Raw genomic sequence first — 115,343 nt, forward strand, 5'->3', positions numbered from 1 at the left:
ATTAAATCGACCTCGATTGATCGATCGGTACTGGATAGCGAGGGCGTCTACCGCCACAGAGGCAAAGCCAAGGTGTTTACAACGGAGAGAACGGCAATTGCCGCTATCAAAACAGGCGGTATTCAGGCCGGCGATATTATGGTGCTGATCGGTCGTGGGCCTTCTGGAACGGGAATGGAAGAGACCTACCAGCTGACATCGGCGTTAAAGCATCTTTCCTTCGGCAAGTATGTATCCTTGATTACGGATGCCCGCTTTTCCGGTGTTTCCACAGGCGCATGCTTTGGGCATGTCGGACCGGAAGCGCTGGCGGGAGGTCCTATCGGCAAGCTGCGGGATGGCGATTTGATCGACATTGTAGTAGATACGCATAAGCTGGAAGGAACCGTTCATTATATCGGCAGTGAGGATCAGCCGGTCAGTCCTGAAGCAGGGGCTGAGATATTGGCTGCAAGGGAGCCTCATCCCGATATGAAGCCGGACCCGAAGCTGCCGGATGACACTAAGTTGTGGGCAGCGCTCCAATCGGTGAGCGGCGGAACCTGGAAGGGCAGCGTCTACGATGTGGAACGCATTACAGCCGCCCTTGAAGCAGGCAAGAAAGCGTTAGGCTGGTAAGGGAATTATTCATTGATATAACAATGATGGAAAATAGCGTGCAAATGCTGCATTTTACAGCCTGGGATGATCACCGAAATGGTCAACAACAGGCTATAAATCAGACTTGCCACGCTATTTCTAGTTTAATTTTATAAGCTCAACCTCAAAATCAGTACTTGACCCTCCACGACCATTAGTCTTCGCAAAATCCTGCAAACATGCAGTTATTTTCCTGCCGGAATTGCGGTAGTGAGAACAAACCTGCAAAAGTACATCCATTTTCATGAAAAACGCTCCGCTTCAGCTAAGAATGAAAAAATAACTGCACATTCGCATGAATTCTATAAGACTTCGGAAATACCGGCTAAAGACTGTAAAAATGCAGTTTTTTGGGAGCAGGCAGTGGCTTCAAGTCCAATAAATTCGAATAAAGTCGTGTGCGCTGTCATTACCGCTCTTAAGTTTTTGTCCAGGGCTAGGCTGGACAAGGAGACGGAATCGAATGACTTCGTCAAGCGCTGATTTCGGTTTTGTGCCTTTTTATAAGCTGCAATTTTATGGGGGAACGTCGAGTTAAAAACCAAAGGGATCTCAGAAGCTGTTTTGGATATGAAAGAAGATCACTTAGGCAGATTAAATAAAAACGAGATAGAAAACACTTGAAAAGCCCGCTCCTGATGGTTATGATCTTATTGAACTTATAGATAACTACACTATAGCAGCAGAAAGAAAGGTAGAGTAACTATGATATTCAGCAAAAATGACAAGCTGGTCATGATTGGCGACTCCATCACGGATACAGAGCGTAAAAGACCTTATGGAGAAGGCCGCGGTGAAGCTACTGGCAAAGGCTATGTGACTGCTGTTAGCGCTCTCATCAATTCCGTGTATCCCGAATTATCACTGCGTATCATTAATATGGGAATCAGCGGCAACACAGTGCGCAGTCTTAAAGAACGTTGGCAGACCGATGTGATCGATTTGCAGCCGGATTGGGTATCCATAATGATTGGCATCAATGACGTTTGGCGTCAGTACGATCAATCAGTAATCAAAGAAACGCATGTCTATTTGGAGGAATACATAAGGACATTGGATGAGCTTGTAAAATCAACAAAACCTTTGGTGAAGGGTATTATCCTTTTTACTCCTTTTTATATCGAGCCCAATGCCAATGATGCAATGCGGAAGACCATGGATGAATATGGCAGAGCAGTTAAGGAGATAGCTGCCTCCAATCAGACGAGATTTATCGATGTACAGGCGGCTTTTCAACCTGTGTTGGAGCATACCTATCCCGCTGAGCTTGCGTGGGACCGTGTTCACCCTAATATGACCGGGCATATGGTGCTGGCTCGCGCATTTTTGAAAGAAGTAGGCTTCGACTGGAATAAAGAGTAGCGGGAACCATCCGCCGGTTCTTCTAACAGGAACATCTATCGTTTGAAATCCAACTCAATCAACAGTAAGGAAAAGGCTGCCAGTGAAAGGAATTGGCAGCCTTTTTACGCTAAGCGGGTAGTTTTGTTTAACAATCACTTTATTATTACAAAAGCTTGTCTTCATAGGATTCCTGAAGCCACTCATAATTCTCTTGAATACGTGTCTTGTCAGCATCGCTCAATTCTAAATATCTGTCTACAATTGTTTTTAGAAACTGTGTTGAAAGTGACTTTCCAACAGGTTGTAAACTATCAGTGGATAAGTTGTCCATAATTGCCCCTAATAATGCAGCAGGAGCATGTGATACAATTTTGTTAACGATCACCATAGCTTCCTCTTGGTCACCTTCATAAAGTAAATTAAATGAAACTGCCTGGAGAAACTCATCCCCCAAGTTTTCTTCCAGTATCTTAGAGCAGAAAGGTGCGGCTGTTTCCTTAGCTCTTATTGATAGTTCTGTTAAAGCAGTAGCGACTTCTTCAAAATTCTCTAAATGGTTTATAATTGCAATTAATTCGTCATTCTTCATACTAGAAATATATGTCTCGTAATTAACAATTCTGTCCAAGGCTGTTGCTTTTGCTAGTTGATCATTGTTATCCATGCTACACCTCCATAATTAAGCTGTTATTGGGATAAGTTTTATAGTTACTAAGTATGGCTGTCCTTCAACCATTTTCCAGGTTGTTAACACCTTGAGTTTTCCATTAGGACCTTCTAGTACACTTGGGAAATCCAACGTATTATCAGGGTTTATCTGTTTACCTATTTTTAATAAATGTTTTGCAATGGACTGATTATTCTCAATTGTATCACTGAGTCCTATAGATTCGAGTTTTTTCCTCATATCATCCGAACGTTCAAAATTATGTTTCATTTTATCAAGACTTTTAAGTCGGTCGGCGTTTTGACGGTCTGCATCAAATACCTTTCGTTGGGTCTGTTTTAATTGCTTTAAATCTCGAAGTTCTTTTTTCACTTCTTGAATATTAACGTTGACCTTGCCTCTTAAATATTTCTCAATTTTATCAACGGGTATTATCGTTTTTCCATCAGTATAAACCTTAATAGTTTTACCACTCTGTGGAGCAGTAACCTCTTCGGTTTTAAGCTCTCCCGTACCCTTATTAGGCGTACCATCATCCGGCTTCCTGGGATCATCCGGATGGTTGCCCGAGCTTTTTCCGTCATTCTTCGGAGGTTTCGGTTTGACCGGGATGTCGATATCCGGCTTTCGGGAACCGAGCTTATCCAGAAGCTTGTGCACATAGCGGCGCCCTTTCTTTCCCACCCATCCTAACGCTTTGCCGAATGGAATTCGGCTCAGTACAATACCTACAGCCACGGAAAGCATATTTTCCGGAGTCAGGAGCTTCTTCGGATCTCGGATATAACCGGCTATCTCATGTCCGCTCCCGGCGATTCCCGCCCCTGTCATCGCGATGCCTAAAGCCGGCCAGAATCCGACGAACAACAGAGACAAGGCAAGTGCTCCGAGCAAGATCGCGCCTTGTTGATACCATTCCAACCGATCCCACCAATTTTGCAGCGAATCGAACATGCAGGCGTAACAGGACGTTTCACCTACGTCTGTATGAGCCCCGATGCCTACGGACAGGCCTGCTACAAGCAGAATCAAAGCAAGTCCGGTCAGCGCCTGGCAAAGAGCTTTCACCCGAGCCTGGACAGGCTCCTGTCTACCGGCCGCTTCATCATTTCCATAAAGCAAATGAAATCCAAGCTCCTTGCGCTCCCGGTAAAAGCCAAGCCAGTACATGAATTTCCCCCGGTCGAGGCAAAGAGAGCGAATTATGTTCCACAGCTCGGTAAACGGGTTAAGAAACGGCTCATTCGGCAACGCCGGAAGGCGGCTTCGTATTTTGTTCAGCGACCAGTAATCGGCAAAAAGCGATGTGGCAAGCATCAGCAGGAATGCCGGCTGAGTTTTATAACCGCTGCCGGTCCAATCATGTAGACGAAATACCCAACCCGGCAGCTTGTGCTGGCCGTTATAAGCCGCGTGATCCAGGATGGACCAAAGCAAAATGATTACCGGGAACAGAAATACCCATTTCGTCAGTCTTATTCGCAGCCGATAGGCAATTCCGCATGCGAGCGCGATCATAGCGGTATGTACGGGATGACCGACGGTCATAAGAGTCGGAAACAGACTTTCTTCGAAACGCCCGGGAAACAGCGAGAAAAAGTCCCAATGGATCGTTTCGCCGCCCAACATCGTAAAGCTGTAGCCGAACTTTTTTGCAAGAATGCCAGAACTTAGCCACCTTCGGGAAAGCTCCTCCATCAGTTGGAAGCCTACGCCGGTCGCGGCACCGATGAGCGTGTAATCGCTTAAACTCAAGGCGGAAGCTCGACGTGAGAACAACAGAAATATGCCTAGTGGAAGGAGCTTCCACAATTCTTCGAAAATTGGTGTGACAACGGCAATGGACCAAGTGTCGGATGTTTTTCCGCTAAAAAGCACGTGAAAAGAATTGACCGTAAGCGTAGTGAATGGTACGACAAGAAAAACGCCTGCCAGAACGAACAGAACGATTGGCTTCCACGGCATCGTTTTGCTTCGGCACAAAAACCAAAATTGCAGCAGCACATAAAACGACCATAAATATTGAACCATCATGGTACGCGATTCTTTAACGAAAAACAAACTTAATACAAACATGATTAGCGACAACCAGGAAAAAATCGTATATGCAGTTTTAACAAACGGATATTTCTCAATCCAAGATTGGCAGGTTTGATAGATGGCTTCAAGGAAATCCCGAATTCCGGTTCGAATGGACCAGATCGTATTCACTACGGACGCCTCCTTTGAAAGCCGACCTCGTGCGAGCGGGACGTCTCCCTTGACGACGGACCGGCCATGAGTAATATTCATGAAAACAAGGTCACCGATCGATCGGAGCTGAGCTATATTGAATAACACACGCAACATGTACCTAGCCTATTTCTCGCGAGATACTAGTATTATAGACATTCTTAGAAAATGAGGCAAAAGGCGCTGGTCTCAAATCTTGATGGATTTTGTCGAAAAAATAAATGAGATCCATTTTTGAAAAGCGCAACGCTTCTTCATAACTTTCCCAATGTGATTCAGGCAACTCTTATATTTTTCATACGAAAAAATTCCCATCGCAAGCGGCAGTCTTTTTTTTATCCATCGATTAGGGTATAATACTGACATTACTGAGAACGGGAGGTGTTACTGATGGCAATCACAGATTGCCGGATTGGCAAAGCCTCATGCAAAGCCTGATTTGGAGGCGATACTTTGCATGGGCTGGACTAGGATTCATCAACGTCGCCCAAATAAGCATCTATCGTTTCTAATATTGGCTTTGCACCTTATTTTCTTTCCAAAATAAGAATAAGGGGCTGACGTCCATGTGCGAACCATTTATTAGAAACCATCAATATAACTTTATCAAAAACCAGGCAGAATCCGTGCTCAATGCTATTCGAACGGTCGGTGATCCAAAAATATTGGAGTCCGTCCGCTTCAGCGCACAAACCAAGGTGGCGGAGCTGTTTTCCGCCGTCACGGACAACAGGAAAACGATGTTGGATTCGATTTCGGATTTGAAAACTACAGACGATTTTCAAACCTATTTGCAGGCGCTCGAACCGTATCTGATCGAATTTCCGCAAATTACCGAGAAGCAGATCCGGAAGCTTTTCCCGAAAAACAAGAAGCTGAAGGTGCCCGATCTTGCACAAATCGACTTCCGCTACGTATCCTGCCTGAGTTGGACCGATATATCGACCAATAAAATGTTCATTGTGTATCCTGCAGGCGGACAATTCGTCGGCGTAGAAGGCAGATACACTGCGACTAATAAGAAAGGCTACTGCTTCGTATGCAGCAGATACGAAGAGCTGGCTTTATTTTCGGCGATATCCAAAAAAAGACCGGCAAATGCTTCGCCTGACTATTACAAGTCGGTCGGCAACTATTTATGCCGGCCATGAATGCAACAAGAACATGACCGATGTTTCTTCTTTGGAAAAATTTATCGACTCGGTTCAAGGCTAGGCTCGGGAATACAACGCAAGTCAAGGGGCGGCTCTGGCCGCCTCTTTTTTCACAGTTGCCGAGTCTGGGATCCGACATGGTGGCTATATAAAAGAATCAAAAAGAAAAGTAATGAAATAGACCGCCCTGAGATTGAAGGGGGTCTTTACTATTTTATGCACACCAAAAATTAGCTCAAATGAAACTTATGTTTTTTATGAGGCAATTATTTAGTAGAGTTTAGTTGCTATGTATACAAGTACACAAGTATAATGACTAAGTAATGAGCTGTATAAGGAAGCGGGGGAACTTATGAAATTTATCAACCTACAATCGACTCGGCAAACCTTGGGTGAAAGAGCATATGAATCGATTCGGGACGCCATAATCTCGCTTCAGTTTGAACCGGGGCAAATGATTTATGAAAATGAATTGGCCGCGTCGCTTGGAGTCAGCAGGACTCCCATTCGAGAAGCATTTCGTATGCTGCTGTCGGAGGAGCTAATCGAGATTTTGCCGCAAAAGGGAGCGAAGGTGACCTTAATCTCTGAAACGAAGGTGGAGGAGACACGTTTTGTGCGAGAAAGCTTGGAAGCTGCCGCATTCCAGATCGTGGCGCGCAAATGGGTGCAGGATGAAGAGCCCTACATAAGCAGCGGAAAGCAAATTGATCTCCTTATTGATCAGCAGGAGACTGCTGCCCAGAACGATGATGCGGCTTCATTTCTGCAGCTGGACGAGACGTTTCACCACCACATTCTGGAGCTTAGCGGTAATCAAACCTTGTTGACTGTAGTCAATCATATGCGAGGTCATTTAAACCGGCTGCGTTATTTGACACTCAGGCAGTTGAACAACATGCGTGAGTTAACGGATCAGCATAGGCGCATATGGGCGGCCGTCCAAGCAAATGATGAACAGCAAGCCAGTGATCTGCTACGTATGCATTTAAGCCGATTGCCAGGAGAAATGGCCTCCTTAAAAGGTCAGTTTGACACATATTTTAGTTGACCGGAAGGTTCGAGTACAAGGGCAAACCAAACAGGCCGAAGCTTCCGGCCTGTTTGGTTTGTTCTGGAGATAACGGCGGCTCCTTATGGTATGAATGAAAGCGTGTTTCGGAGAACGAATTAGTGAAGGAGTAGGAATGTGCCGAAGTGTTATCCGAAATACTGCATGAATTGAATATTTCCCATCACTACAATACCTTCCCCATTCCAACGTAAAAATGGCATGGTTCATGATGTTGCTTTAATCCATTGGAGCCGATAGGTTCTTATTAAACCTAACGGTTACTTTAAAATAATCCCCATCGAATTCGATATGCAGCTGTCCGCCTTGCAGCTCAACGATGCTCTTGGCGATAGCGAGGCCTAAACCGGAGCCTTCTTTATTCCGGGACGCATCTCCCCGTTTCGATCGCTCGAACAATTCTTCCGCATCATAATGAATTTCATATGCCGACACGTTGTTGAACCGCAGGACAATGTGTTCCGCTTCCTCTGTTAAGGCAATATGAACCCGGGTGTCGGGCATGGAATAGTTGAGTGCATTGTTAATCAAGTTCTCAAATACTCTCCATGTTTTTTTGCCGTCCAGAGGTGCAACTATGTGAGGATTATCGATGTGGATACGAAAGGTCAGCCTCGATGCATCAATCTTATCACTGCATTCCGCCAGTGCCTGATGTAACAGAGAGGCGACATTGACGGTTTCCAGTATTGGCTTCACGGTACCACTGGTAAGCTGGGACACTTCGAAAAGGTCGTCAATCAACACTTTAAGCCGTTGAGTTTTTCGCCCCAAAACATCCACATAGTGCTGCAGCTCATCTTGTTGAATACTTTCTTTTTTGAGCAAATCGACGTAATTGATCATAGAGGTTAGCGGCGTTTTTAAATCATGGGAAACGTTCGATATCAACTCCGATTTTAGCCGTTCACTTTTTAATTGCTGCTCGAGCGCTGTTTTAAAGCCAAGCTTCATGTTATTTATTTGCCGGGCCATATTAGATAACTGTCCTTGGCCGTGTTCCTTTTCAAATGTAAGGTTTAAATGGCCAGCTGCAATCTCGTTCGTACCCGCGAGTACGCGGTTCAGCGTTCCTGCCCTTTGTAAGAGATAAGGAAGGATAAGCAACAAGTAGGCAGCCACATAAACGACCGCTAAGATCTGGCGTGCGGACGACGGGGATGTGAAGGCTGATTCGAACAGCGCTACAAAGGCAAACAGCCCGAACAACGCAGTCGACAAGAAAACGAAGACTGATTTGAACAACACTTTTTTGTTAAGAAGACTCGCTTGGAGCAATTCTCCTGACATAAGAATATAGGAGGAGCCCCATTGCCGAGCAAATGCTCCTTTTGTGCGGTACAGGTATAAGGCGTCTTTAATGCTGATGCTTACATAACCTATAAGTATAACGAGCAGAGTCCATCTATAGACAGAGCTAAAAGGAGTGAACTTTCCCCAATCGTAGATGGTGCTTGAGTACGCAAGGATCAAAAAGCTGACTAAGCCAAGCAATCCCATTCGAATATCGATAGGAATACGCTGCCAGTGTGCCGTATGAGTTAAGCTGTATGCTTCACGCTTTGATTGATTTTTTCTTAAATATAGGAGCAATAGAATGGCAGCTAACATGGAGGCAGCAAGTCCAATAAATTCGTATTGAAGCTGTTTGCGGACTGCCAGAAGCTTGATGTAGTCTTTATACATGACGTAATCAGTGTTCCAGCCTCTTATCTCAGGTTCTACAGTGGCATAAAAAGTAAAGGTTCCTTCCACTTGGTTTTGTTTGAAATAATCGCTTAGCCAATTTAACTGCTCAATTGGTTCCTTCAGTGGGAAGGTTATCGTATGAGTGGCATCCTGACTTTCTTCCTGCCCCTGCCTCCGAGTTGAGCCGTCCTTTATGTTGGTGTACGTTTCATTATTTCGGTGATCGTAAATCGAGTATTTCACGATATTGTTTAATCGGGCTACAGCCCTTTTCAAATTGCCGTATTCCGAATCTCTCTTGGAAATGTAAGCTTTTGTAATCTCTTTGAGCTGTAAGCTCCAAATGCCTTCTACCTGCTGGTTCCATTCGCTTGCTATCCATTGTCCCGTCTTATCCTTCAGTGTTCGAACGGCGGAGTTGGTAGACTCTGTAAATGGTAATTCGAAATCATTATTATGTAAGGAAAGCTGGCTATTTGTACGCTCATTTAGGGTAAGTTCCTCGTTAATAACGATGTCAAACTCATCTCTCCACTGCTTTATCGTCTTCTCGCTTATTTTTTCTTGAGGGGCAAGTTGATCATAATTTCTATATTCAACATAGTATTTGGCAATATCCAGTACATTCATATTTACCTGAACATCATAGAAAAGTTCTTGTTTAAAGTAGGGATTACCGTAGATGTAGTCGCGCTTCGTCACGATATCAAGGGCTAACAGCAAAGCTAATCCCGAGAGACCAATAATCAAGATTTGAATAATTGCAGGCTGATGCTTACTTTTCGATTTTGTATCCAATGCCCCATACCACCTTCAAATATTTTGGCTCACGCGGGTTAATTTCAATTTTCTCACGAATGCGCCTTACATGGACGGCAACAGTATTTTCTCCATTGAAATTAGGCTCCCTCCACACTTTCTCATAGATTTCTTCTATGGAAAACACCCGCCCCTTATTCTCCATGAGCAATTCGAGTATTTTGTACTCAGTGGCGGTTAGGCGTACCTCTTCATCATCGACGGTAATCGTCTTTGTGCTTTTGTTCAAGGCTAAGCCACTCACTTGGATAACATCATCGGAGGATTTGTAGTGTCCAAGATGGGTATATCTTCTTAATTGGGATTTTACCCGAGCGATCAGCTCCAAAGGATTGAACGGCTTGCTGATATAATCATCAGCTCCAGCATTTAGCCCAATGATTTTGTCAGCATCCTCGGTTTTTGCAGAGACGATCAGGATCGGAATGTTCTTAGTTTCCCTGATTTTGAGTGTGGCCTGAATACCGTCCATTCTGGGCATCATAATGTCGAGCACGATCAGATGAATGTCGTACTGCTCAAGTACATTCAGTGCTTCAAGACCGTTGCTAGCGGTAAACACATTCAGGTGTTCATTTCTTAAATAAATACTGACGGCCTCTTGAATTTCGGCATCGTCATCTACGATCAGAACATTACATTTTTGCATGCAAGCTACCACCTTGAATAATAAATTGCTTTCGTAAGCGTGCGAACGAGAGCTATACTACTAGTTTACTAGAGAAGTTTGACAAAAAAATATTTAAAATTCTTACAAATCTATTAAGATATCATTGGTGTCACAAGCTATGCCTCCCACCACTGTAAAGTAGCTGTGGATGAAAGTAAGCCGGCAACCGTGAGAGCGGCCGATATTGTTACAGTAATAGATTGACCGGGAGGAACCACGATTCCTCCATTATACGGAATGGACAGCATGCCAGGAGGAAGCGGAAACGAAGATACGGGGGTGCCTCCTGAAGGAGTGGATGTTGATGATTGAATGGTCAATCCGCTTGAATTGGTGCTGGAAAAATTAGTGTTAACGGCAGTAAGAGTCGTTGGAGAGGTTAGTGTCCCTCCTTTTATAATAGCGGCGGTGGCAGTAAAGGAAGATAATAAATTGAGGGCAATGCTGGTACCGCCCACAATACTTGACAGATACATAGTTATTCCACTCCCAGAACCATTGTTGGCTTGCAGGGTGATTATGACGCTTCCGCCCAGTAAACCAAGACTAGTGGAGTTTATGGCGGTTACAACGAACAGCTTGCCGGTCTGAGCCGCACCATTGTCGGGAGGCGCCACAATGGAAGAGGAGCTTAAAGTATTGGTCGACAGGAAATAAACCGGATTATTACTCAAGTTATAAACATTGTTGTAAGGCATATCAATATTCCCACCAAATGATATTTATTGAGCCTGTCAACGCCCCGGTCCCCAGAGTTGCCGTAAAAGTCTGTCCCGCTGGGATGACAAATGCGCCGCCCAAAGCAATCAGGTATATACCAGCGGTAATGGGAAGGGTTAGCGGCTTGCAGCAGTAAGCTTTGTCCTGACGAGACACTTACGCTGCCGGTAGTTAAGGTGAACAACAGGCTGGATATGGCCGCATTGCCTTCAGGCAGCGTCTCCACACCAGGGTTGGCATACGTATTTGTCATGTTAGTATAGAGCGGAGCGTTAGCCTGATTAAAAATGGAATAGTTTGTCATCAATGTCACCTTCCTCTTGCAGCGAATGCTTCATTACATTATATGAAGTTGTCCTGATAGATCATAAAAAAGGGTTGAACGGAAAGGGGAAAAACAGCAGGTCCTAGTTAAGTTTGCTTTTAGAACAAGAAGAACTTCATCAAGTAATAATTGTACTCCAGTCAGGTACGTGATAAAATTTGAAACATAAGAACTGTTTATGATCGAAAGAAAATGAGGAAATCCGTTTATGAATAAGGTTGAAGCGGAATTTAGCAATTTAGTGAAAGCGTTTCGAAAGCGCCATATGGGCAAGGGGCCAAGAGAAATTCGGACCACCTTTTGTAAACATTGGGCAATATGTGAGATGGAGGGAAACCTTTCTCCTGTCGAAAAGTTCATTGCATCCGGAACGGAGGGCAAGCAGGTATTGCGTACAGCCAGAACCGAAATGGTTAAGGACATGTACCGTAACCATCCGCCTGTAGAAATGGAGCAGCTGCTGGGAGCCAAATTTATAGAGCTGTTCGTAGATATTGATCTTGACAAAGATTTCGGGATGTCGATTTTTGTATTTGATCAGGATATTCAAAGTAAATTTTCGTAAGCAGCCTTTTATGCAGCAGCTTACTCCATGAACATTCAGGATAGAAACCCTTCATTGCACAAAATGATACATGTGCCGTTGGCACTTGGCAGCGATCCTGCTCAAGACTAACAGCCGCAACAGTCACTTTCATTTGTTGAACGATAACCAACAAACGAGGGCACGCCTGCTGCGGCTTTTTTCGTAGAAACAAGGGCTAATACAACAACACTTTTTGGGGAGGGATTAGCATGGGAACAACCAAACATACGGGCCCTATTCGTCTGCCGAAGCAGCTGGACCCGAAGCTGTGGGTCAGCAAAGTTCCATTTGGCTTAGGACAAATTAAGCCTCATCATATTAAAGATACGCTCAAGGTCGCATGGGATAACCGCGACCAGCTGCCTTACGCTTACCGCATCCTGACCCAAGGGGTCTGTGATGGCTGCGCGCTTGGTGTGTCCGGTTTGTATGACCGGACGCTGGAAGGGCCGCATCTGTGCACGACGCGGCTGAATGTGCTGCGGCTCAATACGATGCCGCCAATCAAGCCCGAGGTGCTGCACCAGGACATCGCCGCTCTGCGGACGATGGACAGCACCGAGCTGCGCAAGCTCGGCCGGATCCCGTATCCACTGATCCGGCGCAAGGGCGAAACCCGCTTCTCCCGCTTAACGTGGGACGAAGCGCTGGAATTCATCGCGGCCAAGATACGCGCGATTGAACCCAAGCAGCTCGCCTTTTACCTCACCGCTCGCGGCATTACTAACGAGTCGTATTACGCCGCTGCCAAGGTAGCTCGACTCCTCGGAACCAATAATATCGACAATGCTTCGAGAATTTGTCATTCGCCATCCAAAACAGCCCTCAAACGCTCCATAGGAATCGGAGCATCGAGCTGTAATTACAAAGATTGGATCGGCACTGATGTGCTTATCTTTTGGGGCAGTGTTGCAGCGAATAACCAGCCGGTATCGACCAAATATATGTACGCTGCAAAGCGCAAAGGGACGAAAATTATCGTAATCAACCCTTATTATGAGCCTTCTATGGAGAAATATTGGATTCCTTCTATTCCTGAGTCAGCGTTGTTTGGAACCAGACTGACGGATGACTTCTATCAGGTTAACATTGGCGGAGATATTGCCTTCATGAACGGTGTCATGAAGCACTGGTTTCAAATGGAAGATCGGGTGCGAGGCTCTGCGGTCGATCATGAGTTTATACGTATGCATACCGGAGGCTATGAGGAGCTCAAAGCCCATGTGAAAAAGCAGGAGTGGGAGCTGCTCGAGCGCTCTTCGGGGCTGAGCCGCGAACGGATGCTTGAATTTGCGCAGCTGCTAGCGGGAGCGAAGTCGGCTGTGTTCGTTTGGAGCATGGGCCTGACACAGCATCGCTTCGGTACGGACAATATCTCGCAGGTAGCGAACCTTGCGCTGTTGCGTGGCTTTCTCGGCCGCGCTCACTGCGGGCTGATGCCAATCCGCGGACACAGCGGTGTACAGGGCTCGGGCGAGATGGGAGCCGATCCGTTCAGTCTGCCTGGCGGTGAATTCAAAGGCGAGGATATCGAGCGGATTGAGCGGGCATGGGGCTTTAAGCTGCCCAAGTGGCAAGGAGACATAGTCGGAGTGTCACTTGAAAACGCGGTGCTGCCGGATAGGCATGAGCGCAAGCTCAAGCTATTTTACACATCTGGCGGTAACTTTCTGGAAACGATGCCGGATCCGGCCTTCGTGGAGTATTGTTTGGAAAGCGTAGAGCTTCGGGTTCATCAGGACATAGTATTGAACACATCGACACTAGTGGATGCCAAGGAAGCGGTAGTTGTGCTGCCGGCTATGACACGCTATGAACAGCCAGGCGGCGGAACGTCGACTTCCACTGAGAGAATGGTCTACTTCTCGCCTCAAATTGATGGCCCGCGAATAGGGGAAGCCCGGGCGGAATGGGCGATTTATGCAGAGCTTGCCGCCAAGGTCAATCCTGCGTACAAGCGGCTGGTTGCTTTCGAAAGCGCTTCAGATATTCGTAGGGAGATTGCTGTTGCTGCACCTTATTATGAAGGCATTCAACATTTATCCCAACGGGGGGATGTTTTTCAATGGGGCGGGGCTTGGCTGTGCGAGGAAGGAGTATGTCCGACATCGGATGGACGTGGACGGTTCATTCCTATTGAGCAGCCCGAACTGCGTAAGCCTGAGGGGCATTTCCGGGTAACTACGAGAAGAGGCAAGCAATTCAATTCCATGATATACAGTGATGTCGACCCTTTTAACGGTGCTGACCGCTACGATGTACTGCTGAATACTGATGATGCTAAATCGCTGGGATTGAGAGAGGGTGATGCCATCGTCGTGTACAATCAACACGGTATGCTGCATGGAAGGGCTAAGCCGGTGAGAGTTCAGAAGGGAAATATTGAAGTTCACTGGCCGGAGGGCAACTCATTAATACCCAAAAGAGTGTATGAACCGCATGCAGGTATTCCTGAATATAATACAACAGCTATCGTAGAGAAAGCGGAAACGTTCCATGCCTTCAAAGATACGAAGTATGTGGAGAAGCGGATCGCGGAATTGGAAACGGAAGTGGAGTGATCGCCAATGGATAAACCTGTCACGGTAGTATGGCCGATTACCAAATATGTCGCAGGTGAATTACAGCAACTTGAGGATGAGGTCGTGACTGAATTCCCGCTTACAATTAAGCTGGACCGGGAAGAGTTTGCAACTATTGTATGCACCCCGACAGATTTGGAGGATATGGTGATAGGCTTTCTTGCCTCTGAGGGGATTATCCGGTCGCTTTCAGAGCTGCATTGTTTAAGCATAGACGATAGCAGGGGGATAGCCGAAGTGGAGCTGGTCAATAAGCAGAGCACCGCCAAGGACTGGGTGAACAAGCGGTTTATCGGCTCTTGCTGCGGTAAAAGCAGACAGTTTTATTATCATAACGATGCTCGTACAGCCAAAACCATTCCTGTAGGAAGCGCTGTGGTAACTGCTGCGCAGTGTTTGGAGCTGATGCGTCAGCTTCAGCAGGCTTCTCCTGAGTTTCAGAGTACGGGAGGGGTCCATAATGCGGCATTATGTGATAATGAAGGGATGCTTATTACACGAACAGACATTGGCAGACATAACGCTTTGGATAAAATCTATGGCTACTGTATTCGTAAACATATCCCGTTAAAAGGAAAAATAATTACTTTCAGCGGCAGAGTATCCTCGGAGGTTCTGTTAAAAATAGCCAAAATCGGAGCGGGGGTCATTCTTTCCAAATCTGCTCCGACTCAGCTTGCGCTGCAGCTTGCCGATGAACTGGGCATTACTGTGGTTGGTTTCATTCGCGGCCAAAGTTTCAATATATACACCCACCCTGAGCGGATACATGGATAAGGGGAAATATCCTCTAAAACAGCCAATAAGCCATATTTTAAAATAGGTTAAGATCAGCTTATAGACCGTTATCGCTCTGAGCACGTATATTAATAGAGATTAATATACAATTATTCGGAGGAGATCATCTTATGAGTAAAGCGGAGTTTACAGCCGCGCAAGGCGGTTCCGTATGGACGCCTGATTTGGGCGACGGCACTTTTCAAAATCCTATTGTACACGCCGATTATTCGGACCCTGATGTTATTCGGGTAGGCGCTGATTTCTATATGACAGCATCTAGCTTCTCCCACGTACCTGGATTGCCAATTCTGCATTCCAAGGATTTGGTCAACTGGACGATTATCAGCTATGCAATAGATCGGCTGGAGCTGCCTGGATACGAGCTTCCCCAGCATGGTAAAGGAGTATGGGCCCCGAGTCTTCGTTATCACGACGGGAAATTTTGGATCTATTTTGGCGCGCCTGATGAAGGCATCTATATGACCACCGCTGTAGATCCTCGCGGACCGTGGACGCCTCTGCATAGAGTCAAAGAAGTAAAAGGCTGGATTGATACATGCCCATTATGGGATGAAGATGGACAAGCTTATCTGGTTCATGCGTTTGCTCACAGCCGCAGTGGAATCAAGCATAAGCTGCAGGTTTGTAAAATGAGTCAGGACGGCAAAACACTTCTGGATGATGGAGTCATCGTGTTTGATGGAACGGTTAGCCACCCAACCCTGGAAGGACCCAAAATATATAAGCGCAACGGCTATTATTATTTGTTTGCGCCTGCAGGTGGAGTCCCTACCGGATGGCAATTAATTTTGCGCTCCCGAAGCATTTATGGCCCCTACGAGGAAAAAATTGTGCTCCACCAAGGCGACTCTATTATTAACGGACCGCATCAAGGCGGTTGGGTGGAGCTGGAATCAGGCGAGTCCTGGTTTATTCATTTCCAGGACAAGGAAGCTTATGGGCGTATTGCTCACCTTCAGCCAGTTCAATGGGTTGATGATTGGCCGTTAATGGGTGTCGATACTAATGGCGATGGAATAGGCGAGCCGGTGCTGCGGGCTAGCAAGCCGGATGTTGGGGGAAGCTGGCCTGTTGCTGTGCCTGCCACTACGGATCATTTTGATAGTGACAGGCTTGGTTTGCAATGGCAATGGCAGGCGAATCCTCAAGATAATTGGTATTCGCTTAAGGAGAAGCCAGGTTATCTGCGCCTGCATGCTTCCGCCCTGCCTGATGGTGTTGACACGCTCTATGGCGCACCGCAACTGCTGATGCAGAAGTTCCCAGCCGAAGTTTTTACCGTAACAGCCAAGGCTGAGCTTCACGCGGTGCATTCTGCTGAGCAAGCAGGTCTGATAGTGTTCGGATACACATACGGAAGCCTTTCACTGCAGCAATCGGACGAAGGCTTGAGGGTAGTCATGATGCTAGGCGAAGCTGTCAATGATTCCGTTAATGAGCAGGTAGAGGCTAGTGTACTATTGAAAATCGTATCGGGACCGATTTATTTGAGGGTTGCTGTAACGGAAAATGCCAATTGCCAGTTCAGCTACAGTACAGACGGTGAGGAGTTTCAGTCGATCGGATCGAGCTTTAAAGCTCGCGAAGGCAGATGGGTCGGTGCCAAAGTGGGCCTTTATGCACTAGGTGCTCTAGGTAGCAAGGAAGCTGCGCCTGCAGGTTATGCAGATTTCGATTGGATTGTTTTTGAATAATAAAATGCTCGTCAAGGGGCTGTCCCAAAAGACATTTTGAGACAACCCCTCCACCATTGTATCCTGAATAGATGGTTGCAAAAGAGCCCTCAATTCCACTTTAATAGTTGAAGGCTTTTTTGCATATTCTTGTGTATACTTAGTGATGAATAAGATGAGGTCGCTTTCCAGCGCGTACTCATCGCGGGTATCGGGTTCGTGGTTCATGGTTCATGGTTCGGTTACGGCATTGCATGGCAGTCTGGCGCACTCCGTGCAATTATCAGGAAAATGTCAAGTTAGTTACTCCGAAAATAGCGTTCCAAGTCTTATAGCTGGAATTTCTCATGCTAATTCTACGTATTTTGGCTGATATCCAGCATATCCCCTCTATTAGAGTTAGTTTTTCCAGTTAGATTGATTTCAGGCGATATCCACGCTGGATTAGCGTGAGGATTTCCATCTATTTCTTTTCTTTCCGCAGCGGCCCGACAAATCCTGGTCTCCTCTAGATTGAAAGCAGCCTTTGAACATCGCTTCTCGCCCCAACACTTAAGCAACATCCAAAAAGCAGCCGGACTCATTTTTCGATTTTCGAACCCCCGCTCTGATGGGAATTTCCCTACAAAAAAAGACGCTTCCATTTCCGCTTCCATGGTGGTTTTGGAGGCGTCTTTGTACATAGTTTGGGACTGATTCATTCACTGATACCCTTTTGGGACAGCCTCTTATTTGCAGAACAGACATTATAAACGGAAGGTCATGGAGGACTCGATCATAGTTTTTCACCATTTCCATGGAGTAGGTATAAATTAATAAAGCATTTGTTAACCTATTTGACAGAAGGAAGGGCATTTCTTCTTGACAAAGCAAAGACTGTAACCGATAATACATATGAATACATGCTCATATGTTATTTAATAATGAATACCTATACGGTATTTGATCCAGGGAGGCAAGTCTTATGCCTAATCATCATTCCAATGATTCTCATCATGGGCACACACATGGACATAATCATGATCACGGTCATAGCCATCATCAACATCTTCCGTCATCGGAAGGGAATCGCAAAGGATTAACAATTGCATTGATAATCACGGCAAGTATTATGCTTCTTGAGTTTTTTGGAGGAATTGTCACCAATAGTCTTGCCTTGTTGTCCGATTCAGGACATATGCTCAGCGATGCTGCATCCTTGCTGCTAAGTCTGATAGCCATAGGGTTTGCTTCACGACCTGCCTCACCTAGCAAAACCTTCGGTTACCTCAGGTTCGAAATTCTTGCTGCATTGTTTAATGGCGTTACCTTGTTTGTAGTTGCGATTTTTATCATGTGGGAAGCCTACCACCGATTTCTGCAGCCTCCAGTTGTAGCAAGCGGATCCATGATGATAATAGCGGCAGTTGGCTTATTAGCTAATTTAGCAAGCGCTTGGTCCCTTATGCGTAAGGGAGATGTGAAAAATAACATGAACCTTCGCAGCGCCTACCTTCATATCATAAGCGATGCTTTAGGATCAATTGGAGCCATAGTAGCCGGATTGTTAATGCTGGCGTTTTCCTGGTATATTGCTGACCCGATAATTAGTGTTATCGTGTCCTTGCTCATCTTGAAAAGCGCATGGGGAGTCATTAAGCACAGCATCCATATATTGATGGAAGGCACTCCTTCCTCACTGAATCAGGATGCTGTGAGGGAGGCTCTAGAGGGAATTGCAGGGGTCGTTGATGTACATGATCTTCATATTTGGACGATTACTTCGGGGTTGGATTCGTTAAGCTGTCACTTACTGATAGAGGATAATCAAGACAGTCAACATATATTGCAGCAAGCTATTCAACAGTTGGAGGAGCGTTTTCAAATTCAACATGCAACGATTCAAGTTGAGACATCAAGAATCCATCATCAACCGCTAAAAGTATAGTGCAATATATGTTGAGAATGAGCATTATCTGGCAAAAAACGTTCGGAAACATCTCACTTTTTACTGTAAGATAAAAAGTGAGATGAACGCTTATTCAAATAAATTACACATGCGTCATAAGCAATCATCGGCTGCTCGCCCAAATTGGAGGAGGAATTGAAATGACAGCATTCGGTTGGTGTTTACCTATTGAACATGCCGGTGAATTAAATGAATACGGTTACGATTATATCGAATGTATGCTTGCTCCCTTGCTAACCAAAAACGAAGAAGATTTTAAGAAAGCGCTGCCACTTTACATAAACAGTCCATTGCCTGTAAAAGCGTGGAATGTATTGTTTCCCCGTGAAATTAAAGTAGTTGGATCTGAAGCTAATGATGATGTTACAAAGAGATATATAAGCAGAGCTGTGGAAACGATGGAAAAGGTAGGATCTTCGATCTTTGTTTTTGGCAGTGGCGGCTCCCGCTCTGTACCTGAGGGCTGGGACCTTAATCGCGCAGAAGAGCAATTGCTGAATCTGTTGAATTGGTTTGCTGATGAATGCGAAGGGACGAAGCTCACTCTAGCCATTGAGCCGTTGAACAGGAAAGAGAGCAATATTATTAACAGTGTTAATGATGGAGTGCACTTGGCTAAGCAAATTAATCGTTCGTCCATTCGAGTGTTGGCAGACTTTTACCATATGGACGAGGAACAGGAGCCGCTCGATACGCTTGTTGCGAATAAAGATTGGTTAGCTCATATTCATGTTGCGGATACAGGCAGACTTGCCCCTGGTACGGGGCAATATCCGTATGAGAACTTCATTGCGCAGCTTAAAGCTGCAAACTACACGGGTTTGATATCAGCTGAATGCACGCTTATTGATCGTGAGAAGGAATTGCCTCAAGCGCTTCAATTCTTACAGCGTCAATGGGAATGATAGTTAGATACTTAGATCAGAGAGACCATGCCAAAACATGGTCTCTTTTTGGTTATATAGAATGTTTCGGGGCTCCCCGCAAAGTATCTGAATCAACTTCGAAGCAAGACCCCACTTTGTGGGGATTTTTTAAGCTTTAAGATTGTGGCTTGTTTTGGGAGGGCTGCTCGGCTTCATATTCTTCGGCGAATTCCTCTAGCGACGTGATATGTCCGTGAGGGTGCTGCGTTTGCTTACGGATCTTGTCTTCATTTTCTGCGCGGTTTTTGGATTGGCTCATGGGGATACCCTTCTCTCATAAGAAATAGAAGCTTGAGCTTCATATCCTAGAATGACTTCCTTGGGCAAAAATTATGTACTTTTATTTGGAGAGCAGCCGCTCTTACTTTTAGGCCGACGTTAACTCTATAAAAAAACAAATGGAACCGTCACTGCTGCCTGGCAGGTTAAGGTTCCATTTGTTTTTATGTTTATGCTGCAGCTTTTCTCTTCGTTCTGCAAGGGTTGGTGTCTTTCTTTCAACAGGAACAACACCATTCCAACCTAATCGGTTTATCTCGGGGTTTAACTTACCTTGCTTCTGCCACTTGCTTCTTTGCTTCTTTGCCTTGCTTTGAGCCATAGTAAAAGGCCTCCTCGTTGTTTAAAATGGATTTGTTTTAATTATACGCGAAATTATTCGAAACTGCATCAAGTGAATAGTTTGACAGATTTGAAACAAAATGCAGGAACGGTTGTTTTCCCCATGTTGTTTTGGTAACCTAGGAGAAGATTATGTTCGATTCGATTATATAAATGCAGGAGTGTGCACGATGTCCTACGATTTTTATTACTGGTTTATCATGAGCGCTGCCTTTATTATTACTAATGGCTTAGGTGTAGGGCTTATGCTCAAAACGCAAAAGCTGCTGTTATCCACTCTTGTTTCCCTTATCGTTAATTTGGCGATTTTTGTGATTGCTGGTATTTGGTGGGCCAGTCTGTTTGAAGGCTTTGCAAGAATGTTTGGATTATTCGGATTTGGAATAGCTTTCGTTAATATTGAAGTATTGTTGTTTTTCGGTCTTTTTATTATGAAGAAGAAATCAACCCCACCGGTTCAGTAGTGTATATAAGCTTTTGGAAAGTCTGTGGTCCCATGGGAGCAGGCTTTTTCTTATTGCCAAAAACTCCCGCATCTTAGGATGGGGAGTCATCAGGTAACATGATAGTGGGCTAGCTATAGGAATTAGAAGCTTTGTGCAGCTACAGCAGCTTGTTTCAAGCCTTCTTCGATGATGGCTTGGGATTTGTCAGGGAATTGGTTATGACCTTCAATGACTACAGTAGTAACATCCTGGATGCCCATGAAGCCCATGATAACTTTGACATAATTCAATGACATTTCGACAGCCGTAGCAGGGCCTTCGGAATATACGCCGCCTCTTGCATTAAGCAAAGCGACTTTTTTATCAGGCTGCAAACCTTGAGGACCTTGAGCTGTGTAAGTAAAAGTTTTGCCAGCTTGAACAATATAGAATAAGTAAGTCAACAGCTGTGCAGGAATCGTGAAGTTCCATAATGGAAATGCTAACACTACTTTGTCGGCAGCAAGGAATTGATCTAAGTATTTATTTACATTAGCAGCTTTTTGCTGTTCTTGCTCATTCAACTCAAATCCTTTACCTAGCTTGAACAATCCGTTCAAAGTGTCAACATCGTAGTATGGAAGCTCTTCAGCGAATAAATCCAGCTCCACGATAGTATCCCCAGGATGCGATTCTTTATATTGATCCAAAAAAGTATGATACAATTTAACACTTGCAGATTGTTCGACAGGACGGCCATTGGCTTTAATAAATAATACATTAGACATAAAATAAATTCCTCCACAACTATTTTTATAATATCAACTCACTATACGTAAGTATAATAGTTCATTAACTTACTTTTGTCAAGCAACTTATAATGTCGTTGAACAGAGTGAATGATGCAGGCTAGGCCACAAAGCTGAGAAAAAAATAAAGAGCAAAACGGGATATCCGTTTTGCTCCATGTGTAATTTATTAACGAGATTGAGAGTGAAACATACGCTCTCGGGCATCCCAACGAAAATTTGCGATAAAGAAACCAAGAATTCCAAAAACAACGAGTCTAATATATAACCAGGATGTTGTAAATGTTTGCTGAGTCATCCACTCCATACCCGTAAATAGTGCTGCTAGTATGATTCCCCAGGTTACTACACCGTAAAACATCACATATTTCGATTTGCCCATCATTCTTCTCTTGCCCCATTTTTTGGCTTGCTCGGCAGTCATCTTACTCATTATAGGTTGTTCCTCCCGCATAAAATTACATGATCAAACATTCGCTGCCAAGCAGTTAAAGTCCTTCCTGTCCTCAAATTGTTCACAACTGAAGGGTCCATATTGGATAAAATGACGAAGAGCACCATCACTCCATTTGCAGGAATAAAGCGCTTTGGCATACAATATTTGGGGGTATAAAATGAGTATGCCGTAATCATTGCGCTTTTATACACAAATAAATGAACAATTTATGTTACAATGATTGGTAAAAAACAGACTGGGGAGGCATTATAAATAAATGAGCAAGGTGCTGTTATTTTTCTTGTTAACTTGGCTGACAGGAAGTCCCATTGTGGCGATTCTTGTTCTGCTGGTTATTTTTTATGCGCTGGACCGACGTTTTATTGGTCTCACTCCTAATATTTTAAAACCAATTCAGAGAGCAAGAAAGCTATCCAGATTGCGCCAGGAGCTGCGCTTGAGTCCTCATCAAAACTCATCAAAGCTGGAATTGGCAAGGGTATTAATGGAACGCAAGCAATATGTGGAAGCAGCAGAGCTGCTGGAGCAGGTTGCTTCTGTTATTGATGATTCTGCTGAGGTTCGAGCGGAGCTTGGCTTATGTAGGCTGAAGCTAGGCCAATTGGAGCCGGGAGAGCAATTGCTGCTGGAGGCTGTTGAAATGAACCCCCGGGTCAAATATGGAGAGCCTTATTTGCGATTAGCCGAGGCATGGGCAGATCAGAATCCAACGAAGGCCATAGCTTATTTGGAGCAGTTCAAAGAAGTAAATTCATCCTCTTGCGAGGCCTATTACCGTTTGGGTCAGCTGTATGAACGTTTGGGACGCAAAGAAGAAGCCCGCGGTGCTTACCGTGACACGGTTGAGCTGTACCGCGGGCTGCCCAAATATAAGCGCCGTTTTGAGCGTAAATGGGCATTACTAGCCCGTTTCAAGCAATTTAGTTAATCTGCTGCAATGGAGTTAATACACGATCAGGAGTGAAAGGCGTAAGGTTGATTCTAGTCGGTTCCTCCATTATGAGCTGCTTGATCAATAAACCTGTTGCGGGTGCAAGCAGAATGCCATTGCGATAATGACCAGCTGCCATGATTAAGCCTGGCATGGTTTCAGAGCGGCCAATATACGGGAGGTCATCGGGTGTGCCTGGACGCAAGCCGGCCCAAGTGCTGACGAACTCAGCTTGCTCGAGTTCGGGCAGCAGCTTGGTAGCCGCGGTGTGGAGCGTGCCGATAACGGAGGCTTGGCAGCGTTTGTCGTAACCGCATTCCTCCTGAGTTGCTCCTATGATCATACTGCCATCCTGCTTAGGGACGATGTAGCAGCCTTTTGTAAAGACAGTGCTGCTTATTACAGGCGCAGCCGTTCTTAAAGAGATGCATTGGCCTTTAACTGGAAATAACGGGAGCTTCAATCCGAACGGTTCGGTCAAGGCGGACGACCAGGCTCCAGAAGCAATGATAACCTGATCGGCCAATAGTTCGCCTTCAGCCGTCCGGACGCCTTGGATTCGTCCACTGCGTTCAATTAGGCCAAACGCTGGCGTCCACTCGCGAATATCACAGCCTAGCTTATGTATGCTTGCTTGGAGAGCCTGCGCCAGATGAACTGGATGTACCTGATGATCTTGCTGGAAGCTTAGTCCTCCTCGTATTTCATGAGATAAGCAGGGCTCTATTGCGCGCATTTCCTTTGCGGTGAGCCATTCCGCATTGTGAATCCACGGCAGGCGGCTCAACAGCTCCAGCTCATCCTCCTCGGTTAGTGCGGCCCTAAGTATTCCTTTATCTATGTATTGCGGAGAAATTCCTCCGGTGTCTAATAGATCTTGCGTCCAATTGCGGTACAGCTGCTGACTCCATTTGCAAAGATCGTAGAATGCACCGGGATGATGAATTTCTACCTGTGCTCCCAGCATACCTGCAGCTGCTGTGGAAGCTTCTTTGTTGAGTGCGCCTTTATCTATAAGGGTGCACTTTATACCTGCTCGCAATAACTCAAATGCTATGCTGCAGCCAATAATGCCTCCCCCGATAATTAGCGCGGTTCTGTTGCTGCTATTCAATGGTAACTCCTCCTAAGAGCTTCGCTTTAGTAGTGCTTATTTCATAAGGCTATGCTTTGGAATATGACTGGTTTGTCCCAGCATTTCATGAAATCTAACAAGCTGACCTGCTGGATCGTGATGCAGCAGGATCTGGGAGAGCACGGCTATGCCTGAGCATCTCGTGGACAGCACTTCATCGACATTGTCCGGTTCGATTCCGCCGATAGCTATTACCGGTATGGAGCAGGCATCGACTACTTCACTCAAGGCAGCGATGCCGCGGGGCGGCAAGCCGGGCTTGGAGCTCGAGTCGAAGATATGTCCATACAGGACATAATCGGCGCCCTGCTGAGCAGCGGCAGCGGCCTCCTCGGCCGAGTGCACGGAGCAGCCAATGCGTACGCTGGCAGGCAATATACGCCGGCTCTGAGTTATACTAAGGCTGTTATAGGCGAGCTGGACGCCGGGGGCGCCTACGGCCAAAGCCGCATCAAGCCGATCGTTCATATAAATAGCTGTAGAATCAAATAACGGCTGCAATGTATGATACCAGTCGACAAGCTCCCTGGCGCCGCATTGTTTTTCCCTCAGATGCAAGACATCAATGAGATGTGTAGGGCTTTGAGTGGCAATAGCTGCCACTTCGGTCAGCTTCTGCTTACCGGTCGTTATGACATGCAGCTCGTGCTTCTTCATTACAAGCACACTTCCTTAATTAATTTTATGAAATAACAGATCAATAGTTTCATCATAGCGCAGCCTGTTAAGACCGTCAAAGCGTTTGCCCAAGTTGTCATAAAAAAATCAAGAAACGGTGAACTTGACGGTAGTAATAGGGATAGATACACTGGAATGAGTAAGTTTGGGAAAGGTCAGGAAAGGGAGCTTAAGAAAATGGGACAAATATATAAAGCGTTAACGATAGCCGGTTCGGACAGCGGAGGTGGAGCCGGTATTCAAGCGGATCTCAAAACATTTCAAATGCTTGAGGTTTACGGGATGTCGGCTATTACGGCAGTTACATCCCAGAACACATTGGGTGTAAACGGTATTTATGATATCCCGTTAGAAGGAATTGAAGGGCAGATAAATTCGGTTGTGAGCGATATCGGAGTAGATGCGGTAAAAACAGGCATGCTGTCGCAGCCCTCAGTAATCGAATTAGTAGCTGAACAGGTAATTAAGCATAAGATTACGAAGCTGGTAGTTGATCCAGTGATGATAGCGAAGGGCGGAGCAAGCTTGTTAGCTGATAACGCGCAGGATGCTCTGCGCAGCAAACTGCTGCCGTTAGCTTCAGTGGTAACGCCGAATATTCCAGAAGCAGAAGTGATTACAGGTATGCAAATAACTTCGATCCATGATATGAAGGAGGCAGCTCTCAGAATCGTACAGCAATTTGGTGCCGGAGCTGCAGTGGTAAAAGGCGGGCATAGCAGCGGGGACCCGACAGACGTATTGTACGACGGTGAGCAGTTTCATTTACTTACCGCATCGCGGTATGAAACCCGTCATACCCATGGTACGGGCTGTACTTTTTCTGCTGCTATTACAGCGGAGCTTGCCAAAGGAAGCAGTCTGTTTGATGCTGTGCAAACGGCCAAACATTTTATTACGCTAGCTATCCGTTATGAGTTGGGGATTGGCGGGGGGCATGGACCAACCAATCATTGGGCTTATTGGCGGCATGGTAATACGAAGGAGTCTATGGAATCATGACAGCTAAATTAAGTTATGAATATTTAAGTCAGGCCGCTTTATTGATTGTACTTGTCATTCTAAGTTTTCCAGCCATCATATTATGGTCCAGATGGAAGAAGAAGAAACGGAGATAACGCCCATGTATTATGTGAATCACGAGCAAGTGGAGCTGCGATTGCAATTTATACCCACGTTGTCAGAGTCATGTGAACGATTAGCTGCCCAGTGGGAGAGCACTTCTGAAAGTGATCGCTTGCTGCTGCATTTTGCTCAAGAACGTACGCTGCATCTGGCAATTGAAACGGTAACGGATATCGGAAGTCTCTTGATCGACGCCTTTATGATGCGAGATGCCAGCAGCTATGAGGATATTATTGAAATTCTTCAAGGCGAAGGTGTATTTGAACATAGCCTTGGAGCCATTTTGCGCCAGCTTGTTCAGCTTCGTAAGCCGCTCGTTCAGGATTTTACTGTTTTCCCGAGGGAGAGTCTGCATCCTTTAATCTGCGAGCTGCCAGACGCACTCACTTCGTTTGCTGAGGCAGTGCCTGTATTTATTCGCAAGGAAATGGTGTGAATTCAGGAAATACAACGTTTATTACGAGCAGAAGCTTGTTAGCATTTTCCTGTAATAGTATTTTTGATACATTTTAGTATATTAATTTACTTATAGTTGATATTCGTATACAATAGCTGTAATAACTTGCTTATCAGTCTGTTCTGATCGATGCAAGGTTTGTTTGAAAAGGCGGTGAAAGGACCAGATGAACCAGGAGATGGATGTATCCACACGAAAAGTCATATTGACCATGTTGAAGACACAGGGCTCCCTTACCGTTAGCGACATGGCCAAGCAGCTAGGCATAACGGAGATGGCAGTTCGGAGACATTTGAACACGCTGGAACGTGATGGTCTGATCGAAGCGAAGCTGGTGCGGCAGGCGATGGGGCGGCCGACCAATCTGTACTCGTTGACAGAACAGGCAGACGAGCTATTTCCTAAGAAATATCATCATTTGACTCTGGATTTATTGGGCGAATTGGTTTCGGAAGCGGGAGAGCAGCAGGTTGAACGCTTATTCGAACGTCGTAAGGAACGAATGGTTCAACGCTACGAAGAACAGATGCAGGGGAAGCCGCTGGAAGAAAGAGTCAAAACTTTGGCTGACATTCAAAACTCCAATGGGTATATGGTAGATTGGGCCGCAACAAAAGAAGGACATTTTGTCATTAATGAACATAATTGTCCGATTTCTCAAGTTGCCAATCAATATAATCATGCTTGCCAATGTGAGCTAATGATGTTCAAAAGCCTTCTCAACGCCGATGTCGAGCGCACGGAATGCCTAGTCAAAGGCGGTATTAAATGCTCCTATATTATTCAAGAAAAAGATAAATAAAACCATCTCTACGCAGCATGCGTCGACGATGGTTTTTTATAATATCAGACTTTATAAGTTTTCAGCGGAGCTGAACAAGTCTGATATTGCAAGAAAAGCAACCGCTAAGACACGAATGTATCTTCATCGAGAGGGCTTCGAATAGAAGCTTTTCTTATTTGAAGCTGCTAAGTTTAAATTTTGCTAAATTCCTTCACCTGAGTGCCTTTAATCTGTTCAAAATGATCCTTGTACTCCACATGATTGATTTCACAGCCTGGACCAATGTTAATGCGATTGCCGCGAACAACCTTTGCCGTTGTATATTCGAGATAAATATCGTCACCTTCTATAGTATCGACGTTCAGGCGGTCTTCAAAGCCGGGAATAAATAAAGAATGAATGATCTTGTGGAGGCTAAGCCCCAATCCGGTACGTTTCACACTGATTGTTTCACCGCCAATTTCTCTAACCTTGCACGGGCCAAACAATTGAATATCTATTTTTCCAGCGTTAAGCATACCACTAATTAGAAAGCTTCCTTTATATAAAAATGTTTCTGCGGCACAATCTCTCTGCACCTTCAATTCACCGCCAATTTCCAACAGGTCGCCTGTCAGATTACCGCCAATTTCTGATTTTCCTTGCAGCTTGAGGGACCTGACGGCAACATCGCCCCCAATATCTGACTGACCGTTAACATTCAATTGCTCAGCTTCAACATTTCCTTCTATTCGGGCAATACCGTTCACTTTAATGACCTTGGATTTCACATTGCCCTGGGTGCGTGAGCTTCCATTGGTTTTGAATTCGTTGCTCTCGATATCTCCCGAAATAGTTCCTTCTCCGTTGATTTTTACATTATCGAATATACCGCCGGCGGTGCTGCCGCTTCCAGAAATAATAAGATCGCCTCGAACATCATTGTTTGTCATATCCTATTCCTCCATCAGTTCATTTTAAATTTTAATTCTTCCATGCAGTTGGACAAAAGCAATCGGGCAACGACTCGAATATTAGGTTCGAAATAAACATTTGCAGGAACTTCGGCTAATAAAAAAGTAGAGAAGCCCATTTTCCGGATAAAAATTAACTCGCCGTTGTTTCCCTGCAGCTTGGGATAATGTTCATTCATAACCTGCAGCAGCAGAAAGCCCTCATCAAGACTAATTTCACCGGTGTGAAGCATTTTATCAAAAATAAAGAGCTGTAAAATGCGTTCAAAGTCAAAAGAATCTGAATGGCCTTGGCGCTCACAATAAAACTCAAGGCTATTCGATGAAACAATGTTACGTTCTATTAACTCCTGTTTGGTAAGAGAAATTTCCGCAGCATTTGGTGATAATAAGTTAGCCAATTCATCCAGCGATAAATCGTCCTTCATATTTTTTATTTTATCGATCCGTCCAAGTATTTTGTCCTTAGGAAAAAAGGTTTCCTGTCCGGTGAAAGCGGATTTTCTTATAAACCAGTCTTCGGGAATTAAATTTTTTCGTTTCCAACGATATAGCTGGCCATAAGAGAGGCCTGTCAATTCAAGCAGTTCCTTTTTTGATATTAATTGAGTTTCCATACATCGATACCTCCTGGTGAAAACAGTGTAACATAACATTGTTACGTTGTAAATAATAACTTGCAGCTTTTTTCATGTGATATTAGAGCTGAAAACATATCAAGGCTTGTACTATAAAAAAGCGCCTATCCTCCAGGGATAGACGCTCCATCTGTTGTATTTATTCAAACTCTTGCATTTGCCACTAGTCGTGATGCTTTATCTTTAACCCAACCGTAATTGCCGGCTGAGATCTCCTTCAGATTGACCAGAGATCCTCCGATTCCAACGCCGTGACATCCCGCTTGAATAAACTGCGCGATATTGTCCTCGCTAACTCCTCCTACAGCAACCATTGGGATATGGTTAAGAGGTCCTTGCAGCTCTTTTATGTATCCTATGCCGAGACTTGCGCCAGGGAAAATTTTTACCGCTGTTGCGCCGGCTTTCCAAGCCTTCACAATTTCGGTAGGAGTCATGGCACCAGGAAATATAGGAATTCCTTGCTCGGCCGCATAGCGAATCACATCTTCATCAATATTAGGCGTTACCAAATATGAAGCACCAGCTTCAATAGCCTTTTTCGTATCGTCTATATCAAGCACAGTTCCTGCGCCTACATACATCTGTTCCCCAAATTGCTCCTGCAGCTGTGCAATCATCTTAGTAGCGCCAGGAGTGTTTAAAGTAATTTCCATGACTCGAACGCCACCATCCAGCAATGCTTGAGCTACTCCGGTGATATGTTGTTCCTCCACACCACGTACAATAGCAATAATACGAGTTTGTTCAACTAGCTGTAAGCCTTGTTCCCGATTCATATATGCACCTCATCCCCAAGTTATAGATCTATTATGACATTCTTTTTGATCATTTCAAACAGTGACTCAACGATCTGACAAAAAAGTTAGGATAAATTCGGATAATCAGTGTCAAAATGAACACCTCCGACTTATAATGTACTATTCCATAGGCATTCGTCTAGGGCAGTTGCTTGTCGGGAGGGGGGAGGCACATGCTTTGGCAAATAGCAGTTCTTATTGTTTCGATAGCTGTAGTCGTTTTAATCGGATTTCTGATCCCAACGTTAATCGAGACTCGCAGGACCATCAAGGAGACTTATAGTACGCTCAGTCAGTTGCAAATGAAGCTCGAACAGACAGCGGTGGAATCGAAGCATTTGATCCAATTAACTCAACAGGTAGTAGAGGACGTACAAGAGAGAATCAAAGCTGCTAATGGTTTTGTAGAGGCAATGGAGCAGACAGGAGCAGCGGCCAGCCGTTTGTCCCAATCTGTAAAACTTGTTTCGCGTACTTTGTCGGATACAGTAACAGAGGCGAGCAGTACCCTTCATAGCAATAAAGATACGATGCGCGATATTTTAGAGCTTACTTCCATCAGCATGCAGCTATGGCAAAGGTGGCAGGACTCCAAATCCTCCAAAGCAAAAGCACAGACGAATGAACAACAATGAAGGAGATGAATGAAATGGCAGCGGATAAAAGAGGAAAAGATTTATTGATCGGAGCCGTTGTAGGTACATTATTAGGAGCTGTTACAGCGTTACTATTTGCCCCTAAATCGGGTCGTGAGCTGAGAGCTGATATCTCGGATGGAGTACACAATGTATCTGAGAAAACGCAGCAGGTAGCGGGGACAGTAGCTGACAAATCCAAGCAAATCGCTGGCACGATAAGTGATAAGACACAGCTTGCTGTACAAACGATCGGTCGCCAAACTTCAGAATGGGCGGGAAAAGCCAAGGAAACAGCTCTTTCTTGGAAAAACGGCAAGGCTGAGAACTTGGAATCCCTGGAAGCTCCAGTTGCCGCTACAGTTGTAGAAAGTGAAGAAAACGAAAAATAAGCTGGTTAACTTCATGAATAAAAGAAACAAGAAGCCTCCGGTTTTAGGAGGCTTCTTGTTTCTTTTGAAACGGATATTAACGACCTATTACCATTTGGAGGGGTCAATTTTACTAGGATCAAGCCCTTGCCAAATATTTCGGATATCCGCTGATTTGGGGTTATCGAATACGAGCCATGCCGTAGGCAAGAAACGTTCGCCGTACTCACTGGATGGACGGTTTATTATTTTATTATCATGCACTAGAACGGTAGAAGAACCTCCATCCAGATTTGCAGCTGTTACGGCTCCATGCTCCAGAAATATTTTTTGAATATCGAATAAGGTTGCGCCGATACTATGACCCGGTTTCCTGCCGTCTATGATTGCGAACATGATGGTGCCATCTTCCTTCTGTGCCATTGCTGTTCGAGGCGCGATACCCCAGCCGTCGGCCTGGTTCTTAATTTGACCGACGCCATTAACAATAAAGCGAGGTGCAAAGGTAACCGCTTCTTGAACACCCATCTGCAGAAGCTCCGTAGGCTTGTATTTGCCGGCAATCATACGTCCGTCTTTATCAATACCAACGATATGGTTCGCGGTATTCATCCCTCCATCATTATAAAAGATGGTGCCGCCTGATATTACAAGTCCGGTTGGTTGAAAGCCGTTGCCCATCCATTCCGGATCGACGAAACCTCCTGCGTTTACGCCTGCCTCCGCCCCAAGGCGTTTGACCATGGATGATACCTTTTCACCTTTTCCAGGCGCACCAGGAACTGCAATTCTTAGTTTCTTGGGGTCATTCACTATCATTAGATGTCCTTTGAAATTGGTGCCTGATATCGGCTCGATCTCTACTAATGGCTTTTTTTCAACTGGCTTAACTGAGTTGTCCGGCTTGCTTACATGGACTAGCTGCTGATCCTTGACCTCTGCGAAGTTATCGAACTGCTGCCAATAACGATTAACACGGCGTTCCAATTCTTCTTGCCCGATTAAGTATGCCGCCCAATGCCGATGCTGTGTTGTAATTAAAGTGTCAGCCATCAAGAAGCGGAGATTGGAACCGGAATTTGTCATAAAGAACCAAAAGCTGAATATCATTCCCATGAGTAGCAAAACACTTACCGTATACAAAAATAAGGTTAGAAGCGCAGATGATTTCTTTGTTTTTTTAGGTGATTGAGGTTTCGGTTTTGAACTGCCGCCAGTATTCGTATTCGGTGAAATTTGGGTTGCCATGAATTTTGTCCTTTCAAATGTCGGTAGCTTCAATGTTATAAACGTAAATAAGAGGAAAAAGTTTCAGTAAACCACTGGACTTTTTCCTCTTATTTACATTTGGTACAGCTGTTTGTTTTCTTTGATCATAAGTTCAAATTCATGAGCAGGCATCGGCTTGCTAAAAACATAGCCTTGTACCTCATCACAGCCTTGATTGATAAGGAAGTCCAACTGCTCTTGAGTTTCCACACCTTCAGCCAATGATTTAATTTTCAATTGACGGGACATAGCGATTAACGCTGTTACGATAGCTGCATTTTCTTCATCGACTGTCACATCGCGTATAAAGGATTGATCGATTTTTAAGGTGTGGACCCTAAAGCGTTTCAAATAACTAAACGAAGAGTAGCCTGTTCCAAAATCATCAATGGAGATTCGAACTCCAAGTGCTCTCAGCTTTTGCATGGTGTCTATAATATAAGAGATATTAGTCATGGCGACGTTCTCGGTTATTTCCAAGCAGAGAAGTTTAGGCTCCAAGCCGGTTTCCTCTAATGTCTTCTCTACAAGCTGAACAAATTGAGGCTGGTGAAATTGTATGGCGGAAATATTGACAGAGACACATAGGGGAGGATGCCCAATGTTCTGCCATTTTTTATTATTAAGACAGGATTGTTTTAGTACCCAATTACCAATTGGTATTATTAAACCGGTTTCCTCGGCAAGAGGGATGAACTCCGCAGGAGAGATCATGCCCCATTCAGGGTGAACCCAACGTATTAAAGATTCCATGCCATAAATTTTTCCATTGCTCAAATCTACAATTGGCTGATAAAATATGCGAAATTCGTCACGCTCCAGCGCTTTGCGAAGATGAATCTCCAAATTTAATCTATGCAAGGAACGTTTGTTCATTTCCGGTTGATAATAATGATACGAATTCCCACCTTTCTCTTTGGAGCGGTACATGGCAATGTCTGCGTTTTTCAGTAAGGTTTTCACGTCAGTACTATCATGGGGGTATAGACTTATTCCTATGCTCGCTGTTACGAAGAGCTCCTGATTTTCAATGATGAAAGGTTCCCTTAATAACTCAGGGATTCCTTTGGCGAATTGGGCAGCTTCATCAATATGTGCAATATCTGATAGCAATATGATAAATTCATCGCCGCCGAAGCGAGCTACGATATCTTTTTCCTTCACATAAATCTGAAGCTTCTGGGCTAATAGCTGCAGCAATTGGTCGCCAACATGATGGCCAAGAGTGTCGTTAATGACTTTGAAGCGATCAAGGTCGAAAAAAATAACGGCCATTTTACCACCGGTTTGTTCGGCATTTTCGAAGCTGGTTTTAAGCCTTTCATCAAAATGAAGGCGATTTGGTAAATTTGTCAATGAGTCGTGATAAGCCATATGAACAATTTTTTGTTCGGCACGTTTGCGTTCATTGACTGCACGAATAGTAGCATAGGATCGAAGAAGCTGTTCATCCTTCGTTTCACTAATAATTTTGGCAAACAGCTCGTCTTGTTCAGCTTGATCTTGTTGAGTGTTGCTAGGATCAGTAGTTTCCATTATTTGCATAACATTATAAATATGATCCTTATGTATTCGGGCAGCGGAAGCGGTTTTGGAATATTTGCGATCTTGTTTGTCGAGATAAACAATGCCTTTTTTAGAGTCATATTCACCGACATGGTTCATATTCACTAGGTTTGCGCTGTCCAGAAACCGGAATCCATCTTCAAATAACCATTCTTCCAAGTTATCAAATGAGAGATCCAGATAGTAGTGCTGGTCTTTTGTATGAATGACTATAGATCGGTCGCGGATTTGTTCGATTTTTATAACTTCGCTCGAATCAATAATAATAATCTCTGACCCTCTCTTGCCATCTCGAGTAACGGGAATTTTCTGCATAAAGACTCAGCTCCAAAGAGAAGGATTGGATCGGCTGCCAGGGGTAGGCTGGCAGCCGATTTTAGTATTATTTTTTCAACAATTCCAATGGTGTTTCAGGTCGATTATCCCACAAAGAATTAGTAGTTACAAATATTGCAGCGATAGTAACTAGAGCAGAGTTAGCAATGATGGCGAACCATTTTTTCATAGCGAAACCCTCCTTTCTAAATAGTGGATACTATTTTCAAACAGCTTTGTGGTGTGCAAAGCTTGTATGAAAAACGCAGTTGATAAAAGATCCATCTGAAAATAATAGTTAGAAAAAACGATAACAACAGAAATAAGCTTCAATAGAGGGTAATACTTTTTGTCTATTCGACTTACATCCTCTATGCCTTGAGGTGCTGTTTTTAATAGAATAAGTAAAGCTGCAGTATTTAATATAAAGCCTATGTAAAAAAAGTCGTATTCCAAATGGGAAGCTGTGATGAAAATAATAGATGATGCTATGCAGCAAGCTAATGATGAAGCTAGATGGGCTCCACCGCTAACAATACGTAGTAAGGTATAACACAATATGACTAATAAAGCTTTGGATAGGTGATTAGTAAAAGAAGAAATGAAAATAACTATAATAATAGTGAGGGTAACATTTATTAATAGGCTAAGAGCGTAAAATAAAACGGCTTGTGAAGCTGCTTGCGGATTGTTTTTTCTTATTGAGGAAGCAATTAATGTGGCCGATTTGTCGATGAAATTCATCGTTTCTTCAACCTTTCATGTTTATCATTAATCAATTTTTTATTATGCTTGTATGCTATCGAAATTCCTATTACACAGAAGATAGATAGAATAATTAGGATAAAGGAATGTATAGAGAAATTATTATAGGATAAGGAGGTTAATTGAATGATTAATATAAATACAACAATTACAGCAGATAAAGCAAAGTTATACTTTTTTATGGCTTGGTTCATTGTGAGTTTATTAGCCATAAACATAAAACCGAATTTTCTATATCTTATATAGATGGTCATAAGCGTTACAATTATTGCAGTGATCAGGAACACTGAACTTGAGTGGATGAAGTTAGTTCTTGCTACCGCTGCGTTTGTAAGATTCAACCAGGTTGCAGCCATCATAACAGCATATTCAATAATACCTGCTAGCATAAAGCCAATGATGGTTATAACTAATGAATAATAGAGAGGCAGACTAAAGAGAAGCGTTATCATGATCATTTCTGTTGAAAGCATGCTGAGGACTGCATAGTTTTTAAGCATAGCGATCTCTCGTAAATAAAAAGCTGTAATAGACATAGCAATTGAAATAGCTAATATCTTGGAGAAATGATACTTCAACGGAAAACGAAATATAGATAAAGCGAATGTAGTTACTGCAATCAACTCGATGGTTGAGAAAAAGAATTTGATTAACAAGGGAATCGACACGGTTTGTTCTCCTTATGTAAGATCATGTTGTCTTTGTGAATGAATTTAATGGAAAATATTTCAAAAACATTACTTTAGTAGACTACATTTTCAGTTTATATTAGATTTTTGTAATGTACAAGCAGAAAATTGTCGAATGAAGCGCTTGCAAATGGGTTAATTTCACAACATTAGGTGATTGTAACGGTTTAGTCTACCGAAGATAAGAGTGTTTGCAGGCTGTTTTTATTACCGAAAGTAAACTCAAGGTTGGTTCTATTGTTTTTGGCAATTTGGGGAAAAATCAATTCGTGGTATTTGCGTTGATAGGGCTCAGACATGGTAACAGACAGACCTGTTCCTTTTGAATCAAAATACAGCTTGCCGAGGTGTTCATCATAATTGCGTATTTGTTGAAAGCTTGCATAAACATCAGTATCTACCTTTTTAAAATCATGCTTGTCTATTAGCTCAAGAAACTGAATGAAATCTTTTAGTGAATCCATGTTCTTTTTTATCCTCGAATGTTGGTTTAAGCAATAAATCTCTTTCATTCCTATCTCGATATACAATACATCGGTCAAATCTACCTGAATAGTTGATAGAGATGATACGGAGACGTCTTGTTCCATTAAATGTCCCGCTTTTATCATAAGCTCCGTGTATGGGTAACCGTAAGCCCCCGAAAGCTTTTTTAAAGTGCCAGGCGAGGGGGTGATTTTTTCGTTCGTTGAACGATTTTTTTCCAATTCTAAATCGCGAATATAAGCGTGTGAAAGGCCGCATTTTTTGGCTGCTTCTCTTAATGACATATTACCTCGTAAACCTTCTAAAAATTGACCGAAATTTGGAATAGATTCCCCCAAAATTTTCACCTCTCTCTACATATATTGTATAGGACAAATTCGGTAAATGAAATAGGTTTGTAAAAAAAATGTAATGATTTTGTAACATAAAAATAGTGCAATGAGTTTCTAAAATATTATTAATATACGGATGTAAGCCTTGACGCAATGTTGTATAAATACTACATTTAATGAATAAAGACGGCCTACTACAACAAGAAGGGGGATCCTGTTGATGAGAGACAAGATCATGAACCGCTGGAGCACCTACGAGCCTTTTTATATACAATTCAATGGATTCAAAATTGCTGATATCGTCATAACCAGCCATGCCCTGTCACGCTGGACCGAAAGAATTGGAAATGATCAGAGCGGCATTGATTATATATGTTCGTATATTTGGGATGCTTTGAAAAATGAAAGAATTCAACCCTATTATGAGAACGAGAAAGATGTATACTTAATTGATGAGGATTTAGTCGTAGTTGCTGAGTTTATGATGCTGAAGGACGAAACCGACATAGCGGGAAATCCTTTATACAAAATGATTATAGTAACCTTTCTCGGGAAAATTTCCGAAGATATTCAGCTTCGCGATTTGAAAGCGTATTATTCCTGGTTAAGGCATTCGAGGCGGATGACGCTAGTCAAACATGGCAGAAAGCGCAAATAACAGCTACTAATTGAAGAAACTAACCGTAAGCACATGGGAGCAGCCAAAGTGCTTTTTTTGTGTTACAGGATAATAATGGAATTGACGGCTGTGGAGAAACTAATTGAACTGAGGCGAATAATTTGTTGGTATTTTCGGCAAAATTTAGTTGGAATGGTATTAACTCATGATGCAGATTTGCTATAAATACGATAAGGGAGGATTATGCAGATGGCACGTGATTTACCTCTTGGAAATGGAAAAGTATTAGTGAATTTCGATACGCAATATAATTTGCGGGATATTTATTTCCCTTACGTAGGTCAGGAAAATCAAGCAGCAGAGCATCTCTCGCATTTTGGTGTTTGGACTAATGAAGGTTTCTTCTGGATTGATCATCCCGAATATACCAAACAAGCCACTTACTTAAATGATTCGATGATTAGCCATGTGGAAGGAGCACACGAACGGTTAGGTTTGAAGATGCAAATACGGGATGGTGTGGATGCGCAAGAGAATGTGTTTCTTCGCAAGGTGAATATTACTAACTCCTGGGATAAGGAGCGAATCGTCAAGCTATATTTTCATTTGGATGTGGATTTATGCGGAAACGGTATTGGAAACACGATTTATTATGATCCCGATCTTCACTCGCTTGTCTATTATAAAGGGCATCGATATATGACCTTATCAAGTTGGACGAATGAGAAAAATATGCCGTATTGCAGCGGTTACGCTATTGGACAAAAAGGCTTCAATGGGCTTGAGGGCACATGGAGGGACGCCGAAGACGGTAAGCTGGGCTACAATCCGATAGCACAAGGGGCTGTTGATGGAACCATAGAGCTAACACTCACACTTCCGGCGAATGGTTCCAAGCAGGCATGGTTCTGGATTTGTTTTGGTACTGAGCTGAAACAGGTTCGCAAGCTGGAAAATAATGTTCGAGAGGCGACTCCACAAGCGCTTTTGCAACGAACATATAACTATTGGAAGGAGTGGTTGGTGCAGGATCAGCATGAATTAGATCTGCTGGAGCCGGAAATGGTTTCCTTCTATAAGAGAAGTCTCCTCATAATTAGGAGCAATATGGATAACCGCGGCGCAATTATTGCGGCTAACGACTCGGATATTTTGAAGTTTGCCAAGGATACTTATTCTTATATGTGGCCGCGTGACGGTGCTTTGATTGCACATGCATTGGACCGCTCGGGTTTTACAAAGCTAACGTCGCCCTTTTATCAATTTTGTAGACGAGCTATTACGGAAGATGGTTATTTGCAGCATAAATACAACCCGGACGGCTCGCCTGGGTCGAGCTGGCATCCGTGGGTGAATACGGCCGGGGAGAAGCAGCTGCCTATTCAAGAGGATGAGACAGCGCTTGTTATTTATACGTTATGGCATCATCACCAGCTAGCCAAATCAATGGATGACGCCAGAGAGGATTACGATAAACTGGTTATTCCTGCAGCGGATTTTATGATCAGGTACAGGGATGCCTCAAGCTTGCCGCTCCCATCGTACGACTTGTGGGAGGAGCGCTATGGGGTTCATGCCTTTACCGTCTCCAGTGTATATGCAGGTTTGCTAGCTGCGGCTAATTTTGCCGATTATTTTAAAGACGAGGCTCGGGCCATACATTATAGGGATACGGCAGCTAAGGTGAAGAGCGCTGTTGAGAAGCAGATGTATTCGGAGCAGGATAAACGCTTTGTACGATCTTTGTACTGGAACAGGGAAAAAAGCAAGTATGAGCAGGATTTGACTTTGGATGCAAGCCTTTATTCGCTATTTGATTTTGAGATGTTTGATGCGGAGGATCCTCGTATCACGGCAACAATGATGGCCATCCGAAATCAGCTATGGGTGCAAACTGAAGTGGGGGGGATCGCTCGCTACAGCGACGATTATTACCATCAAGTCACCAAGGATGTTGGTAAAGTGCCTGGTAATCCTTGGTTTATATGCACTCTGTGGTATGCGGAATGGGTGATTGCGGCTGCCAAAACGGAGGAGGGTTTGAAGGAAGCAGCGGACTTGATTCGTTGGACGATGAGCCATGCTCTTCCAAGCGGTGTACTGGCGGAGCAAGTTCATCCCTTTACAGGTAACCCCATGTCGGTCTCGCCTTTGACTTGGTCACATGCATCCTTTGTCAAAGTAGTTCAGGAGTATTTGTCTAAGCTGAAGATGCTTAAAAACAAAGGTGGCGGCAAAGAAGATGTCAGCGATGCCAAGCTTTTGGCGGGAGCTGGTGTTCAGCGATGAAGACGGTACGGTTGCGAGGGCTTCAAGCTGAAGCAGCTGCTGCGGAGACGAAAGCAGGATTAGACAGCCGTAGTGTAGATGGACAATCGGGTGCAAAGGCAGTTGGAAATAAATCAATAATGAAAACGGCTGGGAGTGGCCTTGCGGACCATGAGTCAAAAGTGAGGCTAGAGCTGAGCGAGATAGAGCAGCCGGTACGAAAACAGTCTGATGAAGTGCTGGTCCGTGTGCTGTGCATTGGCTTGGACGGCACGGATCGGGAATTGATGACCGAGAAGTATGGTATACCTCCAAAAGGTGAATCGGAATTGACCATTGGCCATGAATCTTTGGGTGTAGTTGAGGAAGCCGGAGAGGAAAGCGGTCTGATGCGAGGCGATCTGGTCTGTGCCCTGGTTAGACGTCCATGCAAGATTCCGGACTGTGTGAATTGTCGAAACGGTCATGCCGATTTTTGTGAGACCGGGCAGTATGTGGAGCGGGGAATTAAAGGCAGCCACGGTTTTTTATCCGAGTTCTATGTTGAGGAAGCCAGATATGTGATTAAAGTGCCAAACGAATGTTTGGCTTACGGTGTGCTGACAGAGCCTCAAAGCATAGTCGAGAAGGTGTGGGATCAAGCTCAACGCATTCAGCAGAGGCTGATCTGGCAGCCGAAAACTGCGTTTGTGCTGGGCTCAGGGCCGCTAGGCTTGCTGGCGGCCTTCACATGTCGGTGTCTGGGCCTGGACACCGTGGTCTGGTCCATGTCGCCGGCAGACGGGCCGGCGGCAGAGCTGGTTCGCGCCTGCGGGGCGGAGTACCGACAAGCAGGCGGCACGGGCAGCGCGGGGACAGGAGAAGCCGCTGAGTCACTCAGCGGCTTCCTGGAGCAGAGCGGCAAGCGCGCCGATCTGATCTTCGAATGCACGGGCTACAGCCCGCTGGCATTCGAGGGAATGACGGCATTGGGAGCGAATGGCGTGTTAGCGTTGCTGGGCGTTACGCCGGGGAACCGGAGCCTGCAGATTTCCGCGGATCGCATAAATCAAGAGCTGGTGCTGGAAAATAAATGTATTTTAGGATCTGTGAATGCATCACGTAAAGATTTTGAAACCGGCTTATACCGGCTTAAGCTAATGGAGGAGAAGTTTCCTGGGTTGCTGGATAGGCTTATGACGGATCGCCTAAGGCTGGAGGAAGTGCCGGACCTTGATTTTAAGGCAATCGGAATCAAAGCTGTTGTAGATGTTGTTCCTCGATCGGAATGGCAGAATCTGATCAATGCAAAGACGAACCCTGTTATCTACAGCTTCTCTGTATAAGGAGCTATAAAAGCGCAGAAACCAATCACTTGGCAGTGGACTGGATTTTGCGCTTTTTCACATTTTCAGCGTATAAGTGTTCAGCGAGCATGCTTTCATACAGCATAGGTAGACTTCTCTGTGGGAAAAACAATTGGAACTCTTTGCTATATTTTTGGAATCACTCCCCGCTCACTAGCGGAACGTCATTCCTTTGTCTACATTCGGTCCTACTCGATTACTTGGTAGACTTGAGCTTACCTATGGGCTCAAAGTGATTAGTTTTTGCCGTCCAGTACGTTTCGCAGCGCTTTTTCGATCTGATCCATCGGATCGTTCGAGTAGGAGGGAGCCACATACAGACCAGTTCCGGCTGCCGCCTGAACGGTTATCGCTTTATCGTCTTCAACTAGCTTGGAGAGCAGTGTCTTTTCGCTTCCTTTAAGTTTCGTGGTCAATGCATGGTAGGCTATGACAACCATCTCTCCTCTGTCAAAGCTGACTTCCTTAGCGTTCACCTTCTGAGCCTGCGATTCGGTAAGGAGACCGCTGATCACGCCTAATGAGATAGTCGTGTTAGGTTCTGCTTCAACATAGCCGAGTGCCCGCAGAATAAGTGCAGTTAGTTCCGCTCCGGTCATTGGCTGGTCAGGAGCATAATCATTTTCACTGATACCGTGCACATAGCCCTTGTTAAAGGCATAGGAAACATATGCTGCTGACCAATGGCTCTGGACATCTTGGAAGCCGGATTTCTCAGCGGCTTGTTCGGCCGCCTATTCGAGCCCAAATAGTCTCAAAAGCATGACCGCACCTTGGGCGCGAGTAAAGCTTTGCTCCAACTCGTAGCCATTATCGGTTCCTCGAAACAAATTAAGCTTCAGCAAGGTATCGGCCATTTGGATTTTGTCATCAGTGGAAGTAGACGCGCCTTTTGCGTTGCCTTCAATCGTGAAGGTGGACATTATGCTACAAAAGATCACCATGAGGACAAGCACATAGCATAGGAGTGCTTTTGGTTTCTTCATAAGATGACCTCCCATGTTATTTCACAGCGGTTTGGGTTCCGACATACCGAATCGAGGAGAGATCGACTTGCCATTTTTGCGAAAGAAGCTTTGTCCATAACAAATCAGTCGGCTTCTCTGACATACTGAACGTAATTAAGATCTCTTTCAAGTTCAAATATTCATCGAAGGAGCGGGTTAGATTGATAGTTTGGGCAGGACGCTGTAGTCTTTAATTACCTTGTTGCCCTCTAGCTTCTTGCCAATGTTGAAGTAAGTATTAATTGCTCTTAAGCGGGAATATTGGGAATCGTAGAAATCCCGTTTACCTCCACCTGCGAGTGACCGAGCCGAACTAATGCCGCCATCGATTTTAATGAATTCTTCTGTAAAGGCTGCTGCTCCGCTGCCGAGCTCCACCACCCCATATAAAACGCGGATTTCGTTTGCTGACACAGGCTGCGGCTTACCGTATACTGAATCAGATACGCTGCCATAAACATTTCCGGTAACTGGTTTGGCTATCGTCAATACATTGCTATTGTCTTCCACCGATCCGGAGGGACGCGCTGTAAATTCTAAAACGTACAGTACCTTCACCTGATCAAAAATATAAGTAATTGGAGTACTGGCTGGAGCGTCCTTTGCTTTTGCAGTATTTGATCCGAGGACGGTTAGTAGTAGTATAAAAAGGAATATTAACCCTTTTTTCACTTATCATCCCTCCTTAACCAAGATTAGCTTTTTTTGAGAAGGTGGTCAACCACAAATCTCCTATTGGCAGTGGCTTTATTGGCTTATTCTAAGTATGCGGACAATATTTTGTGGGCCGATTAATTTCTACTTGTACTAAAGGAGATGGTGGTTTGCATCTACTATGATTCCCCGGGAAATATTGCTGCTATTGTCTGCAATCATAAGGATTAGTAGTTTGATCCTGCCTATAGTCGGAAGGGGAGCGGCCGAACCATTTTCTGAATTGCTTGGAGAAATAAAGAGCGTCGCTAAACCCGACAGAAGAGGCAACTTGTTCAATGGTTAAAGTCTCCTGGAGCAGCAGCTTAGCACGTTCCATCCTTATTTTAAGTAAAAAATTCATGGGAGACATTCCAGTATGCTGCTTGAACATTTTGGAAAGATGGGTTCTGTGGTATCCAAGACTTTGAGCCATCTGTTCAATGGAAATAGGCTGGTGGTACTGCAGGGTAAGCCAACGGATCGCTTGCTCAACCTGCTGCTGTATACCCTGTGAATCTTCGACAGGCACATCGGCACTACTCCGCTTCTGAGCGTATTCGGCTAGAATAAGCCGCAAGTAACCTTGAGACTGCATATCGCAGTGAGACTGTCTTATGTGAAGCGTTTGTTCAAGCTGGAAGAACAATGCGTTCATTTTGCGATTAGGTTGAGTGGCATTTACAGGCTGATGCTGGGATAATCCTAATTTATGTAGATATTCATCAGCTCTTGTACCTTTGAATCCGACCCATCGGTAGCTCCAAGGATCTGTTTCATCGGAGACATAACTTACCAGCTCACCAGGAAATATAACAAAGCTGCCTCCCTTCTCCAAATGGTAGTCATGACCCATGCAACGGAAGGTTCCGCGACCTGAGACAACATAATGGATTAAATAGTAGTCCAGAACTTGCGGACCTACTTTATGAGAGGCCTTGGTTTGGGAGTTTCCACTGAACAGTATGGATAATTCACCTTTGCTTGGATGCGGATTGAAGGCAACGGAATGATGGGGCTCTATCACCAGGAACACCTCGAGTCGATATTTATTTATAAAATTAGACTTAAAAGTTTTCAGCGGAGCTGAAGAAGTCTGATATTGCAAGAAAAGCTATCGCTTAGACACGAATGTATCTTCCTCGAAAGGGCTTCGATCAGAAGCTTTTCTTATAATATCAGACGTTAAAAGTTTTCAGCGGAGCTGAAGAAGTCTGATATTGCAAGCAAAGCTACCGCTTAGACACGAATGTATCTTCCTCCGAAAGGGTTTCGATCAGAAGCTTTTCTTATAATATCAGACGTTAAAAGTTTTCAGTAGAGCTGAGGAAGTCTGATATTGCAAGCAAAGCTACAACTAAGACACGAGTGTATCTGAGTCGAAAGGCTTCGATTAGAAGCTTTTCTTATAATATCAGACGTTAAAAGTTTTCAGCGGAGCTGAAGAAGTCTGATATTGCAAGCAAAGCTACCGCTAAGACACGGAAGTATCTTCATCGAAAGGGCTTCGATCAGAGCTTTTCTTATAAATTTTGATATTGCAATAAAAATTGACGTATTGCACGAGTGTATCTGAGTCGAAAGGCTTCGAATAGAAGCTTTTCATAGTTGAATAGAAGTTTATATACAGGGCTTCGCTCTGATTTGACAAAAAAAGAAAACTTTAATTTCACCAAAGCACATGTTAGCTTCCTACTTGTTAGAAAAGTGGCTGCAAAAGTACGAATACAACTTCATCAGGACGTCGAGCTTGTAGTGAATGGTTTAACTGGAATTTCTGGAGCTAAATCTCCCGTTACATCCTCAGTGAGGCAACTTAACTGGAAAAACCCCTTCTATTTTAGGTAATATTAGGATAATTTTAAATAAATGAAGGAATTAGCGGGAGAATTTCCAGTTATTTGCGGAAAAAGCTCTCTTGGCCTAAGATTAACTGGAGAATTTCCATCTATTTATGGGTGAGCACCTATCGGTTCACTTTCGTCAAGTCTTGAATATGGTGCAAGATGCATCCCTATAGTGGCAAGACTAACTTCAATAAGAGTACGACTTTTTCAGCGACTGAAATCTCAGATTTCTACACCTGTCCCTTCACACACAAACGTAAATTGCACACGAAGGACGCAGCAAAGCGATTTTCTTATAATACTAATGTAGGAAGTATAAGCTTGAACCGGAGATTCACCTTTCTAATATTGCATGTATAGCCGCCTCTAGGACACGAATGTATTTTCGTAGAGAGGGCTTGGAATAGACGCTTTTCATATTGATAGCTACTTACCAGAGAACAACTACATATGTCTTAATCATTTACATCGTTAATAAGGTTCAAAGGAAGTGCATGATAACATAAGGACCATGTATACAAGATGATTTTCTGTGCTTAACGTAGACGGGTGCACTCATTCGTGATTATACTTGGCTCTATCGTCTTGTGCAACCTCGAAGTTGCCCCGATCAGCAGCGTTCCGGAAAAAAGCAAACAAACTACAATCGTCCATATAAAAGTGGTTTGTCTCCATATGATTACTTAAACATGAAGAGTATAGTCTAAGTAAGGTTAAAAATACATTTTAGATTATAGGGAGGCAAGGCGAATGTCAAAAATTACTTTCCTGGGTGCAGGCAGCACTGTATTTGCTAAAAATGTGTTAGGTGACTGCATGATGACGCCCGCACTGCAAGGTTTCGAATTGGCATTGTTTGATATCAATCCAGAACGTCTTAAAGACTCCGAAAATATGCTGAACAACTTAAAGCATTCAACTGGCAGCACTTGTGTGGTGAAAGCGTATTCGGATCGTAAAGAAGCACTTCGCGGAGCCAAATATGTGGTTAATGCGATTCAAGTGGGGGGCTACGACCCTTGTACCATTACGGATTTTGAAATTCCTAAGAAATATGGTTTGCGTCAAACGATAGCCGATACTTTGGGAATTGGCGGCATTTTCCGAAATCTTCGCACCATTCCGGTGATGCTGGATTTCGCCAAAGATATTCAAGAGGAATGTCCAGATGCTTGGTTCCTGAACTATACAAATCCAATGGCTGTATTGACCAATGCGATGACGACCTACGGGGGCGTGAAAACGGTTGGTCTGTGCCACAGTGTTCAATCCTGCATGCCGCATTTATTCAAATCTCTTGAAATGGAAACCGCAGGCATACAAACCAAAATAGCGGGTATTAATCATATGGCTTGGCTTCTAGAAGTAACGAAGGATGGCGTTGACTTGTATCCTGAAATCAAACGTCGTGCTCGCGAGAAGCAAAAAGAACAGCATAAGGATATGGTGCGATACGAAATGATGTTCCGTTTTGGCTACTACGTGACGGAATCCTCTGAGCATAATGCTGAGTATCACCCGTATTTTATTAAAAGAAATTATCCAGAGCTGATCGAGCGTTTCAACATTCCTTTGGACGAATATCCACGTCGTTGTGTACGCCAAATTGAGAAATGGGCATCCATGCGTGAAGAATTAGTAAACAATAAAAATTTGGAACATAAACGTTCTAATGAATATGCGTCCTTTATGTTTGAAGCCATGGAAACGAACAACCCGTTCAAAATTGGCGGCAATGTGATGAATACCGGTTTGATTACGAACCTTCCGAAGGAAGCTTGCGTAGAAGTGCCTTGCCTGGTAGATTCCAGCGGTATTACACCGACCTTTGTTGGCGATCTGCCTCCGCAGCTTGCTGCTTTGAACCGAACTAACATCAATACTCAGCTGTTGACGCTTGAAGCTGCAATTACCGGTAAGAAAGAGCATATTTATCATGCAGCTCTGCTTGATCCTCACACCGCGGCTGAGCTTTCAATTGATGATATCGTAGCTATGTGCGATGAATTAATTGAAGCGCATGGTGATTGGCTGCCTAAGTTCGTCTAAAATTTTACGATAATGCAAGCTCAAGAAGCTCCTGCTGGCGATCTCTGCCGACAGGAGCTTCTTTGATTTCAATAGTAGCATTGCAATTGCAGTGTATTGTTAGTCATCCATTAGCCGGATTGCAATTGGTGGTGCAGTGGCAGTCAGTCATTTATGAGTGAATTATCATTTTTGCAGTGCGATTATCATTGCCAGAACCTGCGCCTTTTGGTAAAATATATACGAACATCAATTCGTATTCGATAGACTGCCACGAAGTACCTTTACAATCGATGAATGGCTGGATTTAGCCACAGAATTGCTTAACGAATAACGAAACGGAGCTGTCAACGAGATGAAACCAACGACTCTAGCCAGACATATCGGTATGATCGCTTTTGTTGTCTGTTTGTCCGCTTTAGCGGCTTGCTCGGAATCTGCACCAACTAGTGGGAGTGCTAAGGAGAGCCAGTCACCATTGCCTGTTGAAACCAAGGCACCGGCACCGGATGCCTCCAAAGCAATGAAGCCTGAAGAAAGCAGCCCCGCCAAAGAACCTTCTCCAGCTGCTAATTCAACAGAGCCCGCACCAATCCCATTGAAGGAAGAAGCGACACAGCAAATCTCTAAGCAAGCAACTGCAACTAGCTCCACCTACAAAGGAGCTTCCGCAACGACAGGCAAAACCGCGGGACAAGCTGCCATTGCCAATGACCGTAAGGCCGTATCCTGGTATTACATGAAGCAGCCCAAGGGAAAGGTTCCTAACTTCCCGAATGAGACGAAGCAGTATACAGATAATATGAAGGCATTATGGGTGGGTACGGGTAAGAAGGTCTATTTGACTATAGATACCGGAGGTCCGCTTGGCGATATGGATTTGCTGGTTAAGTCTTTAAAGGATAATGATGCGAAAGCTAACTTTTTTATTGCAGGCTATAATGTGAAGAAAGCGCCTGATTTTGTCAGGACGCTGGTTAAGGATGGTCATTTGGTAGCCAACCATACAATGACACACACGGATATGAATCTGCAAACCGACGAGCAAGTGAAGAAGGAAATTGAAGATTATGAGAAACTATATAAAGAAGTAACCGGTAAAGACATCCAGCCTTATTTCCGATTTCCTTATGGACGCTACAACATGCATTTACTTAGTCTAGTATCGGATATGGGTTATAAATCGGTGTTTTGGTCAACGGCGATGAAAGATTGGGAGCCGCGGAAGAACGGAGCAGAGGATCCTTATAACGATATAATGAATAATCTGCATGATGGCAATATCATTCTGATGCATCAAGGATCTCCCGAAAATATTGAAGCTCTTGACCGTATTATCAAGGGAGTGCGTCAAGCAGGCTATGAATTTGCCTTGTTAACAGACATCCAGACTCCATAGAATTAAGAGTTGTTGCAAGATTAAATCAGTTATTACCGTCAATATAAGACAGTATGGCATGACAACCTTTTACTCCATCTGGTATGATAAAATGATGCTTCTTACTTGAACTAATGACAGGTACCTTTCTTTATCTACCATCATACTTTAATAATAGAGGCAGCAATAAAGTAATATGAACATTTGGAGTAGAAGCGTTTCATCAATTCACAGACAGAAGGAAGCGAATACTTGTGCAGCAAGCGATAGCCATACTGGATTCCGGAGTAGGTGGGCTCACTGTAGCCAAAGAAGTCATGAGGCAGCTTCCGCAGGAGAAGATTATTTATTTCGGTGATACGGCGCGTACTCCGTATGGTCCAAGATCTCCCCTAGAAGTGATACAATTTACACATCAAATTGTAGATTATTTGCTGCAGTTTCAACCCAAAATGATTGTTATCGCCTGTAATACAGCAACAGCGGTCGCTCTTGATGAAATACGAGCAAGACTGTCGATTCCTGTTGTCGGAGTTATTCATCCGGGTGCAAGAGCAGCAATAAAAACAACTCGAAACGGTATGATCGGAGTTATTGGTACGGAAGGTACGATCAGAAGCAGTGCTTACGAGCAGGCGCTGCGTCAGATTTCTCCTCAAATACAGGTCGTAAGCCAGTCGTGCCCGCAACTTGTACCATTGGTAGAGAAAGGGCTGTTTCGTACGGATGAAACCCAATTGGTAGTAGAGCAAACGCTTAGGAATTTAACCGATGTACCGATGGATTGTTTGATTCTCGGCTGCACTCATTACCCTTTTTTGACGGACGCGATTTCAAATGTTATGGGGCCTAATGTGACACTCATCAGCTCAGCAGATGAAACAGCACGGGAAATCAGTACAATCTTATATCATAAAGGGATGCTGGCTACTTCAAATTCGATTCCGGTTCATCAATTTTTTTGCAGCGGAGATCCATTTATGTTTAAGAAAATAGCGCAATCCTGGTTAAATGAAGAAACAAGAGTAACTCCGGTAGTTTGGCAAGTGCCTCACATTATATGAGAAGCTAAGCCAGGGGAACAAGATAAAGATTATCTCACGGACGATTTTGAAGGATATCCTTCAGATCGTCTGTTTTGCTTAAGATGAACGTTATTAGACAGGAATACGTCTGCATACATATAAGCTACCAGCAAGCTGCACAGTTATTGCAGTCAAGGAAGGGAGCTTATTTAGATGACTTGTCACTATGTAGTGCAAAGTGGAGATACGGTTTTTCGTATTGCCCGTCATCAAGGTACTAATGTAATAGCTTTATACAGCCTGAACCCGCAGCTAATGGAGCAATGTTACGTCTATCCTGGACAGGTGCTGCAAGTTCCGCCGCCAGCTGTATCTTTATATGTGATTCAAGCCGGGGATACCACTTTGTTCGAACTTGCTTGTCGACTAGCGATTTCGCTAGAGAGTTTGGTAGCGGCCAACCCTCAGGTTGATCCAGACGAATTGCCAATTGGTCAAACCATTGTTCTTCCACATAATAAAAAAACGTCTATTATTCAAACGAATAGTGAGTATGGTTACAAGGAGCTAATTGAGGATTTAGAGCTATTAAGCAAGAGGTATCCGTTTTTGCAGATGGGCTCCATAGGAAGCTCTGTGCTGGGTAGAAGCATTCCTGTAATTCGTTTGGGCAATGGGCCTAAACAACTTCATTATAACGGAGCCTTTCATGCAAATGAATGGATTACGACTTTGCTTCTCATGAAGTTCATAGAAGAGTATTCGGAAGCATATCGATCAGGTAATTTATTTCGGGGTAGAGATATACAAAAGCTTTTTGAACAATCTTCCTTATGGATTGTACCGATGGTTAACCCTGATGGAGTTGAACTCGTACATGTGGGTGCAATGCCGGACAACCCATACTATGAATTGCTATTGAAATGGAACTTTGGCTGCCTTGACTTCTCAGGCTGGAAGTCCAATATCCGCGGCGTCGATTTGAATGATCAGTTTCCTGCCGGCTGGGAGCGTGAGCGGGACCGTAGAGAAGTAGCAGGCCCGGGACCAAGGGATTACACAAGTACGGCTCCCCTCAGTGAGCCCGAGGCCAAAGCAATGGCTGACTTTACTAATGAGCACGACTTCAGGTTGGTGATTGCTTTTCATACGCAAGGGCAAGAGATTTATTGGAATTATGGAGACATGGAGCCTCCTGAAGCAGAGCAATTAGCCAAACGATTAGCCAAAGTGAGTCGATATCGTGCCGTGAAGCTGCAAGGAAGCGATGCGGGTTATAAAGATTGGTTTATTCAACAGTTTCGCCGGCCAGGTTTCACGGTTGAAGCAGGGTTTGGGGTAAATCCTCTGCCTTTAACACAGTTTCGCAGTATGTATGATGAGGTGATTGGAATCATGCTGGAAGGACTGGTCATATAAAGGTATAATAGAAATAGAGACAACAGCTTATGCTAATGAAGTTATTTTCACAACTACGAAACTCTAATCGGCAATACTCGTAAACTTAAATCATTGCACTCTAGGGGGTATTTTCCATGTGGAAACGATTGATCTCGTTCCGTTACTGGGGCCATGTGTTCCGCCGTATCGGACCTCTGTTATTTTCACCTAAAATACCCATTTGGGAAAAGCTGTTGTTTGCAGTGCCAGCCATTGTGTATTGTGTAATACCTGATGTTATGCCATTTATTCCAATAGATGATATTGCGGTAACCTTATTTCTGATGAATTTTTTTACATCGCGGGTGGAACGGAAGTATTTGCAGCCGTAATCTGTTATTCCATAATCAAATAGCAAAATAACCCATTCTAGGGAGAATGGGTTATTTGCCGTTTGATTAGACAAGCCGAATGCCAGATTACTCACCCTCCGGCCAACGAATCCACCGCTGAAGGTATCCTTGCTCATATAAGGCTTTTATAGTGATGATCAGTACAGGGGATAAAATCAATCCCGCTACTCCGAACAAGGAGAGTGAAATGATCATGAAGGAGAGCATGGTAAAAGCCGATACGCCTAAGGAATCTCCAGTAATTTTCGGTTCCATAATCTGTCGCACCAGAATAACAACTCCGAGCAAAACGGTTAACCAAATAGCTAGAGCAGTCTGTCCAACAACAAATAGGTAGACGATCCATGGTATAAACAATGTTGAAACGCCGAGCAGCGGAAGAACGTCGAATATAGCCGATAGCAAGGCAATGGAGAAGGAATTATTAACTCCGAGTATTAATAAAGCGATAAATATAACAGCGAAGGTTAAACTAATCAGCTTGGCTTGAGCTTTAATATATCCAACAATCCCTTTTAAAACGTTTTCTTTCAAAAAAGTATAGGCAGACTTAAACGTTTTTGGTGTTTTGTCTTTTGCTATCCGGTTCCAGGTGTCGATTTCGATACTTAGGAAGTAGGCTAAAATAATAGCAATTACGAAGTTAACAACAAACGTTGAGAAGCTGGTTAGTAAAGTAAAGGTGCCTGTCAAAAATGATACTGCAATCGCTGTTGCTTTTTGTGTGATTTGAGTCGTATATTCCGCTACCTTTTGGAGGATGTCATCAGGTAATGCATCCATCCTGTTATGGAACAGCGCTGTTTTAGAAATAAGCTGGTTCTGCAGAATGGCTGAATATTCCGGCAGCTTGTCTTGAAGATTCATGATTTGACTTGTGAAAATAACGCCGATTCCAGTCATGGCCCCAAGAATTACTAGAACGAATATAAAGGTCGAGATAGCGGAAGCCAGGCTTTTGACCATTCCTCTTTTATTCAGAAAGCGAGCTAGCGGTTCGATGATCAGGTAGATAACAAACGCTAGAAAAATCGGTGTAGCGATCCGATATAAGTAGCTGAACAACAGCATAAATAAATAAACTGTGAGCAGTAGTAAAGCGATATCAAAAACGGTTCTCCAATATTTCCTGTAAAATGCGATCATCCAAGCACCTCGTCAAAAGGGAGATATCAGGTCCATTTGGCGGACCAAAGCTTCATTTCTTTTAAAATCTGGTGAAGATCTTCCCCTTTGGGTGTTAAGGTATATTCTACGGTGACGGGGACGGTTGGGTAAGCGGTACGCTCAAGAACGCCCTGCTCCTCCAGGTGGCGAAGTGTTTCTGTAAGTGATTTGGGGCTGATGGCATTGATCTTTTTTTGCAGCACACCAAAGCGCTTGGTTCCGCCGAACAGCTCTCGGAGCACTAGAAAGGACCATTTGCCTCCGATCACATCCAAAGTTCTTTCAATGGAACAAGCAATATGTACGGGTTGTTTCGGTATGTAGTTTTGCTCTTCCATCTTCGTTTTTTTGCTGCTTTCATTTTCTAGCAATGACATTTTAGAATCATCCTTTCCTATAATAGATGATTACATACAGGTAACTAGATATATTTCCTGTAATAAGGTGATAATAAATTCACTACTTTCCATAGTAAAGAAGAAGCGATAAAATAGCAATAGTAGCCAGGAAGCAAATTAGTTAAGTTATATGGACAGAAAAGAGGCAGGTTAGTTATGGATCAAAAAAGGATCATAGTTACAGGTGGAAGCGGTAAGGCTGGAGTTTGGATAGTGAAGCATTTTGTTGAGCAGAACTATGAAGTTATCAACTTGGACTGGAAGCTCCCGGAGGAACCCATATGCCGGACCATTATTGTTGATTTGAATGATTTGGGACAGGTCCATAATGCACTTGCTCCATTCAGCGGACGCAATCGTCAGAAAGTGGAAGGCATCGTCCATTTTGCCGCTATTCCGCAAGCGTTTACACATCCTAATGATGTTTGTTTCCGTAATAATGTTATGAATACTTATAATATTTTAGAGGCGGCTGCAAACCTGGGGATCGAGAAAGTGGTTCTTGCATCTAGCGAATCGTCCTATGGAATTGTTTTTGCCAGCGAATTTTTCACTCCGCTTTACTTACCTATTGATGAGGCTCATCCACAGCTTCCGGAGGATAGCTACGGTTTATCCAAAGTGGTCAACGAGGTTACAGCTGAAGCCTTTCATCGTAGAACAGGGATGCAAGTTATATCGTTCCGATTGGGAAATATTCTAGTTCCGGAAAGCTATGCAGCCATTCGGGCTAACTTTGATGATACAGAAAGCAGGAAACGGATTCTTTGGTCTTATATCGATGCCCGGGATGTAGCTTCCGCTTGCCGTCTTGCTATTGAGAAGGAGGGGCTGGGGGCTAAGGCACTGATTCTTGCAGCGGACGATACCTCTTCGGACCGCACCAGCCAAGAACTGGTGGAGAAGTACCTTCCTCAGGTACAAGAGATTCGGATTCCGTTGGAGGGGCGTGCTGCGCTGCTATCCAATTCATTGGTGAAGGAGCTCCTGGGCTGGAAACAGCAATATTATTTTATGGAGCAATAGTTTCAGACTTAAAGATGCTGTTCGATTCCATAAATTGTTGAAAGGTTATAAGCCAAAGATCCGCCTTGAGCCTAGCTTGAGGCGGATCTTTGGCTTATATGCATTTGCTCTCGAATGAAATTCAGAAATTGAGCAGCCGCTGGAGTAAGGTCATCATCAATTCTCCGGCATACAGATAAGGGATTGGTTAGATGGACCCCCTCTACGTGAATTCGAGCGACTACACCTTGCCGGATGTAATCTTTCACCTCCAATGCGGAAAGGAAGTTGACGCCGTACCCCGCCATGACCGCGCGGATCGTTTCATTTAAACCGTTGAATTGTAAACCGACCACAGGTTGATTAACATTATGAAGTTTGCAAAGAGAAAACAGCTTTTCTCTAGTCGAGCTGCCCTCTTCACGTAGTATAAAAGGTTCTTTCATTATGTCTGATAACGATATGCTTTGTCCTGCGAGAGGGTGTACTGTCGATGCGATGAACCACAGCTCATCTTCCATCAGCTTTTCTTGAACCAGCCCTGCTGGAGCTTCTCTGCTTCCACCAATAACAGCAATATCTGCTTCATAATGAAGAAGCTTATCATAGGCTGTCCTCGAATTGGCTGTTGTCAGCATCATGTCGATTCCATTATTGGCCTGTTTAAAGGCTGCCATCCATCCAGGCAGAAGGTGATTGGCCGGTAGGTAAGTAGCACTGATGCACAGCATTCCAGATATCCCTTCACGATAATCTGTCATCTGACGGGATATCTCCTGCTCCATGGCAAACAGGCGGGCTGCGTACTTGTACAGGACTTGTCCTGCCTCACTTAAACGGCTGCTTCTGCCTTGAGGCAGCAATAGCACTAATCCGAGCTCCTGCTCTAAATTTCGTATTTGTGCGGTTACAGCGGGTTGGCTGATATGCAGCGCTTCGGCTGCTTTAGTAACCCCTCCCCGGGTGGCAGTTTCATAGAACAGCTTTAAAGCATGCAGGTTCAAATTCATTCGCCTCCTAATACATCAATATTATTTATGTTAATCAAGAAAAAATATATTAGTTTTATATAATAACATCTCTTATTGTATAAGGTAGAACAGTTCTTTAGCAACTTATACAAATAAGGCGGTGGGTTATTATGAGTTATTTTCATTGTATCGATTGCAACAAGCAGTATGAGCTGGAGGCGGTGAGAAACCCTTTTATATGTGAGTGCAAGGGACTACTAGAGGTTGTGCATGATTTTCGCAGCATTGACAGTGAGGGGCTGAAGAGGGAGTTTGATCGGAGATTGTCAGAGAGAATGACTATTTACTCAAGCGGTGTGTGGCGCTACAAAGAGTTGATTATGCCAGAGCTGCCCGATGCTTATATAACGACTAAATTTGAAGGGAATACAGGAATGTATGATTCCGATCGAGTTGCCCAATACACGGGTATTCGCAAGCTCATGCTCAAGGCACAAAGTGAGAATCCGAGCGGATCCTTTAAAGATAACGGGATGACAGCAGCGATTTCACATGGGCGCTCTGCGGGGTATACTCGGTTTACATGTACGTCGACTGGCAATACATCTTCCTCGTTAGCCATGTATGCGGCTATAGCCGGCTGCTCAGCATATGTATTTCTTCCTGAAAAAAACATTTCCTTGAACAAGGTACTTCAAACTTTAGCATATGGTGCTCATTTATTATCATTCGATGGAACCTATGACGACGGAATACGTTTTAGCGAAGCTAATAGTGAGCAACTGGGACTGTATGTATGCAATTCAATTAATCCCTTTCGCATTGAAGGGCAAAAAAGCATCATCTATGAAATAGCCCATCAGCTGCGCTGGAATCTTCCTGATTGGATCATCGTACCAGGCGGGGCGTTAAGCAATGCAACAGCATTAGGTAAAGGGCTGCAAGATCTGCATGAACTAGGCTTCATTGAAAAATTGCCGAGGGTAGCTGTTATTCAAGCTCATGGAGCCAATCCTTTTCATCGAATGGTAGTGAGGGGGGAATCAGAACTGATACCGGAGCTTAAGCCATACACTCGTGCTTCCGCAATGAATATTGGCAATCCTCCGAGCTGGAAGAAGGCGCTGCTTTATGCAGTGGGACAAACAAACGGAGTGACGGCCTCTGTTACGGATGAGGAGATCATGAATGCCAAGGCTGTAATCGATCAAAGCGGAATTGGCTGCGAGCCTGCTTCAGCTGCGTCGGTAGCAGGATTAAAAAAGCTTGTGGATGAGGGTGTGATAGATCGGGAAGCAACAGCCGTATGTCTTTTGACTGGTAATATGCTGAAGGACACCGATGCCATTCGGGAGTATCATCTCGATTCCAACACCGAAGGATGTTATACCAACAAGATACTTCCTGTGAAACTGGACTTAGAGTCAATACTAGGTCATATCCCTCATTCATAGTCTAAATTTGATCAATTAAGGTTGATTTCCTATTCGGGTTTCTTTATAATATCAGGAAGTATAAGTTTGAAGCGGGAGCTTCAGATTACTAATATTTCAAGGAAAACAACCTCTAATAATATAATTTAGGAGATGTATAAAGAATGAACTGTAAAATCTCACGCAATGCGGCTAAAGTGCTTTTGGAAGAGCTTGAGAAGGAAGAAAATAAAGAGATGAAGCTTCGCGTATACATTACGCACAGTCACGGGGATCATGCTCATTACGGTATGAGTTTGGACACTCCTACGAATGATGATGTTGTAGTCAGCACTGATAAAGGAATCGACGTTATTCTGAAAAAAGACGAGCCTTTGCTTGACGGAGTTCGCATCGATTATTTCTATACTCCGGAAGAAGGCTTCGCAGTGACGAACCCAGGTAAGGGGAACCACGGGGATCATTAATTTTTTGTAATCAACGGTTTACACAACCTCACAAGCTATATTCATGGGCAAAGGGTATGAAAGGATTTGTAAGACATGGCGAATGACATTCGCGTCTGCGATAAATGCAAGCATATGAAAATGAAGACAGCTGTGACCAAGCTTCAGAAGTTGGCTCCCGACTCTGAGATTAAGGTAGGCTGCAAATCGTATTGTGGACCATGCTCACGATTTGCCTTTATTTTTGTCAATGGTCGTTATGTGACTGGGGCAACTGAAGATGAGGCAATCGAGAAGGCTCAAAAGTACATTAAATAATCATGTTAGCTCATTCACTCCCTGAAGGAGAAGATGAGCTTTTTTTAATATATAAGGAAATTTTGTGCTTTATAACGCTGAACTGAGCTGATCTTTCTAATATAAGTTTGCCGAGGGTACCCTATTTTTCTCCCAAGACAAGCTGCCTTTAAGATTGAAATGTATCCTTAATGAAAGAGGTTCGAGTAGAAAGTTTCTCGAAGGAATGAAGAATGAGCGAGCAACCTGCCTGCCTTGCTTTGATTAGAGCTACAGTAGAGCTTAAGATCTTTAATGCACCCCATGATCAAGGGGGATTTTTATAGGGATAGCGTCGATGAGGTCTGGAGGATTTTGTACGGAACAAAGAGTTCCGTTATTCCATCAGCCGCCGCCAATCTGGGGCGATAGCGGAAGTGGGAATTCCGTTATGTTGGCCGAATTGGAGCATTTAAGCAAAAATCAGAGCAATAACGGAACTGACTGTTCCCTTATCACTCTGATTTTTGGACTCTTCAGGTGATAAAGGAACAATTACTTCCGCATCGCCCTTCACTTCCGTGGATGCAGTACTGGCGTGTTGTTTAAGGTTATGTGCAGGTGATCTCTTCGCTAAAAGTATAGTGAAGTTAACTGTACATGGAACACACACTATAGAGGAATTCATTGCGATCATTAAAGGCACGAAGACAGGCATTGGGGAGTAAGGAAACGGTGCCAAGCACGAAGTAGAACATAAGCGGGAATGGGTGTGGGGTGGAGGAGCGTAAGCGTTCGCTCTGGTCGTCACCTCCGGTGACTGCTCGGGAATGCGACCTATCTTCGAAGCTCGTTCCTCCCGCTGCAAGCATTCCATTCAAAGGAATACGACTTCAACAGCGGCCGTAATCCCACACCCATTCCTCTAAGCGCACAACGTAGATCGTACACCAAGGACGTCGCAAGGCATTTTTTTTACAAATTTTTTATATAAGCCCTTGGCTAATAATAAGCGTAAAGTGATTTTTTGTATGAAGATGGGTCTAATTAACTACGAACAGAATGTGAAAATGGGTAAAGAGGTGTATATATTCCTTTATGCCTATCTTATATGCTAAAGTTGTCGTAAATTGTATTCAATTATAAAATTTTCTTAAGGACCCGATAAAGGCAAAGCAGGTGAAAGCTTGTGACGCAAAGCTAGAGGGGCTTACGATGCAATTATGCATCTTGCCAGCCAGCTGTCGAAGGAACAGTGATGCGCATATAGATATTGCGGCTCCTGACCGGATGAAAGAGGAGTCTTTATGTATTAGGAAGGTGGATCGGTATTCATGTCGAGCGGGGAGCGAAATATCATGACCAGAGAAGGTTTTTATACCAAGGCAGGTAATGATAGAATTGGCGTTTATTTATCAAGTGAAGGTCCCAGGCTATTTATTAACAGTGAGGTTTTTGAACTGCAAAATCATTGCTGGGATCTTGAAATGGTAATGGGGAAAAGTAGTCATCTAGTCACATTTTACTGGCAGGGAGAAGTAAAGCTTTCAACCCGTTGCAGTAATGAGAATGAAATGTTTCTCAGCTTATACCATTATTTGAGCTGCCGAACAGAGGCTAAGCGATTGGCTTAATTGGAGTCATTTTTCAACAAAATCTGCATCGGTGACAGTCACAATTGATTTGGTTAAATATCATACAGAGTTATAAAGAATAGCAGGTTTTGAGCCTAATAAGGCTTAAGGCTTGCTTTTTTTATTTTTCAGGCTATTGTCTGCCAGTAGAGCATTGTTTATAATAAATAGTAATAAGTAGTACTGCAGCACTATTGGGGAGGATCTGTTATGCGATTAATTACACGTTCTGATTTTGATGGTTTGGTATGCGCTATGTTGTTTAAGAAAATGGGTATGATCGATGAGATGAAATTCGTTCATCCTAAAGATATGCAGGATGGATTAATCGAAGTAAATGAGAATGATATTTTGGCTAATGTTCCTTATGTGCCGGGCTGCGGTTTGTGGTTTGATCATCATTCCAGCGAATTAGAGCGGACAGGCCCCCAAGTAGAATACAAAGGAGAGACTCGTGTTGCGCCAAGTGCCGCTCGTGTAGTGTATGATTATTATGGCGGAAGAGAGCGTTTTGGAGATATCGATGATATTATGGCAGGTGTGGATAAAGCCGATTCAGCTCAATTTTCCGCAGACGATATTTTGAATCCTAAGGGCTGGGATCTGCTTTCATTCATTATGGATGCACGTACTGGACTTGGACGTTATCGTGACTACAAGATCAGTAATTACCAGCTGATGGAGGAATTAGTTGATCATTGCGCTACAATGTCGGTTGATGAGATTATGCAGCTTCCGGATGTCATTGAACGGACCCAACGGTATTTCGAGCTTGACGCCCAGTACAGAGCCATGTTAAAAGAGCGCACGACAGTAGAAGGAAGTGTAATAATAACGGATTTGCGGGATGTAGAGACGATCTATCCAGGCAACCGTTTTATGGTTTACGCCCTTTACCCGGAGCAAAATATTTCAATCTGGATCGTAGACGGCAGAAATAAGCAGAATTGTGTGTTCGCCTGCGGACATAGCATTGTGAACCGGACAAGCCAGGTCGATGTCGGCAACTTGATGCTGCAGAACGGCGGAGGCGGTCATAGAGCAGCGGGAACCTGCCAAATCCCATATGAGGACGCTGATAAAGTACTAAGCCAACTGGTTGAACAAATGAATCAAACTGTATAATTACATATAATAATCCGCCACTCAGGACGGATTTTAATACAGCCTTGGCAATTCGCCAGGGCTGTTTTTTTGTTGCATAGAATTTATATGTTTCGGGGCTCCTCGCAAAGTATCTGAATCAAGTTCGAAGCAAGACGCCACTTTGTGGGGATATTTTGGTGTGGGATATAAGTTTAGAACCCAATAGACAACTTTTTTTGTCGAATGCGCAGTAGAATGATCCTGAATGAACTATCGGAAGCAATGGTTGGGAAACATTGGGAGAATAGACTTAGAGGAGGATTCATGCCTGTTTTTACTGGAATGAAGATATTTAGTAGGGGTGAAGCTTTAGGACTTATATGATACGGTAGTGAATGAATGCGTTTTTGAAAACGTATACAACAAAATCGGATTAATTGAAAGGAGAGGTTATGCCTTGGCCCCTGTTACGATCCGTAATGTAAAAACAATTCTTACAGCTCCACAAGGAATCAATCTGGTCGTAGTAAAAATAGAAACATCCGAGCCGGGACTATACGGGCTTGGTTGCGCAACCTTCACGCAGCGCTACCTGGCGGTAGCTGCTGCAATTGATGAGTACTTAAAGCCTTTCTTGGTAGGAAAGGATGTTAGCCGAATCGAAGATATTTGGCAGTCAGCAATGGTCAGTTCTTACTGGCGCAATGGACCTGTGTTAAACAATGCACTGTCTGGCGTGGATATGGCGTTATGGGATATAAAGGGGAAAATCGCCCAGATGCCTCTGTATGAATTGTTTGGAGGCAAATGCAGGGAGGCCGCTGCCGTATACCGTCATGCTGATGGTCGAGATGTGCAGGAGCTGGAGCAAAGTGTTGCAGCCTTCAAGGAGGCAGGATACCGTTATATTCGCTGTCAAATGGGCGGTTACGGAGGCAAGAACCACAGCTTGAATAAGCCTGAGGGTGCTCTGCCTGGGGCTTACTATGATCCGCAGGCTTATGCGCGCAGTATTCCGCCAATGCTTGACCATATTCGGAACTGTTTTGGCTTTGAGCTGGAGCTGCTGCATGATGTGCATGAGAGATTAACTCCAATTGATGCGGTCAGACTGGCTAAAAGCGTGGAGCCCTACAGGCTATTTTTTCTGGAAGATGCGTTGGCACCTGAACATATTGATTACTTTCAGATGATCCGAAGTCAATGCTCAACACCTTTGGCTATGGGGGAGCTTTTTGTTCACCCTATGGAATGGACCCCTTTGATTGCAAACCGGTTAATTGATTACATACGTGTTCACATCAGTGCGATCGGCGGCATTACCCCGGCAAGGAAGCTTGCAATTCTTTGTGAAGCATTTGGCGTACGTACAGCTTGGCATGGGCCTGGAGATGTATCTCCGATTGGACATGCAGCCAATGTTCATTTGGATGTAAGCAGCCATAATTTTGGGGTTCAAGAATGGACGCCGCTTGGAGAGGAGCTGCAATCAGTCTTCCCTGGTTGCCCGCAAGTGAGGAATGGCTATGTGTATCCGAATGAGGCTCCTGGACTAGGTATTGGGCTTGATGAGGGGGAGGCTGCAAAGTACCCATGTACGAATAAGCTGCCTGAGTGGACATTAGCGAGGATACCGGATGGGACTTCGGTTCGGCCTTAGAATTTTAAGGAGAAGGGAACATTGTGATGAAAATAGGTGTGACCGGGGCAAACGGGAGGGTTGGCGGCTATGTGGTCAACGAACTGATGGAGCAAGGATACGAGGTGAAGGCGATAACATGGCAGTATTGGGAGCAATCTCCTATAGAGCAGGCGCAGGCCGATATGACCAGCTTGGAACAGGTACAGCGCGCGGTGGAAGGCTGTGACGGGATTATACACTTGGCGGCGTATGCCAGCCCATCGGGAGCCGTAGAGCCTTTTGTTTTCCAAAATAATGTTATGGGCACGTATAATGTTTTGCTCGCTTCAGGATTAGCAGGCATTCGCAGGGTGTCAGTAGCATCCAGTGATTGCGCTTTTGGAATTACCTTTAGCCACAAGGAAACGAAGCCGCTTTATTTGCCAATGGACGAACTTCATCCTGCAGCACCCGATAATTGTTATGGGCTATCCAAGATGGTCGGGGAACAGGTTGCGGAAGGGATGTCCAAACGTTTCGATATGTCTGTTGCATCCATGAGGATAACGCACATTATAGGAGAAGAAGAGTATGGCCGGAACGACTATATGAAAATGAGATCCAATCCCGAGGCAGGTCCATGGAATGTATGGTCCTATATCGATGCACGTGATTGTGCGCGTGCTTTCCGTATGAGCCTGGAGGCATCGTTTGAAGGGCATGAGGTGTTCTGCATTGCTGCCGCTCAGCAGCGCTGCCTGACGAGCTCACAGGAGCTAATTGAGCGTTACTTCCCTGAGGCTGAGCTGAGAAAACCATTTGTCGGGAATGAGAGCCTATTGGATTGTTCAAAAGCAAAGCATGTTTTGGGCTTTGTTCCCGCATATGTTTGGCCCAAGGAAATTTAATTTGGGATTTCCAATTTGCTTTGCCTATAAATAATGCGAATAAGTCCCTAAATGGAAACCATATTTCGGTTTCCTGAGGGACTTATTTTTAGCATTGAAGACTATAATTTCAGGTGGTTGCTGATAGAAATAGAATAAAGGGTAACATACGGTTAGTTTAGCTCAGAGCACGAGATGATTATTCTTCAGGTTCACGCGGGCGGCGGGGTGGCAATGGGCCCAGGTATTGTAAAAATTGACACTCGATACGCCCATTAAACAGCTTGCGCTTTTTGTCAGCCGGACGACCTATGTAATGCTCCGCCCTATTGCTTGGATTCAGTATAAAAGTCGACCAGGTAGGAAGTTTGGATGTAATCCCGCCTAACTGTCGCAACACTTTCTCGACTTCATCGAGGTCCCCAAGCCTTTCGCCGTACGGCGGGTTAGTGATTATGCAGCCGTAGTCGCCGAGCGGCCTTGCTTTGGCCACGGGCAGCACCTCCAGGCTGAACTGGTTCGTCAGCCCGGCCGCCTTGGCGGCGGCCAAAGCCACATCGATGGCTTCGCTATCGATGTCAGAGCCTACGATCTCGAGCGGTACATCGTCCCGCACGAGATCGTAAGCTTCCTCCCGTGCCTCGTCCCACAGGGACAACGGCACGGCCTGCCACGCCTCTGCGGCGAAGGTACGCCGCAAGCCCGGCGCTATGTTCCACCCGATCATCGCTGCTTCGATCGGGATTGTTCCCGACCCGCAGAACGGGTCGTAGAGCGGGCGTTCCACCCGCCACCGACTGAGCAGCACGAGGGCCGCTGCCATGGTTTCCTTGAGCGGAGCTTCCGTAACAAGCTTACGGTAGCCCCGCTTGTGCAGGCTCGCGCCCGTTGTGTCGAGCGTCAAGGTGGCTATGTCGTTAAGCAGCGACACTTCCATGACGTATCGGTCGCCGGTCTCCTCGAACCAGTCTCTGTTATAACGCAGCTTCATGTGCTCGACAACAGCTTTCTTAACGATCCCTTGGCAAGCGGGGACGCTTGATAACTGCGATTTGTGGGAGCGGCCTTCTGCGGGAAATTCACCATCCTCTGGAATCCAGTCGGACCAAGGCAGAGCTTTAGTCCCTTCGAACAGCTCGTCAAAGGTTAGAGCTTTAAATTGCCCCATCTTGATTAATATCCGATCGGCTGTGCGCAACCACAAATTGGCGCGGCAAATAGCAAGCTCATCTCCGATGAACGTGACACGACCATTTTCCACAGTGACTTTGTCATACCCCAAGTCACGAATTTCCCGCGCTACTACGGCTTCCAAGCCCATAGCACAGGTTGCAATCAAAGTAATTTCCGACATCCTATTTTCTCACTCCGTATCTATAGCATATGACATAAACGAATTCATATTGTAAGCGGTTCGGACCGGCACACAAGCTTCATTCATTTGTTGAACTCTCTTGGGATAAAACATACAATAGTAATTAAGGCGAAACAGATCATTTTGGGTAGGCTCGAAGCAGCTACAACCATTCTGATATTATAGGATAAACTATGAGTTTATACAAATGATGGGGAGGATATAGAGGAATGGAAAAGTTAACAGCAGAGCAATATGTAGAATCTTTGTTAGAACAAGATGAGCAATTGATTAGCGTAAAGGAAAGTATACGAGCCAAGGGGATGCCTGAAATATCTATTGCGGCCGGATATGGCAAATTGTTGACGCTACTGGTGAAAATGAACGGGGCGAAGAACATTTTGGAAATAGGCGCATTGGGGGGGTACAGTGGTATTTGCTTGGCACGAGGGTTAGGAGAAGGTGGCAAGCTTATTTCGCTGGAGCTGAAGCAGGAATATGCGGATGCGGCACATCAGAACCTTCGCGAGGCTGGATTAGGTGACAAAGTAGAGTACCGGATAGGGGAAGCATTAAACAATCTGGAGCAGCTGGACGCAGAGGGACAGCGGTTCGATATCTTTTTTATCGATGCGGATAAAGGGAATTATCCTAATTATTTGGAATGGGCGATCAAGCTCGCTAATCCTGGAGCCGTTATTATAGGTGATAACACATTGATGCACGGACGAAGCATGGATCCTAAAGAGAAGGGAAATGCTGTAACGAAAATGCGTCTTTTTAACGAAGGGATAGCAGGCGATCCCCGCTTGGAAGGTGTTATACTACCGGCTTATGACGGATTAGCAATCGCGAGAGTCCGCTAATATTCAAGAGCCATAAAAACACCGCAATAGCTTGGTTAACAAGCTTGCGGTGTTTTTTATGTCTTTAGGAAGCTTTTTTTATAGTGGAGGTAGCTGTTTCCTTAGCTGGAGGTGCTTCTTGAAGTGTCTTATCATCCTTTAGATATACGATATTATCTGTTTTTTGAACCTCAAGATAAGCCCAATAGAAGATCATCAATTCGGCGCAAACTATAATAAACAATATCTTTTTCACGCTGACCCTCAGAGAAAGCACCTCCAAAAATTATAAATAGTTTACTTTAAGATAATAAAAATATTGGAAGAAAATACCTTGTGAGCTGATTTTATGTAATTATACAACAATGTTCGGAAATTGACAAAACATTATTTAAACCCAACCTTTAAATGTATGGTTGAATTCATGCTTCAAATTCGTAAGATGAACTCAGCAAAATTAATTTATATTACTTGGAGAAGCAGATTTGGTTTTTAAAACCAAGGTATAATAAACCCAGAACGAATTTACAAGCAACAGCACGGAAGCAATAAGAAACAGCTGTTGTATAGTCAGAAGCCCCGAAATGGAGCCTCCGACGATAGGTCCGATCATATTGCCCAAGCTTAAAAAGCTGGTGTTGAAGCTGTATGAACGGCTTTCCATTCCGCTTGGTGTATACTTTCGTATCAATGAATTGACAGTCGGCAATAATCCGCCCAAGAACATGCCAAGAAAGAAACGTGCCGCCAAGAGCTGCCATACAGTATGGACGAACGCTTGCGGAACGGAGGCCACAGCGGCTCCGATTAAACATACACCCAGTATTTTTTCAGGCCCGATTTTGTCGGATAGCTTTCCTAATAGTGGTGAAGCCACCATGTTGGAAAAGCCTGTTACAGACCCTACCATACCCGCATAAAATGCGAGATATTCTCCAGAGCCATGCAGCTGCTGAACGAATAATGGAATCAAGGGCATTGTGCTCATCAGAGAAAACTGGATTACGAAAGTGATTGTATACAAAGAGGGAAGCTGTGAAATATGTCTTAATATATTAAACGCTTCGACCATGGATTGCTTAGGTTTTTTGGCGGCCGCTGCTGAGTCAAAGGTTTCCTTAACCGTAAACATAACGAGTAGGGAAGCTGCAAACAACAGACCTCCAGTAATATAAAAGATATATCTGTAGCCAATCCACTCTGCCATTAGACCGCCAAAAAAGGGGCCAAGGATAGCTCCAGCCATAGTACCTGACTGTAAGGTGCCCATTGCGAATCCGGTCTTTTCTTTGGGAGTATTTGTAGAAACCAAGGCAATGGCTGCGGGTAAAAAGCCGGAAACGGTTCCGTTTAGCATCCTTAAAATAAACAACTGCCAAGCCCCTGTTGCAAAGCCCATTAAAGTCATCACTACGGCCATCCCGAATCCGGAACGCAGCAGCATAACTTTTCGCCCGTAACGATCCGCCAAGCCGCCCCATATTGGTTGAAATATGAATGACGTTACAAAGTTGCCTGCAAAAATAATCCCAGCCCAAGTAGCTATTTCATGCGGGTCGCTCATACCAAGCTCCTGCAGGTACAAGGGGAGGAAGGGCACAATCATAGTCATACCGCCCATGACAAGGAAGGCTCCAACCCATAGAACAAATAAGTTAATTCTCCAGTTAAGCAAAAGGAAATCGCCTCTTTCTAGTTGTGAAAACATAGTTCTATTTTTGAGTAATTATATGGAAACCATGCCTATTATTGCTCCAGGCCTGTCCGCATTTCATAGCGAAAACGGTCGATTCCGGGCATTTGCAGCTGTTCTGCAATGGCTATAGCTTTCTCCACATCATATGGAACCCGTACAGTTTGAATGCTGAATGGTTCATTTATTGAGGCATCTGGCTTGCCCTCGATAATTGAATAGCAGGCTTGAGGGATACCCTCGTAAGATGCCCCAACGCTCCCTGTATTAAATAGCAGCAGCCCTTCTTTATTTTTGTTTTTTATCGTTTGCATAAAAGGAATATGAAGGTCTCCATATCCAACGACATCCGGTGTCAGTCGGGTTGCTTTTACAGGAATGCTGTCACTGGCTGCTGCTTCTTCCATAATATTCACTTCCGGAAATCCGGTCATTCCCGTATGTTCAAACAAGGATAGCTTTTCTTTGCGGGATGCTTTGCGTGTGACACGATGATAAACATCTTTGGAAGAAGCATGGAATAAACGAATCCATCTACCGCTAAGGTGGAGATCCACGGAAAAAGGCAGCTGCTTCAAATAGTCAAGTCGTTCCGCCCCTAATTGTGATTGCTGCCAGAGGATACCTTCCTTATTGTGAGGCTGGTTGACATTGTGATCCCAATTGCCCTGCAGTGTAACCTCGCAAAGCTCGCGGATACGGTTCACGCATTCAGCTGGCTGGGGTCCTTTACCTACAAGATCGCCGAGGCAGATAACACGTTTAATACGCCGTTTGCTTATGTCCTTGCATACAGCCTCAAGAGCAGTGAGATTCCCGTGGATATCTGAAATGATTGCAATTTTACCCATCGTAATGCCCCCTCTTTGAATACTTAGTATTACCATTATAAGGTTTGCAATAGAAAAGAGACACCTATTTTCCATGCCTCCTTCCTTATATCGGGGTTTCTTTGGAAAAAGAGCATCATATCAAAACTTGAAAGTATTGGCAAACATTATTTTGATTCTATGTATCCATGACCTCAAGCACAGTATTTGGTATAATGATCCATAGATCATTTATTTAATATAGAAATCAAACCGAGCTGCGGAACATCTAAGGCAAGGGCATGATCGATTAAAGGAGTAGGTCCGCATAGAATCCCGTTCAAAAAAACATCTCAAGCCCGTTAAAAGTAAAAGAAACACATGGATTACAATCAGTGTGTTAAGCGTGGTAATAATAGCATCATTCAGTTATTTAATGTATTCGTTATCCGGGCAGGAGCGCGCTCGTGCATTGGAGTCTACACCTGGCAGCAGCCAGAAAAGCAATAGCAACACTAAAGCGGGAAAGGACGGTTCGAACACGTCTATCCCTACCCAACCGAATAACAATAATACGGGTAAGGATCAAGTAATTGTAAGCGGTGGGACTGGATCGACAGCTGATGGCAATGGAACGACTCCTGGGAATCCTTCACCAAACAGCAATCCTCCCAAATCGAATGTAAAGCTAACCTTTGTTGGCGATGTAATGTTTGCAAGTAAGGTGGAGGATCTGCTGAAAAAGTATGGCTGGGACTATCCCTATCAGTATGTCAAACCGTATTTGGATAAAGCCGATATCACTGTCGCCAATTTGGAAACTCCAATCTCTACACGGGGTACTCCACAATTCAAGGAATACGTATACCGCTCCTCACCGGAGGCACTGCCTGCTTTTAAAGCTGCTGGATTCGATCTTGTCAACACTTCGAATAATCACATTCTGGATTATGGTCAGGATGCTTTGCTTGATACTATGGATGAATTAGATAAAGTCGGCATCAAACGAGTCGGTATAGGACGAAACAGCGAGGAAGCATATAAGCATGTTATCATAGAGGAAAATGGCATAAAAGTAGCTTTTCTTGGATTTAGCCGCGTAGTTCCCGAAACAAGCTGGTATGCTGGTAAACAGAAGCCTGGTCTTGCAGAGACCTATTCAACAAAGCTCCCGTTAGAGGCGATAGCCAAAGCCCGCGAAGAGGCAGATTTGGTTGTGGTCTTTGCTCATTGGGGTGTAGAACGCAAAGATCGCCCGGTCAAGGAGCAGACAGATTTAGCCCATAAGTATATAGATCAAGGAGCGGATCTGGTTGTTGCAAGCCATCCCCATGTGCTGCAGGGCTTTGAACAATACAAAGGCAAGTGGATCGCATACAGCTTGGGGAATTTTATTTTTACGACCAATACAGAACCGACAACATGGGAATCGATGATTTTGAATGCTACTTGTACAAAAGAAAGATCCTGTGAGCTTCAAATGATTCCGGTGTTGACTAAAGGAGCTCAGCCCGTTCGTATGACAGAGGAAGATGGGATGAAGCTGTTCGATAAAATGTCTCGAATTTCTATCAACGCTCAATTGGATAAGGATGGTAAAATAAGTGAGGCAGCTCCTGCTAAAGAGAAGGAAACTGCTGCAGAGGTACCGGCTCAGAAAGCTGTTCCCAAAAAGCCCACCGATACAGGAGCTTCAGGAGCAAGCTCTCCTAATCCACAGAACGGTAAAACCACACCTGCACCTGCAACGAACAAGACTTCACCAGGAAACACACAGAAAAATGAACAACCTAATTCAAATGCACAGCAAGAGGCCGGAGCACCGAAGAAACAGCCATAACAAAGGCGATATTGTGGGATCAACGAGTATGAAATATAATATCAGAATAGTTATCAGCGAAAGCTGAACCAAGAGGAGGATTACCATGCAATCAATTCGCAATATTTATTGTGTAGGACGTAATTATGGATTGCACGCGGCTGAATTGGGGAATGATGTGCCCGATGAGCCTATGATTTTTACTAAACCTTCCCATTCTCTTGTCGGGATTCAAGGGCAGACGATTGGCCTGCCAGGTAACCGTGGTGAAGTTCATTATGAAACTGAGCTAGTATTACATGTTGGCCAAGCTTATAAGCCAGGAATCCGTGTGGATGAGCTTATTGATAAGTTTGCACTCGGAATCGATTTAACTTTAAGGGATGTGCAGTCAGTCATTAAGAAAAAGGGGTATCCTTGGCTCCCGGCAAAAGGCTTCATCAATTCGGCTCCTTTATCTGAGTTCCGTGAGTTTCCCGGATTGGAAGCCATAAAGCAAACGGAATTTTCGTTGCGGAAAAACGGTGAAGAAGCGCAGCGCGGCAATACTAACGATATGATTTTTAATTTTCAGGTCATCATTGATTACATAGCAGAGCATTATGGCTTAGGTGAAGGCGATATTATCTATACAGGTACTCCCGCAGGTGTAGCGGCACTTCAAACCGGCGACCGGTTGGAGCTGTTATGGGGCGAAGAATTATTCGGCGAATTCACCGTTGAATTGAAATAAAACAAAGCAGGAGGCGCTCTAAATAGCTCCTCCTGCTTTTGTATATGTAAGCAAAATTTTTCTACCAGCTAATGTTTCTCGGCCCCTCCAAGAGCGACATCTGAATATTGTTCACGGACTTTGAGTATTTTGGGGAGCTGTTCCATGAAAGCGTCTACGACCTTGGGGTCGAAATGCTCGCCGCTTTCTTCCTTGAATAAATTGAGAATTCGATCCAATTCCCATGCAGACTTGTACACCCGTTCGCTTCCCAAAGCGTCGAAGACATCGGCAATAGCTGTAATTCGACCATAGATATGGATATTTTCCCCGGATAAGCCTGAGGGGTAACCCCGTCCATTCCATTTCTCATGATGCTGATGCGCTACAATAGCTGCGGTTTTCAAAATATGGCGGTTTGAGTTTTTAAGCAATCCATATCCGATATCCGTATGGGATTTCATAATGTCGAATTCTTCTTCGGTGAGTTTGCCAGGTTTTTTCAAAACAGCATCGGGGATAGCTACCTTTCCGATATCATGCATTGGCGATGCGATTTTCAGCAGTTCAGCTTCTTCTTCGCTCATCCCGAGACCAAGCGCCAAAATATAAGAGTATTCCGCTACGCGTTTTACATGATTGCCCGTTTCCTTGGAACGGCTTTCTCCAATTTCGCCCATTGTGAAAATGATTTCTTTTTGCGTTTCTTCGATTTCATTGGATAAAAGCGCCGATTCAAGTGATTTGCCCGCATAGGAAGCGGCTAGCGACAGGTGCTCCAGATCTTTCTCGGAAAATTGCTCCTGCTCAGTCAGTTTGTTGACGGCTTGATAAGCTCCCATTATTTCGCCTTCATTGTTACGGAAGGGAATAACCATTAACGCTTTCGTGCGATAGCCGGTCTTTTGATCCATAGCAATAGCACCGCGTTCCAGTACTTCCTTAAACTCAACATTTTGATAGGCGTCATCAATGAAAATAGGTAATCCTGTTCCGATGGAATGGCCGACTAATCCAGCGTTGCTCGGAAGTCGAAGAGGGGGGACACCATGTGCTACTGTGGAATAAACCTCGTTTTTCTGCTTATCCAAAAGCCACACCGTGCAGCGGTCGGATATGATCATTTCCCGTCCCATATCCGCCATTAACATAATTAAGTGATCCAGGCGTCGTTCATTGGCTATTTTAGCAGCGTATTCAAAAATAACTCGAAGCATTTCCTCAGGCTGAAGATCTTTTTTGATCTTTCGAATACCTAATTGGTGAGTTTCGTGCACGTAAATTCCCTCCCCTGGGCACTTCCATTTTTCTTCTATCAAAATCATATTATAATGGCTATAGGTCTGTAAACATATTCTTGTTGAAATATAGCGAAAAATGGGGGAAAGAGGTACTAGTATGTGGTTGGATTGGTGTATGGGCATATTGTTTAGTTTATTGATAGCAGGAGCTGCATATGGCAAAAAATCTTTATCAGGATCTGGAGCCGTTGCAGCTGTTGTGGTTGGAACAGTGCTGTACGCTTGGGGAGGACTTCCTTGGTATGGCACTTTGCTAGTATTTTTCCTAACCTCAACATTTCTGACCAAATGGAGGCATAGGCAGAAAGCAGCTGTAGAAAGTGGATATGCCAAGTCGGGTCGGAGAGATGCCGGTCAGGTGCTTGCAAATGGAGGGCTTGGCACGCTGTTATGCATTGGACATAGCCTATGGCCGCACCCACTGTGGTGGGCTGCATTTATAGGTGTCATGGCTACAGTCACTGCAGATACATGGGCCACAGAAATTGGCGGTTCCAGCCGACAAATGCCGCGATCTATCATTAATGGGCACAGAGTACCGGCAGGCACATCGGGAGGCATAACTGCGCTGGGTCTTGGGGCTTCTCTATCAGGCGGCTTGGTCATTGGTATCTTTGGATGGTTATTTATTCAATGGGGTACAGATGCGGCTACAGTTGGCTTTAATACCTATGCCTCAAGCGGAATAGGATTGCTTTTGCTGCTTGGGGCAGTCGGGGGGATGGTGGGCTCCCTGGCCGATTCATGGCTGGGGGCGGTATATCAGGTCATGTATCATTGCGCAGTTTGCGGCAAGGAAGTAGAAAAAAACCGTCATTGCAATGTACAATCGGTTCAGGTTCGCGGTGCTGCCTTCATGACTAACGATGCCGTTAATATGATCAGTTCATTGCTCGGTGGAGCAGTTTGCGTTGGCCTCTATGCGGCAATACTTCGGTAATTCGCAGATTCTTTATTATACCAAAGCAGGAGGCGCACGAGGGTACCCTTACTTACTAAAATCCTAAGTATCAAATCGTCAGTGAGCTCTTTATTATATGCCGATAGCGGAGAATTGGTATGGGGTTCAAAGGCCTGAACGGAACCGAAAATTCCGTTATTTAATCTGCTACGCCCAATTTAAGCCGATAGCGGAAGCCGGAGTTCCGGTATTTGGGGAAAATAGGGGCAAAATGAACAAAAACAGAGAGATTGCGGAACCAACTCTTCCGTTATCTCTCTGTTTGTTGTGCTTTCCTTGCCATAGCGGAATGTTACTTCCGCTAATTCATTATGGATAGTTAGTTGCACGTATAGTAAAGGATTTGACAAGTTCGTTTGTTTAAGGAATAGGTATGAATTTACTGTGGCAGATTAATCGCCTTTACATCCTGTAAAGTAGCAGAATCCGTCGCTTTCAAAACTTGCTGCGAGGTAGTGTACAGGATGTCTCCGATATACAAAATTCGTTGAATACTCCGCTCATTAAGACCTTGATATTGCCCAGCTTTCAAATAATCTTCATCCGTCAGATGAGTGATCTTTCCTTGCAGCTTGAAGCCGCTTGCCAAGTCGAGCTTATACACGTAAGCCCCTTGAAAAGTAAATTGGCCGTATTCGGCTGCTGTTTTCTGAGTAGAGGGACTGTTGGAGTTGGTAGTTTCCCTTACGGTTACTGGAAAAGCAAGCAAGTTTTTCTCTTTGGAAAAAAGCAATGCTTTATGGTTTTGGAGCAGCTCGGACTCTGTTCCGCGACCGCCTATCGTTTCACTGTATAATTCCTTCGGATTGGCAACATCGCTTACATCGAACATGGCCATTTTCATACCTTGGTAGTAGGCAATCGTATTTGGATTTTGTCCAGAGCCATAATTGGTTGAAACCTCAACTGCATCCTTTCCGAAGCCGATCAGATGATTCTCGTCATAAGGGTGCAAGTAATTGCTGTAACCTGGAATTTTCAGCTTACCTAATATTTTGGGCTCCTGAGGTTCCTTCAGATCAATTACAAATAACGGATCAACGGTGCGGAAAGTAACCATGTATGCTTTGTTTCCAGCATAACGAACTGAATAAATTTGTTCACCAGGTGCAATATCCTCGATTTTGCCCGCTATGTTCATAGATTCATTAAGCACATACATATTATTTTTGGATTCAGCTTCGCCGGTCATCCCTGCGTAACCAGTTGTAGTGGCAATTCGGAAATACCCGTTATGCTCATCCATTGAGAATTGGTTAAGTGTTCTACCAGGAACCTTCCCACGACCTGTGTAGACTACTTTACCCTGGTTCATCGTGAATTTATAGATGACGCTGTTAGTTTCGCCTGGGCCTATACGAATTTTTTTCATCTCCGCATTGGATGGAACTGTTTGAACAGCACTTGTATATTCTTCGGTAGTGACATACAGCTGTGTTTGTGAAGCATAAACTTGATTGCCTGAGCCAAGATAGCTCGTTACATCCATCTTTTGTGTCGGCTGGTCAAGATTCAAACCAGCTACCATCAAATAGTTGGGCTGTACGGAATTCGGGAAGTAGCGGATATCCTCATAGCCTATTTTTATAAAAGCATCACTATCAGCTGCTGAATCACGATAAGTGGGCACGGCACTTGCTAATGCGTCAGTTTGTTCTTCGGATGAAAGATCCTTTTGCAGTAGCGGATAAACATTAAATCCTTTGTTCGATACGAGATAGAGAGAGGCACCTACTTTACGTGAGGAAATATAGTTTCCTTCGAGCTCAACCTCGCGAACTTTTTTAAATTGAGTGCGGTCTCCCAGCTCGTAGACAATTGCTTTTGTAGTATTTGTAAATACACGGGATGGTCGAACGATCATTTTTTGCACAGCAGGGGAACTGCTGGATGCTTCAACCGCAGGGGCAGCAGGGCTTGCGCTATCCTGAGTGGGGTAAGCTCTGTCATTATAAGGATAAGAGGTGCTTCCGATTACGACCATATATTTATCATCAATGTAGAGCTCATTCGCATGAAAGTTTTTGTCATCGAATATTAACGTTTGAACTACCTTCATCTGCTCTGCAGGATAGGCGGAGGCAACGATGACACGGTTTTTATTAACCTGGTAAATATAGGATCCGTCTGTTTTGATAATATCAGATTCATCTACGCCTTCAACCTGTACATTAGTGCCCGAATAATCTGGCTTTGCTTCAGATTTGGCTGCAGCAGCTGGCGCTGGCGTTGGGGCCGAAGCGGAACTTTTTGCTGCGCTGTCCGAGGTTACAGTTGCCGAGAGCTTTTCTTTTGCCATAGGCTGTGCCATGACCTTGGATGTTACTGAGTAAATTGGGGAGGCGCCGTTACCGTATTCCTTAAAAAGCTCCTTCATATTATCTAATGAACCAACCGTGGGGAGACTTTTATCCGCATCATGAATAGCTACGGTTTGGTTTAATGCATCCCAATATACGTTGAAATCAAAGGATTCGCTAAAGAAACGCAGCGGTACGAATAACTTACCAGACTCCATTCGTGGAGCAGCATCGAGATTTATCGACTGTTCCCCGCGGAAAGCCTGTACGTTGTCAACGGACAACTTGATGCTCTTGTCTCCTTTTACAGCTGTGGCAGTCTGAGCATTATCCTCCCAACTAACCTGGACATTCAATGCTTCCGAAAGGTCTCGAAGCGGCACCATTAAGGTGCTGCCTACCCGTAGTGGCATCGAACTGAAGGTGACGGATTGTCCGTTCAAGCTTAGTCCGATCTCTGTACGGTTTTCTATTGCAGCAGAAGGCAGGGAAGCACCGGAGGTGAAAAGGGTAACAGCGAGAAGACATGCTAAAGGTAGCATTTTTTTCATAATAATCCCTCCAACAATAATGTTGATTTTTTCCAATCAATTCTTCTAACGTAGTCGAGGGTAGTTTTGTTACAGCTCATCTTGAGAAAAAAAGAAAGCAGCAAATAAGCCGCTTCTTTAGTAAGATGGCGGCCCAGCTCATGGTATGCAGCTTAGTTTGCATTTTGATAAAGCATTGCCCTGTTGCGGCCCTCATGTTTTGCTTGATAAAGAGCTTTATCCGCACGTATGAACAACTCTGAAGGGTTCATTTCGGCAGAAGGAACCACAGTGGCTACACCTAAACTAATGGTGATGCATAGGGCAGGCTCCGAACGAATGTTAGGAATTTGCAAGGATTCAATATGTGCGCACATTTGGTTGGCTACTATGTTCGCACCTTGTAAATCCGTTGCTGGAAGAACAATAACGAATTCTTCTCCCCCGTATCGGGCGATAAAGTCATTCGGACGTTTTACACTCTTTTTCAATGAGTTAGCTACACGCTTTAAGCATAAATCACCTTCAAGATGGCCATAGGTGTCGTTATAACGTTTAAAATAATCAATATCAAGAAGTATGATCGATAAAGGCGAGGAAAATCGGAGTCCATGCCGCCACTCTTTATGGAAGCATTCATCGAAGCCTCTACGATTTGCAACTCCTGTTAATGCATCGATGGTTGAAATTTTTTGCAGCATTTCATTGGATACCAGCAATTCATGCTCGGCTTGCTTGCGAGTGGTAATATCCCGAGAAACAGCAACAACTTCTTTGTTATGTTTCTTGGAATCAGAAATACTCCGGGAAGTAGTTTCAAACCAGATGTAAGTACCATCTTTCCTGCGAATGCGATAAGAGGAAAATTGTTGATTTAAATCAATGGCATTATTTTGCTCCCAGTTTGCAAACATATCATATTCTTCCGGATGAACCAGCTCCAGTACATTGCGGCCTATGAGCTCATCAGGCTCGTACCCAAGCAGAGCTGCTGATGCGGGCGATGCATACAGAAAGGTGCCGTCCACAGCATGTCTTGAAATGAGGTCGGTTGAATTATTAGCGATCATCCGATACATTCTTTCGCTTTCCCGCAAGGAGTCTTCATTCTGCTTACGCAGAGTAATATCACGGAAATAGACTGTTATAGACTCTGGCTCGGGATAGGTGTGCAGCTCAAACCATTTGTTAAACCTAGGTGAGAAAAACTCGAACGAATCGGCAAGCTGAGTGGTCATAGAAGACAGAAACTTCTCATAGAGAGGAGTGCGGACAGCTTCTGGAAATTGTGACCAGAATGTATGGCCGATTAGATCGGTGCTGTTTTTTTGCAGCAGTTGTTCTGCCGCCGGATTCAGACAGGTAACGAGGCTTGAAGAATCCAACACAACCATTCCCACGCCAGTTACAGTTGAAAAGCCGTCAGAATGGAACAGTGGTTCTTGTATACTGTAGTCCAACGATTTGGCTAGCTCCTGGATTTGGATCAAAACACATTCATCAGAATCAGGCAGACTTAGTGGAAAGGCGCTAAGCTGTACAGGCAAAGCTCCTTTTTCCTTGTGCAGCAAACGTAATTCAAGCTGCTTTAAAGCAGGCTCTCTCCATAGGAGATACCGGATAAAGAAGGCAAAATGCAATTCATCATCAGGGTGTGTAATCGAGCTTATATGTTTCTCTATCAAGGAGGAATCCTGGTAAGCCAGAATATTGCCGAAAGCAGGATTCACCTTGAGAAAGCGTCCGTCTTTTGATATAACTGCCATGCCTGTAATCGACCATTGAAAAGCGGCGAGTCCAATACGAAGTTCTTCTTGATTTGGATCAGGCATGTAAAAATTCCTTCCTGTTCAATGATATGTTTTTTAACATTATTAACTATATTGTAAATAATGTTTCCCTACAGATCAATGAATAAATACGAAAAAAGATGTTCTTTTTATGTGAATTACTCCACATGTTGTTTGGTTTCAGGCTCCGCGGTAGCAGGCGACGGTTGTTCGTTGACGATTGCAGGAGTGACAGTTGGCGCGGATGCTTGCTTTAATTCCGCTAGTTGCTTCTCCATCTGTTTGATCGTTTTTTTCAATTTGAACTGACGTGAGACCCCTATAAGGCCAACTATGAGTCCGCCGAGCAGAGTAGAGCCAAGTATGATTAAAATAAGTGGAAGCTCTGTTTCTGTAAAAATCAGATGTACCCGAACGGGAGCTACATTAAAAACAGCAAAAATGGCTGTGATTAGTGCAAAAACCAAAATAAGAATAAAGGTCCATTGTGCTTTCAAAAGAATACGCCGCCTCCTAAATATAAATGTGAAAGGAACAAGGCTGCCAACATCTCCCGCAGGCAGCCTTGCTGTGCTTATTATTTGGCTAATTTCTCCATTTGCTCAAGCAAGTCTTTGAAAACATCCATTGCTTGTTTGATTGGCTCAGGGGAAGACATGTCGACACCCGCACGCTTCAAGATGTTAATGGAATAGTCGCTGCCCCCACTTTTAAGGAAGCCTAGGTAACGATCGACTGCCGGTTGGCCCTCTTCAAGAATTTGCTTGGAGAAGCTGGTGGCAGCAGAGAAGCCTGTAGCATATTTATAAACATAGAAGCTATTGTAGAAATGAGGGATACGCGCCCATTCCATTTCGATATCTTTATCGACAACCATATCCTTGCCATAGTACTTCAGGTTAAGGTCGTAATAGATTTTACTTAGCTCCTGAGGAGTAAGCGAATCACCTTGCTCTGCTCTTTCATGAGTTATTTTCTCGAATTCAGCGAACATGGTTTGCCGGAAAACGGTTGTACGGAATTGATCCATATAGTAAGTGAGCAGGTACATTTTTTCTTTGGGATCCGTTGATTTCTTCAGCATATAATCCATCAGCAGTGCTTCGTTTAATGTGGAAGCTACTTCTGCCAAGAAGATTGTATACTGCGCGAAGCGGTAAGGCTGGCTCTCATCGGATAAGTAGGAGTGAATCGCATGGCCCATTTCGTGAGTTAATGTAAACATGCTGTTCAGATTGTCTTTATGATTGAGCAGAACATAAGGATGAGTACCGTATGCTCCCCAACTGTAGGCACCGTTTCGTTTTCCCTCGTTCTCATACACATCAATCCAACGGTTGGAGAAGCCTTCCTGCAAAATGTTCAAATAATCTTGCCCAAGCGGCTTCAAGCTTTCTTTTACCGTTTCTTTAGCTTGCTCGTACGTAATATCCATTTTATACTCATCCACGAGTGGGGCAAACAGATCGTACATATGGAGCTCATCTACCTTCAACAGCTTTTTACGCAGCTCCATGTAACGGTGCATCAGCGGTAGAGACTCATGGATGGTGTCAATGAGATTCGTATACACTTCCTTCTTGATATTATCCCCGTACAGAGACATTTCTAGAGCGGAAGGATATTTGCGTACTTTGGAATAAAAAATATTTTTTGTGATATTGGCAGCTAATGTAGCGCCGATGGTGTTCTTATTTTTGCCGTAGGTGGCATACATCGCTTGAAAAGCTTCTTTACGAACGTCCCTGTTGCGGCTTTCCAAAAATTGAATGTATCGCCCGTGGGTCAGCTCGACTTCCTCACCTTGCTCGTTCTTCACCTTTGGAAACTTCAAGTCAGCATTGTTCAGCATGCTAAAAATCGTGCTGGGTGCTTGTGATAAGTTTCCAACCTGGGCTAGCAGGGCTTCTTCTGATTTAGAGAGAATGTGCTGCTTTTCACGGATCATTTCGTCTAAGGTTCTTTTGTAAAATTGAAGCTCTTGATGGTTCAGCAGCTTGTTCAGCTCTTCATCTGACAAGCTTAGTATTTCAGGTGAGATGAAGGATAAGGCCTCGCCGCTTTCAACACTGAGCTTCTTGGCTTTGTCGGATAATGCCTGATAAGTAGGCTCCGTCGTATCTTCATGGTGCTTCATGTTAGCATATACGTAGAGTCTTTCCATATGTAAGGAGATGGAGTCTTCAAGCTCAAAGCATTGCTTGATAGCTGTGGGATTATGCAGCTTTCCCTGAAATGCCGCCACCTTCTGCAAAGCTTCCTTGACCTCTTGGTACTCTTTGTCCCATGCCTTCTGGTCTGCGAATAAATCCTCCAGTTTCCAGCTTTGCTCAACTGGAACATCATTGCGCTTAAGTACTTGATTCATCGGAGCCCTCCTCGTTATTTTGGATGGTTTGCTAATCCCTTCTGCTGCTATAGGGGCGGAAAGCATAGTTCCTGTTAACAGCATACCGGTCATCATCAATGGAAAAAACCGCATCTAAGCTCACGCTCCCTGCTATTTTTTTCCTAGTATGACCGGATGGTAGCTTTATTATAAGAGAATCTTTTATCGAAGTAAAACAGGGATGTGCGACCGCGCCTTAGATGTAGATTCTCTTGCTGATTCACGAAGCCATTTCATGAGGTGAACCTTGCATCATAAAAGGAAATTACCGATCGAAGTAAATTCACAGGTGAGCGACCGCACCTTAGATGTAGATTCACTTGCTGAAGCACGGAACTTATTCACGGGGTAATGCTTGCATCATTCCCCCACAGTTTAGTGCAGGGAGAAGAAGCTATATACGATTAACGAAAAAGAGAAGGTGACCATCACCAATGCTAATATGGCAAGAGGACGCTTTACGGTGCTCGGAAGTGTGTCTTTTTTTAAAATAAGGATCAGGGCAAAGCAGAACGATACAATTATCATTGTTAATATAGAAGCTGAATTACTCATGCAGGATTCACCTCATCTGGCAGGGTATGGACTATATAGGTATTGCTTTCTAAATGATTCGCTGCATGAAGGCTCAAATCCTTTCTCTACAGGGTTTGGTTTACGTTTTCTCTTTCTTTCCAGTATACGGAGTGAGGTGATGATGCATTCGTTGTTCAATCGGTATTATATAAAAAAGCTTCACTTATGCCGTATCCCGTCTACCATTACATAAGCGTAACAGAGGAGGGAGGGCATGACGTGAAGCTTTATCAATTAGAGGTTAGCCGGTCTGCTTGACAAGCACTAATCGGCCATGCTCATCCTGACTTGCTTTAAAGCTGTCATCCGGTTGAATATTGGCTTCCTGCATAAGCTCATGCGATAAGGTCAAATGACCACTCGAATCAAGCGTAACAAAGGAGCTGCTCTTCTTCTTCCAAATACCCGCTAACAATACGCCAACAGTTACTATTGTTACCAATGTCCATTTAAGTACCGGATTAGCTGCAAACCATGTGGCAACGAGTGGATCCCCGACCAGCATTTTTCCTGCAGTAAAAGCCAGAACCCCTGAGCCTAGATAAATAATCCATGGAAACTTCTCCATCCATCGAATGAACAGTGTGCTGCCCCATACCATGATGGGAACGCTGATAAGGAGACCCAACAGAACTAAAACGAAGCTTCCATCATGAGAACCTGCTGCACCTGCTACCGCAACTACATTATCAAAACCCATTACAGTATCGGCGATAATGATGGTTTGAATGGCTGGCCAAAGTGCATTTTTCGCTTGAATATTATGATCCTTTTTATCAACCAGCAATTTATAGGCAATCCAGACTAATATCACGCCTCCTACCAAAAGAAGTGCCGGGAGCTTAAGCAGCCACACAACGGCCAATGTTGCTATAACACGAATTCCAATTGCGCCAACAGTCCCCCAAATAATAGCTTTCTTCTGAATTTCCTTCGGCAAATTTCTCGCTGCTAACCCGATTACAATGGCATTGTCTCCTGCAAGTACCAAGTCGATGAGAATAATGCTTAATAGTGCCGTGAAAAATGTTGCATCCAACCATTCCATACCCGATCAGCTCCTTAGTCTTGTAGTAAATTTTACATAAAAAATGACCTCTACCAATTAACTGGTAAAGGCCATTAACAGAAAAAGACCTTTACCGAATAGGCAAAGGTCTTGCTAACAACGATACGTTGCCAATAAAGCCGGGGCTTTAAAAAACCCGAACTGACGACTTTACTGTGAGAAGCTACTCCCCTTTGGAGGACATCTTATGTAATTAACTTTATTATATGAGCAGGACAAGCACAAAGTCAAGCTTCTGGGAAAAATTACACTTCTTTAAAAGCCTGTATAATCGCTTCTCGTTCCTCCGGGGTACCGTCAAAGCCTTCTTTAGAGAACCTCGACTCCGCCCAATGCATCATTTCGGGACGGCTTATGAACGTATGGCATTCCTCGCCCCATTGGTCACTAATTTCCCGTAAAATCAAGGTTTTTCCGTGAACTTCAACGGTGAGCATGTTCCATTTGTCTATTTTGTAAATTAAGTGTTTTTTAATCATCATTAAGCTCCATTTCCATAAGAAAGATATCGGCTGAATCATACCGCAAACCTAAAGGAAAATCAAGTGCGATAAGCTTTGCGCAGCTATAGGGTGCTTTTTTTTGCTTTTGCTGCTGAAAAAAATATTGTAAACATATGGGTGGCGTGTTAAAATTTCTCCTAAGCTTAGCGTAGGCTGGCTTGTGGCATATTGCCATAGACGAGTTGTGATGAGAAGAGGAGAGATGAGTATGAGCAAGAGTAAACGTTATGAGCAAATAGGTGTGGCAATGACTTGCAGGTCATTCGCCGAGTATGAAAGAATGTTCGCTTTAGGACAGCTGACAGCGCTAGACGGTCCGATATTGGATGTTGCAGCAGGGGCTTCGTCATTTACAGCTGAAGCTTGCGCAAGAGGGATTAACGCAAAATCTGCAGATCCGCTCTATTCAATGAATGCGGATGAGATCATGAGTCATGGCGAGCAAGAGATAATAACCTCAACTCAGAAACTGGCTGCTATCAAGGAATCGTTTGACTGGAGCTATTATGGTGACCTGGATCGTCATCGTATTTTACGTGAACAGTCATTGGTTCGATTTATTCAGGATTATCGGCAGTACAAAGAAGAGGGGCGGTATGTACCTGCTCTGCTGCCTAAGCTGCCATTTGAAGATGGCACATTTAATCTTGTTCTGTGCAGTCATTTTTTGTTTCTATATCATGAGCAATTTGATTACGAGTTTCACCTTCAGGCCATACAAGAATTGCTTCGAGTATGCCGACCAGGCGGACAGGTGCGAATTTACCCTTTAAGATCTCTGCAATGGGACTATTATCCCCACTTGGAGCTATTGCTATCAACGCTAGAAAAAGAGCAAATAAAAACCAGATTGCTTGCTTCGGAATTACCGTTTATTCCAGGCTCTACAGAGCTCTTAAGCCTTGCAAAATAAGAGAAAAACAGCGGTTGTTGATAATTTTTGAATGTTGATTTATAATAATTGTGATGCTATAATTAACCTATTCGCCCTTAGATGGCGATACTTCTAGGAGGTTGTTTTCATTGAAAGGTACAGTTAAATGGTTTAACGCAGAAAAAGGTTACGGTTTCATTTCAGTTGACGGCGGCGACGATGTATTCGTTCACTTCTCCGCAATTCAAGGCGACGGTTTCAAAACTCTTGAAGAAGGCCAATCCGTTGAGTTCGAAATTACTCAAGGTAACCGTGGTCCTCAAGCAGCTAACGTCATTAAGTTATAAGATCCTAAAACTTTTATGGGGTTGCCCATTGAAAAGTTTTCTTATATATTAGTGCCATAGCAACCAAAAATAAAAGTAGTTTGCGAAAGTTTCGGCTTTCGTGAACTGCTTTTTCTTGTTTTGCTCTGATGACCGGACCTTATTGCGATAGATAGCGTATAAACTCATACTTATAACAATGGAAATCCGCGGACCAGTTCCGCGGATTTTATTCGTATTGCTAATCAACAATTCTGAGGATTTCCGCAACTTCCTTGCGGGCCAGCTTGCCTGGCTGCTCGGAAGGATGGCCCAAGGAAATAACCATATTAATCTGACATTCCTCAGGAATATTGAGGTAATCTCTTAACTGATCTGCGGCTAACAGCACAGGGCCGGTCATAGGGCATGTAGCAAGTCCTTTGGCATGGGCAGCCAGCATCAAGTTCTGAGCCGCCAGGCAGCTGCTTTTGATACCTTCCTCATCCCATACAGAAGGATCTACAAGCTGTACAGGATCAAAAATTTTATCTCTGAATTTAGATGTATAAGGAGTGGCAAGACAAACGATCAATACGGGAGCATCCGCAAAAGCTGTAGCGTAGGGGCCAAATGATTTAACGAGCATCCGCGCCTCGCGACTTAGTCCTCGTTCTTCGGCCTCCGCAGCTTTTTTGTGCAGCTGATCCCAGGTCATTTGCTCGATCTCTTTTATTTTCTCACGGTTTATTACTGCGATAAACTGCCAAGTTTGCGAATTCGTATCGCTTGGCGCATAGCGGGCACAATCTATGAGTTCTTTTATATCCTCGACGGTTACATCCTCTTCAGTAAAACGGCGAATGCTTCTTCGTTCTAACACAATTTTTTTGAAATCATCGAATTGCACGGCAAATACATCCTTTCAAGCTCACATGGAAATAGTTTATGACTTGGTACTAATAGCTGCCATTAATTATATCCGGTTTTGCAGGGAATAACAACGGTAAGAATGTTTTATTGCAATACAACCGTGTCACCTTCTATTAATCCGCTTATAATCTCTGTTTTTTCCGGTGTTTCTAACCCGATTTTGATATCGCGGCGTACAGGTGCTCCTTGTCCAGCTTCTGATACCATCACATAGTATTGATCCTTATCACGCTGAACGGCAAGAGTAGATACAACCAAGGTGTCAGGCTTCTTATCCGTCTGAATAGTGGCAGTCAAGCTGAGACCGGCAATGAGCTGCTCATTGGGTGGAAGCGATATAATGACTTCAAATTCTGCCGCTGCCGTATTTGTATCTGTAGTGCTTTTGGCGAACTTGGAAAGCTTCTCCACCTTACCCTGCAGGGTCGTGTTCTTAAGGGCATCCACTTTAACCTCTACAGACATTCCGGTTTTAATTCGAAATAGATCAAATTCACCGACATAACCAATCAATTGCAGCTTTGTGAGATCAACGATCTTGCCAACCCGTTCATTTTCCTTGATAGATTGGGGTTCCTTGGTGTCGTTAAACAAAAAGATACCGGTTTCCGGTGCAGTGAAGCTGGCGCTTTGACGTTTTTCCAGCTTTTGCGTCAATTGGGTTTCCATATGTTCCGAGTTCAGCTTGCTGATTTCAGTCTGCATTTGGGTCGTTTTATTTTTGGCAAAACGTTGTTTGGCTTCTGTTTCCGATAACCCGCCATTAAGGATGGTTTCTGTGGAGATGATATCTTCTTGAAATTTGGCAATTTGAATTTCCATATCTGCTTTTTTTTGATTAGCCTGGAGCTGAGCAATTTCATCACGAAGTGCAGTGTCGTCCAGCTGGAACAACAAGTCTCCTTTATTGACCTGAGTGCCTTCACTGACCTTCCAAGCCTTAACGTCTGCGCTAAAAGGGGCGTTAATATACGTTTCCTTCTGATAGGAGGATTTACCTTTAAGCTCAACTGTACTGGATAAATCCTCTCTCGTTACCTTGAAGCTAATAGCGGATGAGTTCATTGACCCCGCTTGCTGAGTCGGTTTTGGGGAATGACTTAGTAAAAATAAGGCTCCTGTTATACCAGCTACGATTATTACCGCAATTCCAATCAGCCACGTTTTCTTTTTCATAATTGTAATATCTCCTAATCCCGTTTGATGGCGGTTAATGCATCGGTGCGTGAAGCTTTTACAGCCGGATAAATGCCTGAAAGCACACCCGTCATAACAGCGAAAAATAACCCGACCGGTAAGATCCAGGGACTAATAAACAAAATCTCGGCCTGTGCGCCCGGTCGCTGTGGAGTGAATTGAATGACGGCAATATTGATTCCCCAAATAACCCAATAAGAAAGCAAAATGCCGCATCCGCCGCCTAGTAAACCAAGCAGAGCCGACTCCATCATAAACATGTTGCGGATTTGTTTTAAATTAGCGCCGAGCACTTTCATGATGCCAATTTGCCTTCTTCTTTGATACGTGGACATGGTCATGGCGACTATGATCGAGATGGAAGCGACAAAGAGGATGAACAGGCCGATCCCACCGAATATAAGGCGCAGTATGACCAATTGACCTTGCATTTGCTCCTCACGATGGATGTTGGTTTCAGTGGAAAGCTTGAGCTTTTTGATAAGATCGTCGACTTCCTTCACATAGATGCTCTGGTCAACTTTAATTTTCACTTCATTGTATTCCGATGCCTGTTTTTTCTGAGCTTCGCCGTTGTTGGATTTATCTGTACTGCTCGTATACATATTAGAGATCGCATCCTGCAGCCTTTTACCCATTCCAGGTGAAACGAAGGCGGTTTTCATATTCATAATGGCATCATCAGGAATACCCTCAGGTTTTTTTAGAATCCCTGTCACACGTAAAGGAATGGCGGTTCCTGAGGTTTCTGTTCCATTAGGACGGAAAATTTGCGGATTTAACATAATTTGCTTCTGATAAACCGGATAAGCGAGGTACATTTGCTGCTTCCAGCTATTTGTTACCTGCCTGTCCTCGGACATGTTTTGAATTTGCAAGGAACGTGTGCGCGACAGCTGCTTGTCCAATAGCCCCATTGTGGCTCCATAGCTCAAAATGATGGTGTTCTCTTGATCGCTTGCACTGCCTTGCTGGAGCTCGTAGCCGAAAGCCTCGAGTGTATGTAATTCGGTTGCGAATATGTTGTTAATTCGTCCTTTTTTACTGTCTATATCGAATTTAAAGGAGTTGAGCGTTTGATAGGTTGCGATGGCTTTGACATGGGGGAAGCCACGCATAATTTCTATTTTTGCTTTAGTTAATTCATAGGGCTTGGCTACGCTGGGATCGGATTGATTGGTTTCATTGGAATATCCGTTGCGCACCGTTATTTCGTCGGATTTCATGAAATAACTCATTTGTTCGCGGCTGTAATGATTGATGGATTCTCCAAAGGAAAGAGCTACGATAATGGAAGCTGAACCTATGGCTATCCCCATTGTGCATAAAGCAGTGACGACCATCCGGCGTCTCAACTGATCCCAACCAAGACGTAAATAATCGAAGCCTTTCATTCGGGTTCACCTGCCCACGAGGCGTCCTCCACTAAAAATCCATCGCGAAGCTGTATAACCCGGCGAGTGCGTCTTGCTACCTCCAACTCATGAGTAACAATTACAAAAGTGATAGATAATGTATGATTTAGCTCAATAATGAGATCGATGATTTCTTTTTCGGTTTTTGTATCCAGGTTACCGGTAGGCTCGTCAGCAAATACAATGGCAGGTTCAGTTATTAGCGAACGAGCAATGCTAACCCGCTGCTGCTGACCACCGGAAAGCTGGGAAGGGAACAGCTCACTTTTTTCCCTCAAACCGACTTTGTTGAGCAGTGCCAGTGCTTTTTCTTTGCGGGTTTTCGCCTTTATACTTTGAAACACTAAAGGAAGCTCTACATTTTCCCGTACCGTTAAGTGGGGAATTAATTCGTAGGATTGAAAAATAAAACCGATCTGAGTGCGGCGAAATTCAGCCAGCTGGTTCTCAGTCATTTTCTCGATGGGGTGGCTGTTAATCAGGATGCTCCCCTCACTTGGCTTCATAAGGCCGGCCATTAGATTCAGTAGCGTTGATTTACCTGAGCCTGAGCTTCCGAGCAGGGCGATAATCTCCCCTTTTTCAACGGTAAAATGAATGTTGTGAAGCACCGGAGTTTCTTCTCCGCCATTGATAAACCAGTGTGACAGTCTTTCTACTGCAAGCACATAACCCCTCCGTTACAATTGTAAACTTACTTAAGTAAGACGTGAGTCGTTGTCGAAATGTTGCAGAAAATGTCAAAGCCGCCATCCTTAATTGGATAGCGGCTGCAAGAAGCGATTCCAAGCTGTAAAAAAGGGTTCGTAGTCGTTGTCTCAATCTTCCGTTTCGCGCTGCAATAGGTGCAGAAGCAGGAAGCTTATCATGCCAATGAATGCAAGGATAGCTCCGACGCCATACATAACGTGGGGTCCCGCTATATTAAATACCCAGCCGCCTATTACACCGCTTAAAAGCCCAGCCATGCCTGACCAAGTAACCGCATAGATGGCTTGACCGGTAGCCCGGTATTCATCAGGAACTATGCGCTGGATATAACGGATAACCGTGAACATGAAGATGCCGAAGGAGATGCTGTGAAGAGCTTGAACCGCGATGACCAGCAGCGGATTCTCGATTTGACTCATGAATATAAACCTGATCACATAGACGAGGCTGCACACAACAAGAAGCGGAAGCTCCTTATAACGATGCCCATATTTGCTTAGCAAAAGAAATGCGGGAATCTCGCTCGAGGCTGAAACAAGCCAAGCCCAGCCGACAATGGATTGATCCGCCCCCAGCCGTTGAAGGAACAAGCCGAGGAAGCCGTCATTAAACCGATGTGCAACAGAGACTATCATCACTGACAACAGGAACATTAAGAATCGTTTGGAGCCGATGATTTTGGCAAGTACGCGGAAATCCGGCTTTTTAAATGTGGTGCTTTGGACATCGGTCAAAAACAATGAAAGCATAAGCGAAATACTGATTGTGCCAAGACATAATAGAAACGTATAGTTAGGCCCGTTCTCTTTAAGCCATATACCAAATACGAGCGATGCGGCGGCAAAACCAATTGAGCCCCAAAGGCGGAAGGACGCGTAGCTTTTTTTAGTCCCCCTAATGGTCAGTAATGTCAGGCTATCCGTTAATGAGCTCGTAGGTGATTGGAAAAAGAAGAACAAGGCCATCAACGCCATCAATAATCCAAAATGCAAACTTTGAGATACGAAAAACGCCATAATTAGTTGGCATACCAAAATACCGACGAGTATTTTTTTCACAGTATGGAACTTATCGCTCATAAATCCCCAGAACAGATTGGAGACGATGCTGATCATCGGACCGATGGAATATAAAAGCCCAATTTGAAGAGCGGAAAAGCCTTTGGATTGGAAATATAAAGGGAAATAAGATGTAATAACGGCCATTGTACTGTAAAATGCAAAGCTGAATCCCCGCAGCACTGTATAGTTAGCTTTTTTCTGCTGCATAGCGCTGTTCAAATGGATCACTCGTTTCTAAGATTTTAGTGTAGAGCGGAATCCCGTTTTGCCGGTCGATTTACCGATAGCACGGAGAACATACCATACAACGGTTGCTTCTGCCGCTACACCGAATGATTGGGCAAGCGCTCCTATCATTCCATTCCATCCTGGACTTAATAAAATGCATATCGTCAAGGTAATTAAAGTTGTTGCGACATTGGCCGCCTGTGACCAAACCATAAGCTTTGTTTCTCCGCGCAGTAATACCAGACCGTTGCCAAAATCAAGCCAAGGAAAAACAAGTGTCATAATTGTAAACACTCTTAATGTATCCAGGCTGGCGTGCATCAAGCGTTCATTCACACCCATCACATTTTGCATAAACCAAGGTCCGAGCGGTGTGTAGGAAACAATAGCAATCAATAGGCCCGGTATAAAAGCAAGAATCAGCGTAAAACGCATAACAGAAGCTGGGTCCTTGCGGTAAAAGTTTAATACGATTTGATGAATGTAAGAGAAGAAGCTGATGACAAGCTGCGTAAGGCTGGCTGCAATGGTGAAGGATGCAACGGCCAGTTGGAAGTCCATCGTTTTTCCAAGAAATGCGTTAATGGAAGGTCCGATGATAACTGCAATTATAGATGAATAAAGCAGCGGCTTGTAAAAGTGAAAAATTTGCCGCGGGTGTTCAACGGGATGATCCGGCTTCTTCTCCGGAATTTTTTTCAGCAGCGATCGTCCTTCCCAAACACTGACAGCGGCTTCGACCATCATGCCGACCAGAAATATAATGGCTCCGACCTGTGCGCTGTTTACTTGATTGGTTTGTATGTAGTAAAGGGAAAGCGAATACATAGCAGATAGTCGAAAAAACATACCGATGGTTAGCCATTTAGTCCTCATATTAAAGATGATGATGCCTTGGTACATACAGCGCAGAGCTGAGAATATACTGACAAACATAAGCACTTGGTACGTCTGGATCATCGGCTTGACAAGCTCCTCGCTTGCTCCAAAGAAATACAAAAAGACCCACCTGCCAAGTGGAGTGTAGCAAATTAGGGAGCCCAAGATTAAGACACATGCGAGCACATACCAATTAACAATTGACATTGCCCGGAACGAAACGCGATCGCGTACTAATGCTGAGCATGTTTGCCTCATAAGGAGAGCCGGCTTTTCAGTTAATCCTAATATACTCATTGGTAAAGCATAGCAGGCAATGATGATCTCAGGATTAGCCGAACGAGCCAGTGTACTGTTGATGATAACATGAGAGATTGTGATCAAGCTCGATGAGACTCCTAGTGGTATAAAAAACATCAACAACTGCTTAAAGGTGACTGTCTGTTCTTGGTTGCTGCTCATAGATTCAGGACTCCTACTGGAAAAAGATGAAATCAATTGCTCTAGTATAACATAGATTGGGGGTATTCAAAGTGTAAATTTGATACATTCCACTAGCAGTAGCTTGGGGTTCGTGGTACATTTATTGAATAAAAAAGGTAGGGTTAACTTGGAAAGGTGGAGATTTCGATGTCCTGGAATTTCATCATCGATGATCGTCTCGGTATTCCGCTTCCTCATTTTGAGAAGGAATGGGAAGATTATACGGAGGAAGAAAGATCGATAATATTACTTCATTGGGAAGAAATTCGCGGTACGATTCCCGATCAAGTTAAACGATTGGAGCGTATCATTATTGCGAAGCAAAACCAGCTGAATATAGAGGATAATTTCAAATATTCATGCCAATTGAATTCGGAAATTGCCGATCTGGCAGGAACAATCAATGAATTGCATCTCTGGTTTAGGGTAAATCAGGATGTCACAGCTTCAGCAGCTCACCATTAGTTTTCCAATTGGAATGAATGTATCTTTAGTAAAGGGACTTCTATAGAAGCTTCTCTTATATTATAATAGACGTTATGAGTTTTAGTGGCTGATTCCAATGAAGAAGGTGAATGCATGATGGAATGGACGGAAGCGGTGCAAAAGCTGTGGGATAAGTTGTCAGAACACCGACCTTCACTTTATCCTGCTGAAGAATGGGATGATTTGCTCGATATAAGGATCGCTAAGCTGCCTATGCAGGATATGGATTCCCGGAGAGCGGCCTATGCTTCGTCTGTTAAGGCGGGCTTGCATCTGTTGAATGAAAGCTTGGACAAATCTCATGAGCTTTCGCAGGACATACACAACCCTACGGGAAGTTATTGGCATGGGATTATGCACCGGATGGAAGGGGATTACAGTAACGCTAAGTATTGGTTTCGTCAGGTTGGAGCGCATACTGTGTTTGCAGCCTTACTGGAACAAGCCAAGTATCTGTACCATCCATATGAATCGGACTTCATTCAAAGCGCAACACTGAAAGGTCAACTGGATAGGCTTATGGCAGACTCGGAATGGGACCCTTACTTATTCGTTGATATTGTTCAGCAGCAGGTTACTGTCGCCCAAGAAGCTCAAGCGGAAGCTTTACTGCTGGAGATTCAGTGGGTCGAAATGAAGCTGCTGCTGGAGTATGCTTTGGAGCAGACCGGAGGGAAACGGATTGAGCTTTGAAGCCCGCCGCATAGCTCTTGTTCCGCGTAATCCGTTTCATTTGATGCTGCGCGTGTACCGCTATGTTTTGCCGGAGGTGCGCGATCAGCTGCAGTATTGGCGGCGCAAGGCAGAAGAGATCCCTGACGCTGAATTGCAGAAGCAGGCAATAGCCAGCATGACGAGCAAGCAGTTTCATTGTCAGGGTGGTGCTGTATACGCCGTAGCCAGATTGCAGATGCGTCACGTGATGATTCCGCTTATTGTTGCTTTTCAAACGATAAGCGATTATTTGGATAATCTATGCGATCGAAGCACATCGATGGATCCCGAAGATTTTCGCATGCTCCACCAGTCCATGCTGGATGCGGTGGATCCTGCTGAGCCTATGCATGATTATTACAGTTATCGCATAGAAAAAGAGGATGGCGGTTACCTGGATGAGCTGGTAAAGACATGTCAAGCCAGCCTTAGACTGCTGCCTTCCTATTCTCTTGTTGCAGGCCATGTTCAAGAGCTGGTTGGATTGTACTGCGACCTTCAGGTGTACAAGCATGTCCGGCAGGAGCTTAGAGAGGCGGCGTTGTTAGACTGGTGGAAAGCTTATGAAACCAGATTTCCCAATATAAGCTGGAATGAATTTGCTGCTGCTACAGGCTCGACATTAGGTGTTTTTATGCTGTTTATGGCCGCATCTGATTCCCAACTGAAGCAGGAAACCGTGGAAGCGATACGAGAAGCGTATTTTCCCTATATATGCTCGCTGCATATATTGCTGGATTATTTAATTGATCAAGAGGAAGACGAGCTTGGCGGCGATTTGAATTTTTGCAGCTATTATGATGGGATGGATCAAACAGTCGAACGCATTGCTGTTATTGTGCTCGAGTCGAGAATGAGAGCAGACCGGCTGGAGCATCCATCCTTTCACAGAATGATTATTGAAGGCTTGCTCGCGCTCTATTTGTCCGATCCGAAGGTTAGTAAACAGAGACAGGTGAAGCAAATATCGCGACTACTGATGAAGGGGAGCCCGCTAATGCGGATGTTTTTCTTTATCAACAGCATATTAATTCGTAAAACCTTTTAATTGTTGCAATTAAGCCAAAGGTTACGAATCATTTTCAACAAAAACTCTCAGGAGGAAACCATACATGACAGTCAAAAAAATAGCCGTACTAACAAGCGGCGGAGATTCGCAAGGAATGAACGCGGCGGTACGTGCCGTAGTACGCAGCGGGTTATTTCATGGTTTGGAAGTTTTTGCAGTACAGCGCGGATATGCGGGTCTGATTAATGATGATATCCGGCCTATGGATTTGCGCAGCGTCGGCGATATCATTCAAAGAGGCGGAACTATTCTGCAGACGGCGCGCTGTAAGGAATTTATGACGCCGGAAGGACAGCAGATTGGCGCGGATAACCTCCGTAAGAGAGGAATCGACGGGCTGGTTGTAATCGGAGGCGACGGTTCCTATCAAGGCGCCAACAAGCTGAACAAGCTTGGGATTAATACAATGGGGCTTCCTGGTACTATCGATAATGACATTCCTTTTACAGATTTCACAATTGGATTCGATACAGCGGTTAGTATTGTAGTGGATGCTATCAACAAATTACGCGACACTATGAGCTCTCACGAGCGTTCCTCCGTAGTTGAAGTTATGGGCCGCCATTGCGGTGAAATAGCTTTGTATGCGGGGCTAGCGAGCGGAGCGGAAACGATTCTTGTACCAGAGGTTCCGTTTGATCTGACAGAAGTTTCTCAACGAATGGTAGACAATTTTAATCTTGGAAAACGTCACAGTATTATTTTGGTTGCAGAGGGAGTTTGCAAGGGCGAGGATATTGCTACCGAAATTACGAAGAACACGGGTATTGAACCGCGTGTAACTGTATTGGGCCATATTCAGCGCGGCGGAGCGCCAACGCATAATGATCGTATACTGGCGAGCAGCTTGGGTGACTTCGCAGTGCGTAAATTAATTGAAGGCGAGTCCGGCAAAGGCTGCGGTATTGTCAAAGGCGAATTAGTACTAACCGATATTGACAAGGTTGTAAACACCAAGAGAGAATTCAATATGGAGCTGTACGAATTAGCAAAGAGATTGTCTCAATAATCGATAAGTTTTTTAAAGGAGGAACATGCGCCGTCTTGTGCCAACAAGAGGCAGCATGTTTTTTTGTCCAGATATGAAAATTTAAATACCTTACAGCGCTAAGGTGGGAATTTCCCTTCTAATGTTGCATAAGTCATGGAGCGAGAACGGATGTTCAAAGTTTGCTTTCATTCTAAAGGAAACTAGAATTTTCGGACGGCTGCGAGAAAGAAAGAAGGAAAGAAAGACGTTAGATGGAAATCCTCCCGTTAATCCAGCTTGTTTATCGTTTGAAAGCAATCTAACTGGAAAAACTCCTGCTAATCAAGGTGATATGGCTGTGATCAGCCCAAATCCTTAGAATTAGCAGGAGAAATTCCAGTTATATGGCTTGAAACACTATTTTCGGGAGAAATAACGTGATATTTTCCTGATAATTGCGTGGGGTTCGGTAGGCTGCCATTGCCATGCTGTAAATGAACCCTGCGATTAGCACGCGGTGGAAAGCGAGTTCATCTCTGCTATTCGTTGAGAGTACTTAAGAAGGGCTATCTCAAATGGGTAAACCCTATTGAGAGCGAATGAATCCGATACAATGTGCAAAAGAGCCTTTAATATGGAGGGTTCTTTTGCATATTTAATAATCAGGATAAAATGGTGGATGTGCTGTCCTAAAATGAATTTTGGGACAGACTTTCCAAGGACTCCGCAAGATGGTTTTCTTATAATATCAAAAACGGAGCTGAACAAGTCTGATATTGCAAGAAAAGCAACAACTTAGACACGAATGTATTTTCCCCGAAAGTGCTTCGACCCGAAGCTTTTCTTATTGACTGAATAATCATCAGGGAAGATATCATGAATTTGCAGTAACGTAATTTGCTATCACCCCTGCTTCAAAGCATTCAATATTTCGGCTGTCGGGCGGTTTCCCTTTTTGGCATAGATAATATCCCCTTTAATACCTATGACAATTACGCAGCGCTGCTGGCCCAGCAAGAAGATTTTACCTACATCGAACAGCTGCCGAATTGTCTCATCGGTGTCAGACACGAGTGGGAAGTCATACAGAAATTTCTGCGAAAATTGCCTGTGCTCCTCAAGCGTGCCCGGGTTAATGCCCAATACGAGTGCATTGAATTCGGCATATTGAGAAGCAGAATCACGAGCAGCGCATAGCTGTTTGGTACATATGGGTGTTTCGTCCTTCGGATAGAAGATCAGCACGATAGGCTGCTTTCCTAAATAGTGCTGCAGATTTATCGTGCCTCGGGTGCTATCGGCTTCAAATGATGGGGCAATAGATCCAATAGACAGCATGGAGAACATCTCCTTTAGTTATTTCGTTCTTACCATTGTATCGAAAAAGGGAAATTACATGCAAGCACATACAATACTGAAACATAGGGCACCATTGACCCATCAAACTTTTATATACTATTATGTATGTAAAGTAAGTACAAGTACAGTGAGGAGCGATAGCAATGGCTCGAATTACAATTATTGCAGGGAGCAACCGAGAGAATGCAACGAGCACCCAATTATGTAGACATCTCCAAAAGGTGTTAGAAGAAATGGGATGCAAGGTTACGCTGCTCTCTTTGTATGAGCTGCCAATGCCATTCTACAGACCGCGTGTCGCTTCAGACGATACGAATGTAGGTTTGTTCATAAAGAGCTTAAGGGAAGCCGATGGTATAGTGTTAGCGACACCGGATTATCACGGAGCACCTAGCGGCATTTTGAAAAATGCGCTTGATTACGCAGGCTTCGATGAATTCGATGGCAAGGTAGTGCTGTCTGTCAGTTCGGCGGGCGGGGCTGTGGGCGTCAGCTCGCTGCAGCAGCTGCAAACGATAGTACGTAATGTTCATGGTGTGAATTGTCCTGAATGGATCTCGATCGGAGGAGAGCAGAGAAGCTTTACATCCGATGGAGCGCCTGCTCATGATAAAATAAGAGAGCGCGTAGCTCGAACGCTTAATTATTTCGTTTCGATGGTGAAAACCTTCCGGAAATTGTAAAAGGCTGGAGTGAAAATTTTATCATGTCCATATTAAAAAATGATTGGGCCGAACTGTTGGCACCGGAGTTTGAGCAGGCTTACTATATCGAGCTTCGGCAGTTTTTAAAGGAAGAGTTTCAAAAACAAACGGTATATCCGAATATGCATGATATTTATAATGCGCTGCATTTAACAGCATACGCTGATGTTAAAGTCGTCATATTGGGGCAGGATCCTTATCATGGAGCAGGACAAGCGCATGGCTTGAGTTTTTCCGTTAAGCCCGGGGTTCCCGCACCACCTTCCCTCCAAAACATGTTTAAAGAGCTGCAGGAAGATTTGGGCTGCATCATTCCAAACCATGGATATTTGGCAGGCTGGGCTGAGCAGGGAGTGCTGCTGCTGAACACAGTGCTGACCGTAAGGGAAGCTTCGCCCAATTCGCATAAAGGGAAAGGGTGGGAGCGGTTTACCGATAGCGTCATCGGGTACTTGAATAAGCGGGAAGAGCCAATAGTGTTTATTTTATGGGGAAGCCATGCACAACAAAAAATCCAGCTCATTACGAATAAACGGCATCCAATTATTCGATCCGTACATCCCAGCCCTTTATCAGCTTATCGCGGATTTTTTGGGAGCAAGCCATTTTCTAAAGCGAATGCTTTTCTTCGCAGCCAAGGCACAGCAGAAATAAACTGGCAATTATCTAACTTATAGAGATTATTCAAAAAGACCCCGCAGAATCAGCGATTTCTTGTCGCTTTTTCTGCGGGGTCTCTTTTAATAAAAGTATTTATATGTTTCGGGGCTCCCCGCAAGTATTTGAATCAACTTCGAAGTAAGACCCCACTTTGTGGAGATATTTTATCATCAGCTCTTATTGTAATCTACATTTGGTGTGTACGTATTAACAGCATTCCATAACAGAAATTCTTCAACGCCGTTGTCTTTAAGAGCTCTGATTTGTTCTTCGACTTCGTGCTTGCCGTATTTCACATAGCCCTGCACCCAAGAGGCTGTGAAATCTTGAATCCATGGACGTACAAGAGGCTTCAGATCACCTATTGGGTCCAGTTTTTTATGAGTATCCTTGGAGGCTCCGTCTATAGTGACATATGGTGCAGCATCCGGTACTTTGGCACCGAACCAGCCTGTGCTGTAATGGCTTGGATAAATCATCGGGCAGATGACATCAACATTTTGAGAAATTTTCACAAAATCCTGTCCAATCCCTTCAGCAGCGGGCACAGAAGCGGCATAACCAAAAATATCGACGGAAACTCTTATGCCAAGAGGCGTGAGCTGTTCTCTTGCGTACTTCACAAATTCGGCAACCGCATCGATTCTCGAACGGTCGTCTTTTTCATATTTTAACGTATCGGCGCGCTTCTCGAAGCCTTCGGGGAACCGCACGTAGTCAAACTGAATTTCTTTAAAACCGGCTTTGGCGGCTTCCTTCGCAACGGCGATATTATAATCCCATACCTCTTTCATGTAGGGATTCACAAAGCTGTCTTTGCCATTGTTCCACAAGGTCCCGTCCGGATTGACATAAGATAGTTTAGGACGCTTCTTGGCTAACACGGTATCTTTGAAGACGACAATACGGGCAATGGGGTAGACTTGATGCTCCCGCAGCGTAGTCATGAATTTGGGCATATCCGAAATGATCTTCTGTGTTGTATCCATAGCTTCAAGTTCCGGGTTGCCAGTTGGATAAGTAATATAGCCCCAATCGTCTTTGATATCAACTACAACAGAGTTTAAATCCGTATCGTCCAGTAGTTTTAATAAGGTGTTCATTCGTGCCCCTCCGGCACTGTGAGCTGTAACATAAACGCCTTTTACTTTAGGTGCGTCTGTTTGAGGGTCCTTCTTATTAACGGGCATTAGCCGATCATTGGGGTTGGCCGCAAGACCAGGTGCTGCTTGTTGGACAATAGCATTTTTGGAATCCAGTGATGCTTGAACAAGCTGCTCGAAGCTCACATCGGGATGATCCGTTCCTACCTGACCCATTACCATTAACAGCGAGGCTAGTAAAAGTTCCATGCGTGTCTATCTCTCCTTGCCAGAATGATATTCTCCATTATAATAGAGAAGTTGATAGGTTGATAGAGAAGTTTGACGCATTTTGTTGGGATTTCGGGAAAAGTGACATTTTATAAACAAAAAAGGACAGGTGTTATGAAAAAGCAAATATGGACGCTGCGCGGCTTAAATCTTTCATACTATGCTACTACAGCAGCTCTTATGCCATTTCTTCCGATTTATTTCGGGCATAAAGGCTATTCATCCTCGCAAATCGGCTTGCTAATGATGTTTGGGCCATTTGTGGCGATATTTGCCCAGCCGTTATGGGGATATTTGGGAGATCGTTATAACACACTTAAGCTCATTATTTTCTCCCTTTGGGTGATGACAATAGCTTCCAGCGTAGGCATTTTTCATACCGATGGCTATGGCTGGGCGTTTATTTTTATGATGCTGCTTTATTTTTTCATGCTATCCTCCGTACCTCTATTGGACAGTATTACGGTTAAAGCTACGCTACAGGCAGGGAAGTCTTATGGATCGGTACGATTATGGGGATCGCTTGGTTTTACATTGATAGCATTAATTGCTGGTTCAGTGCTGGATGCACTCGGCGGCATTCAACATATTCCATTATTGTATTGGTCGATCTGGGTGCTGCCGCTTGTTCTTTTGATCTTTTTGAAGGATGAGAAGGGCAGCGGGCAGCGTATTACAGCTTCAGCAGTTCTAAGCATTGTAAAAAATAAGCAGTTTCTTTGGTTTCTGGTATTGGTTTTCATTCTTATAGTTCCGCATCGAATGAATGACGGCTTGCTCGTGCTTCATTTAAAAGACCTGGGAGCAAGTGATTCGATGGCTGGCTGGGCATGGGCGCTTGCAGCAGTAAGTGAGGTTCCTACCTTTGCATTGCTCAGCAGATACATGCACCGTTTTCATGAGCTCGCACTATTGGGTGTTGTAGCCATTCTATATACGATCAGGTGGATCTTGTATGCTGTAATCATGGACCCGACGATACTTACGCTTATGCAAGTAATGCAATCCGTAACTTTTGCTGTATTCTGGATTGTGTCTGTGCAATATGCGGTGCGATTAGTACCGGAAGAGATGCGCTCTACAGGTCTTGCTTTACTGTCCGCTGTATTTTTGGGATTGGCTGGTCTAGCAGGAGGCTTCGTGGGAGGCTTTATAAAAGATTTATGGGGTGGCTCTGCGATGTATATTTTCGGAGCGATAATGACGGCTATAGCCGCAATACTGCTGTTGGGAACGCATGCCTACGAACAAAAACAAAAGAAACCGTTCAGCCTCTAGTGGCTGAGCGGTTTTTCGCAATATAATGCAATATAAACACAGATTACGCATAGACGAAATGTAAGAGCTTCCCATATAGTTTAGTAGTAAGTCTTTGTAACATGAAGAGAATCTTTTGAACGGCTGATTAGTATAAGCTTGAAAAATATATTAAAAAAGGTGATCAAATGGATGAAAAGATTGACCGTTATGCATTGGTAAGCAGACATAATCCTGTATTGAAGCAAGCGGAGCTTTTATCTCCACTGACAGTTGGTAACGGTGAATTCGCTTATACAGTGGATATCACTGGTTTACAGAGCTTTCCGGATCAATATCAGGTTCCTTTGGGCACACAATCGCAATGGGGCTGGCATAGCTCAGGAGGCCATGATCGCTTCAAGCAGGAGCATATTCAGCTTAAGCCTTTTGAAACTTACGGACGAGCAGTTGGATATGCAACGGACGCTTCCGGTCAGGAGGAGGCTTTTCATTGGCTCAGGCAAAATCCCCATCGGATGCAGCTTGGCCAGATTGGGCTGCATATACGTCTGGTCGATGGCAGTGAGGCAAAGCTTGAAGATCTGCACGAGGTGGAGCAAACCCTCTCCTTGTGGGAGGGTATTATTACGAGTCGGTTTGAGGTACAAGGGAGTCTGGTAACGGTTACGACTTGCTGTCATCCAGGGTCCGATCAGATTGCTATATCTGTAGAATCAGCTCTGCTTTCTGATGAACGCCTTGCTGTGCGCATCAGTTTTCCCTCTCAAGAGGTTGAGTCCAATGAATGGGCTGAAAGCATCGACTTGAATTGGAATAAGGATAAGAGTCATCATACTAGCATGGAATCACCCAAAGCCTCAACCGCTAGCTGGAAGCGCAGTATGGATGATGATGGATATACAGTTATAGCAGCATGGTCAGATGGCGATATCCAACAGGAAAGTGATCACAGCTATGTTTTGGTACCATCGCGTACAGCAAGTAGACTTGAGCTTACTATTGGATTCAGTTCCAGTGATGAAGGACTGAATAGTTACAGCTTTGAAGATGTAAAATTAGCGAGCCAAGCCTATTGGCGTGAATTTTGGAGCGAGGGTGGGGCGGTTGACTTCAGCGGAAGCATGGACCCGCGAGCAGTTGAACTGGAGCGCCGAGTTGTGCTCTCTCAATATCAGACCGCTATTCATTGTTCAGGCTCATTGCCGCCCCAAGAAACAGGTCTCCTGTATAATAGCTGGTACGGTAAGTTCCATCTTGAAATGCATTGGTGGCATGCCGCTCATTTTGCGCTGTGGGGGCGTACTGGCATGCTGGAGAAAAGCATGGACTGGTACTGCCGTATTTTACCTGTCGCACATGAATTAGCAAAATCCCAGGGATATGAGGGAGCGCGCTGGCCCAAAATGGTTGATCCGGGCGGTTTGCAAAGCCCATCTCCAATCGGAACTTTGCTCATTTGGCAGCAGCCGCATCCTATTGCTATGGCTGAATTATGCTACCGCAGTCATCCGAATAGGGAAACTCTTCTCAAATATAAAGATATTGTGCAGGATAGTGCAGCATTCATGGCATCCTTTGCAGTATGGGAGGAGCAGTCTAAGCGTTATGTATTAGGGCCGCCTGTTATTCCTGCACAAGAAAATCATGCTCCAGAGGAAACGTTGAATCCAACGTTTGAGCTTGAGTACTGGAAATACGGATTGGAAATTGCTCAAATGTGGAGGGAACGTCTCGGCCTTATGCGTGATCCCGACTGGGATCATATTGGTACACATATAGCCGCGCTTCCCGTTAATGAAGAAGGGGTATACCTTGCGCATGAATGGTGTCCGGATTCCTTCACTAGATTTAACGAGGATCATCCATCAATGCTTGGTGCGCTTGGCATCCTTCCAGGTAAGCTGGTCGACCCTGAGATAATGAGGAATACTTTGAAAAAAGTCATATCCGAATGGAAATGGGAAACAGCTTGGGGTTGGGATTTTCCGATGGCCGCTATGACAGCAGCACGTTTAGGTGAAGGAAATATAGCGGTCGACATGCTGCTGATGGATCAAATAAAAAATATTTATTTTCCTAACGGACATAATTACCAACGACCTGGGCTAACAGCTTATTTACCAGGGAATGGCGGGCTCTTGACTGCTATTGCGATCATGGCTTGCGGCTGGGAGGGGAGCGGGGAGCAGCATGCTCCTGGTTTTCCGCAAGACGGCACCTGGGTGGTTCGCTGTGAAGGGCTGTCGAAGATTCTCTGAGAAAACAAAAAGGCCGGGCACATCAATTGTGCTCGGCTTTACTAATGCGCTTTCTTATGGAAGCGATTGAAATAACAGAATCTAGTCTTACTTATTGGTCTGCTAAGTTGATAGGCCAATCCAATTATTTAGGCAAGTTGGACTGCTGTTCAGTAGTACTGTGCTGCTGTTCCTGAGCAACATGCAGTTCTTTCTTTGCTGGAGCAGCGGGTTCGTCTGGTGTTGAGCTATTGCCGGATGTAGCTTCTTTAAACTCCCGGAACATTTTACCAAAGCCTCGTCCAAGTTCTGGCAATTTATTGGGTCCGAATAACAACAATGCTACAAGAGCGATCAATATAATATGCCATGGAGATAAAGCTCCCATATAATACACCTCCGATTTAAGTTAACATGTCTATCATACCATTATCTAGACAGAATATAACATGCAAATATTACAGAACGATAACATTTTGCCCGTTACATTAAAATAAAGACGCTGCCCCTTAATGGAGCAAGGCGTCCTTTTGTTGTTCTGAAATGCTGTATTGAATAATTTCCATTGCGTCTTCAGCTTCCAAAGCTTCAAGCCCGTTCCGCAGTACAATCTCAAACTCGAGCTCGGCCCGCTTCAAAAAAGGATATAACTCGGGAGTCAATCTCATCACAATCGCTGACAACTTTACTGTTTCCACAAGCATCACCCTTCCTCGTCATCTGTTAGAGAAGATCAGGCTTGACTTACTTGATAAACAAAGGTAAAGAATGAGGATTCAAATGAAATTACTGCTTCTATTATACCATATCGGTTGAAAATATGTATGGTTTATTTTTCTAAGATTCGGACTAATTCCGCCTGAACTGGCCCATTATTGCAATCGTTTCAACAATATTTACAAAAGCGTCGGGATCTGTTGCCTTGATCATATTTTGCAAACTTACTAGATCATAGCGGGTTGTAACGGTCATCAGCATATGCTGTTCTTTTTTAGTATAAGCGCCTTCCGTTGTCAGTATCGTGACGCCTCTTTGCAGGAGCATTAAACGTTCAAGCAGCGCGTCTTTGGATTGCGTAATAATATAAACGGTTACTTTTAAATGACGTGTATGTATGGTATCGATAATTTTGCCGGTAATGAATATTGAAAGCATGGAGTTAAGGGCCAAATCCCAATCATTTTTGTAATAACCCAAGGCAACAATGACAACACCATTTAATATAAATAATACGGTACCAAGCGGAAAATCACGTCTTTGTGTCAATATGGACCCAATAATATCGAATCCTCCTGTCGATCCTCCAGCACGCATCGCAATACCTGTAGCTATGCCTATAAGTACACCTCCGGTAACTGCGGCAAGCATACTGTCTTGAGCTACCACGTACGTAGGGACCAGCCGTAAAAACCATGATGTCATAATAACCGACACTACACTCAAGATGATGAACTTACGTCCGATTCTTATCAAGCCAAACAAAACGACAGGTAAATTGCTCAGCAAAAACACTATGGAGATGTTCCATCCCGTAAAATAACTAACAATCATAGAAATGCCTGATAGACCGCCGCTAAGAAGCTGCTGTGGAACAAGAAAAAGGTTGAAGGCTACTGCTACTAATGCTGAACCGATAATAATTGACAGCAATGGAACGATCCATATTCGGAACAATAAGCTCATCCTCCTGATTGTGATGATAAGCTTAGTATGGATTAGGTCGTTTAAATCAAACCGCAACGGGGAGCTTTTTTTCAATAAAATAAAGCAGTTCAATAAAAATAAAGCTTCACTCCCGGCAAATGCTGAGAGTGAAGCTTTTATATGAACATTTATTTCTTTTTAAAGGATCCGGAGCGTGTGCTTGTACTTGGTTTAGAGCTGGAGCCTGATTTACTGCTGCTTGGTGATTTGTAGGTTGATGAGGATCCATCATTTTTACGTGTATTCGTACTGCTATTGCTGCCGCTCGAACTTTTTGGCGGTGTTGTGGCAGATGGTGAATTAGTTGTTGGTGCACTATTGAAGCTGCCTTTACGGTCTGTTGTTGCAGGAGTTGGTTTAGTCGGCGTTGTTGTAGGCGATGTAGCCGTACTGCCGCCCGTTTTTGGCGCTGTTTGGTATTTACCATAATCGTCATATCTCTTGCTTGATGTATAACCTCGATAATCATTGCCGCGGGAATTACTCCATCCTCCCCCGAATACGGATTGAATTAATGATGCAGCTATATAGCCTTGAAGAAAAGAGGAGTCATAGTTCTGCTTGGCATATTCAATCGAGTCTACTTCGACAAGAGAAGTGTTTTCATTATTAGGATCCTTCTGTACATTTACTATCTTATTATCATACACAAGGAACATTTGATCGGCTGATTCTTTACTTGTTTCTTTCGGCTTTTCTTTATCGGAGATTTCCTTTGCTACAGTTGGAACATCTTTTCCTTCAACCGAGTAAATTTTTGCGGTACTCTTACCTTGGCCCTGCACATCTACCAGCGTATAATTTTCTTTCACATAATTACCGGCATCTCCGCAGCCTACAAGCAAAGAAAATACAAGTAAAATTGAAAGTAATTGCAGTGAACGCTTTTTCATAACGAAATCACCTCCATACGGTTAGTTCCGTATCCGCTGTGTCTTCTAGTGGCTGCCTTTTAAAAACTTGATTTGACCTGCAGGGGTTTTGGTTCCTTCCATAGCGACAAACTTTCCATCTTGCCATTGAAGGAAGAAATAACGCCCTTCCGATCCAATATATCTCCATAAAATAACATCATCATTTGCACGAAAATCGGTGTTTCCTTCAGCTCGCACCAGGTCGGTACGCTGATTTTCCAAGCTGTAGGTAACCTCTCCGTTGAGATCAAGCTCAGTCGGAACATCATTAGGATCATCGAGTGCACCTTCGATAAAATGACAGACAAAGCATTCATAGGCGCGCCCTTTCTCTACTAGCAAACTGGAGATGGCCGTACCATTCTGTAAATAGTATACAAAACGATGAGGAGGATAACCTCTGTCAAAGTAAATGAGCTTGCCGGAAACCACATATTCTTCGAGATCAACGTTTATAATGTCTCCAACTTGTGTATCCTCTATAGGATTGGATGTTTTTACTATGGGCTGTTCCTTGTTGCTCTTAATGATAGAACCGACTCTTTTCCAAATCGACATAATGGGTTCGCTCCTTTTGCAGCATGTATAGTAAGTATTCGTTTTTATCATTATAACTAATGTATACGATAAAGAGGAAGTGCAGGTTTCAAACTGAAATTTCTGGAATTTGAAATTTGGTTGTGATATAATATTGAAGATATTCTTAAGTACGGCCTTGCGTATGTAATTACGAATGCTTCGGACGCATTTTGCAGATACAATAAAAGGATATAGGAGTCGCACTTAAGGGTATAAATAAATAAGAACCCTATTCTAAAGGAGATTGAAAACATTTGAAAAATTTTAGCGAGTTCGGCTTGGAACCAAAGGTGCTTCGTGCCATTACGGAAATGGGCTTTGAAGAATCAACACCGATTCAAGAAAAGGCAATGCCCATTGCAATGGATAATCGCGATTTGATCGGTCAAGCACAAACAGGTACAGGCAAAACAGCGGCATTCGGAATCCCGTTGGTAAATAAAATTGATGTAAGAGAAGAGAAAATCGTAGCTTTGATTATGTGCCCAACACGTGAGTTGGCCATTCAGGTTGCAGAAGAAATCGAGAAGCTAGGCAGATTTAAAGGTATCCGTTCTTTACCGATCTATGGTGGACAGGACATCGTGAAGCAAATTCGTTCTTTGAAGAAAAAACCGCAAATCATTATCGGAACTCCAGGCCGGTTATTGGACCATATCAATCGCAAAACAATCAAGTTGGATGATGTGCAAACCGTTATTCTGGATGAAGCGGACGAAATGTTGGATATGGGTTTCATGGAAGATATCCAATCTATCCTGAAGCTGGTTCCGGCAGAACGTCAAACTATGCTTTTCTCAGCTACAATGCCTGTTAATATTCAAAGATTAGCTCAACAATTTTTGCGTAACCCAGAGCATGTGTCTGTAATTCCTAAGCAAATGAGTGCTCCATTAATCGAGCAATCCTATATTGAATTGCAAGAAAGACAGAAATTCGATGCATTATGCCGCTTGATCGACATGGAGTCTCCGGATCTGGCTATCATCTTTGGCCGTACAAAACGCCGGGTTGATGAATTAGCAGAAGGCTTGCAAAAGCGCGGTTATACAGCGGAAGGTTTACATGGAGATTTGTCCCAAAACCAACGTGACAACGTTATGCGGAAGTTCCGTGACGGAAGCATCGATGTATTGGTAGCAACAGACGTAGCAGCTCGTGGATTGGACGTTTCCGGTGTTACTCACGTTATCAACTTTGACTTGCCGCAAGACCCTGAGAGCTATGTTCACCGTATTGGTCGTACAGGACGCGCTGGTAAAGAAGGTGCGGCATACACATTCGTAACTCCAAGAGAAATCGATCATTTGAACTTCATTGAGAAGCTGACTCGCCACAAAATCACGAAAAAGCCGATTCCTAGTTTGGCAGAAGCTATCGAAGGGAAACAAAAAGTTACGGCTGAACGTATTCTTGCGTTGCTTGATAAAGAAGATCATAACGAGTACAAAGGCTTGGCAATTCAACTGTTGGAGCAGCATGATTCTGTTCATCTTCTTGCCTCGGCATTGAAATTGCTGACAGGCGATAAAAAAGAAGTAGCTATCGAATTGACACCTGAAGAGCCGCTTCGCGCTAAAAAGAGAAGACAGGATGTACGCAGCTCAGGCCGTAAACCATCTGGTACTTACGGAACAGCAGCAGGCGCTCGTCGTAACGATAAGCCTTATGACCGTTCTGGTTCGAACTCCGGTTCCGGATCGAGACCTCCTCGCAGAGATGGCGGCGGTGGAAGCAGAGACTATGCTTCACGCGACAATCGCGGCGGTGGACGTAACGAAGGAAGCCGTGATTATGGACGTGATCGTGGATTTAACCGTTCCACTTCGTCTTCCCGTTCTAACGAAGAACTTGTAAAAAATTAACAAGAAAAGGTGAAGCTTGAGTCAAGCTTCACCTTTTCTATTCATCCTTTTATATTAGGGTTCCTTGAAGAATTATTACCAGAAGGATAAAAAGTACAAGAATTATTCCTGTGGAAGTCCAGATCGCAGCATGGGACATTGTGCTAACCTCCTTTGCGGATTTTTCCGGGTGTTACCATATATCCTATGCCCACACGGGCGTATTGCATAGACGGCTACCTAGAACTTGCAAAATAGGCTATAATATATTTTGTAGATTGAATGACTGAGAATTGAACTTTTGATTAATGTTGTGTCAGATTTTTTTAGGGAGGGTATTGTTTTGGAGTTTAGAGGTATTATGGGTGGTTTTTACCGCATCTCAGAATGGATTATGCGGTTATCTGTTATTAATGTACTATGGATAATTTGCGCACTGCCCTTTTTCTTTATCGGATTGATGCTTCTGCAAACAGATTCGGTTGACCAACTATTATCGACATTAATTCTTCTTGCGATTGTATCACCATTTACACTGTTCCCTTCAACTGCTGCTATGTTTTCCGTTGCTCGTAAATGGCTTACAGGTGAAGAGGATGCTCCTCTATTCAAAACTTTCTTTCGTGGATACAAAGAAAATTTTGTACAAGCCATGCTGGGCGGTTTTATTTATACGCTGATAGCTGTAGTTTTGTACACAAATTTCAAATATTACGGCAGTCAAACCGGATCACTTGGTGTATTACGCTTCCTGGTGTTGACGCTTACAGTGTTGATTTCCGTATCATTTTTTCATTTTTTCTCCATTTTATCCCATTTACACATGAAGATGTTTCAGATTATTAAAAATGCAGTTTTGATCTCAATCGGTCATCCGGTTCGTTCTATAACCATGATCATTTGCAATGGCTTCGTTATATACATAAGCTTTTCGACATTTACTTTCTTGATTCCGTTTTTTATGGGCAGCTTAATTGCGGTGATTACATTTTGGCATTTCAATTTAATCTTTGGCAAGCTTCAATCCAAACAACAGGAAATAGCTGATAAAGAGGCGGAGGAAGCCGAGAAAAAGCAGCTCGAAGCTGGAGAGAATGGGTCGACAACCGAAGACAAGTTCCCTTCTTCGTCAACGCAAATGCATCAATCATCCGAGGATGGGAACACTAGAAACGAGAAGCCTTAATAAATTAGGGAGCTTTTTACAAAGGTTTACTTTCACATCAGAAAAACTTATAATGGGGTTACAATTAAATCCTGCGGTGTTCGTTACGATTTTAAGTTGTTTTGAACCAATGACTGTTTCTTGGGAGACCTACATCGAATCGCGGCTGACCTGCCCTCGAAAAGGGACTTCAAAAGCGATTCTGCGGACACCCACCTGCGAGAGCGGGTTTGAGACGCTAAATCGGACGGCATTTGCGGGTTTTTTTTGTGCCATTTATGTGTCGCCATTCATTGGCCGTTGGGATGATATCAATCAAATCGGGATGAACCTGATTAAGGAAATCAGTCAAATGTTCAAAGTACATAACATTAAATCGGAAATTATCTCGGCTAGCGTACGACATTCCAACAGTACCTCTTAAGGTTATACAAGGAATGGTCAAGAATCCTCTCACAGATTCAGGAATCGAGGGATTCCTTGCTGACTGGGAAGGCGCTAAGTTGAGCCAATTCTAGGAATATTATTGAAGAGCCTGCTTAGGGATAACCTGGCAGGCTTGTTTTATAATAGTAGAAAGGAACCGGAGGTTCACCTTTCTTCTATTGCAAGAGGCCACTCCAGGACACGAATGTATCTTGATTGAAAGGGCTTCGAAAGAAGCTTTCTTATAATAACAGACTTTATAAATTTTCAGCGGAGCTGAACAAGTCTGATATTGCAAGAAAAGCTACCGCTTTGACACGGATGTATCTTCATTGAGAGGGCTTCGAATAGAAGCTTTTTTAAGTTTATGTGCTTTACAGTACTAAAGTAAGATGCCCTTTCTAATATAAGTTTGCCGAGGGTATTTTATTTATCTCGCAAGACGAACTGCCTTTAAGGTTGAAATGTATCCTCAATGAAAGAGGTTCGATCAGAAAGCTTTTCGAAGGAATGAAGAATGAGCTAGTAACCTGCCTACATTGCTTAGATTGGAACTACATTAAAGCTAAAGATCTTTAATGCACCCCTTGATCAAGGGGAATTTTTATAGGGATAGTGGCGATGAGTCCTGGAGGATTTTGTCCGGAGCTGAGAGTTCCGCTATTCCATCTGCTGCCGCCAATCTGGGGCGATAACGGAAGTGGGAATTCCGTTATGTTGGCGAATTGGAGCATTTATGCACAAAAACAGAGTAATAACGGAACAAGCTGTTCCCGTATCACACTGATTTTTGGACTTTTCAGGCGATAAAGGAACAATTACTTCCGCATTGCTCTTCACTTCCGTGGGTGATGCAGTACATAGCGTTTGTTTAGAGTTATGTGCAGGTGATCTCTTCGCTAAAAGTATAGTGAAGCTAACTGTACATGGGGCACTGCGGAGGGGTTCAATAACGCCACGAAGACCGGCTAAGGGGAGTAAGGAAGCGGCGCAAAGAACAGAGTAGACCAAAAGAGAGAATTGGTGTGGAGTGGAGGAGCGTAAGCGTCCACACTGGTCGTCACCTCCGGTAACTGCTCGGGTATGCGACCTGCCTTTGAAGCTCGTGTTCATCCCGCTGCTAGCCTTCCATGCAAAGGAACACGACTTCAACAGCGGCTATAATCTCACGCCCATCCCCCCAAAGCTCACAAACGTAGATCATACACCAAGGACGCCAAAAGGCATTTTTCTTAATAGGAACAAAGAATAAAAGGGAGAAGCTGTTGATTACAACGCTTCTCCCTTTTATTAAGGGGATACAAGATCATTTAATTGGTGAAGCGTTGTCCGTAGAGTAGGGTATAGGGTACGATATACTTCGTAGTACCGCTCATACTCACGCTGTTGAAGTGGGTTAGGCTCGACTCTGTCTACGACCTGAATCCATTCATCGCATAAAGCAGCTACATCCTTCTGGAGTACCCCTGAGGCCGCCATTACAGCAGCACCATAAGCAGGTCCGTCCGTGGAGTTCACAGTAACGACAGGGTATCCGAAAATATCTGCGATCATTTGCCGCCAGAACAAGCTTCGCGCGCCACCTCCATTTACCCTAAGCTCCTTGATCTCGATACCGGAGGCTTTTATTAGCTCCATGGAATCCCGTAGACCAAAGGTAATACCTTCGAGCACTGCTCGTGTGAGATGTGCCTTTGTATGGCGCAGGTTCAACCCAATAAATCCGCCACGTGCTTTTGGGTCTGGGTGGGGCGTGCGTTCGCCTGTCAAATAAGGCATGAACAGCAAGCCTTCGCTGCCTAAAGGCGCTGTCTCGGCAAGCGCCGTCAAGTATTCGTACACATCGCGGCCTTCCGCTTCAGCTTGCTGGAGCTCCTCGAACGCGAAGTGGTTCTTCCACCACTGGAACGAGCCACCGGCGGCCAGCATCACGCCCATGCGGTGCCACTTGCCCGGCACGCCGTGACAGAAGGAGTGCAGCCTGCACTCCGGGTCCATTTGGTACGTGTCGTCATGGACGAACACGACACCGGAAGTGCCCATGGCAACAGAGGCGATGCCCTGCTGCACGACGCCTACGCCGACCGCGCCGCAGGCTTGGTCGCCACCGCCGGCGACGACGGGGGTACCCGCCATCAGGCCAGTCAGCTCCGCTGCAGCGGGCAGGACATGCCCTGCAACGTCGTTGCTCTCGAAGAGAGGCGGTAACCATTCCATCGGTATACCGAGCCGCTCAACCACCTCAGGCGACCACTTGCGCTTCGCCACATCTAAGAGAAGCGTGCCGCTAGCATCCGCCATGTCCATGCCGAAGGCGCCAGTCAGCTTCAACCTTACATAATCCTTGGGCAGCATTAAATGTGCGATACGATCGTAATGCTGAGGCTCTTGATTGCGCAACCAGATCACCTTTGGTGCAGTGAATCCGGTAAGTGCTTTATTCCCCGTCAAGCGGCCCAACTCTTCTTTGCCAATGGTTTGTTCAATCCAATCGCATTCGGCGGCAGTACGTTGGTCACACCAAAGCAGAGCAGGGCGAACCACCTCCAGTTCACGATCAAGGAAAACGGATCCGTGCATCTGACCTGAAAGGCCTATACCTGCGATTTCCTCACCCTGTACCGATGCTTTTTTTAACAAGGCTTGTATGCAAGCGGCAGTTCCTTTCCACCAATCCTCAGGATGCTGTTCTGCCCAACCTGGCTGTGGCTGCAGCAGGGGATATTCAACACTGTGGCTAGACTTGACTCCACCTTGATCATCTACCAGAATGCACTTTACTGCTGAAGTTCCCAAATCAATTCCTAAAAAATAAGCCAATACACTCACCTCAACTATTGATATTCATACTTAGTTTATTGAATAAACAAATTGTATGATATATATATTCGGAGGGAAAATAGAAATTCCTGCTGAATGGTTGCCAGCGCTTTATACATAATTGAAAAATTTTGGCCTCTAAGGCATCTTTAGAAATAGTGATTTTAAATCTGTCATGAATTTGTAACTTATTTTAATGTAAATAACATAATATTGTCTAAAATGTGAAATAACTCTTTATATGAAGGCCAATCAATGGTATGATTTAAAATAGTGTATACGGAAATTATTGTACTGTACTTCTATGAGGAGGGAAAGCTTTGTTAAAGCGCACCTTAATCGGCCTAATTCGTAGCCATGAGACAACAGGAGAAAAAGCGAAGGATCCGGCCCTGAAAACCCGGTATTATAAGCTTTCCAAGGATCAGGTCTGGGATGAAGTGACCAACATGTTCAAGAAGATGAACGGGTATAAACTGCTTCACGAAGTCAAGAATGTCGGTGAAATCGTTGTGGAAAGAAAAACGGTTACCGGACGGACACAAGACATCACTTTAACCTTATTTGGAATCAATCCGTTAAAAACAGCTATTGATGTTTATTCAGCTTCGAGAGGATCATTGGGCGATCTTGGTTCCAACTACAGAACGATCTTGGAGATTTACAAACAACTGGATAAACGACTTGCATCTCACAAAATGGATCAATAAGAAAAGTTTCTGATTTAGAAGCTATTCAATTAAGATACATTGCTTGAGGATTATGCTCTTATGGCATTTAAAGAAAAGAACAGCGGAGAGGCTAAGTGCTTCTCCGCTGTTCTTTTGAAACAATGCAATATTCTTGATTAAACGAGCTTCTTAACTGCTGCGATTGCATTTTCATAGTTAGGATGCTCAGTCATCTCGCCTAAGTACTCGACATATTGAATAGTGTCATTAGCATCGATTACGAAGATGGATCTCATTAATAGTTTGATTTCATTAATCAGTACGCCGTAACCTTGGCCGAAAGAATGATCTTTGTAATCGGATAAAGTGATCACTTTGTCGATGCCTGCTGCACCGCACCAACGGGATTGTGCAAAAGGAAGGTCCACGCTGATAGTCAGTACTACCACGTTGTCGCCAAGCGTTGCCGCTTCTTCGTTAAAACGGCGAGTTTGAGCATCGCATACACCTGTATCCAGGGAAGGAACGACACTGATTAGTTTGACTTTACCTGCATAGTCAGCTAATGATGCCTGTTCAATCAAGTTTTTGTTTACTTTGAAGTCAGGTGCTTTGTCGCCAACCTTTAGTTCTGGACCGATCAAAGTAATCGGATTGCCTTTAAGTGTTGCTACACCAGTACGCTCTTGTGCCATAGTAAATGGGCCTCCTTATTTTTCATTGAGAATGATTGGTATTTCACCATCATTTATTATAAGCTTTTTAAAAGGAACTTGTCCAATCGGAAGGAGAAGCATTGTGGAATTAAGACAGCTTCATTATTTTGTGAAAGTTGCGAAAAAAGAGCATGTAACTCAAGCGGCTGAGGAGCTGCATGTTGCTCAATCGGCGGTAAGCAGACAAATCCATCAGCTGGAGGAAGAGCTAGGTGTAGCTTTGTTTGTGCAAAAGGGACGAAACCTTCAGCTAACCTCTGTCGGAAAGCTGTTTTTAAGTCGAATAGATGAGATTTTACTGGAGCTGGAAAGGGCTGTTACTGAGGTTCGCGAATTTCTAGATCCGGAAGCGGGAGAAATACGCATAGGCTTCCCTCACAGCCTGGGCATTTATTTGCTGCCTACAGTTGTCGCGAGCTTCCGCCGCACGCATCCTAATGTAAAGTTTCGTTTGCGGCAAGGAACCTATAATAGTCTAATTCGCGACTTGGTGAAAGGGGAAATAGATTTGGCATTTATTTCTCCGTTTCCTGAAAAGCATGAACATGTAAGCGGGCATTTGCTGCTTGAAGAGGAATTGTATGCTATTGTTCCGCAAGGACATATTCTTGCTGATAACGGAACGATTCGACTGGAGCAGTTAAGGGATGATTCCTTTGTTATGTTCAGTGAGGAATATTCATTGCGGAGCATTGTGCTTGAAGCCTGTGCAAAGGCGGGTTTTGTACCGCAGATTGGTTTTGAAGGCGAAGAAACCGATACGATTCGTGGACTGGTCGCCGCAGGAATGGGAGTCAGTTTACTTCCGGAGATGGCCTTGACGGAGATTAGTCAGCTCCAGCCTGCCAAAGTACGGGTTATTGAACCGCAAGTGACCCGGAGTATCGGATTGATTCAAAGAACAGGTGATAAGCTGCCGCTTGTCGCAGAGGGTTTTCAAAGTTTTCTACTCCATTTTTTCCAAGAAACCGAAGAAACAAAGCCATCGACTTAGTCGATGGCTTTGTTTTTTTATATTTAATTAATCGTTGTTACGATTGTTGAAGATCATAATGTATTTGAGAAGCTCCAGAAGCGAGATAAGTGCGGCTGCTACATAAGTCAAAGCTGCTGCATTTAATACTTTGGCAACTCCGCGTTCTTCCTCGTTAGAGATAAAGCCTTCAGCAATCATAAGATCCCTTGCCCGATTACTCGCATTAAATTCTACAGGCAGCGTTACTAGTTGAAAAGCAACGGCGGCGGAGAAGAAAATGATACCAAGACCTAGCAAGAAGTTGAACTGTTGAAAGAATAGACCGGCCAAAATTAATAATGGCGCTACCCCGGAGGTTAGATTAACAACGGGGAACATGGTGTGTCTAAGTGAAAGCATTGGATAATGGACCTTGTGCTGAATGGCATGGCCAACTTCGTGACAAGCAACGGAGACGGCGGAGATTGAGTTTTCATAATATACCGGCTCCGATAAGCGAACCACCCTTTGCGTAGGGTCGTAGTGGTCGGTAAGCCTTCCTTGTACCGGTTCTACAGGTACGTCATATAGTCCATTGGCATCCAGCATTCGGCGGGCTGCCTCGTAGCCAGTCATGCCGCTCTGGGTTGGGACCGTGGCCCATTTGTTAAACGTGCCCTTAACTCGGAATTGCGCCCATAAAGAAAGCGCGAATGCAATGATGATCAAGAAATCCATCGGATGAAAAAACATGGCAGCAGACCTCCGTTTGTATTAGGATAAGGGGCTTTTACCCAGTAGTAGCAGCAAGGCCTCGATACATGCAGCGGTATGAGGTGTGAGCACTTTATTTAGTTTCTTTAATTGTGAAGGCTTCAATCGTTCGAGAATAGGGCTAATTTCTAGAACTTCCTTTTGCAATTGCTGCAAATGGAGCTGTAGTGATGTTAGCTTTTCTGTCACAATCTCATCCTTGCTGATTTTGGTCCACAATTGAAGGCTCGCCTTGATTTCCTCTAAGGTATATTTCTCCCTTTTCATATTTTCAATACGTTTTAAGCGGGTTAAGGTTTCATCGCTATATAACCGGTAGTTAGTATTTGAACGTGTTTCTGGCTCGATTAAACCAATCTTAGTGTAATAATCGATTGTTCTGGAGCTGACTTCCGATAAACGAGCGAGTTCGCCGATTTTAAATAGCTTCATATCCCCATCGAGTTCCCTCCTTATAAGAAAAATAATATAGCGCGTAAGTGTAAATACATTAAACGGATTATGTATAGCGGCTTAATTGAGCTTCTATATATGATACCTGATATGAAACCATACAGTCAAACGTTATGCTTTTACGATCCGATGTATAAGTGCTTCTTCTATATATATGTAGCTTGGACGCCGATTAAGCCAAACCTGACATTAAACAATTTAACAAAAAATAAACAAAAAGCGTACAATGGGCGATTGTTAGTATATATCACACGTTTTAATGGGAGATTCACTAGTATATCGTTAGAAAATCCGAATTATGCATAATCCATGTCAGGTTATTTTTCGTTTTTAACGTTTTTTTGATAAAAACCCTATTGTCAAATCCAGAATTGCTGTATATAATGACATTAAGAATTTCAAAACATGTTATATAAACTAACATTAAGAAGGAAGTGGTCAACCATGTTTAAAAAATTACTTTTATCAACCGGCCTTATGTCTCTGCTATTACCGACTATGGCATTTGCAGCGGATGACAAAACCCCTGCACAACTGGCAAGTGCCATCGACTCCGTTTGGGTCATGTTGGCAGCAATACTCGTAATTTTTATGCAAGCTGGTTTTGCACTTCTCGAAGCAGGATCCACTCGAATGAAAAATGCGGGTCACGTTGCTGGTAAAACCATTTTAACCTTCGGTATCTGCGCCATTGCTTTTTGGGCAATCGGCTTCGGCTTTGCCTTCGGTGACGGAAACAGCTTCATTGGAGAAGGCGGATTTTTCCTTGATGGCAGTGCGGAGCAAACAAAAGCTTCTATAAGCCTTTTTGCAGAATCACCTATTCCTATTAGTATCTTGTTCTTGTTCCAACTTGCTTTTGCAGGTGTATCACTTGCTATCGCATGGGGCGGCTTTGCAGAACGCGGTAAGCTTGCTGTCTACTTTATCTTCGGAATTTTGTTTACCGTTTGTATCTATCCGGTTGTTGCTCACTGGGTATGGGGAGGCGGCTGGCTTGGTCAATTGGGTATGCAGGATTTTGCAGGATCGACGGTTGTTCATTTACAGGGCGCGACTGCTGCATTAGTAGCAACAATCTTGCTTAAGCCACGTATCGGTAAATTTAATAAAGATAAAACACCTAATTTAATTCCTGGACACAATCAAGTATTATCCGTTCTGGGCGTTATTATCCTTTGGATTGGATGGTTCGGATTTAATGCTGGCTCCACATTAAGTGCAACTGGTGATGGATTCTTTGGTTATGTAGCTTTGACAACAAACCTTGCAGCAGCAGCAGGCGCAGTAGCGGCCCTTGTGGTATCATGGATGTACTTCGGTAAAGCGGATATCCCTAGCATGTTGAACGGCGTGCTTGCGGCACTTGTAGCGATCACAGCAGCTTGCGCATTCGTTACTCCACGTGATGCGATCATTATCGGCGCTCTGGCAGGCATTATTACCTTCTTTACAGCACAATGGTTTGAAAAAGCGGGTATTGACGATCCGGTTTATGCTTTCTCTGTACACGGTATTGCTGGTATTTGGGGTACATTGTCAACAGGTATCTTTGCAACACCAGAACTGGCTAAAGCGGTAAATGTTGGCGGACCTGGTCTATTGTACGGCGGAGGCTTGCACCAATTGGGTGTTCAAGCGTTGGGAGTTTTCGGAGCGTTCGCATTCGTATTGGTTCTGTCCTTCATCATTCTTGGATTAATTAAAGTAACCATTGGCCTTCGTGTAACTGAAGAGGAAGAAATTGTTGGTTTGGATCTTTCCGAGCATGGTACTTACGGCTATCCAGAAGCTATGAAGAAAGCTCAAACAAACGCTCAAACTTTGTAAAATAATTGTGTTAGAGGTTTTCATACCAACTAAAATAACAAGGCTGAAGGGGATACCTAATGGAACTCTCATTAGAAATGATTCGCAGTGAAATTCAAAGGGCTGGCGATTACAAGCAGCTTCGAGGAATACGCGATCAACTGCATGAGGAGTTCGAAGGGCGTCTCCTTCTTTCCACTTCAATTGAATGGAACCGTGAGCTGAATCAAGTCCATGATCTTTTTATAGAGAAGGCTGTCGGTCTTGGACAAGAGAAAGTACGGCAAGAGGGGGGCGGCGATCCTCCGGTACCTTTTGCTTTTGTGTTGTTTGGAAGTGGCGGCCGCGGCGAACAGACGTTGTGGAGCGATCAGGATAATGGATTGATCTATGAGGTTCCAGCTAATTTCCAGATCGAGGAGCAGGCAATTGTTTATTTTAAGCTGCTTGCAGAAACTGTCAGTGAGCTGCTGATGCAGCTTGGCTATCCTCCTTGCACAGGCGGAGTGATTTGCACAAATGAGAAATGGCGCAAGCCGCTGAACGGTTATCGTTCGATGCTTCACGAGTGGATGCAGGATCCGCATTGGGAGCATATCCGATATTTGCTTATACTTGCAGACATGAGAACTGTATTTGGCGACAAGGGTTTGGTAACAGCGGTGTTGGACGAGTTTTTTGATTATGTCCGCAAGCATCCTATCATGCTGGAGCACATGCTGCATAACACGCTTCATCATAAGATATCGCTTGGCTTGTTCGGACAGCTCATTAAAGAGAGATACGGTGAGGATGCAGGCGGAGTTGATATTAAGTATGGGGCCTATATTCCGATTGTAAGCGGTATTCGCCTGCTGGCTGTGGAAGCAGGAGTGAAGGCTTCCTCCACAGAGGAGCGGATATTGGGGTTGATGAAGACCGGTTTTGTTGAAGAGGAAATAGCTCAGGATTGGCTGGAAGCGTTGTCCATTGCGTTGAAGCTCCGATCGCTTACCCCTTTTCAGCTTGAAGAGGGGCATTACACAAGCAGGGGAAAGCTGTCTGCAGACGGATTAACCAAGGAACGGATCAGTGAGCTGAAGCTCTGTCTAAGAATCGGCAATGATCTGCAAAAGTATGTTAAGAAAAGTGTTCATAAAGAGATAGAAAAAGGTTAGGTGGTATTGTTATGAAAGACATGAAGCCTGCGGGAAGAATGTGGCATCTATACAAAATGGGCGGAATAACACCCGCCATTACTTCAATGTTTAATGCGCAAAGCGCCCAGCAGATGGCTTTCATTCGATCCATCATGAAGGAGCAGCGGAAAAACTCTTTATACGATATCCCCTTAAATACGGTGGAACTGGTTGTTTTCGACTTGGAAACGACCGGTTTTTCTCCGTATAATGGGGATGAAATTATTTCGTTTGGCGCTGTATCAGTAAATGGCGATTCTATAATGGAAGAACAAACCTTTTATAGCTTGGTTAATCCCAGAAGAGTTATTCCTGAGGAAATAGTTCATTTAACCGGAATTACAAACGAAATGGTCGGAGATGCTCCTGATTTATTGTATGGGCTGCGAAGTTTTCTGGAGTTTGTTCAGCAAAAGGTTCTTGTTGCTCATGGTTCGGGGCATGACAAGCATTTTTTGAATTCTGCCCTATGGAAAACGTCGAAAATAAATTTATCGCATCGTATTCTAGATACAATGATGGTAGCCAAATGGCTTAATCCAAAGCTGAAAAGCTATGATTTGGATTCAATGCTGGACTTGTATGGAGTGGAAGTAACTACCCGTCACCATGCGCTGGAAGATGCGCTGATGACCGCCAAGCTATGGAGTAAGCTGCTGCTTGAAATCCATTCGAGAGAGATTTATAATCTCGGTGATCTATACACGCATTTAAGCTATCAACAATAATGACCTTGGGTGTGAATGCGCC

Annotated in this window: 109 protein-coding genes, 1 other RNA gene, 3 pseudogenes and 1 riboswitch (1 of these 114 cut by a window edge); of the genes and pseudogenes, 56 read left to right on the forward strand and 57 right to left on the reverse strand. The window is 44.2% G+C overall.

All coding sequences use genetic code 11. From position 1 onward, the window contains the following. Positions 1 to 618: the final stretch of a YjhG/YagF family D-xylonate dehydratase gene (locus ACFQ0C_RS14495; RefSeq protein WP_379367824.1), read on the forward strand. Its footprint begins 1,356 nt before the window's first position; 618 of the gene's 1,974 nt are visible here — the last part of the coding sequence; its start codon lies beyond the left edge, outside the window; the stop codon is at positions 616 to 618. Positions 619 to 1,344: 726 nt separating this feature from the next. Beyond that, on the forward strand, positions 1,345 to 2,001 hold the full coding sequence (locus ACFQ0C_RS14500; protein ID WP_379367825.1) for an SGNH/GDSL hydrolase family protein: 657 nt from the start codon (positions 1,345 to 1,347) through the stop codon (positions 1,999 to 2,001). A gap of 145 nt (positions 2,002 to 2,146) precedes the next feature. On the opposite strand, the gene ACFQ0C_RS14505 is transcribed toward ACFQ0C_RS14500, so the two are convergent. Together ACFQ0C_RS14505 and ACFQ0C_RS14510 are read right to left on the reverse strand one after the other, a co-directional pair. After that, positions 2,147 to 2,647 (reverse strand): hypothetical protein, encoded by a 501-nt coding sequence (locus ACFQ0C_RS14505; protein ID WP_379367826.1) that lies wholly within the window; start codon positions 2,645 to 2,647, stop codon positions 2,147 to 2,149. 15 nt (positions 2,648 to 2,662) lie between these two features. Further along, entirely contained in the window at positions 2,663 to 4,861 is a 2,199-nt protein-coding gene (locus tag ACFQ0C_RS14510; RefSeq protein ID WP_379367827.1) for a PrsW family glutamic-type intramembrane protease, read from the reverse strand. Between the two features lie 587 nt (positions 4,862 to 5,448). Between ACFQ0C_RS14510 and ACFQ0C_RS14515 the strand changes: the two are divergent. Beyond that, a pseudogene (locus ACFQ0C_RS14515) lies at positions 5,449 to 6,097 on the forward strand (FusB/FusC family EF-G-binding protein). Positions 6,098 to 6,388: 291 nt separating this feature from the next. Further along, positions 6,389 to 7,087: a GntR family transcriptional regulator gene (locus ACFQ0C_RS14520; protein WP_379367828.1), complete on the forward strand. Its 699-nt coding sequence runs from the start codon at positions 6,389 to 6,391 to the stop codon at positions 7,085 to 7,087. A 240-nt stretch (positions 7,088 to 7,327) separates the two neighbouring features. Here ACFQ0C_RS14520 and ACFQ0C_RS14525 read toward each other — a convergent pair whose 3' ends face one another. From ACFQ0C_RS14525 to ACFQ0C_RS14540, 4 genes are all read right to left on the reverse strand, one after another. Then, complete coding sequence (locus tag ACFQ0C_RS14525; protein WP_379367829.1) at positions 7,328 to 9,595, reverse strand: sensor histidine kinase; 2,268 nt, start codon at positions 9,593 to 9,595, stop codon at positions 7,328 to 7,330. After that, positions 9,573 to 10,265 carry a response regulator transcription factor gene (locus ACFQ0C_RS14530; RefSeq protein WP_379367830.1) on the reverse strand — a complete coding sequence of 231 codons (693 nt, stop codon included), beginning with the start codon at positions 10,263 to 10,265 and terminating at the stop codon, positions 9,573 to 9,575. The genes ACFQ0C_RS14525 and ACFQ0C_RS14530 overlap by 23 nt, the downstream gene beginning before the upstream one ends. A 137-nt stretch (positions 10,266 to 10,402) precedes the next feature. Next, positions 10,403 to 10,984, reverse strand: a complete 582-nt coding sequence (locus tag ACFQ0C_RS14535; RefSeq protein ID WP_379367831.1) for a hypothetical protein — start codon at positions 10,982 to 10,984, stop codon at positions 10,403 to 10,405. Further along, the gene (locus ACFQ0C_RS14540) at positions 10,957 to 11,310 is read right to left on the reverse strand and encodes a hypothetical protein (protein WP_379367832.1); all 354 of its coding nucleotides are present in this window, start codon (positions 11,308 to 11,310) and stop codon (positions 10,957 to 10,959) included. The genes ACFQ0C_RS14535 and ACFQ0C_RS14540 overlap by 28 nt, the downstream gene beginning before the upstream one ends. 229 nt (positions 11,311 to 11,539) lie before the next feature. Here ACFQ0C_RS14540 and ACFQ0C_RS14545 point away from each other — a divergent pair, with 229 nt between their 5' ends. The 4 genes from ACFQ0C_RS14545 (at position 11,540) to ACFQ0C_RS14560 (ending at position 16,994) form a co-directional block, all read left to right on the forward strand. Next, positions 11,540 to 11,896: a Na-translocating system protein MpsC family protein gene (locus tag ACFQ0C_RS14545; protein ID WP_379367833.1), complete on the forward strand. Its 357-nt coding sequence runs from the start codon at positions 11,540 to 11,542 to the stop codon at positions 11,894 to 11,896. A gap of 230 nt (positions 11,897 to 12,126) precedes the next feature. Further along, positions 12,127 to 14,478 (forward strand): FdhF/YdeP family oxidoreductase, encoded by a 2,352-nt coding sequence (locus ACFQ0C_RS14550; RefSeq protein ID WP_379367834.1) that lies wholly within the window; start codon positions 12,127 to 12,129, stop codon positions 14,476 to 14,478. 6 nt (positions 14,479 to 14,484) lie between these two features. Then, positions 14,485 to 15,276 (forward strand): formate dehydrogenase accessory sulfurtransferase FdhD, encoded by a 792-nt coding sequence (fdhD, locus tag ACFQ0C_RS14555; protein WP_379367835.1) that lies wholly within the window; start codon positions 14,485 to 14,487, stop codon positions 15,274 to 15,276. Between the two features lie 131 nt (positions 15,277 to 15,407). Continuing rightward, positions 15,408 to 16,994, forward strand: a complete 1,587-nt coding sequence (locus tag ACFQ0C_RS14560) for a glycoside hydrolase family 43 protein (RefSeq protein ID WP_379367836.1) — start codon at positions 15,408 to 15,410, stop codon at positions 16,992 to 16,994. 335 nt (positions 16,995 to 17,329) lie between these two features. Here ACFQ0C_RS14560 and ACFQ0C_RS14565 read toward each other — a convergent pair whose 3' ends face one another. After that, complete coding sequence (locus ACFQ0C_RS14565) at positions 17,330 to 17,674, reverse strand: hypothetical protein (RefSeq protein ID WP_379367837.1); 345 nt, start codon at positions 17,672 to 17,674, stop codon at positions 17,330 to 17,332. 263 nt (positions 17,675 to 17,937) lie between these two features. Here ACFQ0C_RS14565 and ACFQ0C_RS14570 point away from each other — a divergent pair, with 263 nt between their 5' ends. Beyond that, positions 17,938 to 18,900, forward strand: coding sequence for a cation diffusion facilitator family transporter (locus ACFQ0C_RS14570; protein ID WP_379367838.1), 963 nt, complete (start codon positions 17,938 to 17,940; stop codon positions 18,898 to 18,900). Positions 18,901 to 19,061: 161 nt separating this feature from the next. Continuing rightward, a complete protein-coding gene (locus ACFQ0C_RS14575) occupies positions 19,062 to 19,826 on the forward strand; it encodes a sugar phosphate isomerase/epimerase family protein (RefSeq protein ID WP_379367839.1) in 765 nt (254 codons plus the stop codon). A gap of 136 nt (positions 19,827 to 19,962) precedes the next feature. Here ACFQ0C_RS14575 and ACFQ0C_RS14580 read toward each other — a convergent pair whose 3' ends face one another. Further along, positions 19,963 to 20,106, reverse strand: coding sequence for a DUF6254 family protein (locus tag ACFQ0C_RS14580; RefSeq protein WP_379367840.1), 144 nt, complete (start codon positions 20,104 to 20,106; stop codon positions 19,963 to 19,965). 108 nt (positions 20,107 to 20,214) lie between these two features. After that, positions 20,215 to 20,448, reverse strand: a complete 234-nt coding sequence (locus tag ACFQ0C_RS14585; RefSeq protein WP_379367841.1) for a hypothetical protein — start codon at positions 20,446 to 20,448, stop codon at positions 20,215 to 20,217. A 190-nt stretch (positions 20,449 to 20,638) separates the two neighbouring features. Here ACFQ0C_RS14585 and ACFQ0C_RS14590 point away from each other — a divergent pair, with 190 nt between their 5' ends. Beyond that, the gene (locus tag ACFQ0C_RS14590; RefSeq protein ID WP_258212625.1) at positions 20,639 to 20,932 is read left to right on the forward strand and encodes a hypothetical protein; all 294 of its coding nucleotides are present in this window, start codon (positions 20,639 to 20,641) and stop codon (positions 20,930 to 20,932) included. A gap of 122 nt (positions 20,933 to 21,054) precedes the next feature. Here ACFQ0C_RS14590 and ACFQ0C_RS14595 read toward each other — a convergent pair whose 3' ends face one another. After that, complete coding sequence (locus tag ACFQ0C_RS14595) at positions 21,055 to 21,681, reverse strand: FMN-dependent NADH-azoreductase (protein WP_379367842.1); 627 nt, start codon at positions 21,679 to 21,681, stop codon at positions 21,055 to 21,057. A gap of 190 nt (positions 21,682 to 21,871) precedes the next feature. Further along, a complete protein-coding gene (locus ACFQ0C_RS14600) occupies positions 21,872 to 22,135 on the reverse strand; it encodes a hypothetical protein (RefSeq protein WP_258212627.1) in 264 nt (87 codons plus the stop codon). Positions 22,136 to 22,415: 280 nt separating this feature from the next. On the opposite strand from ACFQ0C_RS14600, the gene ACFQ0C_RS14605 reads away from it, so the two are divergent. Next, positions 22,416 to 23,087, forward strand: coding sequence for a tetratricopeptide repeat protein (locus ACFQ0C_RS14605; protein WP_379367843.1), 672 nt, complete (start codon positions 22,416 to 22,418; stop codon positions 23,085 to 23,087). Here the strand turns inward: ACFQ0C_RS14605 and thiO are convergent. Next, positions 23,080 to 24,204: a glycine oxidase ThiO gene (thiO, locus tag ACFQ0C_RS14610; RefSeq protein WP_379367844.1), complete on the reverse strand. Its 1,125-nt coding sequence runs from the start codon at positions 24,202 to 24,204 to the stop codon at positions 23,080 to 23,082. The two genes, ACFQ0C_RS14605 and thiO, sit on opposite strands and share 8 nt — an antisense overlap. 36 nt (positions 24,205 to 24,240) lie before the next feature. Next, the gene (locus ACFQ0C_RS14615; RefSeq protein ID WP_379367845.1) at positions 24,241 to 24,882 is read right to left on the reverse strand and encodes a thiamine phosphate synthase; all 642 of its coding nucleotides are present in this window, start codon (positions 24,880 to 24,882) and stop codon (positions 24,241 to 24,243) included. A gap of 198 nt (positions 24,883 to 25,080) precedes the next feature. Between ACFQ0C_RS14615 and thiD the strand changes: the two genes are divergently transcribed. The 3 genes from thiD (at position 25,081) to ACFQ0C_RS14630 (ending at position 27,287) form a co-directional block, all read left to right on the forward strand. Continuing rightward, positions 25,081 to 25,905, forward strand: a complete 825-nt coding sequence (gene thiD, locus ACFQ0C_RS14620) for a bifunctional hydroxymethylpyrimidine kinase/phosphomethylpyrimidine kinase (RefSeq protein ID WP_379367846.1) — start codon at positions 25,081 to 25,083, stop codon at positions 25,903 to 25,905. Between the two features lie 121 nt (positions 25,906 to 26,026). Further along, a complete protein-coding gene (locus ACFQ0C_RS14625; RefSeq protein ID WP_379367847.1) occupies positions 26,027 to 26,464 on the forward strand; it encodes a DUF86 domain-containing protein in 438 nt (145 codons plus the stop codon). A 187-nt stretch (positions 26,465 to 26,651) separates the two neighbouring features. Then, on the forward strand, positions 26,652 to 27,287 hold the full coding sequence (locus ACFQ0C_RS14630) for a helix-turn-helix transcriptional regulator (RefSeq protein WP_379367848.1): 636 nt from the start codon (positions 26,652 to 26,654) through the stop codon (positions 27,285 to 27,287). Positions 27,288 to 27,460: 173 nt separating this feature from the next. On the opposite strand, the gene ACFQ0C_RS14635 is transcribed toward ACFQ0C_RS14630, so the two are convergent. The 3 genes from ACFQ0C_RS14635 to ACFQ0C_RS14645 form a co-directional block, all read right to left on the reverse strand. Next, positions 27,461 to 28,201 carry a bactofilin family protein gene (locus ACFQ0C_RS14635; protein WP_379367849.1) on the reverse strand — a complete coding sequence of 247 codons (741 nt, stop codon included), beginning with the start codon at positions 28,199 to 28,201 and terminating at the stop codon, positions 27,461 to 27,463. Positions 28,202 to 28,215: 14 nt separating this feature from the next. Then, the gene (locus ACFQ0C_RS14640; protein ID WP_379367850.1) at positions 28,216 to 28,839 is read right to left on the reverse strand and encodes a YhbD family protein; all 624 of its coding nucleotides are present in this window, start codon (positions 28,837 to 28,839) and stop codon (positions 28,216 to 28,218) included. Positions 28,840 to 29,003: 164 nt separating this feature from the next. Beyond that, complete coding sequence (locus ACFQ0C_RS14645; protein ID WP_258212636.1) at positions 29,004 to 29,639, reverse strand: bifunctional 4-hydroxy-2-oxoglutarate aldolase/2-dehydro-3-deoxy-phosphogluconate aldolase; 636 nt, start codon at positions 29,637 to 29,639, stop codon at positions 29,004 to 29,006. Between the two features lie 194 nt (positions 29,640 to 29,833). Here ACFQ0C_RS14645 and ACFQ0C_RS14650 point away from each other — a divergent pair, with 194 nt between their 5' ends. Then, entirely contained in the window at positions 29,834 to 30,295 is a 462-nt protein-coding gene (locus ACFQ0C_RS14650) for a DUF948 domain-containing protein (RefSeq protein WP_379367851.1), read from the forward strand. Positions 30,296 to 30,309: 14 nt separating this feature from the next. Beyond that, entirely contained in the window at positions 30,310 to 30,687 is a 378-nt protein-coding gene (locus tag ACFQ0C_RS14655; protein WP_258212638.1) for a YtxH domain-containing protein, read from the forward strand. 87 nt (positions 30,688 to 30,774) lie between these two features. Here ACFQ0C_RS14655 and ACFQ0C_RS14660 read toward each other — a convergent pair whose 3' ends face one another. The 6 genes from ACFQ0C_RS14660 to ACFQ0C_RS14685 form a co-directional block, all read right to left on the reverse strand. Continuing rightward, positions 30,775 to 31,914: a phosphodiester glycosidase family protein gene (locus tag ACFQ0C_RS14660; protein WP_379367852.1), complete on the reverse strand. Its 1,140-nt coding sequence runs from the start codon at positions 31,912 to 31,914 to the stop codon at positions 30,775 to 30,777. A gap of 93 nt (positions 31,915 to 32,007) precedes the next feature. Further along, a complete protein-coding gene (locus ACFQ0C_RS14665) occupies positions 32,008 to 33,816 on the reverse strand; it encodes an EAL domain-containing protein (RefSeq protein ID WP_379367853.1) in 1,809 nt (602 codons plus the stop codon). A 67-nt stretch (positions 33,817 to 33,883) separates the two neighbouring features. Next, positions 33,884 to 34,006 (reverse strand): cyclic lactone autoinducer peptide, encoded by a 123-nt coding sequence (locus ACFQ0C_RS14670; RefSeq protein ID WP_258212640.1) that lies wholly within the window; start codon positions 34,004 to 34,006, stop codon positions 33,884 to 33,886. Continuing rightward, positions 34,003 to 34,560: an accessory gene regulator B family protein gene (locus ACFQ0C_RS14675; protein WP_379367854.1), complete on the reverse strand. Its 558-nt coding sequence runs from the start codon at positions 34,558 to 34,560 to the stop codon at positions 34,003 to 34,005. Before ACFQ0C_RS14675 ends, ACFQ0C_RS14670 begins: the two co-directional genes overlap by 4 nt. Then, on the reverse strand, positions 34,557 to 35,249 hold the full coding sequence (locus tag ACFQ0C_RS14680) for a hypothetical protein (protein WP_379367855.1): 693 nt from the start codon (positions 35,247 to 35,249) through the stop codon (positions 34,557 to 34,559). Before ACFQ0C_RS14680 ends, ACFQ0C_RS14675 begins: the two co-directional genes overlap by 4 nt. A 188-nt stretch (positions 35,250 to 35,437) precedes the next feature. Next, positions 35,438 to 36,094: a helix-turn-helix domain-containing protein gene (locus tag ACFQ0C_RS14685; protein ID WP_379367856.1), complete on the reverse strand. Its 657-nt coding sequence runs from the start codon at positions 36,092 to 36,094 to the stop codon at positions 35,438 to 35,440. 214 nt (positions 36,095 to 36,308) lie between these two features. On the opposite strand from ACFQ0C_RS14685, the gene ACFQ0C_RS14690 reads away from it, so the two are divergent. From ACFQ0C_RS14690 to ACFQ0C_RS14700, 3 genes are all read left to right on the forward strand, one after another. Continuing rightward, positions 36,309 to 36,746, forward strand: a complete 438-nt coding sequence (locus ACFQ0C_RS14690) for a hypothetical protein (protein WP_379367857.1) — start codon at positions 36,309 to 36,311, stop codon at positions 36,744 to 36,746. A gap of 210 nt (positions 36,747 to 36,956) precedes the next feature. Beyond that, entirely contained in the window at positions 36,957 to 38,996 is a 2,040-nt protein-coding gene (locus tag ACFQ0C_RS14695) for a glycoside hydrolase family 15 protein (protein WP_379367858.1), read from the forward strand. Beyond that, positions 38,993 to 40,300: a glucose 1-dehydrogenase gene (locus tag ACFQ0C_RS14700; RefSeq protein ID WP_379367859.1), complete on the forward strand. Its 1,308-nt coding sequence runs from the start codon at positions 38,993 to 38,995 to the stop codon at positions 40,298 to 40,300. The genes ACFQ0C_RS14695 and ACFQ0C_RS14700 overlap by 4 nt, the downstream gene beginning before the upstream one ends. Positions 40,301 to 40,557: 257 nt before the next feature. Here ACFQ0C_RS14700 and ACFQ0C_RS14705 read toward each other — a convergent pair. The 4 genes and pseudogenes from ACFQ0C_RS14705 to ACFQ0C_RS14720 all read right to left on the reverse strand — a co-directional run. Continuing rightward, positions 40,558 to 41,013: pseudogene (locus ACFQ0C_RS14705) on the reverse strand (S-layer homology domain-containing protein); the annotation flags it as partial. Positions 41,014 to 41,055: 42 nt separating this feature from the next. Then, positions 41,056 to 41,307, reverse strand: coding sequence for a hypothetical protein (locus tag ACFQ0C_RS14710; RefSeq protein ID WP_379367860.1), 252 nt, complete (start codon positions 41,305 to 41,307; stop codon positions 41,056 to 41,058). A 177-nt stretch (positions 41,308 to 41,484) separates the two neighbouring features. Further along, positions 41,485 to 42,000, reverse strand: a complete 516-nt coding sequence (locus ACFQ0C_RS14715; protein ID WP_379367861.1) for a hypothetical protein — start codon at positions 41,998 to 42,000, stop codon at positions 41,485 to 41,487. Between the two features lie 187 nt (positions 42,001 to 42,187). Next, on the reverse strand, positions 42,188 to 43,048 hold the full coding sequence (locus ACFQ0C_RS14720) for an AraC family transcriptional regulator (RefSeq protein ID WP_379367862.1): 861 nt from the start codon (positions 43,046 to 43,048) through the stop codon (positions 42,188 to 42,190). Between the two features lie 1,570 nt (positions 43,049 to 44,618). Between ACFQ0C_RS14720 and melA the strand changes: the two genes are divergently transcribed. The 5 genes from melA (at position 44,619) to ACFQ0C_RS14745 (ending at position 50,071) form a co-directional block, all read left to right on the forward strand. Continuing rightward, complete coding sequence (melA, locus tag ACFQ0C_RS14725) at positions 44,619 to 45,917, forward strand: alpha-glucosidase/alpha-galactosidase (protein WP_258212650.1); 1,299 nt, start codon at positions 44,619 to 44,621, stop codon at positions 45,915 to 45,917. Positions 45,918 to 46,251: 334 nt separating this feature from the next. After that, positions 46,252 to 47,295: a delta-lactam-biosynthetic de-N-acetylase gene (locus tag ACFQ0C_RS14730; protein ID WP_379367863.1), complete on the forward strand. Its 1,044-nt coding sequence runs from the start codon at positions 46,252 to 46,254 to the stop codon at positions 47,293 to 47,295. A 233-nt stretch (positions 47,296 to 47,528) separates the two neighbouring features. Further along, entirely contained in the window at positions 47,529 to 48,338 is an 810-nt protein-coding gene (racE, locus tag ACFQ0C_RS14735) for a glutamate racemase (RefSeq protein WP_379367864.1), read from the forward strand. A gap of 174 nt (positions 48,339 to 48,512) precedes the next feature. Next, on the forward strand, positions 48,513 to 49,718 hold the full coding sequence (locus ACFQ0C_RS14740) for a M14 family metallopeptidase (RefSeq protein ID WP_379367865.1): 1,206 nt from the start codon (positions 48,513 to 48,515) through the stop codon (positions 49,716 to 49,718). 116 nt (positions 49,719 to 49,834) lie between these two features. Further along, positions 49,835 to 50,071, forward strand: coding sequence for a YkvA family protein (locus tag ACFQ0C_RS14745; RefSeq protein ID WP_379367866.1), 237 nt, complete (start codon positions 49,835 to 49,837; stop codon positions 50,069 to 50,071). An 87-nt stretch (positions 50,072 to 50,158) separates the two neighbouring features. On the opposite strand, the gene ytvI is transcribed toward ACFQ0C_RS14745, so the two are convergent. Beyond that, the gene (ytvI, locus tag ACFQ0C_RS14750) at positions 50,159 to 51,238 is read right to left on the reverse strand and encodes a sporulation integral membrane protein YtvI (protein WP_379367867.1); all 1,080 of its coding nucleotides are present in this window, start codon (positions 51,236 to 51,238) and stop codon (positions 50,159 to 50,161) included. Between the two features lie 26 nt (positions 51,239 to 51,264). Beyond that, on the reverse strand, positions 51,265 to 51,636 hold the full coding sequence (locus ACFQ0C_RS14755; protein ID WP_258212656.1) for a winged helix-turn-helix transcriptional regulator: 372 nt from the start codon (positions 51,634 to 51,636) through the stop codon (positions 51,265 to 51,267). Positions 51,637 to 51,813: 177 nt separating this feature from the next. Between ACFQ0C_RS14755 and ACFQ0C_RS14760 the strand changes: the two genes are divergently transcribed. Continuing rightward, entirely contained in the window at positions 51,814 to 52,683 is an 870-nt protein-coding gene (locus tag ACFQ0C_RS14760) for an NAD-dependent epimerase/dehydratase family protein (RefSeq protein ID WP_258212657.1), read from the forward strand. 71 nt (positions 52,684 to 52,754) lie between these two features. Here ACFQ0C_RS14760 and ACFQ0C_RS14765 read toward each other — a convergent pair whose 3' ends face one another. After that, complete coding sequence (locus tag ACFQ0C_RS14765) at positions 52,755 to 53,666, reverse strand: LysR substrate-binding domain-containing protein (protein WP_379367868.1); 912 nt, start codon at positions 53,664 to 53,666, stop codon at positions 52,755 to 52,757. 137 nt (positions 53,667 to 53,803) lie between these two features. Between ACFQ0C_RS14765 and thrC the strand changes: the two genes are divergently transcribed. The 7 genes from thrC (at position 53,804) to ACFQ0C_RS14800 (ending at position 61,037) form a co-directional block, all read left to right on the forward strand. Continuing rightward, positions 53,804 to 55,087 (forward strand): threonine synthase, encoded by a 1,284-nt coding sequence (gene thrC, locus ACFQ0C_RS14770; RefSeq protein WP_379367869.1) that lies wholly within the window; start codon positions 53,804 to 53,806, stop codon positions 55,085 to 55,087. Positions 55,088 to 55,230: 143 nt separating this feature from the next. Then, positions 55,231 to 55,533 carry an iron-sulfur cluster assembly accessory protein gene (locus ACFQ0C_RS14775; protein ID WP_171656244.1) on the forward strand — a complete coding sequence of 101 codons (303 nt, stop codon included), beginning with the start codon at positions 55,231 to 55,233 and terminating at the stop codon, positions 55,531 to 55,533. A 75-nt stretch (positions 55,534 to 55,608) separates the two neighbouring features. Further along, positions 55,609 to 55,830: a YuzB family protein gene (locus ACFQ0C_RS14780; protein WP_171656243.1), complete on the forward strand. Its 222-nt coding sequence runs from the start codon at positions 55,609 to 55,611 to the stop codon at positions 55,828 to 55,830. A 1,117-nt stretch (positions 55,831 to 56,947) separates the two neighbouring features. Beyond that, a riboswitch (cyclic di-GMP riboswitch) is annotated at positions 56,948 to 57,037 on the forward strand. Positions 57,038 to 57,146: 109 nt separating this feature from the next. After that, complete coding sequence (locus tag ACFQ0C_RS14785) at positions 57,147 to 57,422, forward strand: hypothetical protein (RefSeq protein ID WP_379367870.1); 276 nt, start codon at positions 57,147 to 57,149, stop codon at positions 57,420 to 57,422. 210 nt (positions 57,423 to 57,632) lie between these two features. Then, positions 57,633 to 58,547, forward strand: a complete 915-nt coding sequence (locus tag ACFQ0C_RS14790) for a DHH family phosphoesterase (RefSeq protein WP_379367871.1) — start codon at positions 57,633 to 57,635, stop codon at positions 58,545 to 58,547. 418 nt (positions 58,548 to 58,965) lie between these two features. Then, positions 58,966 to 60,168: an enolase C-terminal domain-like protein gene (locus ACFQ0C_RS14795; RefSeq protein WP_379367872.1), complete on the forward strand. Its 1,203-nt coding sequence runs from the start codon at positions 58,966 to 58,968 to the stop codon at positions 60,166 to 60,168. Positions 60,169 to 60,194: 26 nt separating this feature from the next. Next, the gene (locus ACFQ0C_RS14800) at positions 60,195 to 61,037 is read left to right on the forward strand and encodes an NAD-dependent epimerase/dehydratase family protein (RefSeq protein ID WP_379367960.1); all 843 of its coding nucleotides are present in this window, start codon (positions 60,195 to 60,197) and stop codon (positions 61,035 to 61,037) included. A gap of 178 nt (positions 61,038 to 61,215) precedes the next feature. On the opposite strand, the gene ACFQ0C_RS14805 is transcribed toward ACFQ0C_RS14800, so the two are convergent. Beyond that, on the reverse strand, positions 61,216 to 62,370 hold the full coding sequence (locus ACFQ0C_RS14805) for a THUMP domain-containing class I SAM-dependent RNA methyltransferase (RefSeq protein ID WP_379367873.1): 1,155 nt from the start codon (positions 62,368 to 62,370) through the stop codon (positions 61,216 to 61,218). Positions 62,371 to 62,600: 230 nt separating this feature from the next. Between ACFQ0C_RS14805 and ACFQ0C_RS14810 the strand changes: the two genes are divergently transcribed. Further along, entirely contained in the window at positions 62,601 to 63,236 is a 636-nt protein-coding gene (locus ACFQ0C_RS14810; protein ID WP_379367874.1) for an O-methyltransferase, read from the forward strand. 436 nt (positions 63,237 to 63,672) lie between these two features. Here the strand turns inward: ACFQ0C_RS14810 and ACFQ0C_RS14815 are convergent, their stop codons facing one another. Continuing rightward, on the reverse strand, positions 63,673 to 64,890 hold the full coding sequence (locus tag ACFQ0C_RS14815) for an MFS transporter (protein WP_379367875.1): 1,218 nt from the start codon (positions 64,888 to 64,890) through the stop codon (positions 63,673 to 63,675). A 71-nt stretch (positions 64,891 to 64,961) separates the two neighbouring features. Continuing rightward, on the reverse strand, positions 64,962 to 65,759 hold the full coding sequence (locus tag ACFQ0C_RS14820) for a metallophosphoesterase family protein (RefSeq protein WP_379367876.1): 798 nt from the start codon (positions 65,757 to 65,759) through the stop codon (positions 64,962 to 64,964). Between the two features lie 355 nt (positions 65,760 to 66,114). Between ACFQ0C_RS14820 and ACFQ0C_RS14825 the strand changes: the two genes are divergently transcribed. Beyond that, entirely contained in the window at positions 66,115 to 67,557 is a 1,443-nt protein-coding gene (locus ACFQ0C_RS14825) for a CapA family protein (protein WP_379367877.1), read from the forward strand. Positions 67,558 to 67,642: 85 nt separating this feature from the next. Next, entirely contained in the window at positions 67,643 to 68,269 is a 627-nt protein-coding gene (locus ACFQ0C_RS14830) for a fumarylacetoacetate hydrolase family protein (RefSeq protein WP_379367878.1), read from the forward strand. A gap of 68 nt (positions 68,270 to 68,337) precedes the next feature. Here ACFQ0C_RS14830 and ACFQ0C_RS14835 read toward each other — a convergent pair whose 3' ends face one another. Further along, positions 68,338 to 69,525 carry an HD domain-containing phosphohydrolase gene (locus ACFQ0C_RS14835; protein ID WP_379367879.1) on the reverse strand — a complete coding sequence of 396 codons (1,188 nt, stop codon included), beginning with the start codon at positions 69,523 to 69,525 and terminating at the stop codon, positions 68,338 to 68,340. 121 nt (positions 69,526 to 69,646) lie between these two features. On the opposite strand from ACFQ0C_RS14835, the gene ACFQ0C_RS14840 reads away from it, so the two are divergent. Next, on the forward strand, positions 69,647 to 70,489 hold the full coding sequence (locus ACFQ0C_RS14840) for a DUF92 domain-containing protein (protein WP_379367880.1): 843 nt from the start codon (positions 69,647 to 69,649) through the stop codon (positions 70,487 to 70,489). Between the two features lie 400 nt (positions 70,490 to 70,889). Here ACFQ0C_RS14840 and ACFQ0C_RS14845 read toward each other — a convergent pair whose 3' ends face one another. The 6 genes from ACFQ0C_RS14845 to ACFQ0C_RS14870 form a co-directional block, all read right to left on the reverse strand. Further along, complete coding sequence (locus ACFQ0C_RS14845) at positions 70,890 to 73,361, reverse strand: beta-propeller domain-containing protein (RefSeq protein WP_379367881.1); 2,472 nt, start codon at positions 73,359 to 73,361, stop codon at positions 70,890 to 70,892. A gap of 152 nt (positions 73,362 to 73,513) precedes the next feature. Next, positions 73,514 to 75,172, reverse strand: coding sequence for a sensor domain-containing diguanylate cyclase (locus ACFQ0C_RS14850; protein WP_379367882.1), 1,659 nt, complete (start codon positions 75,170 to 75,172; stop codon positions 73,514 to 73,516). A gap of 116 nt (positions 75,173 to 75,288) precedes the next feature. Then, the gene (locus ACFQ0C_RS14855) at positions 75,289 to 75,627 is read right to left on the reverse strand and encodes a LapA family protein (protein WP_379367883.1); all 339 of its coding nucleotides are present in this window, start codon (positions 75,625 to 75,627) and stop codon (positions 75,289 to 75,291) included. Positions 75,628 to 75,707: 80 nt separating this feature from the next. Continuing rightward, the gene (gene pepF / locus ACFQ0C_RS14860) at positions 75,708 to 77,498 is read right to left on the reverse strand and encodes an oligoendopeptidase F (protein ID WP_379367884.1); all 1,791 of its coding nucleotides are present in this window, start codon (positions 77,496 to 77,498) and stop codon (positions 75,708 to 75,710) included. Between the two features lie 838 nt (positions 77,499 to 78,336). Beyond that, entirely contained in the window at positions 78,337 to 79,143 is an 807-nt protein-coding gene (locus tag ACFQ0C_RS14865; RefSeq protein WP_379367885.1) for a TerC family protein, read from the reverse strand. A 266-nt stretch (positions 79,144 to 79,409) separates the two neighbouring features. Further along, entirely contained in the window at positions 79,410 to 79,643 is a 234-nt protein-coding gene (locus ACFQ0C_RS14870) for a hypothetical protein (RefSeq protein ID WP_379367961.1), read from the reverse strand. A 232-nt stretch (positions 79,644 to 79,875) separates the two neighbouring features. Here ACFQ0C_RS14870 and ACFQ0C_RS14875 point away from each other — a divergent pair, with 232 nt between their 5' ends. Continuing rightward, positions 79,876 to 80,580: a class I SAM-dependent methyltransferase gene (locus tag ACFQ0C_RS14875; RefSeq protein ID WP_379367886.1), complete on the forward strand. Its 705-nt coding sequence runs from the start codon at positions 79,876 to 79,878 to the stop codon at positions 80,578 to 80,580. A gap of 110 nt (positions 80,581 to 80,690) precedes the next feature. Beyond that, a complete protein-coding gene (locus ACFQ0C_RS14880) occupies positions 80,691 to 80,888 on the forward strand; it encodes a cold shock domain-containing protein (RefSeq protein WP_171656220.1) in 198 nt (65 codons plus the stop codon). A 220-nt stretch (positions 80,889 to 81,108) separates the two neighbouring features. Here the strand turns inward: ACFQ0C_RS14880 and ACFQ0C_RS14885 are convergent, their stop codons facing one another. The 6 genes from ACFQ0C_RS14885 to ACFQ0C_RS14910 all read right to left on the reverse strand — a co-directional run bounded on the left by ACFQ0C_RS14885 (position 81,109) and on the right by ACFQ0C_RS14910 (position 87,732). Next, positions 81,109 to 81,756, reverse strand: a complete 648-nt coding sequence (locus ACFQ0C_RS14885; protein WP_258212677.1) for a nitroreductase family protein — start codon at positions 81,754 to 81,756, stop codon at positions 81,109 to 81,111. Between the two features lie 107 nt (positions 81,757 to 81,863). Further along, entirely contained in the window at positions 81,864 to 82,955 is a 1,092-nt protein-coding gene (locus ACFQ0C_RS14890) for an efflux RND transporter periplasmic adaptor subunit (protein ID WP_379367887.1), read from the reverse strand. 14 nt (positions 82,956 to 82,969) lie between these two features. After that, positions 82,970 to 84,370 (reverse strand): ABC transporter permease, encoded by a 1,401-nt coding sequence (locus ACFQ0C_RS14895; RefSeq protein ID WP_379367888.1) that lies wholly within the window; start codon positions 84,368 to 84,370, stop codon positions 82,970 to 82,972. After that, positions 84,367 to 85,059 (reverse strand): ABC transporter ATP-binding protein, encoded by a 693-nt coding sequence (locus ACFQ0C_RS14900; RefSeq protein WP_379367889.1) that lies wholly within the window; start codon positions 85,057 to 85,059, stop codon positions 84,367 to 84,369. The genes ACFQ0C_RS14895 and ACFQ0C_RS14900 overlap by 4 nt, the downstream gene beginning before the upstream one ends. A 150-nt stretch (positions 85,060 to 85,209) precedes the next feature. Further along, positions 85,210 to 86,382: an MFS transporter gene (locus ACFQ0C_RS14905; RefSeq protein WP_379367890.1), complete on the reverse strand. Its 1,173-nt coding sequence runs from the start codon at positions 86,380 to 86,382 to the stop codon at positions 85,210 to 85,212. A gap of 15 nt (positions 86,383 to 86,397) precedes the next feature. Continuing rightward, entirely contained in the window at positions 86,398 to 87,732 is a 1,335-nt protein-coding gene (locus ACFQ0C_RS14910) for a polysaccharide biosynthesis protein (protein ID WP_379367891.1), read from the reverse strand. A 168-nt stretch (positions 87,733 to 87,900) separates the two neighbouring features. Between ACFQ0C_RS14910 and ACFQ0C_RS14915 the strand changes: the two genes are divergently transcribed. The 4 genes from ACFQ0C_RS14915 to pfkA all read left to right on the forward strand — a co-directional run bounded on the left by ACFQ0C_RS14915 (position 87,901) and on the right by pfkA (position 91,031). Next, on the forward strand, positions 87,901 to 88,218 hold the full coding sequence (locus ACFQ0C_RS14915) for a hypothetical protein (protein WP_258212683.1): 318 nt from the start codon (positions 87,901 to 87,903) through the stop codon (positions 88,216 to 88,218). 114 nt (positions 88,219 to 88,332) lie between these two features. Further along, positions 88,333 to 88,932, forward strand: coding sequence for a hypothetical protein (locus ACFQ0C_RS14920; RefSeq protein ID WP_379367892.1), 600 nt, complete (start codon positions 88,333 to 88,335; stop codon positions 88,930 to 88,932). 43 nt (positions 88,933 to 88,975) lie between these two features. Then, a complete protein-coding gene (locus ACFQ0C_RS14925) occupies positions 88,976 to 90,001 on the forward strand; it encodes a tetraprenyl-beta-curcumene synthase family protein (RefSeq protein ID WP_379367962.1) in 1,026 nt (341 codons plus the stop codon). A 64-nt stretch (positions 90,002 to 90,065) separates the two neighbouring features. After that, a complete protein-coding gene (gene pfkA / locus ACFQ0C_RS14930) occupies positions 90,066 to 91,031 on the forward strand; it encodes a 6-phosphofructokinase (protein ID WP_379367893.1) in 966 nt (321 codons plus the stop codon). Positions 91,032 to 91,895: 864 nt separating this feature from the next. Here the strand turns inward: pfkA and ACFQ0C_RS14935 are convergent. Then, positions 91,896 to 92,330, reverse strand: coding sequence for a peroxiredoxin (locus ACFQ0C_RS14935; RefSeq protein WP_379367894.1), 435 nt, complete (start codon positions 92,328 to 92,330; stop codon positions 91,896 to 91,898). A gap of 164 nt (positions 92,331 to 92,494) precedes the next feature. Here ACFQ0C_RS14935 and ACFQ0C_RS14940 point away from each other — a divergent pair, with 164 nt between their 5' ends. Both ACFQ0C_RS14940 and ACFQ0C_RS14945 read left to right on the forward strand, forming a co-directional pair. Continuing rightward, the gene (locus tag ACFQ0C_RS14940) at positions 92,495 to 93,034 is read left to right on the forward strand and encodes an NADPH-dependent FMN reductase (RefSeq protein WP_258212687.1); all 540 of its coding nucleotides are present in this window, start codon (positions 92,495 to 92,497) and stop codon (positions 93,032 to 93,034) included. 20 nt (positions 93,035 to 93,054) lie between these two features. After that, a complete protein-coding gene (locus ACFQ0C_RS14945) occupies positions 93,055 to 93,732 on the forward strand; it encodes a uracil-DNA glycosylase (protein WP_379367963.1) in 678 nt (225 codons plus the stop codon). A gap of 153 nt (positions 93,733 to 93,885) precedes the next feature. Here the strand turns inward: ACFQ0C_RS14945 and ACFQ0C_RS14950 are convergent, their stop codons facing one another. Next, entirely contained in the window at positions 93,886 to 95,067 is a 1,182-nt protein-coding gene (locus ACFQ0C_RS14950; RefSeq protein WP_379367895.1) for a putative glycoside hydrolase, read from the reverse strand. 135 nt (positions 95,068 to 95,202) lie between these two features. Between ACFQ0C_RS14950 and ACFQ0C_RS14955 the strand changes: the two genes are divergently transcribed. Together ACFQ0C_RS14955 and ACFQ0C_RS14960 are read left to right on the forward strand one after the other, a co-directional pair. Beyond that, positions 95,203 to 96,366 carry an MFS transporter gene (locus ACFQ0C_RS14955; RefSeq protein WP_379367896.1) on the forward strand — a complete coding sequence of 388 codons (1,164 nt, stop codon included), beginning with the start codon at positions 95,203 to 95,205 and terminating at the stop codon, positions 96,364 to 96,366. Positions 96,367 to 96,533: 167 nt separating this feature from the next. Then, on the forward strand, positions 96,534 to 98,606 hold the full coding sequence (locus tag ACFQ0C_RS14960; RefSeq protein WP_379367897.1) for a glycoside hydrolase family 65: 2,073 nt from the start codon (positions 96,534 to 96,536) through the stop codon (positions 98,604 to 98,606). Between the two features lie 124 nt (positions 98,607 to 98,730). Here ACFQ0C_RS14960 and tatA read toward each other — a convergent pair whose 3' ends face one another. From tatA to ACFQ0C_RS14985, 5 genes are all read right to left on the reverse strand, one after another. After that, complete coding sequence (gene tatA / locus ACFQ0C_RS14965) at positions 98,731 to 98,973, reverse strand: twin-arginine translocase TatA/TatE family subunit (RefSeq protein WP_258212692.1); 243 nt, start codon at positions 98,971 to 98,973, stop codon at positions 98,731 to 98,733. Between the two features lie 121 nt (positions 98,974 to 99,094). After that, entirely contained in the window at positions 99,095 to 99,289 is a 195-nt protein-coding gene (locus ACFQ0C_RS14970; RefSeq protein ID WP_258212693.1) for a hypothetical protein, read from the reverse strand. Between the two features lie 145 nt (positions 99,290 to 99,434). Continuing rightward, entirely contained in the window at positions 99,435 to 100,268 is an 834-nt protein-coding gene (locus tag ACFQ0C_RS14975; protein ID WP_379367898.1) for a YitT family protein, read from the reverse strand. Between the two features lie 149 nt (positions 100,269 to 100,417). Further along, complete coding sequence (locus ACFQ0C_RS14980) at positions 100,418 to 101,182, reverse strand: DUF4247 domain-containing protein (RefSeq protein WP_379367899.1); 765 nt, start codon at positions 101,180 to 101,182, stop codon at positions 100,418 to 100,420. A 45-nt stretch (positions 101,183 to 101,227) separates the two neighbouring features. Then, positions 101,228 to 101,761 carry a DUF4178 domain-containing protein gene (locus ACFQ0C_RS14985; RefSeq protein WP_258212696.1) on the reverse strand — a complete coding sequence of 178 codons (534 nt, stop codon included), beginning with the start codon at positions 101,759 to 101,761 and terminating at the stop codon, positions 101,228 to 101,230. Positions 101,762 to 102,036: 275 nt separating this feature from the next. On the opposite strand from ACFQ0C_RS14985, the gene cshA reads away from it, so the two are divergent. Then, positions 102,037 to 103,647 carry a degradosome RNA helicase CshA gene (gene cshA / locus ACFQ0C_RS14990; RefSeq protein WP_258212697.1) on the forward strand — a complete coding sequence of 537 codons (1,611 nt, stop codon included), beginning with the start codon at positions 102,037 to 102,039 and terminating at the stop codon, positions 103,645 to 103,647. Between the two features lie 49 nt (positions 103,648 to 103,696). Here cshA and ACFQ0C_RS14995 read toward each other — a convergent pair whose 3' ends face one another. Continuing rightward, a complete protein-coding gene (locus ACFQ0C_RS14995) occupies positions 103,697 to 103,786 on the reverse strand; it encodes a YjcZ family sporulation protein (RefSeq protein WP_258212698.1) in 90 nt (29 codons plus the stop codon). A 183-nt stretch (positions 103,787 to 103,969) separates the two neighbouring features. Between ACFQ0C_RS14995 and ACFQ0C_RS15000 the strand changes: the two genes are divergently transcribed. From ACFQ0C_RS15000 to ACFQ0C_RS15010, 3 genes and pseudogenes are all read left to right on the forward strand, one after another. After that, a complete protein-coding gene (locus ACFQ0C_RS15000; RefSeq protein ID WP_379367900.1) occupies positions 103,970 to 104,812 on the forward strand; it encodes a YesL family protein in 843 nt (280 codons plus the stop codon). Between the two features lie 65 nt (positions 104,813 to 104,877). Next, positions 104,878 to 105,058: non-coding RNA, 6S RNA (ssrS, locus tag ACFQ0C_RS15005), on the forward strand. Between the two features lie 4 nt (positions 105,059 to 105,062). Then, positions 105,063 to 105,309, forward strand: a pseudogene (locus ACFQ0C_RS15010) (transaldolase family protein); the annotation flags it as partial. 1,198 nt (positions 105,310 to 106,507) lie between these two features. Here ACFQ0C_RS15010 and xylB read toward each other — a convergent pair. After that, a complete protein-coding gene (xylB, locus tag ACFQ0C_RS15015; protein WP_379367901.1) occupies positions 106,508 to 108,037 on the reverse strand; it encodes a xylulokinase in 1,530 nt (509 codons plus the stop codon). 320 nt (positions 108,038 to 108,357) lie between these two features. On the opposite strand from xylB, the gene ACFQ0C_RS15020 reads away from it, so the two are divergent. After that, the gene (locus tag ACFQ0C_RS15020) at positions 108,358 to 108,747 is read left to right on the forward strand and encodes a DUF1499 domain-containing protein (RefSeq protein WP_258212701.1); all 390 of its coding nucleotides are present in this window, start codon (positions 108,358 to 108,360) and stop codon (positions 108,745 to 108,747) included. Positions 108,748 to 108,884: 137 nt separating this feature from the next. Here ACFQ0C_RS15020 and tpx read toward each other — a convergent pair whose 3' ends face one another. Next, positions 108,885 to 109,403 (reverse strand): thiol peroxidase, encoded by a 519-nt coding sequence (tpx, locus tag ACFQ0C_RS15025; RefSeq protein WP_258212702.1) that lies wholly within the window; start codon positions 109,401 to 109,403, stop codon positions 108,885 to 108,887. Between the two features lie 103 nt (positions 109,404 to 109,506). On the opposite strand from tpx, the gene gltC reads away from it, so the two are divergent. After that, the gene (gene gltC / locus ACFQ0C_RS15030) at positions 109,507 to 110,418 is read left to right on the forward strand and encodes a glutamate biosynthesis transcriptional regulator GltC (protein ID WP_379367902.1); all 912 of its coding nucleotides are present in this window, start codon (positions 109,507 to 109,509) and stop codon (positions 110,416 to 110,418) included. Between the two features lie 27 nt (positions 110,419 to 110,445). Here the strand turns inward: gltC and ACFQ0C_RS15035 are convergent, their stop codons facing one another. Both ACFQ0C_RS15035 and ACFQ0C_RS15040 read right to left on the reverse strand, forming a co-directional pair. Beyond that, positions 110,446 to 111,132, reverse strand: a complete 687-nt coding sequence (locus ACFQ0C_RS15035; protein WP_258212704.1) for a zinc metallopeptidase — start codon at positions 111,130 to 111,132, stop codon at positions 110,446 to 110,448. 21 nt (positions 111,133 to 111,153) lie between these two features. Further along, the gene (locus ACFQ0C_RS15040; RefSeq protein WP_258212705.1) at positions 111,154 to 111,585 is read right to left on the reverse strand and encodes a MerR family transcriptional regulator; all 432 of its coding nucleotides are present in this window, start codon (positions 111,583 to 111,585) and stop codon (positions 111,154 to 111,156) included. Between the two features lie 465 nt (positions 111,586 to 112,050). On the opposite strand from ACFQ0C_RS15040, the gene ACFQ0C_RS15045 reads away from it, so the two are divergent. Genes ACFQ0C_RS15045 through ACFQ0C_RS15055 form a run of 3 tightly spaced genes read left to right on the forward strand, consistent with a single transcriptional unit; the run spans position 112,051 to position 115,321 of the window. After that, the gene (locus ACFQ0C_RS15045; protein ID WP_258212706.1) at positions 112,051 to 113,436 is read left to right on the forward strand and encodes an ammonium transporter; all 1,386 of its coding nucleotides are present in this window, start codon (positions 112,051 to 112,053) and stop codon (positions 113,434 to 113,436) included. A gap of 59 nt (positions 113,437 to 113,495) precedes the next feature. Beyond that, positions 113,496 to 114,572: a DUF294 nucleotidyltransferase-like domain-containing protein gene (locus ACFQ0C_RS15050; RefSeq protein WP_379367903.1), complete on the forward strand. Its 1,077-nt coding sequence runs from the start codon at positions 113,496 to 113,498 to the stop codon at positions 114,570 to 114,572. Positions 114,573 to 114,583: 11 nt separating this feature from the next. Next, positions 114,584 to 115,321, forward strand: coding sequence for an exonuclease domain-containing protein (locus tag ACFQ0C_RS15055; protein ID WP_258212708.1), 738 nt, complete (start codon positions 114,584 to 114,586; stop codon positions 115,319 to 115,321). The last annotated feature ends 22 nt before the right edge of the window (positions 115,322 to 115,343 follow it).

Origin of the sequence: Paenibacillus sp. GCM10027630 (assembly GCF_042676305.1) — a bacterium.
Taxonomy (GTDB): domain Bacteria; phylum Bacillota; class Bacilli; order Paenibacillales; family NBRC-103111; genus Paenibacillus_S.

Bases quoted from the DNA above. Each gene is read 5' to 3' on its own strand.
- ACFQ0C_RS14500 (WP_379367825.1), top strand. From the start codon at position 1,345: ATGATATTCAGCAAAAATGACAAGCTGGTCATGATTGGCGACTCCATC.
- ACFQ0C_RS14505 (WP_379367826.1), bottom strand. From the start codon at position 2,647: ATGGATAACAATGATCAACTAGCAAAAGCAACAGCCTTGGACAGAATT.
- ACFQ0C_RS14520 (WP_379367828.1), top strand. From the start codon at position 6,389: ATGAAATTTATCAACCTACAATCGACTCGGCAAACCTTGGGTGAAAGA.
- ACFQ0C_RS14530 (WP_379367830.1), bottom strand. From the start codon at position 10,265: ATGCAAAAATGTAATGTTCTGATCGTAGATGACGATGCCGAAATTCAA.
- ACFQ0C_RS14535 (WP_379367831.1), bottom strand. From the start codon at position 10,984: ATGCCTTACAACAATGTTTATAACTTGAGTAATAATCCGGTTTATTTC.
- ACFQ0C_RS14540 (WP_379367832.1), bottom strand. From the start codon at position 11,310: ATGACAAACTATTCCATTTTTAATCAGGCTAACGCTCCGCTCTATACT.
- ACFQ0C_RS14545 (WP_379367833.1), top strand. From the start codon at position 11,540: ATGAATAAGGTTGAAGCGGAATTTAGCAATTTAGTGAAAGCGTTTCGA.
- ACFQ0C_RS14550 (WP_379367834.1), top strand. From the start codon at position 12,127: ATGGGAACAACCAAACATACGGGCCCTATTCGTCTGCCGAAGCAGCTG.
- fdhD (WP_379367835.1), top strand. From the start codon at position 14,485: ATGGATAAACCTGTCACGGTAGTATGGCCGATTACCAAATATGTCGCA.
- ACFQ0C_RS14560 (WP_379367836.1), top strand. From the start codon at position 15,408: ATGAGTAAAGCGGAGTTTACAGCCGCGCAAGGCGGTTCCGTATGGACG.
- ACFQ0C_RS14565 (WP_379367837.1), bottom strand. From the start codon at position 17,674: ATGAATCAGTCCCAAACTATGTACAAAGACGCCTCCAAAACCACCATG.
- ACFQ0C_RS14570 (WP_379367838.1), top strand. From the start codon at position 17,938: ATGCCTAATCATCATTCCAATGATTCTCATCATGGGCACACACATGGA.
- ACFQ0C_RS14575 (WP_379367839.1), top strand. From the start codon at position 19,062: ATGACAGCATTCGGTTGGTGTTTACCTATTGAACATGCCGGTGAATTA.
- ACFQ0C_RS14580 (WP_379367840.1), bottom strand. From the start codon at position 20,106: ATGAGCCAATCCAAAAACCGCGCAGAAAATGAAGACAAGATCCGTAAG.
- ACFQ0C_RS14585 (WP_379367841.1), bottom strand. From the start codon at position 20,448: ATGGCTCAAAGCAAGGCAAAGAAGCAAAGAAGCAAGTGGCAGAAGCAA.
- ACFQ0C_RS14590 (WP_258212625.1), top strand. From the start codon at position 20,639: ATGTCCTACGATTTTTATTACTGGTTTATCATGAGCGCTGCCTTTATT.
- ACFQ0C_RS14595 (WP_379367842.1), bottom strand. From the start codon at position 21,681: ATGTCTAATGTATTATTTATTAAAGCCAATGGCCGTCCTGTCGAACAA.
- ACFQ0C_RS14600 (WP_258212627.1), bottom strand. From the start codon at position 22,135: ATGAGTAAGATGACTGCCGAGCAAGCCAAAAAATGGGGCAAGAGAAGA.
- ACFQ0C_RS14605 (WP_379367843.1), top strand. From the start codon at position 22,416: ATGAGCAAGGTGCTGTTATTTTTCTTGTTAACTTGGCTGACAGGAAGT.
- ACFQ0C_RS14615 (WP_379367845.1), bottom strand. From the start codon at position 24,882: ATGAAGAAGCACGAGCTGCATGTCATAACGACCGGTAAGCAGAAGCTG.
- thiD (WP_379367846.1), top strand. From the start codon at position 25,081: ATGGGACAAATATATAAAGCGTTAACGATAGCCGGTTCGGACAGCGGA.
- ACFQ0C_RS14625 (WP_379367847.1), top strand. From the start codon at position 26,027: ATGTATTATGTGAATCACGAGCAAGTGGAGCTGCGATTGCAATTTATA.
- ACFQ0C_RS14630 (WP_379367848.1), top strand. From the start codon at position 26,652: ATGAACCAGGAGATGGATGTATCCACACGAAAAGTCATATTGACCATG.
- ACFQ0C_RS14635 (WP_379367849.1), bottom strand. From the start codon at position 28,201: ATGACAAACAATGATGTTCGAGGCGATCTTATTATTTCTGGAAGCGGC.
- ACFQ0C_RS14640 (WP_379367850.1), bottom strand. From the start codon at position 28,839: ATGGAAACTCAATTAATATCAAAAAAGGAACTGCTTGAATTGACAGGC.
- ACFQ0C_RS14645 (WP_258212636.1), bottom strand. From the start codon at position 29,639: ATGAATCGGGAACAAGGCTTACAGCTAGTTGAACAAACTCGTATTATT.
- ACFQ0C_RS14650 (WP_379367851.1), top strand. From the start codon at position 29,834: ATGCTTTGGCAAATAGCAGTTCTTATTGTTTCGATAGCTGTAGTCGTT.
- ACFQ0C_RS14655 (WP_258212638.1), top strand. From the start codon at position 30,310: ATGGCAGCGGATAAAAGAGGAAAAGATTTATTGATCGGAGCCGTTGTA.
- ACFQ0C_RS14660 (WP_379367852.1), bottom strand. From the start codon at position 31,914: ATGGCAACCCAAATTTCACCGAATACGAATACTGGCGGCAGTTCAAAA.
- ACFQ0C_RS14665 (WP_379367853.1), bottom strand. From the start codon at position 33,816: ATGCAGAAAATTCCCGTTACTCGAGATGGCAAGAGAGGGTCAGAGATT.
- ACFQ0C_RS14670 (WP_258212640.1), bottom strand. From the start codon at position 34,006: ATGAAAAAATGGTTCGCCATCATTGCTAACTCTGCTCTAGTTACTATC.
- ACFQ0C_RS14675 (WP_379367854.1), bottom strand. From the start codon at position 34,560: ATGAATTTCATCGACAAATCGGCCACATTAATTGCTTCCTCAATAAGA.
- ACFQ0C_RS14690 (WP_379367857.1), top strand. From the start codon at position 36,309: ATGAGAGACAAGATCATGAACCGCTGGAGCACCTACGAGCCTTTTTAT.
- ACFQ0C_RS14695 (WP_379367858.1), top strand. From the start codon at position 36,957: ATGGCACGTGATTTACCTCTTGGAAATGGAAAAGTATTAGTGAATTTC.
- ACFQ0C_RS14700 (WP_379367859.1), top strand. From the start codon at position 38,993: ATGAAGACGGTACGGTTGCGAGGGCTTCAAGCTGAAGCAGCTGCTGCG.
- ACFQ0C_RS14710 (WP_379367860.1), bottom strand. From the start codon at position 41,307: ATGAAGAAACCAAAAGCACTCCTATGCTATGTGCTTGTCCTCATGGTG.
- melA (WP_258212650.1), top strand. From the start codon at position 44,619: ATGTCAAAAATTACTTTCCTGGGTGCAGGCAGCACTGTATTTGCTAAA.
- ACFQ0C_RS14730 (WP_379367863.1), top strand. From the start codon at position 46,252: ATGAAACCAACGACTCTAGCCAGACATATCGGTATGATCGCTTTTGTT.
- ACFQ0C_RS14740 (WP_379367865.1), top strand. From the start codon at position 48,513: ATGACTTGTCACTATGTAGTGCAAAGTGGAGATACGGTTTTTCGTATT.
- ACFQ0C_RS14745 (WP_379367866.1), top strand. From the start codon at position 49,835: ATGTGGAAACGATTGATCTCGTTCCGTTACTGGGGCCATGTGTTCCGC.
- ytvI (WP_379367867.1), bottom strand. From the start codon at position 51,238: ATGATCGCATTTTACAGGAAATATTGGAGAACCGTTTTTGATATCGCT.
- ACFQ0C_RS14755 (WP_258212656.1), bottom strand. From the start codon at position 51,636: ATGTCATTGCTAGAAAATGAAAGCAGCAAAAAAACGAAGATGGAAGAG.
- ACFQ0C_RS14760 (WP_258212657.1), top strand. From the start codon at position 51,814: ATGGATCAAAAAAGGATCATAGTTACAGGTGGAAGCGGTAAGGCTGGA.
- thrC (WP_379367869.1), top strand. From the start codon at position 53,804: ATGAGTTATTTTCATTGTATCGATTGCAACAAGCAGTATGAGCTGGAG.
- ACFQ0C_RS14775 (WP_171656244.1), top strand. From the start codon at position 55,231: ATGAACTGTAAAATCTCACGCAATGCGGCTAAAGTGCTTTTGGAAGAG.
- ACFQ0C_RS14780 (WP_171656243.1), top strand. From the start codon at position 55,609: ATGGCGAATGACATTCGCGTCTGCGATAAATGCAAGCATATGAAAATG.
- ACFQ0C_RS14785 (WP_379367870.1), top strand. From the start codon at position 57,147: ATGACCAGAGAAGGTTTTTATACCAAGGCAGGTAATGATAGAATTGGC.
- ACFQ0C_RS14790 (WP_379367871.1), top strand. From the start codon at position 57,633: ATGCGATTAATTACACGTTCTGATTTTGATGGTTTGGTATGCGCTATG.
- ACFQ0C_RS14800 (WP_379367960.1), top strand. From the start codon at position 60,195: ATGAAAATAGGTGTGACCGGGGCAAACGGGAGGGTTGGCGGCTATGTG.
- ACFQ0C_RS14805 (WP_379367873.1), bottom strand. From the start codon at position 62,370: ATGTCGGAAATTACTTTGATTGCAACCTGTGCTATGGGCTTGGAAGCC.
- ACFQ0C_RS14810 (WP_379367874.1), top strand. From the start codon at position 62,601: ATGGAAAAGTTAACAGCAGAGCAATATGTAGAATCTTTGTTAGAACAA.
- ACFQ0C_RS14820 (WP_379367876.1), bottom strand. From the start codon at position 65,759: ATGGGTAAAATTGCAATCATTTCAGATATCCACGGGAATCTCACTGCT.
- ACFQ0C_RS14830 (WP_379367878.1), top strand. From the start codon at position 67,643: ATGCAATCAATTCGCAATATTTATTGTGTAGGACGTAATTATGGATTG.
- ACFQ0C_RS14840 (WP_379367880.1), top strand. From the start codon at position 69,647: ATGTGGTTGGATTGGTGTATGGGCATATTGTTTAGTTTATTGATAGCA.
- ACFQ0C_RS14845 (WP_379367881.1), bottom strand. From the start codon at position 73,361: ATGAAAAAAATGCTACCTTTAGCATGTCTTCTCGCTGTTACCCTTTTC.
- ACFQ0C_RS14850 (WP_379367882.1), bottom strand. From the start codon at position 75,172: ATGCCTGATCCAAATCAAGAAGAACTTCGTATTGGACTCGCCGCTTTT.
- pepF (WP_379367884.1), bottom strand. From the start codon at position 77,498: ATGAATCAAGTACTTAAGCGCAATGATGTTCCAGTTGAGCAAAGCTGG.
- ACFQ0C_RS14865 (WP_379367885.1), bottom strand. From the start codon at position 79,143: ATGGAATGGTTGGATGCAACATTTTTCACGGCACTATTAAGCATTATT.
- ACFQ0C_RS14870 (WP_379367961.1), bottom strand. From the start codon at position 79,643: ATGATTAAAAAACACTTAATTTACAAAATAGACAAATGGAACATGCTC.
- ACFQ0C_RS14875 (WP_379367886.1), top strand. From the start codon at position 79,876: ATGAGCAAGAGTAAACGTTATGAGCAAATAGGTGTGGCAATGACTTGC.
- ACFQ0C_RS14890 (WP_379367887.1), bottom strand. From the start codon at position 82,955: ATGAAAAAGAAAACGTGGCTGATTGGAATTGCGGTAATAATCGTAGCT.
- ACFQ0C_RS14895 (WP_379367888.1), bottom strand. From the start codon at position 84,370: ATGAAAGGCTTCGATTATTTACGTCTTGGTTGGGATCAGTTGAGACGC.
- ACFQ0C_RS14910 (WP_379367891.1), bottom strand. From the start codon at position 87,732: ATGAGCAGCAACCAAGAACAGACAGTCACCTTTAAGCAGTTGTTGATG.
- ACFQ0C_RS14915 (WP_258212683.1), top strand. From the start codon at position 87,901: ATGTCCTGGAATTTCATCATCGATGATCGTCTCGGTATTCCGCTTCCT.
- ACFQ0C_RS14920 (WP_379367892.1), top strand. From the start codon at position 88,333: ATGATGGAATGGACGGAAGCGGTGCAAAAGCTGTGGGATAAGTTGTCA.
- ACFQ0C_RS14925 (WP_379367962.1), top strand. From the start codon at position 88,976: ATGCTGCGCGTGTACCGCTATGTTTTGCCGGAGGTGCGCGATCAGCTG.
- pfkA (WP_379367893.1), top strand. From the start codon at position 90,066: ATGACAGTCAAAAAAATAGCCGTACTAACAAGCGGCGGAGATTCGCAA.
- ACFQ0C_RS14935 (WP_379367894.1), bottom strand. From the start codon at position 92,330: ATGCTGTCTATTGGATCTATTGCCCCATCATTTGAAGCCGATAGCACC.
- ACFQ0C_RS14940 (WP_258212687.1), top strand. From the start codon at position 92,495: ATGGCTCGAATTACAATTATTGCAGGGAGCAACCGAGAGAATGCAACG.
- ACFQ0C_RS14950 (WP_379367895.1), bottom strand. From the start codon at position 95,067: ATGGAACTTTTACTAGCCTCGCTGTTAATGGTAATGGGTCAGGTAGGA.
- ACFQ0C_RS14955 (WP_379367896.1), top strand. From the start codon at position 95,203: ATGAAAAAGCAAATATGGACGCTGCGCGGCTTAAATCTTTCATACTAT.
- ACFQ0C_RS14960 (WP_379367897.1), top strand. From the start codon at position 96,534: ATGGATGAAAAGATTGACCGTTATGCATTGGTAAGCAGACATAATCCT.
- tatA (WP_258212692.1), bottom strand. From the start codon at position 98,973: ATGGGAGCTTTATCTCCATGGCATATTATATTGATCGCTCTTGTAGCA.
- ACFQ0C_RS14970 (WP_258212693.1), bottom strand. From the start codon at position 99,289: ATGCTTGTGGAAACAGTAAAGTTGTCAGCGATTGTGATGAGATTGACT.
- ACFQ0C_RS14975 (WP_379367898.1), bottom strand. From the start codon at position 100,268: ATGAGCTTATTGTTCCGAATATGGATCGTTCCATTGCTGTCAATTATT.
- ACFQ0C_RS14980 (WP_379367899.1), bottom strand. From the start codon at position 101,182: ATGAAAAAGCGTTCACTGCAATTACTTTCAATTTTACTTGTATTTTCT.
- ACFQ0C_RS14985 (WP_258212696.1), bottom strand. From the start codon at position 101,761: ATGTCGATTTGGAAAAGAGTCGGTTCTATCATTAAGAGCAACAAGGAA.
- ACFQ0C_RS14995 (WP_258212698.1), bottom strand. From the start codon at position 103,786: ATGTCCCATGCTGCGATCTGGACTTCCACAGGAATAATTCTTGTACTT.
- tpx (WP_258212702.1), bottom strand. From the start codon at position 109,403: ATGGCACAAGAGCGTACTGGTGTAGCAACACTTAAAGGCAATCCGATT.
- ACFQ0C_RS15035 (WP_258212704.1), bottom strand. From the start codon at position 111,132: ATGTTTTTTCATCCGATGGATTTCTTGATCATCATTGCATTCGCGCTT.
- ACFQ0C_RS15040 (WP_258212705.1), bottom strand. From the start codon at position 111,585: ATGAAGCTATTTAAAATCGGCGAACTCGCTCGTTTATCGGAAGTCAGC.
- ACFQ0C_RS15045 (WP_258212706.1), top strand. From the start codon at position 112,051: ATGTTTAAAAAATTACTTTTATCAACCGGCCTTATGTCTCTGCTATTA.
- ACFQ0C_RS15050 (WP_379367903.1), top strand. From the start codon at position 113,496: ATGGAACTCTCATTAGAAATGATTCGCAGTGAAATTCAAAGGGCTGGC.
- ACFQ0C_RS15055 (WP_258212708.1), top strand. From the start codon at position 114,584: ATGAAAGACATGAAGCCTGCGGGAAGAATGTGGCATCTATACAAAATG.